The following is a 115343-nucleotide window of genomic DNA, read 5'->3' as shown; positions in this document are numbered from 1 at the left end:
GTAGTGTTTCCGAAAGGCGCTCACTGATTGGTTTTCCAAAGTCTTCTTTGGAAAACATGTCATCGCTATTAATGACCATGGTAAGATTTTTAATAGATCCCATCTCAATAGTTTTAGTGGATTACTAATTATTTTATTGGGGTCTCATCGTATTTTCTATATTTGGCTTGTAACCCAATTACAGAAAAGTGGCGGAATCGCTGCGGCTAGTGCATATTGCGTAACAATATTACACAATATAATGAATATATGTATATAATTAAGCAGTTAAGGCGTAAAAAAAATATAAGCCAATCTAAATTGGGTAAAGAAATCGGGGTCAGCCTCCGTACCATACAGCTTTACGAGCGGAAGAACGCCAATATTCCCATTAAGAATCTCACCAAGATTGCCAACTTTTTTGATATGACCATTGCAGAATTGTACCTGCAAGAGTTTAATGATATGGGAGAATCGTATACCAAAGAGCAACCCTTTACCAAGCACGGAAGCGTTTTTTACCCCTTGGTAAATGGAAAATATTTGGTCATGGCACCTTTAATATTAGCGGAATGGCATCAAAAATATATTGAAGGTTTAGAAAAACAGCAAGATAGTGTACCCTTTAAATCGGCTTTTATCATTGATGTTTTGGCGAAGGAACCCCACCGAATCTTTGAAGTTTCCGGGGATTCCATGAACGATACCACCATACATGCCATTCCCAACAAGACCTTTGTGCTGGGCTTGGGGCTAAAGAAGGAATCTTTTGTAAAGGACGATGAAACCCTTTGGAACCAATCCTACATCTTGGTCTGTAAGGATCGAATCATCTGTAAACAACTTACAGGATATTCCAAAGAGAAAGCTGTGCTATTATGCCATAATTTGAATACCTCTCCAGAATTTCAGGATTTTGATTTGCCCTTGGATGATGTACTTCAGATTTTCAAGATTGTGCAAAAACAACTGTAGATTTTCCAACAATCAAATTGAATTCAAAATTTCGGCCGCTTTCTCCAAAACATCGTTGGTCTTGGCGAAGCAAAACCGGAGGAATTTCTTATCATAATCTGTTGTGCAAAATACAGAGACCGGAATGCTCGCAAGTTGATGCTCTTTTATCAATCGTTCTGCGAAGACCGTATCTTTTTCGTCCGTGATAGCTGAATACTCCAACAATTGAAAATACGTACCCTCCGAAGGAACCATTTTGAACCTAGAATCTTTTATGGCATGCAAGAAAGTATCCCGTTTCTCCTGATAAAAACTACCCAGATTTACATAATGCTGGGGTTCCTTTAAATATTGGGCCAACGCAATCTGCATGGCATGGTTCACAGAAAACACATTGAACTGGTGCACTTTTTGAAACTCCATCATCAACGGTTTGGGGGCCACGCAATATCCTACTTTCCAGCCTGTGGCATGAAATGTTTTTCCAAACGAAGAGCAGATGACGCTTCGTTCTGCCAAATCCGGATATTTGGCTGCGCTCTCATGTGGTTTGCCATCAAAAACAATATGTTCATACACCTCATCACTCAACAAGATAATATTGGTATCCCTTAAAATTTCTTGAAGTTGTAGCATATCACTTTCGGACCAAATAGTGCCCGTAGGATTGTGAGGCGTATTGATGATGACCATTTTGGTCTTGGGACTTATGGCCGATTTGAAGGCGGTCCAATTCATTTGAAAATCGTTTCCCTCCAGAGCCACCGGAACAATTTTACCTCCAAATAGGGAAATGGCCGGTTCGTAGCAATCAAAGGCGGGTTCTATAACAATGACTTCATCTTTTGGGCGAATGAAGGCAGCAATCGTGGTAAAAATGGCTTGGGTTGCCCCGGCCGTTACGGTAATCTCAGATTCAGGATGATAATATGGGCCATACAAACGCTCAATTTTCTCAGAAATGGCCTCCCGAAGGGATAGCACTCCTTGCATGGGTGCATATTGGTTATGACCATTTTTAAAAGCCTCACTTATCAACTCCAAAAGCTGCGGGTCTGGGTCAAAATTGGGAAATCCTTGGGATAGGTTTATGGCATTATGGGTACGGGCCAATTGGCCAATGGTGGTGAAAATGGTGGTACCCACGTGGGGCAATTTAGATGTTATTTCAATCATTGGCGTGATGTTCGTTTAATACGTTTAGTACTTTTTGCAAGCAACGTTCCAAATCTTTTTTCACCTCGGTCTCCCAAAACCGAAATACCGTATAGCCCATTTGTTCCAATGCTTCGTTCACTTCCTCATCCCGTTGAATGTTTCGTTCGATCTTTGGAATCCAAAATTCCCGGTTGCTTTTGATTTTATGTTTGCGTTCGTCCCAATTGTGGCCGTGCCAGAACTCCCCATCAATAAAAATGACGGTTTTGTATTTTTTCAGAGCGATGTCAGGCTTTCCGATGAGTTTTTTATAATCAATGCGATAGCGATACCCAGCTTGCCATAATGCTTTCCGGAAAGCCAACTCGGGTTTGGTATTCTTGCCTCGAATCTTCCCCATAATCTTCGAACGCTCTGGGGTGGTGTAAAAACCACTTTCTTCATTAAATCGAGGTACTTTGATTCGTTCTTTCGGATACTTTTTGGGCATACGGGAATATACGAAGCTTTTCAATGAAAGTGAACAGTAGAACCATCATTCTGTGTTGAGCAAAGAATAATTGGTTTGACACGAATCATGCGAATATGCACTAATGCTTCTTTGTGTGCTGAGCGCCCGCCTGCCGGACGGGCAGGGAGTCTGGAATCCAATTTACTCCCATGGGAAGTTGAAACAGGTTCAGCATGACTTCTTAAGTCGGAAGCCTGAGCGAAGTCGAAGGCTCAATCGAGAAACCTCAGAAATATGTGTTAATTCGTGATATTCGTGTCGAGATTGAATGGTGCAAAAACAAAAACCCAAACTCCTATTGGAATTTGGGTTTTGCCTATTGAAATGTTATGGTGTCTATCCCTTCAACGAAGCAGATAGATACTCTCGGTTCATCCGGGCAATGTTAGTCAATGAAATGCCTTTAGGGCATTCCACCTCACAAGCACCGGTATTGGTGCAATTTCCAAAACCTTCCAAATCCATTTGGCGGACCATGTTCTGAACGCGCTCCACAGCCTCAATTCTACCTTGCGGTAACAACGCAAACTGTGAAACTTTGGCCGAGGTGAACAACATGGCACTCGCATTTTTGCAGGCGGCCACACAAGCCCCACAACCAATACAGGTGGCGGCATCCATGGCCTCATCAGCATCGTGCTTGTTGATGGGAATGGCGTTGGCATCAACCGTGTTCCCAGATGTGTTCACGGAAATATAACCCCCAGCTTGTTGAATGCGTTCAAAAGCACTTCGGTCCACAATCAAATCCTTGATGACAGGGAACGCTTTTGCTTTAAAAGGTTCAATGACGATGGTGTCACCATCATTGAATTTACGCATGTGCAATTGGCAAGTGGTGACCAAACGGTCCGGGCCGTGAGGTTCCCCGTTGATTTGAAGCGAACAGGTTCCGCAGATACCTTCTCGACAGTCATGATCAAACTCCACGGGCTCTTCTCCTTTTGAGACCAATTCTTCATTAAGAATGTCCAGCATTTCCAAGAAAGACATATCACCTTCAACACCATCAAGGGTATAATCAACTATCTTACCTGGTGAAGATGCGTCTTTCTGACGCCATATTTTGAGATATAATTTCATAGTTATGTAGTTGTTCGTTGTTTGTTGTTCGTTGTTGGGCTTCCCATCAACCAGCAACTCTCAACTATTTATAACTTCTTGTTTTTAGTTCAATGTTTTCGTAAACCAAATCCTCTTTGTGCAATTCGGCATCTTTTGGCTCGCCTTTGTATTCCCAAGCGGCCACATATTTAAAGTTCTTATCATCACGGAGCGCTTCCCCTTCTTCGGTTTGGTACTCTTCACGGAAATGTCCTCCGCACGATTCATTTCGGTGCAAAGCATCTTTCGCGAATAGCTCACCCAGCTCCAAAAAGTCGGCTACACGTCCGGCTTTTTCCAATTCTTGGTTTTTGGAATCGATGGTTCCTGGTATTTTTACATTTTCCCAGAAATCTTTTCGAAGCTCGGCAATTTCCTTGATGGCTTCCTCCAGTCCTTTGGAATTTCTAGCCATACCACATTTGTTCCACATGATCTTGCCCAACTTTTTGTGATAATAATCCACGGAGTGGATACCGGTACCGGACATTAACTTCTCCATGCGTTCGCGAACCTGTTTTTCGGCTTCATCAAATGCTTCAGAATCTGTTGGTATTTTCCCAGTTCTGATATCATCAGACAAATAATCTCCAATGGTATAAGGAAGAACAAAGTAACCATCGGCCAATCCCTGCATCAAAGCCGAAGCTCCCAAACGGTTGGCACCGTGGTCGCTAAAGTTAGCCTCCCCAGCGGAATAGCACCCAGGGATAGTGGTTTGTAGGTTGTAATCCACCCAAAGTCCACCCATGGTATAATGCACCGCAGGATAGATCATCATCGGGGTTTTATAGGGATTTTGATCTACAATTTTTTCATACATCTGAAAGAGGTTACCGTATTTGGCTTCGATAACTTCTTCACCTAATTTTATGATAGTCGCCTCATCTGGGTCTTTAATACCAGAGGTCAAGGCTTTTTCTTTTCCATATCTTTTGATGGCCGATGCGAAATCCAAATACACCGCTTCACCGGTCTTGTTTACGCCGAAGCCGGCATCGCATCGTTCTTTGGCGGCCCTTGACGCCACATCACGGGGCACCAAGTTACCGAAAGCAGGATATCTTCGTTCCAAATAGTAGTCACGATCTTCTTCAGCAAGTTGAGTTGGTTTCAATTTTCCTTCTCGAATGGCAACGGCATCTTCCATTTTCTTGGGCACCCAAATTCGTCCATCGTTTCTAAGCGATTCGGACATCAATGTCAATTTAGACTGATGATCTCCAGAAACAGGAATACAGGTTGGGTGGATTTGGGTAAAACACGGATTGGCAAAGAAGGCACCTTTTCGGTGTGCTCGCCATGCGGCCATAACATTACTTCCCATAGCGTTAGTCGAAAGGAAGAAAACGTTTCCATATCCACCAGTGGCCAAAACAACAGCATGACCGCTATGTCGTTCTATTTCACCAGTCACCAAGTTTCGTGCTATGATGCCTCTTGCTTTGCCATCCACCAAAACCAAATCCATCATTTCATGACGGGTGTAGGATTGAATCTTACCGCGGTTGATTTGTCGGTTCATGGCAGCGTAGGCACCCAGCAACAATTGCTGTCCAGTTTGTCCCTTCGCATAAAACGTTCTTGAAACCAATACCCCTCCAAAGGAGCGGTTGTCCAACATACCCCCATATTCGCGGGCAAAAGGAACGCCTTGTGCCACACATTGGTCAATGATGTTTCCAGATACTTCAGCCAAGCGATATACGTTGGCTTCACGAGAGCGGTAATCACCCCCTTTGATGGTATCATAGAAAAGACGGTAGTTACTGTCCCCATCCCCTTGATAGTTCTTGGCTGCGTTGATACCTCCTTGGGCAGCAATGGAGTGCGCCCTGCGAGGAGAATCTTGGTAGCAGAATGTTTTTACGTTGTATCCCAACTCGGCCAAGGTAGCCGCAGCTGCACCTCCAGCCAATCCTGTTCCCACCACAATAACATCAATGTTCCTTTTGTTGGCAGGGTTTACAAGATCAATATCGTTTTTATGTTTGGTCCATTTATCGGCCAACGGCCCAGATGGAATTTTAGAATCCAATATGCCCATACTTACTGTGTTATTGGGTTAAGGTGGTGGTATAGAGCGATGAATGCAAAGCCCAAAGGAATGACCACCGAAAATAGTTTTGTGAACGTCTTTACGGCCGGAGTGTATTTGTTGTTCCATCCCATACTCTGGAATGAGGAAGCAAAACCATGCCACAAGTGAAGGCTCAGCAATACAAAGGCCACTACGTAAAGAATGGTCCTCCAGAACGGTTCAAACTTTTCAACGGTTTCGTGGTAGTAGCGTGTGGGGTCTTCCGGGGAAACCTCAATGTATTTGTAGGCCATCTCATGCACCCAGAAATCGTAGAAGTGCAACACCAAGAAAGCTAGCACCACCAATCCTGAATAAATCATATTTCGGGAGACCCAAGGAGCATTGGCACCGCCCTTGTACTTCACATAACTGCCGCCTCGAGCTTTTTTGTTCTGAATCTCAAGCGCAAAACCCATTACAAAATGGATGACTACGCCTGCAATCAAAATGGGTTGAAGAACAAATTGTACCAAAGGGTTGTATCCCATAAAATGGGACCAAGCGTTAAACGTTTCGGGATCTATTACAGAAGTAACATTAATGGTAAAATGTTGTGTGAGAAAAACAACCAAAAAAAGACCCGAAAGTGCCATTACCACTTTTCGGGCAATTGAAGATTTAATCAATCCACTCATTAGTGCTGGTTTTAATACAAATTTACGGCACGGTTAAGTTTTTAACAAGCTTTCAACATTGTAAAGCAGGTTATTTAGACTGATTTTAAGCAGTTGTGAGCTTAGATCAAAGAAATGGTTTTGTTACATTGATTTGCGGAGCCTATTCATTTCTAAATTAATGGGGAAGGAATCTATTTTAGGATTTTTGACCGATATTACAGAAGATTTTAACCAACCCAATGCCATGGACATTGCCATTTTATCCGTTAGCCTTAATGTACATTCCACCAGAAGGATAGCCCAAGAAGCACAAGAGGCGGGTCATTATGTTGAAATGATAAACCACACCAAATGCTCCGTAAAATTGGGGTCGGATAAGCCCCAAATTTATTTGGACACGGAAGACATTACCGATGAGTTTGATGCCATCATCCCCCGGATTGGTACAACGGTCACCAGGCATGGTGCTGCTATTGTAAAGCAGTTTGAGATGAACAACATCTTCAGTACGGCAAGGTCATTGGGGATCACTAGGGCCCGGAACAAGGTTCGGACGTTACAAATCATGGCCAGAAAGGGAATCCCTATTCCCGAAACCGTGTTTTCCATCAACCCACATAATGTTGAGGAACAGATAAAATTGTTGGGAGGCGGTCCGGTCATCATAAAATTGCAAGAAGGTACTCAAGGCAAGGGGGTTATGTTGGCGGAGAGCAAAAAATCGGCAAAGTCCATTATCGATACCCTGTACAATATGAATACCAGTATTCTTTTACAGGAGTATATTGAAGAGGCCCATGGCGAAGATCTTCGGATTATTGTGGTGGGTAACAAAGTGGTGGCCAGCATGAAACGCACCAGCGATATTGATGATTTCAGATCCAATGTGCACCGTGGGGCAGAAACGGAAAATGTTCAATTAACGCCAAAAGAGAAATTCATCGCCATAAATGCCACCAAATATTTAGGACTTGGGGTGGCTGGGGTGGACCTTATCCGTTCCAAAAAAGGACCACTGTTGATTGAGGTAAACGCATCACCGGGTTTGAAAGGAATTGAAGCAGCAACTGATGTTAATGTGGCCAAGCACATCATTCAATTTGTGGAAAAAAATGGACGAAGAAAAAGAAAATAAAACTCTAATTATTAATGGCGAGACCATTGCCCCAGGGGAAAGTAAGTTGGTGCAGTTGAACATTGCCCGATTGCCCACCGGCACCTTGATCGATATTCCTGTACATGTGTTCAATGGCAAAAAAGCAGGGCCAACGGTTTTGGTGCAAGCAGGTTTGCACGGTGATGAGATCAATGGGGTGGAAACGCTTCGGCGGATGCTTCAAGAAAATCGTTTCTCCGTTAAAAATGGAGCGGTAATAGTGGTTCCCATTGTCAATATTTTTGGATTTATCCATTTTTCAAGGGATGTCCCAGATGGGAAAGATGTAAACCGGAGTTTTCCAGGCAGCAAGACAGGCTCATTGGCCAGTAGGATTGCAAATGCCTATATGGAACAAGTTTTGTCCCAAGTGGATTTTGGCATCGACCTGCACACGGGTGGGAGTCAACGGCACAATCATCCACAGGCAAGGTATACTTCTGGGGATTTGAAAAGTGAAGAATTGGCAAAAGCATTCAACGCCCCTTTTTATTTTGCTTCGAAATTGATAACAGGCTCATTCCGGAAGGCCACTTTTAAAAAGGGAATCCCAACCATAGTCTATGAGGCTGGAGAAAGCATGCGGTTTGATGAAAAGGCCATTAAAAAGGCCATGCAAGGGGTTCAAAATGTGTTCAAGACATTCGGGATGCTTCCGAAAGGAACTAGGCAGGACAAGGAAAAAACCTCCATCCATTTAGAGTTTACACGTTGGGTTAGGGCATCCAGAGCAGGGATGTTCATTCCTCAAATAAAGAACGGGCAGACTGTGGAAAAAGGCCAAATTTTGGGGCTGATCACGGACACTTATGCCAAGAAAAACAAGAAAGTAAAGGCCCCATTTAATGGACACATCATCTGCGTGAACCACCAGGCTGTGGTAAACCAAGGGGATGCACTATTCCACATAGGGCGTTAGCCCAAATTCCTTATCGCTAATTTTTCCGATACTCCACTTAATGGCGGTTTCAAGGTCTGAGAATTGCCGAATGTTTTCCCGAAAGAACATTTTTTCCAGAACAATGCTGGACAGTCCGCCCTTGTTGTAGGCCACCACAGAATAAAATTCGAGATCGTGCCTGTTTTTGTAAAATTTCAACCAATCCGTGGGCACCACAGAATAGTTGTTTATTCGGTTGGAAATATAGGCGATGGGTTTGTCCTCCCCAAGAATTTCATAGGCAATACCAATAATTTTTTTGGCCATGGACCAGTTAAAGACCACCCCTTCCTTGATTTCGGAAATGACCAGTCCATCAAAAAAATAGAACACTCCGAAATCACATTCCCTGATTTCTCGGATGTTTCTAAAAAAATCAATTTCCCTAACTGTCTTTTTCATAGTTAATGTACAGATAACATAGCACCGTAAAATTAAGGAATCTTGGCATCTGGAAAGGGTATGAAATCATAACAAAAAGATAATTTTTTGGCTTTGGCAATTTCAGTTTTCTAGTTACCAGTGGGTTCTGGATTCCATCTAGAGATAACTCAACCACCACTTTTGTCTATTTGCTGTTTTGTAGGCATTGTACCAACTGCAAACGGGGTATAAGGCAATTGTCAAAACAGCCCAAATGAGATATACGACCCACAGATCAAAACCGTATCCCTGTAGCTGTGGTTGCAAGGTTACCCACAAATCGATTACCATATCCGAAAAATCAAAACCAGTGGAAAGGGCAGCGACAACCGCCAAAGCATGGATAACATAAATGTGAATGATGTAAAAAAACATGGGAACCCGACCAATGACAACTAGTTTCTCTGTCCAGCGATTCTGCACATTCTCCATAAAAGCCAAAAAGAGGATGGAAGGCCCTAAAGTAATCAGTAGGTAAAGCAAGGACGGTGGATATTTGGTAATGTTAAAATAAGAGGCAATGGTCATGCCAAGGGAGTCTTGCTCGGCCCAAGTGTAAGGGTCGCCATACACATTTATAGTCCTAATGACAAAAAACAATAAGGTCAATCCCAGCCCTATTTGGAATAAGCGCTTTATTCTGAGTTTTGGATCATAAGAAGGTTTGTATAATTCCCCAAAATAATAGCCTAATGGCATTACAAAGATCCACGGAATGATGGGATAGCCCACAAATACTTGAATGCTGCCCATATTCACAATATTGAAAACGTGCAAAAAGGTCCAAAAGCCCGAAGCAACTGCGTCGGTAGGAGCTATGGAATCTAATAGGTTATGGCCAAAAATTACCACCAAGCTGAGTGCAATCATGAACTTTTTGGGGAGGTGTATAAATCCGGCCAAAAAAATCATACTGATACCCAAAACCCAAATTACCTGCAAAAGGATAGTGGAATAATCCAACTTGAACATCCAGGCCAGCTTAATAATGGTGAGCTCCGCCACGACCAACCAAAGGCCTCGCTTCAACAACCAAATGGACAAGGATTTTTTATCTTGTCGCTGGCCTACAAAAAAAGCGGAAGTACCAGCCAGAAAAACAAAAACCGGGGCACAAAAATGCGTTACAAAACGGGTCCAGAAAAGCGGCACATTGGTTTGGGCGATATCAGAAGGATCAAAGAAATAAGCATCGGCATGAAAATAATCGCGCACATGGTCCAAGGCCATGATCACCATGACAACTCCTCGAAGCATGTCAATGGATTTAATTCTTTTTTTTCGGTCGGTTTGCATGATATGGTGTGTTGATGGTTTGCTATTAGGATTTACTAGGCAACTACCTGAAAGCGTATCCTTTATACTAGGCAAATTACACAAATTCCCTCGAAGAAAAAGACCCGAAAATTGCTTTATTTCAAGAGAGTTGGAATGCTCCTTGGGGAGGAATCATTTTTCCATGTTTTTGAGTTGAATACTCAAGGCCTTGGTGGAAAGCTGTACCTCCAATAAGGAAAGGACTAAAGAGATGACCAGGAATACCAAACTGATTCCAAAAATGATATTGGCCCAAATGTCCATTTCCACATAAATAAGGAACATGGTAATGGCCGCCAACAAAAAACTGATGATGGCCGTGGCCTGCATATTTTTAATGATGCCCAACCTTTTTCGAAGCTGATGAATCTGTTGCTTTAGGGGTTGTGCCGAAGTCTCCTCGAACTGCTTATGCAACTGGCGAATAAGGGCGGCGATGGCCAAATACCGGGCATTATACGCCAACATGGTCAGTGAAATGGCGGGGAACAAAAGTGCGGGAATACTAAGGTTGAGCTGCATGGACTTTTCTTTGAAGAGGGAAGGTATGAATTTGTCTTGGGGAACACAATTACCTACATTTGGCAAATCAAATTATATATATGAAATATTCTCCCATAGACAGTAATCTATTTGTAAAAAATCGTAAAAAATTCACGGCCCAAATGAAGCCAAAAAGTATCGCCGTGTTCAATTCCAATGATATTTATCCCATAGGTGCCGATAGTACCCTTCCGTTTGAACAGAGCAGGGATTTGTTCTATCTCTGTGGTGCCGATCAAGAGGAAACCATCCTGTTATTGTTTCCAGATGCCATGGATAAAAAGCACCGTGAAATATTGTTCGTTAGGGAGACCAATGACCACATTGCTGTTTGGGAAGGCGCCAAACTTACCAAGGAGCAAGCCACAAAAGTGTCGGGCATAGAAACCGTGTATTGGCTTACCGATTTTGACAAGATCTTTTTTGATTTGATGACAGAAGCGGACACCATTTACTTCAACACCAATGAGCATTACCGCCAAGCAGTGGAAACCCAGACCCGTGAAGATCGATTTATTGAAAAATGCAAAAAGGAATATCCGGCACATCAGTGGGCCAAGAGCAATCCTATTTTGCAACAAATTCGTGGAATAAAGGAACCCGAAGAAATTGCCATTATGCAAACGGCATGCGATATTACCGAAAAAGGATTCCGTAGGATTCTGGAATTTGTAAAACCAGGGGTTTGGGAATATGAAATTGAAGCAGAGTTTGTCCACGAGTTTGTCCGAAACCGTTCCAAAGGATATGCCTACGCACCCATTATTGCGGCTGGAAACAACGCCAATGTGCTCCACTATTTGGAGAATAACCAACAAGTAAAAGATGGGGATATCATCTTGCTGGATTTGGCAGCCGAGTATGCCAACTATTCCAGCGATATGACCCGGACCATACCGGTCAATGGAAGATTTACCGACCGACAAAAACAAGTGTACAGTGCTGTGCTTCGGGTAAAAAATGAAGCCACAAAAATGTTGGTGCCCGGGGTTATTTGGGCCGAATTTCATAAGGAAGTGGGGAAAATCATGACCTCAGAGTTGATTGGATTGGGGCTTTTGGATAAAGCCGATGTACAAAATGAAAACCCGGATTGGCCTGCTTACAAAAAGTATTTTATGCACGGCACCAGTCACCATATTGGATTGAATACCCACGACTACGGAGAATTAAAAACCCCCATGAAACCCAATATGGTCTTTACGGTGGAACCTGGAATTTACATTCCTGATGAAGGCATGGGTGTTCGTTTGGAGGATGATGTCGTCATTCAAGAGAGTGGCGAACCTTTTAACTTGATGCGCAACATCCCAATAGAGATTGAAGAGATCGAGGAGTTGATGAACGTTTAATGCATCCGCTACGAAAACATATCGAAGAACTGATCGCCCTGACCGATGAGGAATTTGATATGGTTTTGAGCTATTTTGAGCCCATCCAAAAACGGAAACACCAATACATTGTCCAAGAGGGCGATTTGGTGGATAAGGAATATTGGATTTTGGATGGATGCCTTAAAAGCTATTTAGTGGATGACGATGGGAAGGAGCACATTCTACAATTTGGTATGGAAAACTGGTGGATCACGGATTACGAATCCTTCATTAAACACACGCCTTCAAAAATATCCATAGACTGTATTGAGGATAGCGAATTGCTGTTCATCACTTTTGAAAACAGGGAAAAACTAACGGCCCAAATGCACAAGATGGAACGCTTTTGGGCCAAAAAGAGCAAATTTGGACGAATCGCCCTCCAAAACAGGATTCTTTCCCTCCTAAAAAATTCGGCCAAGGAACGGTACGATGTTTTGCTGGAACAATATCCGCAACTCTTTCAACGGGTTCCCAAAAAACTCATAGCAGCCTATTTAGGGGTGTCGCGAGAGACCTTGAGCCGATTACAATCCTAGATTGACTTTATTTTTTGTGACAAACATCACACCAAATCTGTGATGAATGTCCTTCCTTTTGGCATTGACCCAATCGCACCTTTGTAGGGTAATTTTAAATAGACAAAAATGCCTTACGTAAACATTAAGGTTACCGATGAACAGGTAACCCCAACCCAGAAACGCAAATTGATTGAAGGCGTCACCCAAGTATTGGTGGACGTGCTCAACAAAAATCCCAAGACCACCCATATTGTAATTGATGAGGTGCCCATTGACAATTGGGGTTATGATGGAAAACAGTATTCAGAAACCAAAAAGCAAAGCGCATGAAAAACAAGACAGTCATTATAACAGGGGCCTCCACAGGTTTGGGAAGGGAAACGGCCCAGTACTTTTTGGAAAGAGGCAGTAATGTGGTCATGAATTCCTCCAATGCATCCAATTTGGAAATGACATTCCAATCGTTGGGATCACCGGACAATGCAACCTACGTTGTTGGCGATATCAGCAAACGGGAAACCGGAAAAAAATTGGTTGAAATGGCCTTGGAAAAATTTGGTTCCATTGATGTGTTAATCAACAATGCCGGGATTTTTGCGCCTAAGCCTTTTTTGGATGTCAATGAAGCTGATTTGGAAGGGTTTTGGAAAGTGAACCTATTGGGAACCTACATCACTTCACAAGAAGTCATTCCACACATGCTGGAACAGGGCGGCGGAGCCATTATCAATATCGGAACCGTTTTGGTGGAGCATGCCATTGATGGATTTCCAGCAACCGCTCCCCTGACGAGCAAAGGTGCCATCCATGCCTTAACCAGACAACTGGCCGCAGAATTTGGTAAACAGAACATTCGGGTGAATACCATTGCTCCGGGCATTATTAGAAGTCCATTGCAGGGGAAAATAGGAGTGGAGGATGCCGACAGCCTAGCCGGGTTGCACCTTTTAAACCGAATTGGGGAGGCCCGTGAGATAGCCGAAGCAGCCTACTATTTGGCATCCGCAGAATTTATAACAGGCGAGACCATTAATGTTGCCGGAGGTCATACTGTGGGGCACGCCATTTAAAATTGAAAATGATGTACACAGAAAATAGAAAGGCAATAGAAGAATTGATTTCTAACTATTTTGAAGGAATCTTTGAGGGAGATGGGGAAAAACTGGAAAAGTGTTTTCACGAAAACACCTATTTGTATGGCGACATCAAAGGAGAGGATTATTTAAAAAGCAAAGCAGCCTATATTGAAGGTGTCAAGAACCGGCAAAGCCCAAAGTCCATGGAAGAGGAATTCAAAATGAGCATTATTGGCATTGATATTTTGGGAAAAGTGACCATGGCCAAGTTACATGTGCCTTTTTCAGGATATAATTATTACGATTATCTGTCTTTGGCCAAGATGGCTGGGGAGTGGAAAATTGTCAATAAGATTTTTACCCATGTTGACTAGATTCTGATTTTGAATTTGGTGTTAGTTATTGGAGCGGTTTGGATGGATGTCTGGACCGCTTCAATCGTTTAAATTGTACCTTTGAGCATGCTTTTCGCAATCCTTCAACAAACGGACATCCAAAAGAAGATGGAAGAAGCCCCAGACAGCGCCTATGAAATTGGGGTGGTTATTGGCAGCTACCTCCCTTTTGTGGTTTTGGCAGGTATTGCCTATGCCGTTTATTATTACAATAAAAAGAAGCGCGGCTCGGAATAACGTTTGTTAGATTTCAATTTAAAGTTTTTAATAAATTAAATCGATATATCTCGATTTGTTGTATTACATTTGCACCATGGATGTTTTAGAAGTAAACAAAGTTTTATCAAACCAAGTACGAATAGATATTCTTAACTGGCTCAAAAAACCGGAGGAGAACTTTCCGCCGCAGGTAAATGTCCCAGATTTTAGCGATGGGGTATGTGTTTGTCATATCCAAGATAAAACAGGCTTGTCGCAATCCACTATTTCACATTATTTGACCATGATGCACCGGGTGGATTTATTGATTGCCACCAGACATGGCAAATGGACCTATTACAGACGAAACGAAAATGAAATACGCAACTATATTAACACATTGAAGAACGACCTATAACTTTTTTTATTCATTTGAAACTACAAATCGATATATTTAAATATGACAGATTTAATTATTGATCTATTGGGTTGGGCAGGATCCATTATGCTTGTTTCGGCCTATTGGTTAAATAGCAAAAACCGAATCAGTGCCCAAACCTTACTATACCAACTCCTAAACATTTTGGGAAGCCTATTGTTAATGACAAACACCATTTATTATGGAGCCTACCCGTCCAGTTCGGTCAATATCGTTTGGCTTTTAATTGGGCTTATCCATATTACCGCAATCCTTAAAAACAAACACAAAGCAATCTAGAGATGGAACAAGAATTATTACGCATGGGTGCGACTGCATTACGAAAAGCGGCATTGAACCACGAAGCAAAGGAATATATCTTATCCAATGAAACACTATATAAAACCCTTAAAAAGGCGGCTGACCGCTATATTGGAGGAGAAACACTTGATGAAACCATTCAAAAAGTGAAACTTGAAAACGGAAATGGGTTTAAATGTTCCATTGAGTATATGGGCGAAAACACGCTCACGGTGGAAGAAGCCAACGAGGCGACCCATGAATTCCTTCGGATAGTGGATGAAATCAAAAATCAAAAGCTCAATTCTACAGTTTCCCTGGACCTTTCCCATATCGGCTTGGCCGTATCACATGAGTTATGTTTGAACAATATAAAATCCATTGTGGGGCAGGCTCAAAAAAACAATATTGAAGTTACCATTAGTGCTGAAGGGGTTGAAGTAACTGATGCCATCATCGACATCTATAAAACAACGGCCCAAACTTATGAAAATGCTTCCATTACCCTGCAGGCTTATTTGCACAGAACACAGGATGATTTTAAAGAATTGACCCAGGAAAATGGAAGAATTCGAATGGTAAAAGGAGCTTTTGAAACCCCAAAACACCTTTCCATTCCAAGAGGCGATGCATTGGATGAAAGATACCTGTATTATGTGGATCAGTTGTTGTCCCAAAATCACAAATGCTCTATTGCCACACATCATTCCAAAATTCAGCAAGAAGCCATCAAATTGATTCAGCAGCACAACCCGGACAACAGCCGCTACGAGTTTGAAAGTCTATACGGCATCCAAACAGAGCAATTAGTGAGCTTAAAAGAGCAAGGTTATCCAACCAAATTATACTTTGTATATGGTAAGGAATGGTACCTCTATTTATGCAATAGAATTGCGGAGTATCCGCTGTATCTGTTCCGGGCATTGAATGATATTTTAGCTTGATGGTGAACCCATAAAGAACAAGAATCAATGTCAGAAAGAAAGATTCGTATTGGTATACAGGGCGGGCGAGGTAGTTTTAACGATACTGCGGTCCGCACATACTTAAAGGATAAAAACACTTCTCAACATGAAATTTTATATCTGAACACCACCGCTAATGTGTTAAAGGCAATCCATGAAAATAAAATTGAGCTAGGGCAGTTTGCCCTGTACAATTCTACAGGCGGAATCTATGGGGAAAGTTTAAACGAGATTGGCAAATACACCTTTACTGTTTTAGATACCTATAAGATTAGGATTTCACATGCGTTAATGATCAGCAAGGCTGCAAAAATGGAAGAGGTTGATACCATAATTACACATCCTCAGGTCATGAAACAATGCCGACTAAATCTATCAAAAAAATATTCCCATTTAAAACTCAAGGTTGGGGAAGGGGAGCTAACGGACCCGGCAAGAGTCGCGGAAAAGTTGGGAGCTGGTGAATTATCCAAGAATGTAGCCGTTGTCAGTAATGAACTTTTGGCCGAAGTATATGATTTAAAGGTGGTGGAAACTGGATTGGAAGATCATACAGATAATGAGTCCACTTTTCTATTGGTAAGCAAAATATAAAAATCATATTAGCCTTATTCTAAGTACCTTTAGTACTATGAAAATTTTTATCATTGGGGCTGGAGCGGTAGGGAAAGCACTCGCTGTATCCCTATACCAAGAGGGCAAAGCAGTGGAGTTGATCCGTGGTCATTTGGATGACGGGACTTCGTACAAAGAAAAAATCACGGTGGAACTCAAGGATGGTCCCACCTTGCGCGCTGAAATCACGGTGAGCACATTGGGCACCCATTCCCAATTGGAAGGTATAGTGGTGTTGACCAACAAATCATTCGGGAATAAAGTGTTATCCGAGAAATTGGAATCAAAAATCGGAGATTCACCTCTAGTGCTTCTCCAGAATGGACTGGGTGTGGAACAGCCTTTTCTGGAAAAGGATTTCCCAGAGGTTTTCCGCTGTGTCCTTTTTATGACCAGTCAGAATAGTGGGCCGAGCACCATAAGCTACAAACCCGTGGCTCCTTCCCCAATTGGAGTCATTAAGCAAACAAAAACCACATTGGGAAAAATTGTTAATGCATTGGACAGTCCCAACTTTAGGTTTATGGCCGAAAAAAACATCCAACGTATCATCTGGAAAAAGGCCATTGCCAATTGCGTGTTCAATTCCATTTGCCCATTATTGGAAGTTGACAATGGGATTTTCCATAGGAACAAAGAAGTCTTGGCCATTGCGCAGCGAGTCGTTGCCGAATGCGCTTTGATTGCCAATAAAAAGGGAATCGATTTGGGCACCTCCGAATTGGAAGACCAGGTCTTAATGATCAGCAGAATGTCTGATGGGCAACTCATTTCCACCCTTCAGGACATCAACAACAAAAGGGAAACGGAGATTGACACCCTCAATTTTGAGATTTATCGTATGGCACACGCCATGAACCTATCCAACAAGGTAAAAGAGACCCGATTGCTGGGAGAATTGGTAAAATTGAAATCGGAATTGCATCGTAAGAATAGGTCTTAAAACCGATGAGCCCATGGATAGGTTGTTTTGGATAAAACTTCTACATACCCTTATTTGGGTATTCTTTGTGGGTATAATTTTTTACGTATTGTATTCTGGGATTACGGGCAAAATCAACACCTGCACATGGGCGGGCATTGGATTGGTGATTCTTGAAGGAGTGGTGCTTTTGATTTTTAAAATGTTCTGTCCGTTGACCATCTTGGCCCGAAAGTACTCCGATTCCAACAAGGATAATTTCGACATCTTTCTTCCTAATTGGTTGGCCAAGAACAACAAGCTTATTTTCACCACCCTTTTTTTGATTGGTCTGGTGCTTGTATTGACACGAACTTTTTTCGCACAATAGCTTCATATCTATTCAAAAGAAAGGGGAACGGCATGGGTTGGTGAAGGCTTATCTGTTGGAACATCAAAATTGATGTCATTTTAGGTCAGAGGATTTTAGTTGTATAGTATGGTCAAATAACAAGGCGTTTTTGTAACTCATACATTATAACACGTCAATTCCCTATGGATTTTTAAGCCATAAAATCCTAACTTCACTCCTGCCGGCAGGCAGGTATCGGTCGATATAATTCATTTAAAAACGAATCATATCTTGGAACGTTGTGTTTCATTCGAAAAAACGAAATGGAATCAGTAAAGACATTTAAAACAAAGAGGGGATTTTGCCACATCCTTCCTGACAAAATTGTCTTGACAAGAGACGGGGTTATTGGAAATGTGGCTAAAGTGACTGTTGGAAACAACATTGCAAGAATCCTTCTAATTTACGGAGCAATAACAGTTGGACTGTTCTATTTTGGTTATGAAGCATATAAAAACGGACAGACCTTACAGCCAATTTTATTTGGACTAGTTGGACTATATCTGATTTACGGAATTGTAAGTAGTCTAAATAATTCAGCGACACCAATTATCGACCGAGAAAAAATTAAAGATGTAAAACTTAAAAAAGCTGTTAAAGGTCTGACTCGTTCGAGATTTGAAGTGCAATTTGAAGATGAGAATGGAAAAATCAAAAAACGATTGATTATGCTTCCAGGCTCGTTGACTGACGGACAGAATGAAACAGAAAAGGCTGTTGAAATAATGAGAGAAGAAGAACTATTGAAATAAAAAAAACGAAATGCCAACAAAGCATATAGCTTATGGCGGGTGAACGACTGCCAACAAGGTTTTCGCTCCTTAGCCAGCTTAGGTTTCGGTGGACAGGAAAGTTCTTCGAAATCGCCACAAGCCATAGCCAAACCGATACGTGAAATCCCCCAATCACTCCACTCTTTTCTTCACCGTATTCCCAACCACAAAAGCCACTAGAGCCGGCAACACCCACCCCAAATGATGTTCGTTCAGGGGCATCCACCACAAAATGTTTCTAACCGAATTGAAACCAATATCCATCGGTCCAAAAGCATAAAAAAGAAATTCAGGAATGCTAAATACAACGGTGGTCACCACCACCCAACGGAAGACGGTTTGCGAAGCCCATTTTTCAGGGAGTACGTTCAACAAAATCAAAACAATGGTAATGGGGTAGATGAACATGAGTGCGGGGATGGCCACCACAATAATGTACCCTACATTAAACTGCCCAATAAGCACCCCCAATACACATCCAACTAAAGCGGTAATCCTGTAGGCCAAACTGGAATCGTTGAACCGCCCTCTTATAAAATCTGAAGTTCCCGTAACAATACCCACCGCGGTGGTAAAACACGCCAAACTTACCAGAAGACTCAAAAATAAGGTGGCCGTGCTGCCCAAGGTCTCGGTGCTGATACTACTCAAAAGAGCGGTTCGGGAAATATCGGCATCAAAAACATCACTGAATAAAGCCCCGGTTAAAATAAGTCCGGCATAAACAAGGAGCAATCCAAGTCCAGCCAAAAACCCAGCCTTTCGAATAAGACTTTTTTTGGCCTCATAGCTGGCCGCCTTGTCCTTTATATTGACGGAAATAATGATGACCGCTCCTACGACCACAGCACCAATGGCATCAAAGGTTTGGTACCCTTCCAAAATTCCGGCACTAAAAGGATTGGGCATCGTTGAAGCTGAAAAATCAAAATCCAAAGTGAACGTGGCTGTCAGCACAATGAGCAGCAAAATAATCAGGATACCTGGTGTGAGCAACTTGCCCACCACATCCAAAACCCTAGATCGGTTAATGGCAAATAAGAAGACCAACGCAAAGTAGATAAGACTGGTCAATAGGGAGGAGGAGTCCCAGATAGGTTGAATGGCCATTTCATGAGTTACCGACGCCGTCCGCGGAGAAGGCAGTGCAACGGCAATGGCATAGATGATATAGCAATAGATAATACTGAAGGTTGGCGACACTTTTTTTGCAAAATCGAACAAGGTGCCCTGCAAGCGTGCGTGTGCCAAAATACCCAATAAAGGAATCAATACGGCAGATAGACAAAACCCCAACGTGACCAACCACCATGCGTCACCCGATTTGAATCCCAAAAGAGGGGGAAGGATAAGGTTGCCAGCACCAAAAAAAAGGGAAAAAAGGGCAAACGTGGTAATCGTTAACGTTTTTTTGTTCATAAGGTGTTGATAATTATCAGGCAATGTAGTATATTTCGAAAGTGCAGTTCAACGAAAATAACTGACTTTTTGACGATTATAGTGTATTTCATCGAAAAAAAGTAATCGGAGAAATCTGAGCAAAATAAAAAGTTATCAACATTCGTTGAAAAAGAAAACCATTTACCTAAAACTAAACGTATAACTGAAAATTACTAATTACACAAAATGGCATTTTTAACGATCCCCAAATCGCATGGATGCTTACCCAAACACAACCGGCTTATGAAAACTTCTACCACCCACCATGGCAACAAAATCTCTTCTCTTTTCTGCAACGTATTTGGACACCATTATGCGGTTTCCAAAAAAGTAACACAGCACATTAAGGAATACAAGTGTATTCATTGTCAAAAAGAAGTTACCACAGATGTTAGTGGTAAACTTTCTGCATTGACCCCCCAGATGCAGGAAATCAACAACACATTGGAAGACATGTACAGAAAAAGAAGGACCAAATTGGTACAGCGCGTAGCGTAACCTTTTACTCCTTTACGAAGTTTCACGGTTTATCCCGAACTTAAGTAAGTACCTACTGCTATACAGGTCGCGTGCCCCAAGACCATGAAGTGGATACCCTTGAGTTTCGGGATTTTTTGTGTTTATCCGTTAAAGGAATTCCAACCTTGGGCCGTAAGGGGTATCTTGGTTTCGGCTCGGGTAATAAGATGCGCTCCCTCACTTTTCTGCGTCATGTGACCAATCACAGTCAAATTGGGATTGGCTTTGATTTTTGGGAAATCCGCTTGATCAATGGTGAACAACAATTCGTAGTCCTCACCCCCACCCAAAGCGATCATGGTGCTGTCCATTTGAAATTCTTCGGAAGTGGAAATGACCGTGGGGTCTAATGGAATTTTATCCTCAAACAAATTACAACCCACATTACTACGCTTGCACAAGTGTAGAATTTCTGAAGATAGCCCATCACTGATGTCTATCATGGAAGTGGGTTTTACCTCCAACTTTTTCAAGAGTTCCACAATATCCTTGCGGGCTTCGGGCTTTAGTTGACGTTCCACGATATAAGAGTAGGGTTCCAAATCAGGTTGATTTTCTGGATTTACCTTAAAGACTTCTTTTTCACGCTCCAAGACCTGCAGTCCCAAATAGGCACCGCCCAAATCTCCGGTTACCACTAAAAGATCGTTGGTTTTAGCGCCATCGCGGTAAACGATTTCATCCTCATCGGCGATTCCCAAAGCCGTTACGCTAATGAGCATACCTTTGTTGGAAGAAGTGGTGTCGCCCCCAACCAAATCTATATGGTAACGTTTGCAGGCTGCGGCCACTCCAGCATAAAATTCTTCCAAGGCTTCCAATGGAAAACGGTTGGAAACCGCTATGGAAACCGTCACCTGAGTCGCCATGGCGTTCATGGCATAGATATCGGATAGGTTCACCATGACCGATTTATAGCCCAAGTGTTTCAATGGGGTATAGCTGAGGTCAAAATGGACCCCTTCCACCAACATGTCAGTAGAGACAATGGTTTTTTTGCTGTCAAAATCCAAAACGGCGGCATCATCACCAATGCCCATTTTAGAGGAAGGTTGGTGCAGTTCAAAGTTTTGAGTGAGGTGTTCAATCAGGCCAAACTCTCCCAATTCTTCCAAAGAGGTACGTTGTGGATTCTTGTCTTCTAGCATTGGGCAAAAGTAAACAGGATAATTTTAAATTGTATCTTTAAAAGAAAACAAACGTAAAATTGCTATGCCATGGGAATAAAAGTGTTATTGCCCCTTTTTGCTATTTTGTTTTTAGCGGGATGTTCAAGTGATGACAGTCCTAATGATCCCGAAGGTGGTGGGTCGGGAATGGAAAATGAGGGCCCAGATATTGGGGATGGAGCAGTTTTTATAGGATTTACCCCATGCGAAGCTGGAGTGGCCACGGTTTATCCCTGCCAAGGATATGATTTACTTTTTCAGATGCGTCTCGATGCGTTCAACGCAAATGCCGCAAACGATATTTGGGGCTGGACAGACCCTTCCACAGGCAACGAATATGCCTTGGTAGGTTTGGATAATGGTACTGCCTTTGTGGACATTACCGATACCGAGAATCCTGTCTATTTGGGGAAACTCCCCACAGCTACCGAATCCAGTATTTGGCGGGACATCAAAATCTATAATGACCACGCTTTTATAGTGTCCGAGGCCACAAATCACGGCATGCAAGTTTTCGATTTAAAGAAACTTCGGGATGTTGCCAATCCACCAGAACTCTTTGTGGCCGATGCCCGATACACTGGAATTGGAAATGCACATAACATTGTAATCAATGAAGAAATGGGTTTTGCCTATCCCGTGGGAACGGCCCGAAACGACGATTTTAATGGTGGGGTGCATTTTATCAATATTCAAAATCCAACCAGCCCTATTAGGGTTGGAGGCTATGGCGCAAACGGGTATACCCATGATGCCCAGGTAATTACCTATAACGGTCCTGATACGGATTACACAGGACGGGAAATTTTTATCGGAGCCAATGAAACACAGATCGCCATTGCCGATATAACCGACAAAACCAACCCTACAGAAATAGGGACACTGGGCTACTCCAATCGGGGATATACCCATCAGGGGTGGTTTACCGATGATCACCGCTATTACATTTTGGGGGATGAAACCGATGAAATCAATTTTGGTTTTGATTCCAGAACCCTGATTTTCGACATGACCGATTTGGACAATCCTATGTTGCATACTACATATACAGGACCAACCTCGGCAACCGACCATAATGGCTATGTAAAAGGAGATGAATTTTTCTTGGCCAATTATTCCGCAGGGATACGGGTTTTGGACATATCCGGCATTGATTCAGAAACAATTACCGAAACCGGATTTTTTGACACCCATCCTTCCAACAACATTCCGGGATTTGATGGGGTTTGGAGTGTCTATCCCTATTTTGATAGTGGCAAGATTATTGTCAACGATACGGAAGCAGGATTGTATGTGATTCAAAAGTCCAACTAAGCTATGGGAAGATATATATCTGTCTTTTTATTGATTTGCCTTTTGTCTTGTTCAAATGACGACACTTCTCCAGCACCAGAAATCGAAGACCCATTTTTAGGTGAAGTGGAGTGGGTGAAAAGTTTTGGTGGTTCTGGCGAGGAAGCTGGCCAGTCTGTGATTCAAACTATGGATGGAGGTTATGCCATTTTGGGGTACACCAACAGCACAGATGGGGATATCTCAGATAAGATCATGCCTGTTAGTGACTATTGGCTGCTAAAATTGGATACCGATGGCAATATGGAATGGAATAAAACCTATGGTGGCAGCAAGGAGGATTTGGGACAGTCTGTGATTCAAACTACAGATGGGGGCTATGCCTTAGTGGGGTATGCCATGAGTGATGATGGAGATGGAAGCAACAATGAAGGTTTTCATGATAATTGGATTCTTCGTCTGGATACATCAGGCAATATTTTGTGGGAACAGAGCTTTGGATTTGCTGGACATGATCATTCCTATGATGTGGTTCAGGCCTCGGATGGTGGTTTCTTTTTTGCCGGGTTCTTGGATGTCACCCTTTCTAACGGCGAAGGGAATTTTGGAAAAGGAATAAGCTCGCTCACCAGACACGGAGTGGGGGAATTTTGGGGCACTAAACTCGATGCGAATGGCAATCTGGAATGGCGTCGTTATTTTGGCGGAACCAACAACGATCGTGCCCATGCGGTGGTACAGGCAGATGATGGCGGATTTGTAATGGGCGGCTTTTCGGAAAGTGATGATTTTGATATTTCAAACACTAAGGGCAGTTATGATTTTTGGGTGGTCAAGGTTGATGCCAATGGGGGAATGATATGGGAAAAATCTTTTGGCGGAACGGGGATTGAGGTTTCGTATGACATCAAAAAAACTCCGGATGGCGCTTATGCTGTTTTGGGACACACCTTCAGCACCGACACCGATATTTCCAGAAATCACGGTGAGTCTGATGTGTGGCTCATTAAAATTGATGACGATGGAAATTTGTTATGGGAAAAAACCTTTGGAGGAACCAAATTTGATGATGCCAAAGGACTGGATGTCTCCCCAGATGGAGGTTTTGTAATTGCTGGAAATTCCAAAAGCACGGATGGTGATGCCAATGAGAATCAAGGTGAGAATGACCTGTGGTTTATCAAAACGGATAGCGAAGGAAATTTAACCTATCAAAAAACCTTCGGGGGCTCTGGTTTGGACTTTGGTTTTGATGTTGTTTATAACACAGATGGCAGTATTGTATTGGTCGGAGAAGCGGCTAGCAGCGACTTTTCAAGCATTGACCCCAAAGGAATGACCGACCTCGTGGTCATTAAACTCAAATAGCCGTTTTGTTCCATAGAAAACCCCTATGAACATATTCGTTATTATAATGTTAGGATTCATGGTAAAACCCTACAGATACAGTATATTTGTGGGCTATTTAGAACAAATCCAGTTAAGATGATTAAAGTTTCAGAAACAGCTAAGCAGAAAGTGGTGTCGCTCATGACCGAGGAGGGTTTTGATGCCAGCACCGATTTTGTGCGTGTAGGTGTAAAAAGTGGAGGGTGCAGCGGTTTGTCCTATGAATTGAAATTTGATAAAACAGCTGCTGATTCAGATAAGGTTTTTGAAGATAATGCCGTGCGCATCATCGTAGATAAAAAGAGCTTTTTATACCTCGTGGGCACTACATTGGAATATTCAGGAGGATTGAACGGAAAAGGCTTTGTCTTTAACAATCCCAATGCGCAACGCACTTGCGGTTGTGGGGAGAGTTTTTCTTTATAAATGAATTGATAATTGGTCATTGCCAATTGACTTATTGACAGAACATGGCGTATACAGAAGAAGAATTAAAAAAAGAACTTGAAACCAAAGAATACGAATATGGTTTCTACACAGATATAGAATCGGACACCCTGCCCAAAGGACTGAACGAGGACATCGTTATTGCCATCTCCAAAAAGAAGGAAGAGCCGGAGTGGATGACGGAATGGCGTTTGGAGGCGTTTCGGGCTTGGCAGCAAATGGAAGAACCAGAATGGGCCAACGTGAAGTATAAGAAGCCCGATTTTCAGGATATTTCCTATTACTCCGCACCTAACAAAAAACCCAAATACAACAGTTTGGATGAAGTAGACCCAGAATTGCTGGACACCTTCAAAAAATTGGGCATCTCTGTGGATGAGCAAAAGAAATTGGCAGGGGTTGCCGTAGACATTGTGATGGATTCCGTTTCAGTGGCCACAACCTTCAAAAAGACCTTGGCTGAAAAAGGGATTATTTTCTGTTCCATTTCAGAAGCCATTCAAGAGCATCCAGAGTTGGTAAAAAAATACATTGGTTCAGTAGTTCCCCAAAAAGATAATTTTTATGCAGCGCTGAATTCAGCCGTATTTTCGGATGGGTCTTTCTGCTATATTCCAAAAGGGGTGAGATGTCCCATGGAATTATCCACCTATTTCCGAATCAATCAGGCGGGAACAGGACAGTTTGAACGAACCTTGGTCATTGCGGAGGAAGGTAGCTACGTAAGCTATTTGGAAGGCTGCACCGCACCTACGCGCGATGAAAACCAATTGCATGCCGCCGTGGTGGAACTCATCGCTTTGGATAATGCTGAAATAAAATATTCCACCGTACAGAACTGGTTCCCTGGCAATAAGGAGGGCAAAGGAGGGGTGTTCAACTTTGTGACCAAGCGTGGTCTTTGCGAAAAGAACGCAAAAATTTCTTGGACACAGGTGGAAACGGGCTCGGCCGTCACTTGGAAATACCCTTCTTGTATTTTGAAAGGGGACAACTCCATCGGAGAATTTTATTCCATCGCCGTAACCAATAATTTTCAACAAGCTGATACGGGTACCAAGATGATTCACTTGGGCAAAAACACCCGAAGTACCATCATTTCCAAAGGTATTTCTGCGGGTAAATCCCAAAACAGTTATCGTGGATTGGTGCAAGTGAATAGTAGAGCGGAAAATGCACGGAACTTTTCACAGTGCGATTCTTTGTTGATGGGAAATGAATGCGGGGCACACACTTTTCCATACATAGAGGTAAAAAATAAAACGGCTCAAATAGAACATGAGGCTACCACCAGTAAAATAGGTGAGGACCAAATTTTTTACTGTAACCAACGGGGTATCGATACCGAAAAAGCCATCGCCTTGATTGTGAATGGTTTTAGCAAGGAAGTGTTGAACAAGCTTCCCATGGAGTTTGCTGTGGAAGCCCAAAAATTATTGGAAATCAGCCTTGAAGGTTCTGTCGGATAAAACACGGTGATAATGGAGGATAAAGATTATCTGAAACTTAATTCTTTAGCAGATAAAGGAATAGTTACAAAGACAACTACCGAAACCACAGGAGAAATTAAGGTCAAGAAGGGGAACGACATTTTTAGAACAATTAAAAATGGTTATTGGAAAACTGAAAGCTTTTTCTATGAAGGTGAAATCATTGCCCAAAGAACAATCATTAAGTTTGAAAATGGAGATATTTATGAGGATAGACTATCGCTTTATGATGGTTACTCTAAAGTAAAATCAATTAAATAAGATTGTCAAAACACAATTTGAAGAAGAACAGATGTTAGAAATCAAAAATTTACACGCCAGTATAGACGATAAAAAAATCCTGAAGGGCATCAACCTTGAGGTAAATGCCGGAGAGGTACACGCCATCATGGGACCCAACGGTTCCGGAAAGAGTACGTTGGCTTCCGTGATTGCTGGAAAAGAGGAATTCGAGATCAAAAAAGGAAACATTTCCCTGGAAGGTGAGGATTTGGAAGAATTGTCACCAGAGGAAAGAGCGCATCAGGGCATCTTTTTATCGTTCCAGTATCCCGTGGAAATCCCAGGAGTAACGGTGACCAACTTTATCAAAACGGCGATTAACGAATCCAGAAAGGCGCGTGGCATGGAAGATATGCCCGCCAATGAAATGTTGAAATTGATTCGTGAGAAATCCCAATTGTTGGAAATCGACCGCAAGTTTTTGTCCCGTTCCTTGAATGAAGGATTCTCTGGTGGGGAGAAAAAGCGAAACGAAATCTTCCAAATGGCCATGATGGAACCCAAATTGGCCATTTTGGATGAAACCGATTCTGGATTGGATATTGACGCCTTGCGTATTGTGGCCAATGGGGTGAACAAGTTGCGTAGCAAGGACAATGCGATAATTGTGATTACCCACTACCAGCGTTTGTTGGAATACATCGTTCCAGATTACGTGCACGTATTGCATGATGGTAAAATCGTGAAATCCGGCACCAAGGAACTTGCTTTGGAATTGGAGGAAAAAGGATACGACTGGTTGAAGCAGGAAGCGACGGTTTAAAAGAGATATGATTTCAGACATCAGATTTCGGAGTACTGAGAACTGAGAACTGAGAACTGAGAACTGAATAAGAAATGGATTTAAAAGATAAATTGCTCTCATCTTTTTTGGCTTTTGAAAACACCTTGGACTTGGAACACCCTGTCCATGAAGTTCGCTCGGAGGCCATCAAGAACTTTGAGGAAAAGGGATTTCCTTCCAAAAAGGAAGAAGCTTGGAAATATACCTCACTGAACAGCTTGCAAAAGGTGGACTTTAGTATTTTTCCGAAGCAGGAAAACACTTTGGATTACAAGGATATTAAGAAATACTTTTTGCACGAGATAGACACCTACAAGATTGTTTTTGTAGATGGGGTCTACAGTTCGTACCTCTCGGAAACCACCCATGATGGGGTGGATGTTTGCCTGATGAGCTCCGCTTTCAGCAAGCCGATGTTCCGTCCGGTAATCGATGTGTATTTCAACAAAGCGGCTTCTAAAGATGAGTCATTGACTACCTTGAACACCGCTTTTTGTAGGGAAGGTGCCTATATCTACATCCCAAAGAATAAAATGCCTAAAAAGCCCATCCAAATCCTGCATTTGGCCACGGGCAATGAGGCAGCTTTGATGCTTCAGCCACGTAACTTGATTGTTGCAGAGCAAAATGCCGAAGTGCAGATTATAGAGCGTCATCAAAGTCTAACGGACAATGAAGTGTTCACTAATTCGGTGACTGAAATTTTTGCAGGCAAGGATGCCATTGTGGATTACTACAAAGTACAGAATGACAATGACAGCGCTTCGTTGGTGGACAACACTTACATTTCCCAGAAAGATAGCAGTGTGGTTCGAGTGCATACCTTTTCCTTTGGTGGAAAATTGACCCGTAACAACCTGAACTTCTATCAAGATGGGGAACGCATTGATTCTACCCTAAAAGGTGTTACCATTTTGGGTGAAAAGCAGCATGTGGACCACCATACGTTGGTGCACCATGCGCAACCCAACTGCGAGAGCCATCAGGACTATAAAGGAATTTTTGGGGAACGCTCTACTGGCGTCTTCAATGGGAAAATCGTTGTAGACAAGATTGCACAAAAAACGGATGCCTTTCAGCAGAATAACAACATTTTGATTAGTGACAAGGCCACCATCAACTCAAAACCCCAATTGGAGATTTTTGCGGACGACGTAAAATGCTCCCACGGATGTACCATTGGCCAGTTGGACGAAGAAGCTTTGTTCTACCTAAGATCAAGGGGAATTCCCAAAAAAGAGGCCACAGCTTTGTTGATGTATGCTTTTGCCAACAACGTGTTGGAAAGCGTTCGAATTCCTGAGTTGAAGGTTCGGATCAACAAGATTATTGCCAACAAGCTTGGCGTTCGTGTTGGATTTGAGCTTTAATCAGTACCACCCATAACGGGAAACTCATGATACAAACTACGCTCGATATCGCCACAATCCGAAAGGATTTTCCCATCCTCAACCGAAAGGTCAATGGACAACCTTTGGTGTATCTGGACAATGCCGCAACATCACAAACACCGCAACAGGTCATAGATGTGATTGTGGACTATTATCAAGGTTACAATGCCAATATCCATCGCGGGGTGCATAGCCTTTCGCAAGAAGCTACCGATGCCTATGAAATCGCCCGAAAGAAAATTCAGGAGCATTTCAACATTGCAAAATCACAAGAGGTGATTTTTACTTCGGGTACAACCCATGGCATCAATTTGGTGGCCACGGGATTCACCTCTTTTTTAAAGAAAGGGGATGAGGTCGTAGTATCTGCTATGGAACACCATTCCAATATTGTGCCGTGGCAAATGCTATGCGAGCGCACCGGAGCGACCCTGAAAGTCATTCCGATGAATTTGGAGGGTGAACTGATTATGGAGGAATATCACAAGTTGTTGTCCGAAAGAACCAAGTTGGTGTTCTGCAACCATGTTTCAAACGCTTTGGGAACCATCAATCCGATTGAAGAAATTATAGAGGCTGCCCACAAAGTGGGTGCGGCGGTTTTGATTGACGGCGCGCAAGCAGCGGCCCATATCAAACCCAATTTACAAGCGTTGGATGTTGACTTTTATGTGGTTTCGGCCCATAAAATGTGTGGACCAACAGGAGTGGGTATGTTGTACGGAAAAGAAGAGTGGCTCAAAAAATTGCCGCCCTACCAAGGTGGAGGTGAAATGATTGCAGAGGTTACCTTTGAAAAGACCACCTATGCCGATTTGCCCCATAAGTTTGAAGCTGGTACGCCGAACATCTGCGGAGGAATTGCTTTTGGCGCCGCGTTGGATTACTTGAACAATATTGGGTTTGAAGCCCTTACCCATTATGAGGACGAGCTCGTAGAGTATGCGACCCAGAAACTCTTGAGTATTGATGGTCTAAGGATTTATGGTACAGCCAAACGCAAAACCTCCGTGATTTCTTTTAATATCGAAGGTATTCATCCGTATGATATTGGCACCATTTTGGACAAATTGGGGATTGCCGTTCGGACTGGACACCATTGTGCACAACCCATCATGGATTTTTATAAAATTCCAGGTACCGTTCGGGCTAGTTTCAGCTTTTATAACACCAAGGAAGAAGTGGATAAGCTGGTGGAAGGGGTAAAACGGGCCAAAAGCATGTTGGAATAGCCGATTCGTTATCTTTGTCTTAAAGACTTGATACGCATCTGCACGAGTTGTACTTTTGAAGAAACCTGACGCATGACCATACAAGAGATACAGGAAGAGATTATAGATGAGTTCTCCATGTTCGATGACTGGATGCAGCGCTACGAATACATGATTGAACTGGGCAAATCCCTTCCCTTGATCGAAGAACAATATAAGACTGATGACAATCTTATTAAAGGTTGCCAAAGCAAGGTTTGGGTACATGCCGAACTGGATGGTGACAAATTGGTCTTCACTTCGGATAGTGATGCCATCATCACCAAAGGGATTATTGCCATTTTGATACGGGCATTCAGCAATCAGAAACCGCAGGATATCATCGATGCCGATACAGCTTTTATTGACGAAATTGGATTGAAAGAGCATTTGTCCCCAACCCGTGCCAATGGATTGGTGAGCATGGTAAAGCAATTGAAATTGTATGCTGTGGCTTACCAGACACAATTAAACTAGAACAGAATGAGCGAAGAAATCACTATAGATACCCAAGACTTGGGAGAGAAGATTGTAAAGGTTCTCAAGACCATTTATGACCCGGAGATTCCTGTGGACATTTATGAATTGGGCTTGATTTACGATGTGTTCGTGAATGAGGATTATGATGTCAAGATTCTAATGACCTTAACATCGCCCAATTGTCCGGTTGCCGAAAGTTTACCAGTAGAGGTAGAGGAGAAAGTAAAATCATTGGACGAACTTAAGGACGTTGAAGTGGAAATCACCTTTGATCCCCCATGGACCCAAGAGCTGATGAGCGAGGAAGCGAAGTTGGAGCTGGGACTTCTATAAGTTGTCCCCTTGAGGGGACTTTAGGGGTGTTTTTATGTCATTCCAAACGTATGCTGACCAGAGTCGAAGCAAGGTGTGGAATCCATTAACCTGAAAAAGATTCCTGCCTTCGCAGGAATGACAGTATGGAAGAGAAAATCATTAACAGAGTAGCCCAAAGCAAACTGGTCACTTTTGATCTGGAGGAATTGTACCCAAAAGGGGAACGAAAGGTGCTGGATATTAAAGATTGGCTGTTGGAAGGGATTATTTTACGGGAAAAGGAGTTCAGAAACCATGTTGATACGCATGATTGGTCTGCTTATCAAGACAGCTATGTTGCGTTGCAGTGTTCCACCGATGCCATTGTGCCTGGATGGGCCTTTATGCTGGTAGCATCCAAATTGACCCCTTATGCCAAAAAAGTGGTGGTTGGCAATTTGGAGGATTTGGAAACAACACTTTATCAATCTCTTATTGAAAATTTGGACGTTTCTCCATATGTGGACAAGCCTGTGATCATCAAAGGCTGCTCCAAAAAGCCTGTTCCAAAGAATGCATACCTTATGGCCATTGAAAAAATACAACCCGTTGCCAAAAGTGTTATGTATGGCGAGGCGTGTTCTTCGGTGCCGCTTTTTAAGAAAAAATAAAAAACCCGTAATGCATGCATACGGGTTTTTTACTTAAAACGATATTTATTTACTTTATAAAAATAGAAAGGACAGTTGAATCCCCTGCACCTTCGGTAAGTTCAAGTTCCATGGGTGTGCCATTTTTCCAAACAACGGCGTATGAGTTTTCACCTAGCCGTTCTAAACCTCCCACATAAACATCCTCGCCATTAACGTATACTGAGGAAGCACCAGAACCCATGGAACCCATGTTAGTTGGTGTCCCATTTTTCCAAACTACCGCTTGTTGGAATGTTTCTTGACCTTCATAATAGCTACCAGCCACATAAACATCTTCGCCTTTAACGAATATTGATTGAGCATCTGCATTTTGCGAACCATCAGATAAATTTGTTGCCACTCCGTTTTTCCAATACTTGGCAATCCAAATTCCATTCTCATTTTCTTCATAACCGGCCACATAGACATCGGAAGCTACGGCATATACCGAATATGCTCTGCCGTGATACGTTTCATCGGTCAAATCAATTTGTGTATTGTCTTCCCACAATTTTGGGGTTCCATTTTCATGTTGTACACTCTCCTCATATCCTGCAGTATAAATGCCAGTGGCGTTGACAAATATTTCAGACGCTAGGGCCCCTTCTACACTATCGTCCGTTAAGGCACCAAATAAACTTCCATTTTTCCAGATGTTGGCTATAGCAGTATCATTTTCATTGGTTTCACTACCTGCCACATAAATATCCCCTTCAAAAACATAAATTGAATGCGCCACACCAAAGTTGCTTGGATCTGTAAGGGTGTATAAATGTTCTCCGTTTTTCCAAACTTGGGCAGTAGGGATATCATTTTCACCTGACACAATGCCGCATGCGTAAATGTCGCTTCCATCTACGAATACCGATGTTGCCGCACCAAATGCAGTACCATCGGTTAAATTTGTAGCAACGCCATTTTTCCAAATTTTAGCAACGGCTATACCATTTATTTCCTCATATCCCACGGCAAAAACACTGGCGCTGATATTTACTGTACAAGCAACGTTCACGTCGTTGCCTAAATCTGCTGTAATTATTGCAGTTCCTTCAGATATTCCAGTAACGTTACCATTTTCATCGACTGTAGCTATTGCTTCATCATCTGAACTCCACTCGATATCCGCTGCACTGCCATCACCTGTAATGGTTGGTACTAGGGTTTCACTATCAAAGGTGAATAATGCTAAGGTGCTTTTGTTAAGCGAGATACTTGTTGGATTTGAAACTCCCGTAATCGTAAACAAGTCGGTTGTTGTTACCGTCTTACCCCCTACTGTAACACTCACCTTTTCCGTGATGGCTCCTTGTGGTATGGTGGCTTTTATCTGTTTCGCCGTAGGAGTGCCGACTATGGTAGCTGTGACTGCACCTATTTTCACGGTGTTGGCAGAGGCGGTAGTACCGAAATTCTCGCCGTCAATGGTAATCTGTGTGCCCACCGGCCCACTGGTTGGGCTAAAACTTTTGATTTTTGGTTCTTGTTGTACAGGTTCATTAGAGCTATCATCTTTTGAACAGGAAAGGATGGTCAGTCCCATACAAAACATGATTGATGCTAAAAGCGCAATTTTTTTCATAACATAAATTAATGGTTAACATGATAAATAAAAGGCAAATAGGGATAGGGCTACAGAAGCAATTGACCAATGCCTTGTTTGGATTGATGTAGCTGATTGTATCGTTTTCCGATGTACGGTAAAACCTGCACAAATCAAAAATCCCGGCCAAGCCGGGATTTTTTAGTTTCGAGAATAAATGGGTTATACTATTTTACAAAAACAGAAGTTCCAAATCCAACTCCAAGGTCAATTTGTGCACCATTCACCCATAATTTTGCCATATACACTCCATTTTCAATCTGATATCCAGTTAAATAGACATCCGTGTCGTTAAGAAAAACAGACCTTGCGGCTGAATCTCCCATAACTCCATTGGCTAATACGGTTGGAGAGCCATTTGTCCATAAAGTGGCTAACAACTGGTTTTGGGCATTTGTCTGCGTTCCAGCTACAAAGATGTCTGTTCCATTTCCAGTTACAGAACTAGCGACACCATCGTTAATATTAGTAAGCGCAGTAGGATTGGGTTGACTGCTATCCCAAAGTAATGCCTTAAAGCCACCGATATCTTGTTGACCAGCTACATAAACATTACCATTTTGTACAAATACAGAATTGGCTTGGGCTTCCGAAGAACCATCAGTTAGGCCAATGACTTGGTCGTTAAACCACAGTATGGCCGCCTTGGTTCCATTAATGGATTGACTTCCAACAATATAAACGTCGGTGCCGTCTACATAAACCTCATGGGCATATGCATTGCTGGAACCATTTGAAACTACATTGGCCACTTGGTTTCTCCATAACATAGCATCCCTAGTACCATTGTGGAGCTCATAGCCCACTATAAATCTAATGCCATTTTCATTGATAAAAATCGATTGCGCTTCAGCTTCATTCGCAGGATTGGAAAGAGGGGTGGCTTTGATGTTTTCGCCTTCTGGTTCCCATAGCATGGCAACTTTAACCCCATTGATAAACTCATGACCAACCACATGAAATATTCCGTTGTCGTCAACAAAAACCGAGGATGCTCTTGCATTGTTGGTGCCATCAGTAAGGTTGTTCGCTTCGCCATTCTTCCATAAAACGGCAACGTCGTTATTTCCAGAAAGGTCAAAACCAGCTACATAAACGCTGGGCACAACCGTTACGGTGGCAATTGAAGAAGACTTCGCCAAAGTGGCGGTAATTATGGCTGTACCCACACTTACTGCGGTAACGTTCCCATCTTGGTCCACAGTGGCCACATCCTCATTGTCCGAGGTCCAACCAATGGTAAGTCCATCCGCATTGGTTGTTGATGCAGTCAGAATTTCCATATCACCTGCAAACAATTCCAGTGTTTCCTTTTGCAGTACAACGGTTGGAGAGTCAGGTTCAGGTTCCACATCTTCTACTTTTATGGTAATGTCGGCGTACCTGCCCACAATGCCATCGTAGGCCCTTACGGTTATTGTATGGGCTTCGGAGGTTTCGAAATCAAGACTTCCCCCTTGGATCAGACTTAGATTACCTGAAGGTGAAATTTCAAAGAGACCGGCCTCATCGTTATGGATACTGAAGGTGATTCTGTCATTGTCTACCTCGTCTTTGGCCGTTACGGTTCCGAAGATATAAGTGTCTGGGATGTCTTCCCTGGCACTAAAACTTTGGTCGTTTATTATAGGTGCCGTATTTCTATAAATGGAGTCAGGCTCATTCGGCTCGCATGACCATAGGGCGACCATGGCAATGGCTCCCCAGAAAAGATTTCTAATTTTCATTTTTCCTTATTTTTTGGGTTAATACAGAGCAAGATGGATTATTATTATATGTTTGGGGGAGGTGATCTTACCTATGATTGTTATGGGTTGATGGATGAGTAGTTAACATGAAGCAATGAACAATTATGAATACGTAATGTGGGTCAAGTACAAGTTCTAAATTTCAAGAACCTTATTACAGAATGCTGATTTTTGAATTGCACAACTAAAATGGTGACATTTCTTACTTTTGGGGTTCTAAACTCTAAACCTCATACTATGAAAAAACTACTTTTTGCCACAGGGGTGTTCTTCACCCTTGTTTCAGTACAAGCACAAACTGCTGAAGAAATTAAAGCAGAGATGGCTCCAAAAAAAGATTCCATAGCGGCCATCCAAGGAAGGGTTGATGCACTTCAAGCTCAATTGGATGCGCTCCCAGGTTGGAAAATAGGAGCCTTTGGCACCATTGGTGGAAGCCTATCCAATTTTAATAATTGGTTTGCGCAGGGCATTCCAAATAACTCATCGGGCAATATCGGTTTTACGGTAAATGCCTTTGCCAATTTACAGGAAGATAAATTCTTTTGGAGAAATGCAGCCAATCTTAACCTTGCTTGGGTAAAATTGGATGATAAGGATGACCCAAACGATGATGATAGGTTCAGGCAGACTACGGATGTTTTTAATATCTCATCATTATATGGTAGGAAATTGAGTGAAAAATTTGCGATTTCTACCTTAGCGGAATATCGAACCACTATTTTGAGCAACTTTAATGACCCCGGTTATTTGGATTTGGGTATTGGTGCCACTTGGACGCCTATTCCTGATTTGGTGGTAGTGATGCACCCCCTGAACTACAATTTTGTGTTCAGCAAAGAAGATACCATTTTTGAGTCTTCCTTTGGAGCGAAGATTGTTGCTGACTATACGAAACAGATTGGTGTGGTGAGCTTTAAAAGCAACCTTTCTATGTTTCAAAGTTATAAAAGTGGGGATTTAAGTAACTGGACATGGACCAACTCGTTTTCCTACACCTTATGGAAAATGATCGGGGTTGGTTTTGATTTTGGTCTGCGAAGCAACAAGCAGGAGACCCTAAACTACATCGTCAATAATGCACCTACTCCCGACCCTAGTGCTACCTTTGATACCATTGACAATGAATTACAAACCTATTGGACCTTAGGGCTGAGTTATAAGTTTTAAAACAATCTGACACACCAGCCAGCCGTAGGCAGGAATTGCTCAAATGGACGATATAAAATTCTTCAGAAACGAAAAAAGCCCTCTTTAAGAGGGCTTTTTTGTGGGGTGAAATATGATTTTTCAATGTTTTTAAGTCCATGGCCAAAAGTAGGTTAAGATCATAAGATCGCATTCGGACACTAAAGGCTTAAAAACAGTTTGAAAGTAGTTTTTAAGTGGTTATCCTTTAAATTTTTGTTGTGAAGTCTACAAAATTTGTGGTAACCGAAAGGGTTATAAGCAATTCATCGAAGATGCGAAGCACTTTGCCTATTGGTGTTTTAATATTGATCTAAATGCTCCGGGTACAAAAAGTTATTGTACGGAAAGCGTGTCACATGGATGTCCCTAACTTCATCGTAGACACGTTTTCTAAATTCATCCAGGTTTTCCTTATTCAAGGCTGAAATAAAAATGGCCCGATCCCCAATTTTGTTGAACCACGTATTTTTCCAATCCTCAATGGTAAAATGGGCCGAGGTACGTTCGGTAACAAGATCATCTTCATCAATGGTCTCGGGTTGGTATTGATCAATCTTGTTGAAAACCATAATGGTTTTTTTGTCCGAACTTTTGATTTCATCCAAAATTTGGTTCACCGAAGCAATATGCTCTTCAAAGTTGGGATGTGAAATATCTACCACATGCAACAACAAATCTGCTTCCCTTACTTCGTCCAAGGTACTTTTAAAACTTTCCACCAATTGCGTGGGCAACTTTCGGATGAAACCCACCGTATCACTCAACAAAAAGGGCAGATTGCCAATGACCACTTTCCGAACTGTGGTATCCAAAGTGGCGAAAAGTTTGTTTTCGGCAAAGACGTCGCTCTTGCTGATGACGTTCATCAATGTGGATTTCCCCACGTTGGTGTATCCTATCAGGGCCACACGCACCAAAGCACCACGATTACCACGCTGAGTCTCCATTTGCCGGTCTATTTTCACCAACTTTTTCTTGAGCAGCGCAATTCGGTCACGAACAATACGTCTATCCGTTTCAATCTCCGTTTCACCCGGACCTCGCATTCCAATACCACCACGTTGGCGCTCCAAGTGCGTCCAAAGTCCGGTCAACCTCGGTAAAAGATATTCGTATTGAGCCAATTCCACTTGTGTGCGGGCGTAGCTTGTCTGGGCACGTTGCGCAAAAATATCAAGGATAAGACCTGTCCGGTCCAGTATCTTGCAACGCAATATTTTTTCAATGTTGTTTTGTTGGGCAGGAGTAAGCTCATCATCAAAAATCACGGAGCCAATTTCATGTTCTTTTACATAGCGTTCTACCTCCTCCATTTTACCAGAACCGATGTAGGTTTTGGGATTGGGCACCTCTACCCGTTGTACAAACCGTTTTTCCACTTCCCCACCAGCAGTATAGGTCAAAAATTCCAGTTCATCCAAATATTCGGTCACCTTGGTCTCATCTTGACTTTGATTTATGACTCCGATGAGCACCGCCTTTTCATATTCTATGGCCTTCTTTTCTAGCATACAATCAATTAAAGTGCAAATCTAAGCAATGTTTTGAAAGCACATTTTTTCACCCTTCTTTTTATGAAATCCTCATCCAGAAAAACAGTATTGTTTCCTATCTTGAAACGCTTAAACCAACCTTGCTCTACAACATGTTTCAGATTGATTTCACCTTAGTTGGAAAATGTACTCATCTTAGAAAGATATTCTTTTTGATGGCCTTGTTACCCTTATGTCTTTTTGCACAAGACCCTTCCATTCCCAAACCGGAGGATGTAATTGGGTTTGAAGTGGGCTCTGATTTTCACCTGGCAACGTATGAGCAATCTATTGACTACTTCAAGAAATTGGATGCTGCAAGTGATTTGGTTCAAATGCGGGAAACTGGTAAAACTTCTGAAGGGCGTACATGGTACTACGTGCTGATTTCATCCAAAGAAAATTTGGCGAAACTGGACCATTACAAAGACATTTCCCAAAAGTTGGCCCATCCCAAAGGGATGACTAAGCAAGAAGCACAACAATTGGCCGAAGAAGGTAAGGCGATTGTGGACATCAGTGGGGGATTGCATGCTTCCGAAGTGGCGGGGGCACAACATATCATCACCTTGGCCTATCAAATTATAAGTGAAGCGGACACTAAAAAATTCAAACCTATTTTGGATAATGTAATCTTGGTGCTTTGGCCATCGCTCAACCCTGATGGACAGAACATCATTGCCAATTGGTACATGTCCAATGTAGGAACGCCTTATGAAACAGCCCGGACGCCTTGGCTTTATCAAAAATATGTGGGGCACGACAATAACCGGGATGCGTACATGCTCAATATGTTGGAATCAAGGGTAGTGGGTAGAACATGGCGCGAGTGGGAGCCCAACGTCATCCATGTGCACCATCAATCCTCACCCTTTCCCACTCGAATTTGGTTACCCCCGTTTGCCGAACCAATTGCTCCCCAATCCCCACCTATTGTGGCTAGGGAAGTGAATATGATTGGCATGGCAATGGCACAAGAACTGGAAACCGAAGGTTTACCGGGAGCTGTTCATATGGGTAAAGGCTTTGATGCTTGGTACCCTGGGTATATTGATTATCTGCCCGTGATGCAGAATATCCCCGCATTTTGGACTGAAACAGCTTTGTATAGATATGCCACACCTTATTTTTATACCATTCAGGATTTTCCTGAAGAGCGTAAGGATTTCAGGGTGGAATCCCTCTACAACAGCCCCTGGAAAGGAGGTTGGTGGCGATTGAGGGATGCCATGCAATACATGCAAACAGCATCCATTGCTGTTTTGGATTATTCGGCCAAATATAAAGAGACATTGCTTTTTAATAAGTATCAATCCGCGATTACCGCTATTGAAAAGTACCGCAAAGAGCCTCCATTTGCCTACATTATCCCTCAAAAGCAACGAGACCCTGTCCGTCCTGTGGAGTTGCTGAAACGATTGGCCTTCAACGGAGCTCAAATTTCCCAATTGGAAAAATCCATGGAATATTCTGGGGTAACCTATCCAAAGGGGACATGGGTGATACCGATGGATCAAGAATTTGCGGAAATGATTCGACAGGTATTGGATGTGCAGGTGTATCCAGACCTTCGGGAATCTCCTGATGGGCCGCTAGAGCAACCGTATGATGCAGCCGGTTGGACCTTGCCTTTTCAGATGGAGGTTGATGTGGTGACCGGGATGGTTCCGCTATCCGAAGAATTTAAAGCCGCTTTAAATCCCGTGGAAGGCACCGCTTTGACCACCACTGATGATGAAACCGAAGATTTGAACAAATTTGACTTTGCACCCGGAGCCGGATTTGATACGGATAAGGTCGCAGCCGGAATCAAGCCGTTGCCCGGAACACTTCGGGGTAGTGGTAATACCTTGTGGTTGGACCCGGCAGAAAACAATAGTTTTCGAGTGCTCGGAGAAGCCATGACCAAAGGGTTACCCATTTACTATGATGCAAAAACAAGAAAATATGGAGTGAGGGGAGCTAGTCGTACTGAAATGCAAAGCTGGGTTAATGATTTTGCCATCAATGGGGTTTTAGGCTCTGGGTCTGGATCAGCTCAGGTGAAATCCAGAATTGCAGTGTACCGACCTTGGACGGCAAGCATGGATATGGGTTGGACGCGATGGCTATTGGATAACTTTGGGATTCCATATACCAGTATCCGTGATTCTGATTTTATGACCGGGAATTTAAAGGACCGCTTTGATGTTATCGTCATGGCTTCGGATAGGCCAGGGACTATTGAAAATGGGATTCAACCAGGAAGCGCTCCACCACAATACACAGGGGGATTGGGGACTCAAGGAATACGGAACCTGAATGCCTTTGTGGAACAAGGCGGAACCCTGATCGCTTTGAACAGAAGTTCAAACTTTGCCATTGAGGCACTTCACTTGCCAGTTAAGAATGTTGTAGATAAAGTAGACCGAGCCAAATTCTTTACAGGTGGCTCCATTGTTCAGGTAGCGACCAATCCAACCCATCCGGTTATGGCAGGTATGCAAAAGGATGCCAGTATATTTGTTTATGACAGCCCTATTTTTAGTACACTTGAGGAGTTTGAAGGAGAGGTTTTGGCTAAATATCAGGAGAAGGGATCACCTCTTATGTCTGGATATCTTGTAGGTGAGGAGTACATGAATGGTAAGTCCACTGCATTGGATGTTAAACATGGGAATGGTCGCGTTTTGCTGTTTGGGTACCAACCCCAATGGCGTGGTCAACCCATGGGAACGTATAGAACCTTGTTCAACGCGCTGTTGTATACCAATGGAGTAGCGAAGGCCAATCCGGAGTCTGATGAAAAGTGGAAAATTATTGAATCAACTCCCAAGTCTGAGGATAAGAAATCATCAAACTAGTGCGATTGCTTTTTTGAAAGAAATCAACAAAACACAAGAAAGAAAAATACCACACCACAGAAAAGTTAATTTTCACAACAGGTTTAGGAAAAGGAGCGTGCATTTCATCGAAAAAACCATGGTTTTATCGATACTATAAGGCTCTAGAAATATATTCGTAGTCCAAATCTTACCTAAACTTACTATGGACTACAGATTTCCTACAGGGGCTAAGGCAGTAATCTTCTCCATTTTTTTTGCAGTTTTGGGCATGTGTTCAGCAATTGGTCAATCCAAAAGTGCTAAGGAACATATTAAGTCTGTTTACAATCAAGGTAAAATGGCTTCCATTATTTCTGAAATGGAAGAGGAGCATCAAACTAAAAATGAAAGAATACAACAACTTCTCAAGTCCAATGGCTGGAACAAATCTGAAAAATCCAGTAATGGCTCACAAATTGAATTGAAAGACATCGGAACCGATGGCACTCCTCTTTTTTATACTACCCTTAATGACCCTTCCACACAGACCGCCCGAGCGCATACGCTTTATGCAGATGGACTCTTAAACTTAGGGTTGAACGGAGCAGGTATGGAAGTAGGTGTTTGGGATGCCGGAGCCGCACTACCAACCCATCAGGAATTTGATTCCCGCGCCACAAATGCAGACCATACGGATGAAATTAGTCTGCACGCAACGTTGGTAACGGGCAACCTGATTTCTTCAGGAATTCAGGCTAGTGCCAAGGGCGTAGCATATGGAGCAAGAGCTTTAACCCATGATTGGACCCGGGACAAAATTGAGGTGGCAGAAGCAGCGGCGAATGGGCTATTATTAAGCAATCATTCCTACGGAATTTTGTCGGACCGTGTGCCCGATTGGTATTTTGGGGCTTACATTAAAGTAGCACAAGATTGGGACCGAATTATGTACAACGCACCTTATTATTTGATGGTGACCGCTGCTGGGAACAATCAAAAATCCTATGACAATGCAACCCCAAATTTTGGCAAAACAGCGGATGGTTTCGATTTGTTGTTGGGTTTCACCACGACCAAAAATGGATTGACCATTGCTGGAGCGAATACGGAGATTGGAAATAAAGGCGAATTGAAGGAGGCTAAAGTGGCCGGATATAGTAGCTTCGGACCAATGGATGATGGTCGTATTAAACCCGATTTGGCCGGCGATGGCTCCAATATTCTTTCCACAAGCTCAGAAAATAACACAAGCTATCAAACTTCATCAGGAACTTCCATGGCTGCACCCGGTGTTACAGGATCACTTTTGTTGTTGCAACAATACCATGAAGAACTTTTTGGGTCCTATATGAAAGCAGCTACACTTAAAGGATTGGCACTGCACACTGCTGATGATGTTGATGCCCAAGGCCCAGATTATAAAATGGGATGGGGTGTAATGAATGCCAAAGCTGCCGCTGAGGTACTTCAAAATAAGGAATACACTACAATTGTTAACGAAGAAAGTTTGGCAGATGGTGAAACGGTTTCATTTACGGTGGTAGCCAATGGTTCTGAACCACTAGTGGCCTCTTTGTCTTGGACTGACCCAGAGGGAGAATACATCAACAGAGGAGAGATGAACGGCACAACCCCCGCCTTGATGAACGATTTGGATATTAGGATTACCAAGTCTGGAGAGACCTTTTTTCCTTGGAAATTAAATCCAGCAAGGGCTACCGATGCTGCAACTCGTGGAGACAACGCTGTAGACCCTTATGAACGGGTTGAAATTGATAATGCACGTGGACAATATACCATCACCATTTCACACAAGGGAAGCTTGACGAATGGTTTTCAGGATTTTTCCCTGATTGTTTCAGGTGCTCAGATTTCCGAATGTTCCATTGCAATTCCTTCGGATGTGGAATTGGTGGCTTCAACCAATGAAAATTCTACTATAAGCTGGTCAGAAGCCCAAGAAACACTTTTCGAGATTCAATATAAAGCAGTGGATGCCAATGCTTGGAACAGTGAATTGATATGGGAAAACAGTTTTGAGCTTTCCAATTTGGAAGTAGGCAACGTGTACGAAGTACAAGTCCGTTCCATCTGCACCGAGAATGCCGTATCTGAATTTTCAGATGTGTTTCAGTTTGAGTTCAATGGGAAGGACACCGAAGCTTTGGAATACGAACCGTTAAGCTATTCCCAAGACTTTCAAGTGGCGGTTTATCCCAATCCAGCGGTGAACTATTTGTCGGTTCAGGCCCAATTATCCCCAGATGCGCAGTACTCCATTGTTACTACTTCAGGTAATGTGATTAAAAAAGGAAAGGTAGAGGAGGCCATTAATGTTTCTTCCCTTGCTTCCGGGCTGTATGTGTTGTTGGTACAGGACCACGGGGGAGCCAGAAGCACGAAGTTTTATAAGAATTGATAGAAGTTCAAGTTTCAAGTGCAAGCTCAAGAATCAAGAGACAGGATTTCAGATAAAAATATTCGAGTTCATTTGTGAAATTCCTGCCTGCCGCAGGCAGGCGTGTCAAACATCTCACCCTTTGCCTTTCACCAAAAATCAAATCTTCTTAATCTCTTCATCCGATAGTAACTCCTCATTACGCATGCGAAGAAAAACTTGAGCCGTGGTCACCACATCCAATTCGCAATACGAAATGATTCGGTCTAAGTCTTTTTCCTCATAGTATACATCCTTTACCATACTGCCGTCCATATCTTCCTTGGGGGATGGAATGCCCAACACATGTGCCAAGAGTTTCAGGGACGTATAGTGTTTGTAGTCCCCAAATTTCCAGAGTTCCATGGTGTCCAGATGGGGGACTTCCCACGGCTTTTTCCCAAAAAGGTCCAATTTGTAGGGCAGATTGATGCCATTGATGACCATTCTTCGGGCGATGTAGGGAAAGTCGAACTCCTTACCATTATGCGCACAAAGTAGATGCTTGGCCTGACTAAAATGGTCTTTCAGTAGCTGCTTAAATTGAGTCAGGATTTGAGTTTCGCCTCCATGAAAGGAGGTGACCCTAAAACTGCGGACATCGCCTTTGTGTGTAAAATAGCCCACAGAAATACAAATAATTTTTCCGAATTCCGCCCAAATTCCGGCACGTTCGTAAAACTCTTCGGCGGTAAACTCTTCTTTGCGCTGATACTGGGATTTTTGCTCCCAAAGGGTTTGGGCAACTTCATCCAAATCAGTGAAACTTGGTTTTTGGGGTACGGTTTCTATATCCAAAAATAGGATATGTTCCAGGTTAAGTTTGTAAAGCATGGTAAAATATTAAAAGAGCGTCGTCTGCTTGGCAGGACTCTCATGTTCCAACAACCATTTTTTTCTATGCAGTCCACCTGCATATCCAGTGAGGTCTCCGTTGCTCCCTATAACACGATGACAGGGAACCACGATCCAGAGCGGATTTTTACCATTGGCCGAGGCTACTGCACGTATGGCCTTTACATCGCCCAGTTGTTTGGAAAGTTCTAAATAAGAAATGGTTTTTCCAAAAGGAATTTCTAGAAGGGCTTCCCAAACCCTTTTTTGAAAATCGGTTCCAGTGGGGTTGAGTTTAAGGTCGAATAGTTGGCGGGTACCTTCAAAATATTCTCGAAATTGATAGACGGCATCCTCCAAAACTTCAGGAACTATACCAATAGGTTTTATTTCATCCAATACGGATACTGAGGCAAGTCCATCTTCATCGCCATGAAACTCTGCTAAACCTATAGGTGTTTGTAAATAAGCAATTTCCACTACTTTAGTTTACGTTTACCTTCAATAATTCCCAATCGCTTGGCCCGAGTCTCCCAGTTCTGTCTGGCCAGCATTTGAAGGTCTTCCACGTTGTCGCTTTCATCCATAATCTCTAAACCGAGCAAGGTTTCAATAACGTCTTCCATGGTTACCAGGCCACTTACCGAACCGTACTCATCCACCACCAATGAAACCTGCTCTCTCTTCTCTACAAACTTTTCAAAAAGTTCTGGGATGGGAATACTTCGGTTGGAAACGAGTATTTCCCGCTTTAAAGTGGATAGTTTCTCTGATCCTCTTTTGTTGATAATGGCCTCCATAAGCTCATCCTTTAAAAAGAAACCGGTTATGTTGTCCATGCGGTCTTTGTACAGCGGGATTCTGGAAAACCTGAGCGGTTGATTGGTCTCAAAAAAATCATGAATACTTTTATCTTCGGATGCAATTTTCATTACGGTTCTGGGTGTCATCACATCTTTGGCCAGGATTTCATCAAACTTTAAAAGGTTCTTGATGACCTTGGATTCGGATTCCTGAAAAACACCTTCTTCGTGGGCAATATCGGTCATCGCCGTAAAATCTTCCCTGCTTAACACACTACCATGGTGGCCTTTTTTTCCAATCAATTTGGTGAAAAGCTGCAACAACCATAATAATCCCGTCCATTTGAGAACAAAAACCATTATGGTAAGCGCTTTAGCAGTAAAATTGGCCAATTGTTTCCAATAGGTGGCGCCAATAGTTTTGGGAATGATTTCAGAAGCGACCAAAATCAAAATGGTCATGAGGGTAGAGACAATTCCTACCATTACATCTTCCGTCAGCTGAAACCCTAAAACAGTGCGTTGTGTGGACCCATAAAGCTCAGCGTAGGCAGCTTTAGCTTGTACCCCTACCAGAATAGCTCCCACGGTATGGGCAACTGTATTGAGGGTAAGGATGGCAATCAAGGGTTTGTCCACATCCTTCTTTAAAGATTCCAAAGTGGCACCATAGTCCTTTCCCTCTTGTTTTTTTACGTTAATAAAGGTTGGGGTAATACTCAACAGCACGGCTTCCAAAATGGAGCACAGAAATGAAAAGAAAATGGAAATAAGGGCATAAAACAGCAGAAGTCCCATAGGCTAGATCTTGAGTACCAAGATAGCGAATAGGAATCAATTTTAATCAGGGATTGTCTGTGCTCTATAAAAAATATCCATCAACGCCGTTCTAATGTTGAAATCATACAGTTTTCTGTGGTTCCTTGAAGGATAAACTCGGTTGGAAAGAAAGATAAAGACAAGTTTGTTCTCGGGATCGGCCCAAACAAAGGTTCCGGTAAAACCAGAATGACCAAAACTAGATGAACTGGCCAGTGGGGAGGGATAGGCTTCCTTCAAAGGAAGCTCTGCGTTGTTCAGCAAGGGCTTATCAAATCCCAATCCACGCCGGTTTTCATTTTCGGGGAATTGCACTTCGGTAAACTCTTTTACGATTTTAGCAGAAATGAGCTGTTTGCCATCCACTTGCCCATAATTTTGATAGAAAAGCATCACCTTGGCCAAGTCATCTGCCGTTCCGAACAAACCTGCATTGCCGGAAACACCACCCTTAAGTGATGCATTTTCATCGTGCACCCAACCCTTTACCAGCGTTTTTCGGAAAAGCGAATCCACTTCGGTGGGGACAATGGCATTTATGTAATTGTTTTCTTCGGGGAGATACCCCAAGGTGTGACACCCTAAAGGGTGATAGAAATTTTCATCCAGATACGCTTGATAATCGGTTTCCGTAAGTTGTTCAATCAAACTGGGAAAGATGAGGAAAGTAAGTCCCGAATACACATATTTCTTTTCATCCGAGACTTTGGACCGATTCATGATTCGGTTCATTTTTCGTTCAAAACGATCGCTGATGAAAAGATTATCGTACACCTGTCCTTGAAATTTATCATCCTGTTTTGTATGAACAAAACGCTTTTTGAGTTTTCCATTTTTCCGAAGCACTTTTTGCATGAACACGATATAAGGTGCCAACCCCGCCTGGTGCGCCAAAATTTCCCTTAGTATCAGGTCCTTTTTGTCTTTTCGGTGTCTCCATGGTTTCCAATAGGAACTGAACGGCTTGTCCAGATCAAGTTTGCCCTCGTCCACCAACTTCATCAGGGCAGGTAAAGGCCCCAAGACTTTGGTGACGGAGGCTAGGTCATACAAATCGTTCAAAGCGACAGGCTGGATGCTATCGTAGGTATGGAAACCATAAGCTTTGTGGAAAATAACGGTATCGTTCTTGGCGACCAACAGTTGCGCTCCTGGAAAAGCCAAACTATCAATGCCTATTTTCATAATAGAATCCACTTTTTGGTGGATGAACGCTTCATCAAAACCTAATTTGGACGGGTAGGCGTGGATGAGTTCGCTTTGGGCAACTCCAAAGAACGTGGTTAAGGCGGTAAAGAGTAATGAAAGTATGATTCTAGACATTTGCCAGTGACTTATATTCAAAGGTCCAACAAAAATCTTGGTAATAAAACTTAAGCTGATTTTGATTTGGACTTTTAGTTGGGAGCTGTAACTGTAGTTTTGGAAACGGAAGCGCTTTCATATGGGTCTTTAGAAATGACTTCAACATCGTAGATGGCCCCGGGTTCAAAGTCCAAAGGATTTAAAGAGGTATCTCCAAAACCTACTTCTTCTGCAAGGACTAAATCATTGTTTTTTACAGTAACGTCATAAGTCAAAATGTCTCCATCTTCATCGTTACCCATCCAAGAAACCTGCATCTGGGTGTTGAACGTCACGGTTATTTCAGCCGAATAGGGCGCAAAGTTTCCAACAGGAGTGCCAGGACTGGTGAAAGAATAGGTGTCGCCTTTGGTCTCGCCATCTTCATTAATGGAAGTTAAAAACCAGGAATAGGTTTTGCCGCGATCCAGCTGTACTTCAGTTTCAAGAACATTGAAGGTACTTGAAAACACCTCGTTTGAACCTTCCAAAATCACAAGATTGTAATTTTCAGCATTCTGCGCTGCGCTCCATTTAAAGTATATCAGGACTTTTGAATCGTCATTGATTACCTCGGTATAATCGGCACAGGGTTCTCCATTTTCTGGAACTGTCCCAATGGTTTTTTCCGGAGGGGTTAAATTTTCTGAAGGAGGTGGAGGTGGAGTTTCACCCCCAGACGAACTACAAGAGAGAAACAAGAAGACCATTAGGATTGTAGTGATTATTTCGAATTTTGTTCGCATCATTTTTTAATGATTTTTAGGGTTCGTTGCTCTCCATCCATGTAAAGTTTTAAAATATATGTTCCGGATTTTATTGTGGATAAATCTACAGTATTTTCTTGCCCATCTAACTGTTTTTCATTGACCAATCTCCCAGTAAAATCAAAAATTTGAGCTTTATAGGTAGCGGAGTTTGAAAATATGTTAATGGTTGAAGAAGTGATTGTTGGGAAAACCTCAATGGAATCTCCGAAATAAAAACTATCTGAAATCATGCCTTGGCAATCACTTTCACCAAAAATGGATATCGCTACTAGGCCGGTCGGTATATGGTCCAGCGTAATTGTTTGCTGGCCTGAATCAGCAAAGGAGAAGTTCTTCTTCTTATCATTGACCAAAACCTGGTAATTAGTGCTGCCTGATACGCTATAGGTAACCATAGCTGCTTTGGAATCGAGCAAGGCTCTTTTGCCAGTGACCGATTCCAGTGAATTAATGGTGGCCACATAATGTTGTTCGAATACAATTTCTGGAATGGAAACAGAAACGGAATAGGAGCCCTCAGGCAAATCATCAACCTTAAATGGGGTTCCTGAGGGAACATCCACAAATTGATTGGAATAGCTTTCACCCTCTAGGGTAATGTCAAGCAAATGCCCTTCAGTTTCCATAGTTATTTCAATAGAACCATCTTCTCTGCCCACACAGCTGGGCGTTGAAGCATACACTTTAATGGCCGTATTGGGAATCACTTCGCAGCCACTGGCATTGACCACGGCCCCGGGTTGGGTGTCAAGACAGGCGTCTAAATGGTCAAGAACGCCATCACCATCATTGTCTTCGTTGCAATAGGGGATTTTTCCAGTATCGTTAATAATCCAGCCATAAGTGTCAATTATAAATTGACGAGCCTCCTCCGATTCACAATATTGGCTATTGCCGACATCGAAGATGACATTGGTTTGTAAGGAAGGCAAATTGGCCCAGGCATCTAATAGTTTATCATAATTTTCTAAGGATATTCCTGAGTTTTCAAACATTAAACTCATATTCTCAACAGTACTAACGTCCCAACTTGAAATATCTCCTTCAAAGGCCGCCGCTCCTTCAAACATTCCCGCCATGGAAGTTACACTTGAGGTATCCCAACTGCTCAAATCTTGATTGAAGGTAGTATTGTACTTAAATAACCCTTCCATAGTAGTTACGTTGCTTACATCCCAATTGGTAATGTCAGAAGTGAATGAATTTGCTTCTGCGAACATCAGACTTAATTCCACTGCATTGGACATATCCCAAATTCCAATGGGTTGGTCAAAACTAGCCGCATTATTAAACATTGCCCCGAAATTTTCAATATTTGAGACATCCCAACTAGAAATATCCTGACTAAAAGACGTAGCAGATTGAAACATTCCCGCAAGGTTGGTTACTTTTGGAAAACGCCATTCGCTTATATCTTGGTTAAAAGACTCAGCAAAACTAAACATGTAAAATATTCTCTCTGCATTGCTAACATCCCAGTTACCTATGGGTTGGTTAAATGACTCCGCTTGCCAGAAAAAATAGTCCATATAAACCATGTTGGAAACATCCCACCCACCGATATTTTGATTGAACAAAGAGCAACCCAAAAACATAGATGATCCATCTATAATAGTTGAGACATCCCATAGCCCAAAACTCTCGTTTCCTAACAAGCTTGTACAATTAAAAAACATCCCTTGCGTACTAATCACATTTTCCAAATTTGGTGTGTCAGTGGCAACGACATCTAACTCCCGACAACCTGAGAAGGCAGAACTAAAATTCCGCCATCTAATATCTCCCCATTGATTTACCTGTGTAATTTTAAGGTTGGAGTCTTGATTTCCTTGAAAGAGAATTGCTGGAAATTCTCCGGAGATTGCCACTTGGTAGGTGCCCGCTGTAGCATACGTATGGGTAATATCTCCAGTAACATTCGTATCCGATGTGCCATCACCCCAATCCACCGTATAATTGTAGGTTTCAACCGAGTAGGTAGGGATTGTAATTTGATTGTCTCCCGATGTTCCAGGATTGTCTGTTTTCCAAGTGGTGATAAAATGGCATTCATTGTTTTCACCAGCATCGTTTATGGTCCATCCATACGAGTCAATAATGGATTGGCGTTCTTCTTTAGCCCTGCAGTAATAATTGTTTGGAGCATCTAATCGGACCCCGTTCTGTAAAGAAGGTAATTGGCTCCATCCGATCAATATGGTATTATAATTTTTGTTGGAAAGTCCAGAGCCGTTAAATAGGTTATTCATTATTTCTACGTTCCCAACATTCCACTGGCTTAAATCTTGGTTAAAAGATGATGCGTTTTCAAACATGCTATACATATATCTGACATTTGAAACATCCCAATTGCCAATTGGAATATTAAAATGAACAGCCTCTTGAAACATATGGTCTGTGGAAGAACTTTCAATAACCCAATCTGAAATGGATTCATTTCCCACTAGTGAAGTGCAGCCATAAAACATTGCGTTCAAGCTAACTCCCCTTGAAAAATCGGGAATGTCTGTTGCTTTCACGTCTAGGTTTTCACAACCAGTGAATGCAGAGGACATTGATTTCCATCGGTTGGTTCCCCACTGGTCAATAGAAATAATCTTTAAGTCATCCGGATTTTTTATGGGAAACTCCGTATAAATTTGAGAACCATTAAAATAAACCCTAGGAAACTTCCCCGTTATTGATACTACATATTCGCCAGGAGTGGCATAAGTGTGTGTGATGTCACCCGTTACTCCTTCATCAAATGAACCATCACCCCAATCTACACGGTAATCATAGATATACCTTGGATAAGTTGGTATAGTTATTTGATTGTCATTGGATGGGCCAGGGTTGTCCGTTTTCCAAGTGGTAATAAATGCGCGTTCATCTTCACAATTGCTTCCATAATCATTGATTGTCCAACCAAAATTGGTGATCAAAGAATTTCTATCTGCCTCTGCTAAACAGTAAACAGCATCATTTGCACCCAATACTACACCAAATTGTAAATTAGGAAGTTGAGCCCAAGCAGTTAAAATAGCATCATAGTTCTCTTTGGAAAGGTCAGATTCATCAAAAGCATTTGATAAATCTATAACATTTGAAATGTTCCAAGAACTGAGGTCTTGATCAAAATTTCCTTGACTGAACGCATACTGCATACTAACGGCGTTTTCAACATTCCAATTTGTAATATCATGATTAAAAGGGGTGCTGTTGAATATATAATCAAAGTACTTCACATTGCCAACATCCCAACTAGAAATATCTTGATTGAAAGCGCTACTTCCAAAGAGGCCAGACATGTTTATAACATTACTGACATTCCAAGAGCTGATGTCTCCATTAAAAGTGCTACTGTAAAACATATTAGACATATCTTCCACTAAGCTTACATTCCAAGAAGAAATATCCTGATTAAAGGAAGATTTATCAAACATTGCAGACATATCTGCAATAGTGCTTACATCCCAAGAGTTGAAATTTTCAACACCATTGAAACTGCCGAACTCTCTACTGAAGGTATTGTCAAAAGCGTAATAACAGTAGTAGAACATTCTTCTAAGACTGGTAACATTTGAAAGATCAGGAGCATCGGCCGCTGCAACCGATAAGTTAGAGCATCCCGCAAACGCCGATTCCATAGAACTCCATTGAATATTCCCCCATTGTTTTATATTCAAAAGTTTATCCTTATCCCCGGTTTCATTGAAAAATATTCTGGGGAAAGTTTCCGTCACAGAAATTTGATAAGTTCCAGATGAGGCGTAGGTATGGGTAATATCCCCTGTTACATTGGTGTCCGATGTGCCATCGCCCCAATCCACTGTATAATCGTAGGTTTCACTTGAGTAGGTGGGAATTGTTATTTGATTGTCTCCCGATGTTCCAGGATTGTCCGTTTTCCAAGTAGTAATGAATTCAGATTGGGCTTGTGTGTAAACACCAATAAGGCACAATAGATAGGCAAGGTAATTTTTTAGCATGTTTAGTAGGTTGTTCAGTAAGTGAAAATAATCAACTGAAAGTAAAGATAGCTAACCTACCCAGAACAGAGAATTAAATCGATAAATAGATAAAAACTTACTTTGAAAGTAAGGGATTTCCAATAAAATAGGAATTTTTAAATAGCTTCAAAGGAAAGTGAGAATAGTTTAGCCCAAGGTCCTAATGAAATCCTTGGCAAAATAGCTGGCAATGATATCCGCACCTGCTCTTTTGATAGCTGTCAATTGTTCCAACATCACAGTATCATGGTCCAACCAACCCTTTTCGGCAGCGGCTTTAACCATGGCATATTCACCGGAAACTTGATAGACCGCAACAGGTACTTCTACTTCATTTTTGATTTCCCGAACAATGTCCAAATAGCACAAACCAGGCTTGACCATCACGATATCCGCACCTTCGTCAATGTCCATTTGGGTTTCTTTGATGGCCTCATACCGATTGGCATAATCCATTTGATAGGTTTTCTTGTCCTTAGGTACATTGGCAATATCAACCGGTGCAGAATCCAAGGCATCACGGAAAGGGCCATAAAAAGCACTGGCGTATTTGGCGGAATAGGACATAATCCCCGTGTTGGTAAACCCTTCGTCTTCCAAAGCTTCGCGAATAGTCAAGATTCTACCGTCCATCATATCACTAGGAGCGACAAAATCGGCACCCGCTTTGGCGTGGGATACACTCATTTCAGCCAATACCTCAGCGGTTTCATCGTTAAGAATTTGACCTTCTGCGACAATACCATCATGTCCGTAGGATGAAAATGGGTCCAAAGCAACATCGGTCATCACTAACATCTGTGGGCAAGCATTTTTCACTGCTTTAATGGCACGTTGCATTAAACCATTTGGGTTGAGGGCCTCGGTTCCTTTGTTGTCTTTTAGTTTGTCATCAACCTTAACAAATAACAAAACGGCGCAGAGTCCCATTTTCCAAAGTTCCTTTACCTCTTTTTCAAGATTGTCTAAACTGAGGCGAAAATAGTTGGGCATTGAAGGAATTTCTTCTTTGATTCCTTTTCCTTCAGTAACAAACAAAGGCACCAAAAAGTCGTCTGGAGATAAAGTGGTTTCCCGAACCAATCTTCTGATGGATTCGGATGCGCGGAGTCTTCGGTTTCGTATTAAAGGATACATATCGTATTAGATTTCAATTTCACCAAATAAATAGGGAACCGCCTTCCCAGAGATTTTTACACGCTCGCCCGATATTTCGCAAACAAGGTCGCCTCCCCTTTTGGAAAGTTGTTTGGCTGTCATTTTGGTTTTGTTCAGAACTTCTGTCCAATAGGGCGATAATGAGGTGTGGGCCGAACCGGTCACAGGATCTTCTGGTATGCCACAGGAGGGTGCGAAAAAGCGCGAAACAAAATCCACTTCATCACCGGGCGCGCTAACAATTACCCCGCGAACATCCAATTGCGCCAACAAATGGTGGTTGGGCTGAATGGTTTCAATATCTTTCTGGGAACCATATATCATCATATAATCAGATTTGCCCTTCAGAGTTTTGATTGGGGCCTGCCCGATTGCATTGTACAACTCCTCAATATTCTGAATGGCAACCAAGTTGTCGGCGGGAAAATCCATGGTCAACCAACCATTATCTGCTTTGCTGACATACAAATCGCCGCTTCTGTGTGAATAAAACTGAATGGTATCTTTTTCAAGTTCATAAAAGTGGAGCAATACAAATGCTGAGGCTAAGGTAGCGTGTCCGCAAAGGTCCACTTCCACTTCTGGGGTAAACCAGCGTATTTCATATAGTTCATCTTTTTTGACGGCAAAGGCAGTTTCAGCCAAGTTGTTTTCCTGCGCGATTTTTTGCATCAACTCCGGACTCAACCACGAATCCAAAATACAGACTGCTGCTGGATTTCCACCAAATTTCTGGTTGGTGAAGGCATCTATTTGATATATTTTCTGTCTCATAGCATTATTTTCAAGGCAAAACTACGGATTAAACCCAATCTTTTGGGTTTTGCAGTACTGCTATCAACTTTTCTTCTTCGCTTCCCTTTTTAGGATGATGATCATATCGCCATTGGACATGAGGGGGCAGACTCATCAAAATACTTTCGATACGCCCGTTGGTTTTTAGACCAAAAAGGGTCCCTTTATCGTGCACCAAATTGAACTCCACATAGCGACCACGTCTTATTTCTTGCCAATCGCGCTGTTCCTCAGAATAGGGTAGGTCTTTTCTTTTTTCAACGATGGGGGCGTAGGCATCCAAAAAGCTATCCCCGACCTCCATCACAAAATTATACCAATCTTCCATGCTGGTTTCCTCGGTTGCCTTACAATAATCAAAGAACAATCCGCCTACCCCACGAGCTTCGTTACGATGGGTATTCCAGAAATATTCATCACATTTCTTTTTATAAGTAGGATAAAATTCTGGATTATGGGCATCACAGGCCTTTTTGCAAACTGCGTGAAAATGGAGGGCATCCTCATCGAACAAATAATAGGGGGTAAGGTCCTGTCCGCCTCCAAGCCATTGATCCACAATATTACCATCCTTATCGTACATTTCAAAATAGCGCCAATTGGCATGAACGGTTGGGACCATTGGACTTTTTGGGTGAATTACTAAACTCAATCCGCAAGCAAAGAAGTCCACATCTTCCACACCAAAATAGTTTTGCATGCTTTTGGGCAATGGGCCATGAACTTTTGAAATATTTACGCCACCTTTTTCAAAAACAGCACCATTTTCAATAACCCGGGTTCTGCCGCCGCCGCCCTCCTCACGTTCCCAAAAATCTTGTTGGAATTTGGCCGTACCGTCCAATTCTTCCAATTTGGAGGTAATGGTGTCTTGTAATTGTTGAATGTATGCGTAGAATTTATCTTTCATTGCTCTAAAATATGTACCATTCGGTTTTTATGTTCAGAAAGCATGCTTTTCTCATCAATCTTAATGGATTCCAAGGCCATTTTCTTCAATAACTCAATGATTTCTTGTTCTGATTTCTTGGTATTTTGCTCAAAAATGAAGCGTCCAACTTCATTGTTGTGTAAATCCATAGCCTTTGGCAATTGCTTGTTTGGAAACGAATCCTCGTGCCAATCCGTTACTTTTTTGGCCCAAGCCAACACTACTTCTTCATTCTTTTGCCATTGAAAGCATCTTTTTGCAATCAAATAATTCCAAAAGGCATGTCTAAAAGCGTTCGCAGGTCCATTTTTATGATGCAGCTTACCGTAGTTCTTGGTCGAAATGGAGATACAATCCTTAGTGGCCTTGATGGTGGGCAGTATAAAGTGCGGATGACCCAATCCAACAAATACACCTTTCAGTATATTTTTAAAATCAACCCGCTTTAAGACTGCAAAAAGGTTCACTCCTTATATTCTTTTACCGCATCAATAAATGCTTTTGCGTTTTCCAAAGGAATGTGGGGTAAAATACCGTGTCCAAGATTTGCAACATACTTATCCTTGCCGAACTCACGAATCATCTGGGTGACCATTTCCTTAATTTTCTCGGGTGGTGAAAGCAAACGGGCAGGGTCAAAATTACCTTGAAGGGTAACTTTGCCTCCAGTTAAGTATCGTGCATTTTGAGCGGAACAGGTCCAATCAACCCCAACTGCAGATGCTCCTGAATTTGCCATTTCTTTTAATGCGAACCAACATCCTTTTCCAAAAACAATTACGGGTGCTTCATCTTTTAACGCATCCACAATCTGCTGAATGTATTTCCAGGAAAATTCTTGATAATCTTGTGGTGATAGCATTCCTCCCCAAGAATCAAAAACTTGAACGGCATTTACGCCTGCTCTAACCTTTGCTTTTAGGTAGGCAACTGTGGTATCCGTAATTTTTTGAAGCAATGCATGGGCCGCTTCGGGTTGGGTAAAACAGAACCCTCGTGCTTTGTCAAAACTTTTGCTTCCCTGTCCTTCCACACAATAGCAAAGTATGGTCCATGGAGAACCTGCAAATCCAATCAAAGGTACTTCGTCGTTCAATTTTTCCTTGGTCATTGTAATGGCATCCATCACATAACCCAAGGTATCTTGGATGTCTGGAACAATCACTTTATCAAGATCTTTCTTGGAGCGAATCGGGTTCGGTAAGTAGGGGCCAAAGTTGGGTTTCATTTCAACCTCAATGTCCATGGCCTGGGGAATCACCAAAATATCGCTGAACAAAATAGCAGCATCCATGCCATATCGGCGAATGGGCTGTATGGTAATTTCCGAAGCCAATTCTGGGGTCTGGCAGCGGGTAAAGAAATCGTACTTTTCACGGAGTTCCATAAACTCGGGCAAATAGCGCCCTGCCTGTCGCATCATCCATACGGGTGGGCGTTCAACGGTTTCGCCTTTTAATGCTTTTAGGAACAAGTCGTTTTTTATCATAAATTTTTGAAATAATTAATTGCCTGCACCAACACATTTTCTACCGTGGGTTTATTGGCGATGATTATATTTTTTGAATGCTTTCTAGCTTCGGCAGCGGTGGTTTCTCCAATACAGAACAGTGTGCCATTTCCTAGAGTGTTTTCCAAAAGATAGCTTCGGATGCCACTCGGACTAAAGAAAAGAATCCCATCAAAGCCCCTTTGAAACGCTTTTGGATTCAGCTCTGTTCGGTATACTTCCAGCTCTTTAAACTTAATGTCGTTTTGGGTCAACAATGCGGGAAGTTCATCTCTTCTTTTATTTCCGCATAAAAACAAAAAACGCTTGTTTTTATGGTTTTTTACAATGTTTTTACCCAATTCTAAAGCATTTTCGGCCATTTTTACCACATTTAAACCATTTTCCTTCAAAAGTGTTTTGGTCTTCTCTCCCACGCAAAACACATTGAATTTGGACAAATTCGATGATTTAACCTGGTTTAAAAATGCTTTTACGGCATTTTTGCTGGTGAAAATGTAGTTGCTATAATTCAATGGGATTTCCACATTCAAGAAATCAATTTTTAGGGCATCGTATTCCACCAAACCCAGACCAGAATTTAGAAAAAGTTCCTTTTGTGAAGGGGTTAATATTTTAGTGGAGAGCACTGTTTTCATTTCTGATTTCTTGCATCAATTTATCGCCGCCTTTTTGCAAGACTTCTTCGGCACATGCTTTACCAAATCCGGGAGCATCTGAAAGTTTTACTTCTTTTTTGATGTCGATTTTTTGTTTTCCATCCAAGGAGAAAACCACTCCTTCAAAATAAACGGATTCGTCTTTCACTTGAGCAAGGGCTCCAATTGGCGCGGTACACCCACCTTCCAAAGTGCGTAAAAACTCACGTTCAATGGTAGTAGCGATTTCAGTTTCGGTATGATTGAGCTTTGCCAATGCCTCTCTGGTAAATTCGTCCTCTTCTTTGGCAACCACCAACATAGCACCTTGGGCAGGAGCAGGAATCATCCAATCCAACTGAATGGCATCTTTGGGCAACAATTTGATTCTTTCCAATCCAGCTTGGGCAAAAATGGCGCCTTGCCAATCGTTTTCAATCAACTTAATAAGCCTGGTGTTCACATTTCCTCTTAAATCCACCACTTTATGGTTGGGATATTTGTTTAGCCATTGTGCTTTTCTTCGCAAACTTCCTGTTGCAATAGTAGCAGGTTGGTTGGATTCCAAAAATCCGGAACCCTTGTGAACCAAAATATCATGTGTTACCGCGCGCTCCAATACGGCCGCTTGCACAATTCCTTTTGGCAGTTGGGTAGGTACATCTTTCATGGAGTGTACGGCAATATCAATATCTCCTTTGAGTAAAGCAACATCTAGAGCTTTGGTGAAAATTCCCGTTACCCCGAGCTCATAAAGCGGTTTGTCCAACACTTGATCTCCAAGGGATTTAGTGGGCACTAAAACGGTATCGTTCCCGATTTCTTCCAGCTTTTGTTGTACGGTGGTCGCTTGCCACATCGCCAGTTCGCTGTCGCGGGTTCCAATGCGGATGATTTTGCTCATTTGGAATGTACTTCTAGCTGAAAGACTTTTTGGATAAGTTCTAGACTGTCATCGGTGTCTACCTCATTGCTCTTAAGATGGTTGGCAAACTGCTTGGTAATTTTTTGAATGATTCGGTCTGAGATGATTTCCGCCTGATTCTGGTCAAAACCTTCAATTTTTTTGGTCTGAAAATCGATTTCCTCGGTCTTCATGGTGTTCAGTTTGTCCTTGAGGGCATTGATCACTGGGGCAAACTTTCGGGTTTCCAACCATTTTAGGAAGTCCTTTTTTACTTTTTCGATGATGGTTTCTGCTTTGGGAACGTATTCTTTTCTTTTGGCCAAAGTCTCATCTGTAATCTGTGAAAGCTGATCCAAATGAACCAAGGTCACGTTGTCCAGTTCCTTTACATCATCCGACACATTTTTGGGAACTGACAAATCTAAAACCAATAAAGGCTTTTTAGGATAGATCAATGCTTTGGAAATCGTAGGTAATTGAGCTCCCGTGGCCACCACAAGAATGTCGGCCTTACGGATTTCCGTCTGTAAATCGCCATAATCCTTAACAGTCAAATGAAATTTTCCAGCGATATCCTCTGCCTTTTCCCGGGTTCTGTTGATTAAAGTGATATGGGAATTGTCGGAATGTTTCACCAAGTTTTCGCAAGTGTTTCTCCCAATTTTTCCCGTACCAAACAATAAAATATTCTTGTTGGAAATATCATCGACGTTGTCTAAAATATATTTTACCGAAGCAAAAGCAACAGAAGTTGCCCCTGAAGAAAGCTCGGTTTCGTTTTTGATGCGTTTGCTGGCTTGGATGACTGAATTGCACAAACGTTCCAAAAAGGGATTGGCCATGTCCTGTTTTTTTGCCCGATAAAACCCTTGTTTTATTTGGCTGATGATTTCAAAATCACCCAAAATTTGACTGTCTAGACCGGTGCCTACTTTAAACATATGGGAAATCGCATCGTGGTTTTTGTACACGTAAGCCACCTCTTGAAATTCTTCTACTGTTCCAGCTGTTTGGTCACAAAGTAATTTGATAAGTTGATAAGGATGTTGCGCAAAACCGTAGAGTTCGGTACGGTTGCAGGTAGAAATGGCCAAAAGACCATCAATTCCAATTTCCTTGGCCTTGACCAGAATGTGATCAATGGCCGGAACATCCAGACTGAACTTTCCTCTCACCTCTGCATCTGCCTTCTTGTAACTCAACCCAATGGCATAGAAGGAATTGTGTTTTGAAATATGGTAGTTCCTCATAAAGGATATAAATCGCAGCACAAAAATAACAGGCTTATGGGTCAAAAAATAACGCTAGCGGAACTATAAATATTCAATGAAATGATTTTCTACCCAAATTTTATATAAAACCGCCGAAAACATTACTTTTATTGGTAAATTTGATGTTTACAAGCCTAATTTAGAGCGATTCTAAATTGAAAAATTTACAAAATGAAGTTACATACAGCCGTTGAAAATATCGCCAAAGGTTCCTATGATGAAATTTTGGTGGAAGATGGATTTTATATCCTTAAGATTCAGAACGATACAAAGGATCATCAGGTGATTGAACGAGATATTGATAGCTCTTTTATCCAGTTTCACTTTTGTTTGAAGGGAAAATCCTTGTTCAACTTCAATGAGGGAAATTACCAACTGGCGGTGACGGAGGAAAATTCATTGCTGCTTTACAATACCCAAAAAGATTTGCCGCTCAACCTTATCGTTTCTCCTAATTCATGGCTACTTTCTGTGGTTATGACCATTCGGAAGTTCCATTCTTTGTTTTCCAATGAAGCAGATTACATCCCATTTTTAAGTGAGGACAACAAGGAGAAAAAATACTATTCACAAGAAATGGTTTCACCTGCCATTGCTGTGGTGTTGAGCCAGTTGATGAACTACAATCTACACCCTTCCATTAAAAAATTGTACATCAAAGGGAAAGTATATGAACTTATTTCCCTGTATTTTAATAAAACAGAAGAGGCCGATTTGGAGCAGTGTCCCTTTTTGGCCGATGAGGATAATGTTCGCCGGATCAAAATGGCCAAGGAAATCATGATTTCACGAATGGCCGAGCCACCAACCTTGGCTGAACTGTCCACTGAAATTGGATTGAGCTTGAAAAAATTGAAAGAAGGTTTTAAACAGATTTATGGCGATTCGGTTTATGGCTTTTTGTTCGATTACAAAATGGAATATGCCCGGAAAATGCTGGAAACGGGAAAACACAATGTCAATGAGGTTGGGTTAAAAGTGGGCTATAGCACGGCTAGCCATTTTATCACTTCTTTTAAAAAGAAGTACGGCACCACACCCAAAAAATATTTAACTTCAAACACATAAAAATCAAGACCATGAAATTTCTTTTTTCGTCAATATTGGCCATCTGTTTTGTGTTTGCAACTTTTGGACAAGACACTTCCAAAACCAAAGAAACTGATAGTGTAAAAATGCCAGAACTGGTGATGGTTTTTACCAAAACCGAAGGGTATCGACACCAGTCCATTGAAAAAGGGGTACAAACACTACGCGAATTAGGCCGGAAAAATGGATTCATTGCATTGCAAACAGAATCTTCTGAGGATTTTACGACCCAAAACTTGGCCAATTACAAATTGGTGATTTTTCTCAGTACTACGTTAGATGTTTTGGATGGCAATCAGCAAAAAGCATTTGAAGGATACATTAAAAATGGAGGTAGTTTTTTGGGAATCCACGGAGCTTCGGATACAGAATTTGATTGGCCCTGGTATGGCAAGTTGGTAGGCGGGTATTTTGTGGACCATCCTAACAATCCCAATGTACGAAGTGCAAAAATAAACGTGGTGGATAAATCGCATCCCTCAACATCACATTTGCCCGATGTGTGGTCCAGAAATGATGAATGGTACAACTTCAAGAATCTGAATCCGAATGTAACTGTACTGATGAACTTGGATGAAACCAGCTATGAAGGCGGCACCAATGGAGCCAACCACCCCATTGCCTGGTACCACGAGTTTGACGGGGGTCGGTCTTTCTACACTGGAGGTGGACATACCAATGAGTCTTTTGATGAGCCAGATTTTAGGCAACATCTGTTGGGCGCCATTGAATGGTGTCTAAAACGAAAGTAAAGTTGGTCGTGCTACGATGATTCCGATATTGCTTTTGATGCCTTTAAGATAATCTGCAAGGGGCAATTCGGAGATTTCCACTTCCCCATTCTTGCTGGAAGCATGCAATAAATGCAATCTTCCATCCGGTTGATGAATGGCGATACCGGTGTGGGTCACGTCCAATCCTTTTATGGAAGTGGCCAACGCAATGATATCTCCTGATTGAATTAAATGTTCTTTGCTTTCAATCTGATCTTGGGGCAAATAGCACAGTTCTTCTTTGGCTAGTTCTTTTTCTACTTGAAGCATGGCCTCAAAATTTTCATCATCCACCAAAAAAGGATAAAGTGACCGATGTGTCCCCATAAAATTAATGGGCTTATTAAGTGCAACACCGCCCAAATCCGAGGTAATATCTTTTACCAAACCCTTCTTCTGATTGTTTCGAATCCACTCCGTAAAATAATGTAAACGTGACGGATAGCCATTCATAAAACTATTTCGATACCGAATGGTTTTTAAATTTTCAGTAAATGCATCAAAAGAGTGTTGATTTTTTTTGAGCATCGACCCGAAAGCCAACACATTTTCCACAAAAGTAGTGCAATCCAATCCCGAAAAATTCACAACGAGAGTTTCCAGTTCTCCGACTTCAAGGGTTTTTTCAACATAGGGAGTGCCCATGAATGACTTTCCAACAAAAACAAGAGTGTCTCCCAATTTGGATGCTTTTACATCTTGTAATGCTTCGATTTTGGATTCAAAAAGGGACTTGTCTTCGGGCGAACAGGTTATTTGCTGACTCCGAACCATCAGTCCAAACAACAAAAAAAGAAAAGCTATTTTATGATTCATCTTCACTACGATCTGGTTGCTGTAAAAGTACCCGGGTTCTAGCAATACTTTCGGGATAATTTTCTTGCAGGTAAACAATCAGTTTTTCACGGACATGAACTCGTAAATCCCACGCGGTAGGTGAATCTTTGGCACTCATTAAAGTGCGCACCTCCACATAATTGGGTTTGGATTCGGTTACCTGCAATACATTGACCTTACCATCCCATAAATCAGTATTGTTCAAGATCCGGGTCAATTCCTCCCGTAACTTATCAAATGGAACTTTATAATCTACGTATAGAAACACGGTTCCCAATATATCGGAGGAAGTCTTTGTCCAATTTTGGAATGGTTTTTCAATGAAGTAAGGGGTGGGTACAATCAATCGTCGTTTGTCCCATATAGCTACAACCACATAGGTCAAGGTAATTTCCTCAATACGACCCCATTCCCCTTCCACGATGACCACATCATCCAGTTTTATGGGCTGGGCAATGGCAATTTGAATCCCTGCCAAAATGGTCCCAATAAATTTTTGTGCCGAAAAGCCAATAATGATACCCGCCACTCCCGCAGAAGCAAAAATACTGATGCCTACTTCCTTGATTTCCTCAAAGCTCATAAGAGCAATACCTGCGGCCAATACAACAACAATGAAAATGATGATACGCTCCAAGATGGTAAATTGGGTATAGATTTTCCGAGCTTTTAAATTATCGGCTTCCCCAATGTCATAGTTTCGTATAATTGCCTTTTTTATAATTTTTAGGAGGGCGATTATGAGCCAGGTCATGGCAAGAATGAAGAGTAAGGTACTGGACTTTCTAAACCAAAAACCTGCATCTTCCAAGTTCAATAGATCCCGCAAGGATTTCATCCGAAGGATGACGGAAAGAAAAATCAGCACCAAGGGCACCGCCAATTTTCTGAAAGACCCAGAAGGAAGGAGGTATTTTGGATTCTTGCCCAAACGCTTGAGTAGAATTGAGGTGAACCAATACAAAAAAATCAGGCATAAAAGGGTAACCCCAAGATATAGCAATGATTCTTTTGAAACGTTCTCGTAAAATGCATCCATATCAACAAAAATAAGGGAGAAAAGTGAGCAGGGGAGAGTTAAGACCTTCATTTCTGGATTGAATTTCATTATTTCTCCATAAGAAAGTATTTTGGTTGTTAAAATGCAAAGTCGGTACCAAGTTGTATTTTTGAACCCTAAAACAAAAAAGCTGTGCCAAAAGGAGTTTTATTGGTCAATTTGGGCTCGCCAGACAGCCCCACCCCCAAAGATGTAAAGCCGTATTTAGATGAATTTTTAATGGATGAGCGTGTTATAGACGTGAACCCCGTCCTTAGGAACATCATTGTTCGGGGTATTATTCTTAACACACGCCCAAAGCGTTCGGCGGAAGCCTATGCCAAAATTTGGTGGGATGAGGGTTCTCCTTTGATTGTTATTTCAGAGCGATTTACCAATAAAGTGCGCGAGCAAATTAACCTTCCCGTTGCTTTGGGTATGCGATATGGTTCCATGACCATAAAAAATGCCCTTCAAGAATTAAAGCAACAAGGCGTAGATGAGGTTTTGTTAGTGCCTTTGTATCCCCACTATGCCATGTCGTCCTACGAAACTGTTGTAGTAAAGGCCATGGAGGTGCAACAAGAGTATTTTCCTGAGATGCACTTCACCACCTTACCTGCATTTTACAGCAATCCGGATTATGTGAAGGTGTTGTCAAAAAGTATTTCCGAAGGTTTGAAAGGCTTTGAATACGATCATGTTTTGTTTTCGTACCACGGGATACCGGAGCGACATATTAAAAAATCAGACCCCACAAAATTTCATTGCAAAATAGATGGACAATGTTGCAAAACCAATTCTGTGGCGCACCACACCTGCTATAAACACCAGTGCTTGGACACTACTGAATTGGTGAAAGAGACCTTGGATTTGGATGAAACTAAGATCAGTACCTCCTTTCAATCTAGATTGGGGAGCGATCCGTGGTTACAGCCGTTCACCGATAAAGAATTTGAACGATTGGCGCAAGAGGGAAAAAAACGATTGGCAGTGATTACTCCGGCCTTTGTAAGTGACTGCTTGGAGACTTTGGAAGAAATCGCGATGGAAGGTAAGCATCAATTTCAAGAAGCGGGTGGAGAAGATTATATCCATATTCCCTGTTTAAATGATAGTGACGAGTGGGCAGGCCTAATGGTAACTTGGATTAAGGAATGGGAGGAAAAAGGTGTGCTTCCAGAAACCAGAGTAAAATAATCCCATAAAAAACTTTGCATGGCCAAAGTAACCTCTGAAGAACTTGGGGTAGAACCCATCGGAAAATTGCTCATCAAACAGGCTGTTCCGGCATCCATTGGGATTTTGGTGATGTCACTCAATGTACTGGTGGATTCAATTTTTGTGGGAAATTGGATTGGTTCCATCGCCATTGCTGCCATAAATGTGGTGCTTCCTGTTTCGTTCTTTATAGCCGCATTGGGAATGGCCATTGGTATTGGGGGCTCCAGCATTATTTCCCGTGCATTGGGTGCCAACAATAAGGAGAAAGCCTTAAAAACTTTTGGCAATCAGATAACGCTTACCCTTATTGTCACGATTTCTATGGTGGCTTTGGGGCTCTACTACGTAGATAGCCTAATCCCTGCTTTTGGTGGGAAGGGGGCCATTTTTGATCCAGCGAAAATCTACTATACCATCATTCTGTATGGAGTTCCTTTTTTGGCCCTTTGCATGATGGGAAACACGGTAATTCGGGCTGAAGGGAAGCCCAAGTTTGCCATGATAGCCATGATCATACCATCCGTGGGCAACTTACTCATGGACTACATTTTTATTTATGTGTTCGATTGGGGAATGCACGGAGCTGCTTGGGCTACAACAGTAGGATATTTGTTGTGTTTTGTATACATTCTGTACTTCTTTCTCTCCAATAACTCTGAATTAAAGATAAGCCTACCTCATTTTGGACTCGATATGCCTATTTTGAGAGAGATAGGATCACTCGGTTTTGTGACTTTGGCCCGACAGGCCGTTACCAGCATTACTTATTTGCTGATGAACAATATCCTTTTCAATTTAGGGGGTGAGGCCATGGTAGCCGTTTATGCCATTATTGGAAGAATGTTGATGTTTGCCCTGTTCCCAGTCTTTGGGGTTACACAAGGCTTTTTGCCCATTGCAGGGTTCAATTATGGAGCCGAAAAGTATGATCGGGTAAAGGAATCCATCTACACGGCCATAAAATATGCTGTCTTGGTGGCAACAATCGTTTTTGTGGTTCTTATGGTATTTCCAGGAGAGATTGCTTCCTTGTTTTTAAGTAATCGACCTGAACTCTCTGAAAAAGAACTGGCAACAAATGCTTTTGTCCTGCAACATGCTCCCTTTGCCATGCGATTGGTATTTGCCGCGACACCCATCATTGCTTTGCAACTGATAGGGGCCGCATATTTTCAGGCAGTGGGCAAGGCTATTCCAGCCTTATTGTTGACCTTGACCCGGCAAGGCTTCTTTTTTATCCCTTTGATTTTAATCTTGCCTCATTTCATGGAAGAGACCGGAGTATGGTTATCGTTTCCCATTGCAGATACGCTTTCCACTGTGGTAACAGGGCTGTATTTGGCACGGGAAGTTAAACTTAGGCTCTCCAATTGACGGGATACGTATAATCAAAATACTGGGAACCCTCTTTGTCTACAGCTTGCCTAGCAAAGTCTCAACTTCTTCCAGTTTAACGGAACCCTCTTGATATTTGGTCACAAACTCACTGGCTACATCAGCTTTTATTTTTTGATGAACCAAATGACCAATAGCTTCAGAGAATTTGCTAGCCTCCAATAACACAAGAATTTTATTGGTCCATAAATTTGGATGTCCATTATAGCATAAGGCATGGTCATAGGAAAGCAAAGCTTCTTCATATCTTTTTTGCTCGTGAAGGGCAATGCCATGTTGGAACCATGCATAGTAAGAATTGGGATTAAAAGCCAAGGACTTTTCTGCAGCTATCTGAGCCTTTTGCCAACTCTTTATGGTGTTATAGGCATAGGCTAATTGGTCCCAAGCTCGATGATCATCAGGATTCTTCAGCAGCATTTTTTTGGTGGAACTGATGGTATAATCATCCTGTTTGTCTGGCTTCAAGAAAGCGGCTCCAATTTCTTTTTCAAAAATGGGAGGTATGCTTCCCTTCAACAACCTATCCCGTTGTAATCGCAGAAAATTCAGTTCAGAAAATTCATTGGGCTTGTTATGAAGCTTATCAATAACAAAAGCAGCATCTTTAACGATCTTGGATGGGTGATTTTCACATCGTTTGCACAAATTGTTCAAAGAGGAATCCTCACCAGTAAAGTAAAAGCGCCAAAGCCAATAGAGCAGGTCGGTGCCATTTTCAAGGTGTTCTATACCTGACTTAGGGCTGGGATTCATATCAGTAGGAGGCGTTTCAAAATTATGGGTCAACATGCGCATGATCCAGAAAGCATTATCGTAGGCATCCATCACATTTGTGGAAGGTGTTGCCATCAGTTCGGAGCTGTTCAAGCCATTGCATATTTCTTGGTAGTTACTGTATACATCACTGTCATCGGCTAGGTTGATTTTTCCCGACAACAGTCTCAGTTCCTTTTGAAAAAGTGAAATCTCAGGGATATCCGGTAGTTTCCCATCAATTATGGGTTCAACATCGATTTGGCGATCATCGGCAAAAAGCATAAAGTCTTCATAAACGCGATTCAGATAAGCAAACGATTCTGGAGAATCGGCCAAGAATTTCATATCCAACACACCAGAATTATGAAGAAACACTTCAGGATGGTTTGCATCGAGGTTTACATAATATTGTTGACCACCTGAATCAGTTCCAATCAAAACAGAGTTGGTAAATACTTGGGCAAATAGTTCAATTTGACCAAATGATAACAGCCACATAAAACTATTTTCGGCATCAATTTCCGGGAGTGTCAGATCAGTTGTAAAGTATTGTCCAAACCCGGCACCGGATTTATAATCTTGCAGAAATTGTAGAAGTGCTCGTACCGATTCAGACATGGAATGCCCGAATAGTCCTTCTATACCCTTTACAATATTTTGAGGCGCATTTGTTTTCTCTGTGGTTGTGGTCAATTCCTCCAAAAAGGAACTCTTAAAATATTTTTCGGATTTTGTCATGGGAGTATTATCACTTTTACCAAAAATCCTAAATCAGTCCCTATTTTTGGCAGCCCATTTGACCAATACCCTGTTTGAACCAATAATCTGCCCATAGAGAATTAGGAAACAGTTGGGTTGATTTAATTCTGTAACAAGAGATTTCGTTATTTTAGGACCTTGATTAAACCAAACCATGAAAAAAACAGTTGTATTAAGTCTAATAATTTTGACAATGGCCTGCGGCGAGAAACCTGAACAAAAAGAAATGTATACCCTATTTGTAGGGACCTATACCAATGGTGCCAGTGAAGGCATTTATTCACTCCAATTCAACCCCGAAACCGGTAATTTGGACTCCTTGAAATTGGCGGCCGAGTTGCCTAATCCATCTTTTGTGACCATTTCCAAAGACAAACAACATCTGTACGCAGTGCAGGAAAACTCAGATTTTGACAGTCGGGGAGGAGGTGTATCTGCTTTTAAACTAAAGGATGGGGGCTTGGAACTACAAAACAGTATGGGTACTGGAGGTCCGGGTCCTTGCCATGTGTCGCTTTCCGAGGATGGGCGCTTAGCTGTGTCTAATTATGTGGGAGGCAATGTTGCTTTATTCAAATTAAAGGATGATGGGTCTTTTGGGGATGCTCCGCAAATCATAGACCATAAAGTTTTGGATACCACCAAAACACCCCATGCCCACATGGCCCAATTTACCAAAGAGGGTCTTTTTGTGGCCGACTTAGGCTTGGATGCTGTTAAACGTTATCAATTGGAAGATGGGGAATTTGTGCCTGGAGACCAGCCTTCTTTGTCATTCGCTAATGGTGCAGGGCCACGCCATTTTACATTTGGACAAAATGGAAAATTGTATGTAATCAATGAATTGAACGCCACCATTTCGGTTTTTGAGAAGGATGCTGATGGTGCTTACCAAGAAATCCAAGTAGTGGAAACCTTAGATCCAACCTATGAAGGCAGAAATGCTTGTGCCGATATTCATTTGTCCGCAGATGGAAAGTTTTTGTACGGTTCCAACAGAGGGGAGAACACTATTGTAATTTTTGCGGTGGATGGTTCTTCCGGGAAATTGGATTTGGTAGGAAGGCAATCCGTTCATGGCAACTGGCCCCGAAATTTTGCTTTGGACCCCACAGAAAACTTCCTATTGGTGGCCAACAAAATTAGTAGCAATATTGTAGTTTTTAAGAGAGATGTAGAAGCTGGGACATTGACCTATTTGAGCGAAATTGAGGTACCCAATCCTATTTGCTTGGAGTTTTTGGACTAAAGGTGTTTTTGTTTCAACTTTTGAATAAAGTCAGCCGACATTACATAGACATTGGATTTTCCACTGTTGTACGGCTTGGAATTCCCATCTAAGATTCTGTCACTGGCAAAAACAAACAATTTTCCGTCTGGGCTTACCCAAGGGCAGATTTCATGGGCTTCTGAATTAATGGGAGCACCCATATTTTCGGGTTCGGTCCAATGTCCATCAATATTAAACGAGATGTAAAGATCCCCTCTTCCCAAACTGTTATCATACCCACGGAAAATTAAATAATCTTCGTTGGGCGAAATAAACGGGTCTCCCTTGTCCCCACCTTTGTTGATAGTTTCCGGAAGAGGTTCCACCTCATAAACCGAATCTTTTTTTTCCGCCTTATAAATATCCCCACGGGACCAAATATTAAAGTAAAGAACTCCATTATTTGTAAGAGAGCTGTAGTATTCTTCATTCATATCCCCGGTCAAACGGACATAGGTAGGTTCATTCCAGAAGGAGTCCTTGCGTTCCACATACCAAATTCCGCTGTTTTGGTTTCCATTCTTTGGTCTTCGGGAACTGTAATACAAACGAGTTCCATCAGGAGAAAATAGCGGATCGTATTCGGCATAGTCTTTAGAAAAGGGGGCTATTTTGGGTTTGCTCCAAGTACTGTCAGCCTGCATTTGAGTATAGGTGATATAGGCATTTTCGGGAACATCGGTAGTGTAGAAGAATTGTGTGCCATCAGTAGAGAAAGTCCCGTTGTATTCTGATTCCGGCGTAGCCAAAAATTCAGGGGCCAAAAGCTTTGGTTGTTCGGTTGGAATAACTCCAAAAAAAGGACCTTTGACTTGTGATTGTCCTGTTGAATCTGAAACTTTGCCTTGCCGTTTACATCCAAAGAGAGCTAAAAGCAACAGAAAGGAAATAAAGCTTGGCTTATTCACAACGATAGGTTTTGTCCTTTACATCAAAAGAAGCTGAAGTATCGGGTCTGAGCGAACCATGCCAGGAGTCTTTGTACCATTTTTCCGGTTCGTCATCACTGCGATAATCGGCAGTGAAAAAAGAAAAATCTTGGTTAAAAGTGATGACGATATCCCCTTTTCCGTCAGCATCGTGCCAGCGGCCTGTCATTACTTGGTCTTTTAATCGGCCCCAAACCCCACCGAGGGCCTTTTTGTGGATCAAATAATAGGCACCAGCCACTTCATCCTTGTCGATAAGGAGATCAAAGCGACCAATTTCAGTACAATAGTTTTTGGACATAACGGTATTTTGTTCTTCACTCTGGGCATAAAATAATTGGCACATCAAACCAAAAAACAGACAGTAAACGGAAGTTTTATAAATCATAACGGATGTTTTTATAAAGGGATTTTTAAGCGAACCAACCTATAGTTCTCCAATTGGTCTGGATGGATAATGGTGTTGTTTTCCTGATTAAAATTATCCAACTGCGAATCTGCTACAAAGTACATATGGCCGTCATAAATGGCGAAGGTCGTTGGGATGTCTGAAGCGTGTTCAAATGCTGCTATTTTGGTATCAGAGATAATTTCCGAGCTATTTTCATTCAACTTAAATTGAAAGACCCCATTCTGAGTTAGGTCTCTTCTTCCATTGACAATGGCAAAAAGGTTGTTCCGATAATATTTCATTCCATCAATGCCCTTAAACGAATTGGGTTGGTTAATGAGTTTTTGGCTGGCAATATCCAAAATCCGGATACCACTGGTATAGGAGGCCAGATACAAATACCTATTATCATCAGAAATAGCAATGCCGTTGGAATGCTTCACTTCATCATGGGAGAAAAAGACTTCCAGTTCATTTTTGTTTGGGTTGATGGTATATATGGAGCTGCTTTCGGAATCCGTAATGTAAGCTGTACCCTTGGAATCGACCGCTATGTCATTCAAGTACACAAAACTCCCATTGTCCAAGGTGTACGATTGGATGAGTTCTCCCGAAGTTATATCCAGCAAGAGCAAGATGGATGTGTTATTTTCTTTGGATAATCCATTTCCCAAAGCGTAGAGTGTGTTGTCTTTAATGGTCATCCCAAAACCGGAAAGGTACCCATGCTCATGGCTTTTCAAAAATTCCTCGACATCACTTCCATCTAAATTAGAACGGACAATCTTGGTGCTTTTTAAACTGTTTAGGTATACCTTATGTGAAATGGGATCAATGGCAATTCCTTCTGGGATGAGGTCTTTTTCAAAATGTAATGGAATAGCAATGTCCAAGTTTTGTCCATGGCAAACAAAACAAGCAAGGATAGAAAAGACCAACAGTATTCTCATTGAAGTTCTATTTGAATGAAAAATACTAAAACATGGTGGGGCTTACCTCAACATTATCAGAATTTTAAGGTTTAATCTACCTGCTGAATCCCCGAAACATGGGAAGCAATCGCTTTCCATTGCCCATCGCGTTTTACAACTACATTACTGGATTGGTAAATGGTCTTGGTAGAGTCTTTAAAGATGTGTCCCGTTCCACAGATCATCGCAGTGCCATTGGGTAGAATATCCAAGCGTTTTATTTCAAAGAAGAAGGAGTCGTGGGGACTTGCGTGCGCCTTAATCCAATCCAATTCTTGCGCTTTGTTGGACCAGTTTCCATCAGCATCGATCATTTGAAAATCATCGCCCAAGATGGAATCAAGCAATATTGTGTCTTGCTCCCGATAGGCCTTGGGCCAATCCACTTCTTTCAAATGCCGAAGGGCAGCACGGTCTTGTTCCGAAATGATTGAGGTGGATTTTGAGGTTTGAGTTTCTGTTTTGCAGGAAAGCAAAGCCAAAATGGCAATGCTAATGAAATAACGATTCATTTTTCTTTTTTTGATATTTCAAAAATAAGAGCAGAGGGGATTTGGCTGACACAAAACTGTGCGAGCTGCGTAAACTTAGGCGTGAGTCGCGGAGCTGGACTCAGCAAATTTCTTAAAATACGTCCGGCTGAATTTAAGCGCACTCCCATTTTTCAAAAAAAGAACACCATCCCCATTTTTGTTCTTTCGGTAATGGTCTATAAAAACCCGATTCACTAAATAGGAGCGATGTATTCGTTTAAATTCGGTAGGGCAAACCTGTTTTTGAAAAACGCGTAGACTTTGGTATTTCACAAACTTCCCTTTTTCAGTATGCAGTACAATACAATTATTGCTGGTTTCCACGTAAACGATTTCTTTGGGTTGAAGCATAAATTGCATTCCCTTCTTGCTTACTTTTATCTGCGTAGCTTTTTCTGATTTGGTTTCGGTTGATTTTGATTCAGTTCCCACAAAATGGAACAAGAGAAAAAAATAGCAGAGCAGGTTTACGGCAACGTTGTTCGTAAGTCCGGCATTCAGCAAATTGAAACTGGGCGAAGTGCACTGGTACACCGTGGTCATTAAAAAAACGACCAATACCTGTCCCACGATAATATTCAATGCTGAGGCCGATAATCCCAACCCTCCCTGAATCAATAGGGATTTGGAATGGGGGTTAAAAGACCATTTTTGGGCCCATACTTTGATTTGCTTTGCAGAAGCGGCCCAAAAAACAAAACTGGTAACGGCTAGAATACTCAATTCGGAAAAACAAGGAATCCCCAAACTTGCCTGAAACATGCGACCAATGCCCATATTGAGCAAAACAAACACCGAAATCAAGGAAATGGTTTTGGACATGCTTAAAGATACGGATTGTGAATGGCTATTAGCTTATCACTTAGCAAAATAAACTATGATTCCAACTACCAGCAATCCCGCTAGAACGGCAAAGAAAATCTTCCAGAAACTGTAAGGTCGTGTACCCGAAATCTGCCCGTTTTCCCCATTGATGAAGAAATTGTACTCCTTGCCTTGATAGCGATAGGCACTCACATACACAGGCAACAAAATATGTTTGAAGGTCTCTTCGGAGAGTTGCATATCCATACTGGTGACCCGTTGCGTGTCTCCACCAATGTCTTGCCTACACCATCGTTCTGCAATATCTCGTGCCACTTCTTTGGAATGCAGGTGTCCCTCTTGCAATGGAATGGTATATTTCTCCGTAACAAAACCGGAAAGAAAACTACTGTCAAAGGGTTGCAACATGTTTAAGTTCCACTGGGCAATTTTGTTTGGAATCCGTCCTGCTTTTTGCTGCGAAGCTTTTATCAAGGTATCGTCCACAAACCCGGATACTTTTCCAGAGGCGGGGTACCATCGTGTTTTCCGAACCCGTTGCGTTACCATTTTCCCATTCGCATCTCGAACTCTTCGGGTTTCATAATAGTATTCACCACGCTGACCAATATATGAAGCTGAAAGCTGTGCGTCAAAAGTCCAATACGGTAAATAGAGTCCTTTGGTGAATTGAGGATCCAAAGCGGCTTTTTGCAATTTGTTCGGAGCGAACCACAACCGTTTTACCCATTTCTTAAAAATGGTAAACGAAGCTTTTTGGTCAATTTGAAAAGGAAGTACCGCCCCAGGCAGAATCCAATCTTCTTTGTAGGCATCCTCCAAGATCAAGGGCATACCGCAATAGACACAGTGGAGTGATTTGTAATTTTCCTCCACATGTTGGTTGGCACCGCAATTTTTGCAATGCAACATACTGATTTCCTCACTGTGCCGCTGTGAGCCCATCTCCTTGAGGTAGGGGTATAGCTCCAACTCCTCAAACCCCTTTTCATCCAATTTAATGGTTTCCTCATGCCCACAATATTCGCAACTGATATTGGTAGTGCCAGGCTTGTATTTAAGTTCAGCACCACAATTGACACAGGCTTTTTTGAGTTCGGTCTTTTGGATTTCTTGTTCTTCCAAGGGCTTTTGTCATTCTGAGTGAAACGAAGAATCTCACTCATTTACTAATAAAAAATGAGAGATGCTTCACCTTTTTCTTGACTGCCCCTTCGACTACGCTCAGGGTGTCAGCTCGAAATGACGGTTCAGCATGACAAGGTTAAAATTACTCCGTTGGTAACGGCGGAGGGGTATTACCACCCAAGAATGATTTTAGTTCTTCCACTTCCCTCAAGGGGGTCCATGCTGCCATGCCCTGTTTCCAGACCAAACTATCTCGGTTGACGGTTCTTCCCGCAAACAACGCTTGTAATTGTTCAAACGAAACTGGACCATGTTGTGTGCCGTTCACCGCATAAAAATATTGGGTTGGCATTGGCATAGGTGGCGGGGTTTGGGCTGCTGCTGGCTGTCCTTGCACAGTTACTCCTCCCATCTGAGGATTCATCATGCCCCCCATTTGCTGGGCCAAAACAAAGCCCATTCCCATTCCCATTCCGGCGCCGGCGGTACCACCTTCGTTTTGGGCGGCTGCTTCAATGGCTTTGGCGGTTTTGAACTTGGTCAATTTGTCCAAATCCAATTTATCGATACGACTGTACTCAAAGATTTCCTTCTTGAGGTCTTCCGGCATGGAAACGTTTTCAATGTAGAATTTCTCCAAAGAAATGCCCACGCTCTGAAACTCGGGTGCCATCACTTCACGACAGGTATCCGAAAGTTCGGTGGTATTGGCGGCATAAAGTTCAATGGGCAGATTGGCCTGTCCCACGGTGTTGGTGAATCGCGTGGCGATTAAACTTTTCAAATGCTCATTGATTTCAAAATTGGTGAAGTTGCTATCGGTTCCCACAATGTCAATAATGAACTTCCCAGCATCCGAAATTTTAAACGCATAAGTGCCAAAAGCTCGTATTTCCACTAATCCAAAACGGTCATCACTTAAGGTGATGGGGCTTTTGGTGCCCCATTTTTCATCGGTGAACAAATGCGTGTTCACAAAATAGACCTCGGCTTTAAAAGGTGAATTGAATCCGTATTTCCAACCTTTTAAGGTGGCCAAAATAGGAAGGTTTTGCGTGGTAAGGTCGTAGGTGCCCGGCTCAAAAACATCGGCGAGTTGCCCCTCGTTGATGAACACAGCAGTTTGTCCTTCGCGGACAATCAATTTTGCTCCGTTCTTGATTTCGTTCTGGTAGCGCTCAAACCGATGTGCGATAGTGTCATCGGTATAGTCCAGCCACTCAATAATGTCGATAAACTCATGACTGAGCTTTTCCTTGATTTTGCCAAAAATATCCATGGTTATAGTGTTTTAAAGTTATTCTTGTATTCAATTATTTCACCTCACAAGAGGTATCCGCAATGATTTTCCATTCCCCATCAATTCGTTTTAGGACCAGCATAAAAATGCCATGCATGTCGCCTACGGTTCGGGTTAAGTTGTATTCTCCCATCACCATATAGGCATCTTCATAGACTTTGGAAACTTCATTGGAGGTCAATTCAAGATGACCAAAATGGTCTTTGGACGGATAACTTTTTTTGTATCGGTCCTTGGTGCTTTGCCAACCTTTTACCACTCCGGCACTTCCATAAAAAGTAAGTTCCTCTGATTTCCAATAGGTCTCCATAAAGGTGTCAATATCATAGTCGTTCCATGCATCCTGCTGAACGGACAATACCTTTAAAATATCGGCTTTGTCTTTGGCTTCATCCGGTGCTTGGGAAAAGCAGGTTAGGGAGAACAACAAAATCAGATAACAGCACTTTTTCATATCAGTTTAGGTTTGGAGCTTTAAATCTATGAAAAACGAACTTAGCTTCCGATGGATTAGTATAAAATCGAGGGGTTTTGTTACATTGCCGTCCATCAAAAGGACTAAACGATATAACCCGATGAAATTTCTTGCCAGAATCGCCTTAATTGTCATGTTGCTTCTTATTGCTTCGTGTGGAGAAGTGAGTGAAAAATCAAAACCCGCTGAAGAAGTATCGGAGATACCTCCGATGATTACAGAAAAAATTACCCTCACTCTGGAGCAGGCCAATAGCTTGGCCACCCTTCCGTTGGAATGTGTGCAAAAGGAATACCCAAATAAATTGGGGCATACCTTGGGCAGCAAGGGAGATTTAGGGGAACCCCAAGCATTGCACCCTGCATTTTATGGTTGTTTTGACTGGCATTCCTCGGTGCATGGCAATTGGTCCATGGTGCGACTGCTGAAGGAGTTTCCCAATGTGGAAGAAGCGGAACGGATGCGCAGGATTCTATCCGAAAATATTACCCAAGAGAGCATTGCTGGAGAGGTGAAGTATTTTGAAGGTGAACACAACAAAAATTACGAGCGAACCTATGGTTGGGGGTGGTTGCTGAAATTGGCCGAAGAACTCCATACGTGGGATGACCCGCTTGCCCGGGAATTGGAAACCAACTTGCAACCGTTGACGGAGTTAATTGCCCAAAAGTTCATTGACTACCTACCCAAATTGCAATATCCGGTTCGGGTAGGGACGCACACCAACACCGCTTTTGCATTGGCGTTTGCATGGGATTATGCCCAGACCCTTGGTAATACTGCTTTGCAGGAAGCGATTCAACAACGGGCGTTGGATTTTTATCAAAATGATACAGATTGTCCCCTGACATGGGAGCCCAGTGGAGCCGATTTTCTATCCCCATGTTTTGAGGAAATGGATTTGATGCGACGCATTTTGGGTAAGGAAGATTTTTTAAAATGGATGGCGCAGTTCCTGCCCAATTTACAGCAACCTGATTTTGATGTGGCCGTTGCCTTGGTCGGTGACCGTGAGGATGGCCAGTTGGTCCACTTGGATGGCTTGAACTTCAGCCGAGCTTGGGTATTGTTTGGATTGGCCAATCAATATCCAGAGGAATATGGGCATCTGGAACCATTAGCTCACGAACATTTGGCTTATTCCTTTCCAAATTTGATTGGGGATAATTACGAAGGCGGCCATTGGTTGGGCACTTTTGCGATTTATGCGTTGGGGGAGCAGTAGGGAATTAGTTTTTCAAAGCGCTCACCGTAACCAACAATTGACCCACATGGCGTTGGCTGTGTTCAGCAGCATGAAACAACAACCCGATCACTGTTGATGGTAACTTTTTACGGCCAACGAACCGTTCATCCGTAAGAGCATTTTCAGGGATGGTTTTAAAATAATCCAAAGCCTCATTGACTTTGTTTTCAAAATCTTCAATCAAATGCTGGGCATTTGGCGCATTCTCCTCACTGCCTTCATTCTTTAAAAAATGGAATTGGGCCTCGGTCAAGGATTCTTCCTTGGCATAGGTGAGCATTCGGTCCAGCACTCCGGTCAAATGCCGCAGGTGAAATCCAACCGAAGCTCTCCCAAACGGTTTTTCCCAAAGTTTTTCTTCAGGGAAATCCACTAAATAGATTTTTATTTCCCGGACAGATTGCAGCAAAGCATGGGCCGCGGGTTGCAACAGCGCAGGAACATCGGGAATCGGACCACTCAACCAATATTCTTGGGGAGCTGACATAAAAATGGTTTTACACTTCTTAAAAATCCCTGTAATCGCCAGACAAATATTTGTTCGCTTTCTCTTCTTTGAACTTCGCGGCTTCTGAATCCCAATGCAAGGTTTCACCGGGGAATCGTCCTGCAATGGTGCCCAACAAGATGGTCTCGGTCAATCGAGCGGCATAATCGAAGGGTGCAGTAGTTTCCCCCTTGCCCAAACAGGCATCCACAAATTGATGGTAATGTTTTGGGCCTTCGGTTTCATAATTACGGATAGGTTCACCCAAGTTGTGTTCCTCAGAAATCTTGGCAATTTCCTTGGAGATGTCCACATATTTTCCCTTTTTGATTTTCTTGGGCAATTGCATAAAGTGGGGCAATAACAGTCGTCCTTTTTCCCCAACGAACATGGCCCCTTGTTCTGGTAATTCATTTTCTCCGGCAACACCAGCATCCAATGAAATCTTGTCTGCTACACTTTTCTCACCGGATGTAGCAGTCTTTTTCATTTCCATGCCCGGTAACATAAGGTCTTCACTCAAGGTTGGAGCCCCTGGCCCATCATACCAAACCCACTTTAAGGTTTTTGTGGTATAAGGTGTTTGCGGAAATTCATACGTGACCGTATTTTTTTCGGGATAGCCATAGCCACTGGGAGGTCGGCATGCAGTAGTGATGGTAGTGGGAACATCCAACGCCAATGCGTTATACGGCGTGTCAAAAATATGAACCCCCATATCACCCAAAGTACCACAGCCGTAATCGACTAACTTTCTCCAATTGCCAGGATGGTAGTACCCATCTTTATAAGGTCGTTCCGCTGAAGTGCCCAACCACAGGTTCCAATCCAACTGTGCTGGAACTGGGTCTTCACCTTCGGGCGCCTTTCCATCAAAACCCCAATTTTTTGGGGACCAAGCATGAACGGTATGCACTTTTCCAATGATTCCAGATTGAATCAAAAGTGTAGCCAACTTGTAATCGTAAAACGAGTGTACTTGAATCCCCATTTGGGTTACGAGACCTTTATCCGCAGCCATCTTTTTCATGGCTCGGGACTCAGAGACATAATGCGTCAATGGTTTTTGGCAATACACGGGTTTGTTCATTTCCATGGCCATCAATGAAGCAGGGGCATGGGTATGGTCTGGAGTCGATACAATGACTGCATCAATTTCATCTTCCAGTTCTTCAAGCATGGCTCTGTAATCAAAAAACACTCGTGCACCAGGATGTAGTTTATGGGCTGCAGCCAAATTAACGGCATCCACATCACAAAGAGCGGTTACTTCCACTTGTGGGTGCGAAGAAATAGCCTTAAGATCTTCATTTCCCATATTCCCTACACCGATATGGGCTGTACGAAGTTTTTGCTGTGGGTCTAAATTTTTCAATAGTGATGGTGCCAGTGCCAGACCCAAAACGCCAACACTGCTTTTTTTGATAAACTCTCGTTTGTTCATACTATGTTGTTAGTCAGTTATAGTTTTTTGATTTTAATATTGCGGAACCAAATGGAGCTGGAATGGTCTTGAAGGGCAATGTACCCTGTTTTAAACTTTCCATAATCGGGAGCATTGTCCCATTTTCCGGAATTCTTTTTGACATACCAGTCTTCGGACCAAGGCACAAATTCCAATAACTTTTTACCATTGAGCCAGTGTTCTACTTTTTCCGGGGTAAATACTATAGTGGTTGAATTCCATTCCATAACTGGATTCAATTGTTTTTGGGATTCATCCGCTACGTGCATGGCATAATCCGCTCCAGTTTTCTGCCAATCCTGAAGCAGTTCTGGGTGCTCCGCACCAAATTGCGAGTTGTATCCTACCAAATCGTGGATATTGGCATAGTTTTCATCATCAATAAGCTGATATTCAGGGGCGACCTCTGGAGGGCCGTCATACCCCTCTTTCACATGGTAAAGAATACCGCTGTTTCCACCTGCAGGGATTTTCCATTCAATATAGAGTTCAAAATTGTCGAACTCCTCAGCACCGTAGAGAATGTCCTTTCCGCCCGTATAGTCCTGTTCCAGTCCCAATTCGGTATCAAAAGTGAGCGTACTGTCCTTTATGGTCCAGCCCGGAGGCAATGAATCCATATTGTACCCGCGCCAGCCTTCTAAGCTGGTTCCATCAAAAAGATATTTCCAGTCTGAAACGACTTTTTCAGTGGTCTCAGTCGCTTTTGGACTATCTTCATTTTTAGGTTTGTTTTTACAGGCAGTAGCCAGAGCAATAAAGAGGATTAGGAACTTGAAATAATGTTGCATTGTGTGGATAAAGATTTTTTTGGTGGGTTAAAGTACAAAATATTGATAACCTTTTTTCTCCCATTTTCATTACATTTAAGGCCGACTAACTCAACACGTTTAAAATGAAGACTAGCTTTCTCAAAATCGGTATGCTTGTGCTTACCGCAGCATTATGCATTGCCCCAGTTCAATCCCAAAGAAAAAAGAAAACACAAACCACTTCCGAATATCCAAAAGAGCTCTATTCCAGCTTGGAGTATCGGTTGATAGGTCCGTTCCGCGGAGGACGTTCCGCAGCAGTGACCGGGGTACCCGGTGAACCCAACTTGTTCTATTTTGGAGCTACAGGAGGTGGTGTTTGGAAAACCACCAATGGTGGGCGGACGTGGAGCAATATTTCTGATGGTTATTTCGGCGGAAGTATAGGGGCTGTTGAAGTGGCCCAGAGTGACCCCAATGTTATTTATGTAGGCGGCGGAGAGGTAACCGTTCGAGGGAATGTTTCAAGTGGTTACGGTGTTTGGAAAACAGAAGATGGCGGTGCCACTTGGCAGGAAGCTGGACTTGAAAAAAGCAGGCATGTGCCCAGAATTAGGGTGCATCCAACCGATTACAATACCGTTTATGCCGCTGTTCTTGGTGACATCTACAAACCAACCAAAGAAAGAGGAGTATATAAGAGTACTGACGGCGGAAAGTCTTGGAAGCAAGTACTTTTTGTGAACAATCAATCGGGTGCCGTAGACCTTACGTTTGACCCCAATAATCCTAGAATCTTGTATGCGGCTACTTGGAGAGTACAACGAACGCCTTATAGTTTGAGCAGTGGTGGCGATGGTTCTGCGCTTTGGAAAAGTACCGATAGTGGAGAAACCTGGACCGAAATTTCAAAGAATGAAGGTTTCCCGAAAGATACGTTGGGCATCATCGGAGTATCCGTATCGCCCAAAAACAGCAACCGGGTTTGGGCTATCGTGGAAAATAAGGAAAAGGGCGGATTGTATCGCTCTGAGGATGGCGGAAAAAAATGGACCTTGGTCAATGAAGAACGAAAAATACGTCAACGTGCATGGTACTATACTCGTGTCTATGCCGATACCGAAGATGAAGATGTGGTGTATGTCCTGAACGTACAATACCACAAAAGTACCGATGGCGGGAAAAGTTTTAGCACCTTCAATGCACCCCATGGAGACCACCACGATTTATGGATAGCCCCTGAAAATTCCCAACGTATGGTCATGGGAGATGATGGCGGTGCGCAAATCAGTTACGATGGCGGTGAAACCTGGAGTACCTATTACAATCAACCTACCGCACAATTCTATCGTGTCACTACCGACAATGCTTTTCCGTATCGCATTTATGTGGCTCAGCAAGATAATTCAACCTTGCGCATCAACCATAGAAGTGATGACGGCTCTATCGGTGAAGATGACTGGGAGGAAACCGCCGGAGGTGAATCAGCACATATTGTGGTAGACCCTGCCAATGATGATATTGTTTATGGTGGCAGTTACGGCGGATTTTTGACCAGGGTTAATCATGAAACCAATACGGTAAGAGGTATTAATGTATGGCCAGACAACCCAATGGGTTATGGAGCCGAGGGGATGAAATACCGTTTTCAATGGAATTTCCCCATCATTTTCAGCAAGCATGACCCAAAAAAGTTGTATACCTTCTCCAACCATGTGCATATGAGCACCAATGAAGGTCAGAGTTGGGAATTGTTGAGTGACGACCTTACAAGAAACGACCCAACAAAATTGGTGTCCAGTGGAGGTCCCATCACTCAGGATAATACCAGTGTGGAATACTACTGCACCATTTTCGCTGCCAATGAAAGTCCTTTGAAAGAAGGCTTGCTTTGGGTTGGTAGTGATGATGGTCTGATTCATGTGACCAAGGATGGTGGAGAAACTTGGGAAAACGTTACCCCACCCAATATGCCCGAATGGAATATGATCAACAGTGTGGAACCTTCCGCTTTTGATGAAGGGACTTGCTATGTTGCGGCAACCCGATACAAGTTGGGTGATTTTGCTCCGTATCTGTACAAGACCACCGATTACGGGAAGACTTGGACCAAAATTACCAACGGTATCGAGGACGAGCATTTTACCCGTGTGGTTCGTGAAGACCCCAAAAGAAAAGGATTATTATACGCCGGAACGGAAACGGGGATGTACATTTCCTTCAATGATGGTCAGAACTGGGAAAAATTCCAGATGAACCTGCCTATTGTGCCTATCACGGATTTGACGATCAAAGATGATAATTTGATTGTTGCCACCCAAGGAAGGAGCTTGTACATTATTGATGATTTAACTGTTTTGCATCAGTTGGATGCTTCAAAAAAATCGGCAGATGCTATTTTATACCATCCAAAAGATAGCTATCGCACCAAAGGGTCGGCTGCTCAAAATCCCTCACTGACCGAAGGTCAAAACCATCCCAACGGTGTGGTGACCCATTTTTACTTGAAGGATGTCGCTGAAAAGGATAGCATTGTCCTGACGTACACATCGATGTCAGGCGATACCTTGGCATCGTACAGCAATAAAGCAACGGACAAGGATAAAAAACTGACGGTGAAAAAAGGAGGGAATACACATGTTTGGGATACACGCGGAAAAGGGGCAAAACTATTGGATGGCATGATTTTATGGTGGGCCAATCTGGATGGAGCCAAAGCGGTACCCGGTTCGTACAAAGTTCATTTGAATGTGAACGGAAGCGATCAATCCCAAGACTTTAAGATTCTTCCTGATCCAAGAGCTGAGGTTTCTGTGGCCGACATGCAAAAACAGTTCGATTTCATTTCGGATATCAATGAAACTGTGGATAAGGCGCACAAGTCCATTCAAAAAATTAGGAACATCAATGGTAAATTGGACGAATTCATCAAAAAGTACAAAGACAATGAAGCTACCAAAGCATTGGTTGAAAAAGCGAAAGAAATGAAGGAAGGTTTTGGTGAGATTGAAAAGGCACTGTACCAAACCCAGAACCGAAGTGGCCAAGATCCTTTGAACTTCCCCATCCGATTGACGAATAAATTGGCGCATTTGAACAGTTTGGTTTCCATTGATGATTTTCCTCCAACGGAGCAGGACATTGCCGTGAAAAACGAACTTTCAGGCAAAATCAAGACCCAATTGACGGCTTTTGATGCTTTGGTGGATGAGGAAATCGAAGCGTTCAATGACGAGTTCAACAGTTTGGGGTTGGAGTATTTGAGTATTGAGGACTAAGGTAAAACGGTTTCAATCATGAAAAAAGCATTCTTTCTACTGTGTGCACTCTGCGGAACCTTGGCCTTTGGCCAAACTGCAAACGAGTATTTTAAACCCATGAAGTTTAGGAACATTGGTCCATTTCGGGGTGGTCGTTCCGTAACCGCAAGCGGTGTGGTTGGTGACCCATTGACATACTATATGGGAACAACCGGAGGTGGACTCTGGAAGACCACCAATGCTGGAGGACGTTGGGACAACATTTCTGATGGTTTTTTTGAAATGGGTTCCGTGGGAGCGGTGGCTGTTTCAGCATCAAACCCAAATATTGTCTACTGTGGAATGGGAGAACATGCTCCTCGTGGGGTGATGACCTCCTACGGAGATGGCGTATACAAATCCAATGATGCAGGTAAGACCTGGATTAAACTCGGTCTGGAAAAAACACAGCATATTTCTAGAATCATCATTCATCCTACCAATCCTAATGTGGTGTATGTGGCTGCCCAAGGCGCCTTGTACGGTCCCAATAAAGAACGTGGAGTTTATCGTTCCACGGATGGAGGCAAGACTTGGAAGAACATTCTTTTTGTGGATGAGGGTACGGGAGCCGTTGAATTGTCCATGGATGCACAAAATCCTTTGGTGTTGTACGCCGCTATGTGGGAACATCAACGCAAACCCAATATCGTGATAAGTGGGGGTAAAGGTAGTGGACTCTACAAAAGTTCTGACGGAGGCGATACATGGACCGAGTCGACAGAAGGACTTCCCAAAGAAAAAGGGAAAATGGCCATTGCCGTAAGCCCTGCCAATTCCAACAAGGTATATGCCCTTATTGAAAGCGATTCCAATGCGGATAAAGGCGGACTTTTTGTGTCCAACGATGCTGGAAAAACGTGGGGCATGGTCAGTGGTGACAACCGTTTGGTACAACGAGCTTGGTATTATATTGAAGTGTTTGCGGATCCCAATGACGAGGATACCGTTTACGTGTTGAGTGCTGAAATGTTTCGGTCTGAAGATGGCGGAAAAACCTGGGAGACCATTGAGGTGCCCCATGGAGACACCCATGATCTTTGGATCAACCCGAAAGATTCCAAAAACATGGTTATGGCCGATGATGGTGGAGCCACCATCACTTTCAACTATGGTGAGAACTGGACACTTCAGGAAAATATGCCTACGGCACAGTTTTATCGTATCAATACCGACAACCTTTTCCCATACAATATTTATGGTGGACAACAGGACAATACTTCGGTTAAAATAGCCAGTCTTTCGGTAGGTCGATGGAGCATCACCCTAGAAGATTGGCATTACTCCGCAGGTGGCGAAAGCGCCTTTTTAGGTTTCGACCCAGATAATCCGCGCTATGTAATGGGTGGCAGTTATTTGGGAACCATTGAGCTGTTGGATATGGAATCGAAAATGTCCACTAATGTTATGGCGGCACCCATCCAATATTTGGGCCGCGATGCACGCGACATGAAATACTTATACAACTGGAATGCACCCATCATTTGGTCACAACACGAACCCGGTACGTTCTATCATGGAGCCCAGTTGGGACTTCGTACCCGAGATAATGGAATGACCTGGGAGGAAATTTCCCCTGACCTCACCCGTGATCAAGATGAACTTCAGGGAAAAGGCGGAGGACCCTATACGAATGAGGCAGTAGGGGCTGAAAACTACGGTACTTTGGCCTACATTATTGAATCGCCTCATGAAAAAGGGGTGCTCTACACCGGCAGTGATGATGGATTGGTCCACGTGACCAGAAATGGGGGAGATACATGGGAAAACATCACCCCAAAAGGATTACAGGAATGTTTGGTCAATGCTATTGAGGTATCGCCGCATGACCCGGCTACAGTCTACATTGCCACGACCCGCTATAAATTCAATGACCACACTCCGGCGCTGTACAAGAGCGCCGACTATGGAAAAACATGGTCGAATATCAGTTCCGGAATTCCGTATGGTTCGTTCACACGAGTGGTTCGTGAAGACCAAGAACGCAAGGGATTGCTCTACGCTGGAACAGAAAAGGGATTGTACATTTCTTGGAATGATGGCAAAAACTGGGAAGCATTACAATTGAATTTGCCCAAAACGCCCATCACCGACTTGAAAGTGCATAAAGGCGATTTGATTGTGGCTACATCCGGACGTTCATTCTGGATTTTGGACAACATCACCATACTGTCGCAATACGCATCGAACCCAAATGTGTTGAAACTTTTTTCACCCGAAGATGCCATTCACGGTTTTTGGGGAAGTCCATTGAACAGTAGCTCGAAAGAAGTTAAGGGAACCAATCCGTATGAAGGGGTGAACCCAGCTAATGGCATGGTTATCTATTACAATCTGCCCAAGGCGATGGACAGCACGGAGATTACCATGGACATCTTGAACGAACAAAGCAAAATTGTACGAAGCTTCACCTCCAAAAAGGACGAGGATTATATTCCACACCATGGTGGTGGTGCGCCGCCGGCCCCGGTTTTGGGAACCAGCAAAGGATTGAACCGTTTTGTTTGGGATTTGAAGACAGCCATAGTCCCTGGAATTCCAAACGTTTATATTGAAGCGGATTTTACGGGGCATAAAGTCCCTCCGGGAGCGTACACGCTTCGTTTAAAAGTCAATGGAGAAACGGTGACTGCAGAAGGAGAGGTTGTACCTACTCCCAATGTGGATGTGACACTGGAAAATTATAAGGAGCACGATGCTTTTATGACCGAGGTAGAAGCCAACTTGACCGATATGCATCAAAAGTTAAATACATTGTTCAAGGTTCAAGGGCAATTGAAAGAACTTTTGGAAGATTTGGAAAATGAATCCCTCAAAGAGGAAGGAAAAGCACTTTTGGCCAAGCTAAAAGCATGGGATGAAGATATGGTGCAGCGCAAATCGCAAGCGTATGATGATGTGGAGAATTTCCCCAATAAGTTTACCGCTGAATATTTGTTCATGGCGAACCATAGTAACAGCGCATTGCCCAAAATCAATCAACCCTCAAAGGATAGAAAAAAGGAATTGGATGCCCAATGGGCGGGATTGCGTCAACGTGCCCTAACTTTGATGAACTCCGATATTCCCAATTACAATAAAAAGCTTTGGGAGAATGGCGTGGGTGCGATTCGAATGTAACATTTAAAAATAGAGTAGATTGTTGTACGCATATATCAAATCGTTACACTTGATTTTTGTGGTGACCTGGTTTGCGGGCCTGTTTTACATTCCCAGACTGTTCATTTACCATATTGAGGCCATGCAAAAACCATCGCCCGACAAAGAAATCTTGAGCGATCAGTTGAAATTGATGACCAAACGGTTGTGGTACATTATCACTTGGCCCTCGGCGATTTTGTGCACGGTCTTTGCGATATGGCTGTTGGTTTTGATGTCAGGGTGGCTGCAACAACCTTGGATGCACGTTAAACTCGCTTTTGTGGTGCTTTTGTTTGGGTATCATTTTAAGTGTCACCAAATATTCAAACAATTGCAACGCGATGAGGTCAACTACACTTCGCGATTTATGCGGATTTGGAACGAAGTGGCCACATTGATTCTATTTGCCGTGGTGTTTTTGGTGGTCCTTAAAAATGCGTTCAATTGGATCTATGGCGTCATCGGCATTGTGGTTTTGGCCATTTTATTGATGCTCGGTATTCGGCTGTACAAGCGCATACAGGATAAGAATCCGGATGCTTAAAAAAGTTCAAGTATCAAGAGCAAGTATCAAGTTCAACACAGCAAGATTCAAATTTAGATGAACTTGAGTCTTGTACTTGAATTTGTGCTTGGGCTTTAATTGACTTGATAATTGTGTAATTTTATCTCAAATCAGCTAAGATTGCTCAGTAAACTCTCCTTACGATCCCGTATTTTTTTCACCATGATCCTATTGGTGGTCATTGCTTCGGTATTGATTGCCGGAGTAACTATTTACCAATACAATGAACAGGCAAGGGATTACCATGAAAACCGGTTGGAGCGAAAAGAGGAACAGGTTATCCAGAGTATTTCATATACGCTTAGGGAGACTACCTATCCGGTAAACACCGATAATTTGGGTCTTATCTTTAAGGATGAAATTTATAAAATAGCTGATGTCCAAAATGTAAATTTCAATATCTATGACCTCGAAGGAAACCTGATCAAAAGTTCTAGGCCCAGCTTTGAGGCCGATTCCATATCCAATTGTTTGGATGCGAATGTGCTTAATTTTTTAAGGGATAGTGGGCAAAAAAGGTATGTGGAGGAACAACATGCGGCTGGAGATGACTATCAAGCTTCCTATACCTATATCAACGACCCTAAGTTTAAGCCCATTGGCATTATGAACCTCCCTTATTTTGAGGACAATTCCTTCAACAACCATGAGCTAAAGGAGTTTTTATTGCGATTGGGAGGGGTGTACTTGGTGATGTTGCTCTCGGCCATTCTTTTGGCTTACGTTATTTCAAAATATATAACGCGGTCCTTGCAAACTATTTCCGATAAGATGAAGCAGACCAATCTGAACCTGCAAAACGAGAAAATCTATATAGAGAATCCCAGTGAAGAGATTGGCAACTTGGTTGATTCCTACAATAGAATGATTGATGAACTTGAGGAAAGCGCTGTAAAACTGGCCAAAAGCGAACGCGAACAAGCGTGGCGCGAAATGGCAAAACAAGTGGCCCATGAAATCAAAAACCCATTGACCCCTTTGCGGTTGACCGTTCAAAGCTTTGAGCGTAAGTTCGACCCCAATGACCCAGCCATCCAATCCAAAGTAAATGAGTTTTCAAAAACCTTGATCCAACAGATAGATACCATGAGCAACATTGCCACGGCCTTTTCCAGTTTTGCCAATATGCCGGCACAGCAGAACGAGACCCTGAATGTGGTGAAAATCGTAAAATTGGCCTTGGAGATTTTCAATGAGGATTACATTCATTTTATTGCTGATGAAGAGGAAATCATTGCCAAATTGGATCGCACCCAACTTATTCGGGTCATAACAAACTTGGTGAAAAATGCCATCCAGGCCATTCCAGAAGTTGAATTTCCCAGGATTTTGGTTACCGTGGCCACTGAAGGGCAGCAGGTAAAAATTTCGGTGGCAGACAATGGAATTGGTATTTCAGATGAGTTTAAACACAGGGTTTTTGAACCCAAATTCACTACAAAATCAAGCGGCACCGGTCTTGGGCTCGGCATGGTAAAAAACATTGTGGAAAACTATGGAGGAACCATTACTTTTACTTCAAAGGAAGGTAAGGGAACCGTATTCACCATACGATTTCCAAAAGAATAAAGGCACATAAAAAGCGCTCATGAACTACGAAAACATTTACATAGAGGAGGAAAACAACATTGCCACCATCACCATTAATCGACCTGAGAAAATGAACGCCCTCAATAAGCGAACCATTGAGGAGCTTCATGTGGCTTTCAAGGAATTGGATGAGGACGATGAGACCAAAGTAATTATCATTACCGGAAGTGGAGAAAAAGCCTTTGTGGCTGGAGCAGATATTTCAGAGTTTGCGCATTTTTCGGTCAAGGAAGGCCGACAGTTATCAGCAATGGGTCACAAAAACCTCTTTAACCTTGTTGAAAATCTGAACACACCTGTCATTGCTGCTATAAATGGTTTTGCTCTTGGCGGAGGACTGGAATTGGCCATGGCCTGTCATTTTCGAGTTGCGAGCAGTAATGCCAGAATGGGTCTCCCCGAAGTATCCTTGGGCGTAATCCCCGGATATGGGGGTACCCAGCGCTTGCCCCAGCTTGTGGGAAAGGGAAGGGCCATGGAAATGATTATGACTGCAGGCATGATTGATGCGGATAAAGCCTTTGCTTACGGATTGGTGAACCATGTGGCATCCCCAGAGGAATTATTGCCTCTTTGCGTTAAAATAGCGAGCAGGATATCGAATAATTCCGCTGTAGCCATAAAACATGCAATAAAAGCGGTAAATGCTGGTTTTAAGTATGATGCTGATGGCTATGCCGTGGAGATTGATGCTTTCGGCCATTGTTTTGGTACCGACGATTTCAAGGAAGGAACGTCGGCCTTTTTGGAGAAACGCAAGGCAAACTTCCCCGGTTCATAACCATTGGCTTAACTAAGCCAGACCAATGAAAAAACAGATACTTTTACTTTGCTTCCTTCTTATTGGGATGATTTTGGGTGCCCAAAAAATGCCAGTTTCCTATGATTTTGGCGAAAAATTCCATGATCGCTATCGTTATTCAAATCTCTTGACCATAGATGAAGATGGCACCGGGGGATATATTTTGGTTAGGGCCTATTACCAAGGACTCATTTTAAAACCCAAAGGCTACCTTATTGAACATTACAACCAAGATTTAGAACTGATTTCCGAGTATAACTACAAGTTGAAGGGCTTGGATTTTGTGGATGGTTTTCTCAAAAATGGCCAATTAAACCTGTTGTTCCTTAATTACAATTACGACTACGGGCAATATGAATATTGGGTGCATACGAGCCCTATTATTGCCTTTAATTTTAGGACTGAAAAGCTGTTGTCCATTACTTCCGAAGAAGTAAACGACCCCGTTGGCAAAAACTATTACAACCGTAATTTTTCCAATGGATTCTCCACAGCGATTTTATTCAATGAGGACAAAACCGGATTTATTATCAGTACCCATCATAAAAAAGGAAAAAGTAACAAGCACATCATCCATTTGTATGATACTGCATTGAAAAAGCGGTTTGAATACGACTTTTCGGATGAGATTGAAGAGAAAAATTACGCTTTTGAGAATTTGGCCATCACACGGGACCTTCAAACCGCCTACATTGTAGGGAAAGCCTATTTTAAAAAGAAACGTTTTCAAGTAGATGAGCGTAAATTTCAATATGAGTTGATCAAACTTTCCCAAAATGGCAGCAAGACCCAATCTTTTGTGGATCCCGGAAAATATCCGGAAGCCTTATATCCCATCATTTTGGATAACAGACTGGTCTGTGCAGGGTTTTATGCCGATAGAAAGGATAATCGGTACAATGGCATCGCCTATTTTGATGTAAATCCAACTACGTTGGAAATCAATGCCCGAAAATATAATCCCTTTTCCCAGCAATTTATGGAAGACAAATTTGGTAGGGAAGAAGATAAGGTGATCAAGAATTTGGTCTTTAAAGGAGTTGAGATTACTCCAGAGAAAAATATCTTTTTTAACGCAGAAGAGTATTTTGTCACTTCTGGACTAGAGGTTACCGGAGCGGGCCAACGGGTAAAAATTGAGCGGTATCATCATAACGATATTGTAAGTGTAAAGTTGAACTCCAATGGAAACATGGAGTGGGCCAGAAACATCAACAAGACCGAAGTAACCCAAGGTGATGGTGCTTATGCTTCCTATAGCTCGTATTGCAAAAACGGAAAGACCTATTTCTTCATCTGTACGGCTGCGGAAAATCCACAATTGATCAATAATGAGCGACTCATCTTTAAACAAGGGTTGAGTCGAAACCGGAACGTTTTCCTCATTTCTTTGGATGAAAACGGGGTAATGGATTATGAAAAAATCATTGACCAACAAGAAGCCCGATTGCCCTTAATGGTATCCAAACCTTTAAAGAACGAGCAAGAGGACAACATGCTCTTCTATGCTAAAAGAGGGAGCAAAAAACAGTTGGTTAAGGTAGACTTCAAGTAAAGTTTTTCATAAACGTTAAATACAATTTGACACATCTGAATATTGGAAATATTCCCTAAATTTGGAATAAATCCAATTTTATGGAACCCGAAAAATTTCTCAAAGGCAGGGGAGCACAGCAAAACACGCCCAACAAGTTTTTAAAGCATGTGTATGAAATGCGGGAGGATTTTTTGGAATTTTGTCGCTTGGAAGGCGAAGAGGCGGAGAACAACAAGACCCAATACATACCCATATTCCCAAAAACCATTGTCAACAAAGTGGATAGCCCAGATGTTGGGATGGCCTATTCCATGAACCCCTACCAAGGCTGTGAACACGGATGTATTTATTGCTATGCGCGCAATGCACATGAATATTGGGGCTACAGCGCAGGATTGGATTTTGAACGCAAGATTTTGGTAAAGAAGGCGGCACCAGAGTTATTGGAGGCCAAGATCAAACACAAAAACTGGAAGGCACAGACTATTGTACTTTCTGGCAACACCGATTGCTATCAACCTGCAGAAAAGAAGTTTGAAATCACCCGAAAATGTTTGGAAGTCTTCTTAAAGTATCGTCATCCTGTGGGCATCATCACAAAAAATGCTCTTATTCTTCGCGATTTGGATATTTTAAAAGAGTTAAATGCCCATCAATTGGTAGGAGTGAATATTTCCATCACTTCTTTATCAGAAAAAACAAGACGGAAGTTGGAACCCCGTACGGCTTCCCTTCAAAAAAGACTGAAAGCGATTAAGGTACTTTCAGAGAACAAGATTCCAGTCAATGCTATGTTGGCTCCCATGATTCCAGGTATAAACAGTCATGAATTGTTGCAGTTGGCAAAAACGGTCTCGGAGCATGGAGCACTTTCGTTTGGATTTACTGTTGTCCGACTCAACGGCGCTATTGGCCAGATTTTTACCGATTGGATTAAGAAGGCGATGCCCGACCGGGCCGAAAAGGTCTTGCACCTCATTCAAGATTGCCATGGAGGGAGCATTAATGATAGTCGTTTTGGACTTCGCAATCGTGGTGAAGGAAAAATTGCCACCCAAATCCACGATATGGCCAAGTTGGCAAGACAGCTATACTTTAAGGATAAAAAATTCCCTAGTTTGAACAAGGATCTCCATGAGCAATATAAAAATGGACAGATGCGATTGTTCTGATGTGAGGCACCTTACAGCACTTGAAAACTCCGCTTGTAGACAAAAGAGATATAAGACGAGAGAAATAAGACCTATGATACAAGAGGCAAGAATGTTGGTGCATATTCGTGCAATTCGTGTCGGCTAAGTAATAACCTAACTTGCTCTAAACGACAAATCAATTATTTTAATAATTTAGAAATCTTGTCCAATCTGCGTTACATCTTTCGTCTTAATGATGAAAACAATGTATAACCGTTCACTTTGGGTGGACCTAAAAATGTAAATCAATGAGTAATTTTTTGTATTTGTTCAGGGGTGGCGATGAAGCTTATGCCAAATTATCAAAAGAAGAACAACAAGCCCACATGCAGGTGTGGGGCGAATGGATGGGAGGACTTAAGGAAAATGGAAAGCTTTTGGATGGCCTTCCTTTAGAAAAAGATGGAAAAGTGGTCCACAAACGTGGGGAAGTGATTACCAATGGTCCCTTTATTGAAGGGGCTGAAATGGTGGGAGGCTACCTTATTGTTTCGGCGAAGGACATTGATGAGGCTGTTGAAATCTCAAAAGGGTGTCCCATATTTGATTATGAGGGGGCTTTTGTTGAGGTACGCGAAATCCTTTCCTTGGAACACTAAAAATTGAAATGATTGTAAATGGCCTGACGTATAGTTGGGCTTTTTGTTTTTCGCTATGTCAAAGAACCATCATAAAGCTATTGAGCATCTTTTCCGAACGGAATATGGAAAGGTGGTGGCACTGTTGACCCATAAATTTGGCACATCATATCTGGAGCAAATTGAGGATGCAACCCAAGATACCTTCGTTAAGGCTATGCAAGTGTGGGCATATCAATCCATTCCAGATAATCCTACAGCGTGGTTGTATCGTGTGTCGAGCAACAGAATGATTGATGTATTGCGACGGGAGAAAAAAGTTGAATATCGGGAAGCTGGGGAGCTACAACCAAAAAGTACCATTGAACATTCCACGGACCCTTTTTTGGACCAGACTATTTCTGATAGTCAATTAAAAATGATATTTGCTTGTTGTCATCCAACGTTATCTGAGGAATATCAAATTATTTTGAGTTTAAAACTGATTGGCGGTTTCAGCAATAAAGAATTGGCGGAAGCTTTATTGAAAAAAGAGGATGCTGTTGCCAAATCGTTTACCAGGGCCAAGAAAAAGTTTCGGGAAGAAGTACAGCTATTAAAAATTCCGGTGCAGATGGGCCTACAATCAAGATTGTTTCAAGTTTTACGGGTCATTTACCTTTTATTTTCCGAAGGATATGCCGCCACCTCCGGTGCGCAGATCATTAAAAGGGACATCTGTTATGAAGCCTTGCGTTTGGCACTTCTACTTCAGGAAAATAAATACTGTAAACACCCCAATCTCAATGCCCTCATTGCATTAATGTGTTTTCATGCGTCCAGATTTGATGCCCGATTGGATGAAGCTGGAGAATTGGTCACCTTGGAACACCATGACCGTTCCAAATACAATCAGGAATTGATTTCCATTGGGATTCGGCATTTGGAAAATGCAGGGACATTGGATCGCACGCCATCGGATTATCATTTGGAAGCGGCACGATCCTATTATCATAGTACCGCTAAAAATTTTGCAGAAACTGATTGGAAAAGTATTCTCTACTTGTACGATGTGCAACTGAAACTCTACTATTCACCTATGGTGGCCCTGAATAGAATCATCCCTTTTGCCAAGGTACATGGCGCCAAAAAAGGTCTTGTAGAATTAGAAACCCTTGAACCAAAGAATAACTTTGAGGGACAAGGGCTCCTATATGCCATAAAAGCTGAACTTTTTGACGAATTAAATCATACTGAGGCACAACAATCTGCCTTGAAAAAGGCCATTGCGTTAACGGAAAACGAACTCATCAAAAGGCACTATAAAAAGAAGCTGAATCTCAGCTAAGACTTACATCTGTTCTTCTTCTCCTATATGCTTTTTATAGAACTTCCAGGCTTCACGAGCCACATCGCGTCCCAATTCCAAACCGGCAATATTATCAGATTGAATGTGATACCCACCTAATACCCTTGAGATACCGGCCATTTCGGCTGTTTTGGTAAACGTTGGAAACTTCAGGGTAACCGTATCGCCCAGATTGTCAGGTTCCGTCATTGCACCTGCAACAAGCTCTACTTCCGATCCAAACTCATCACTACCCGTCCAAAGTTTTAAGGCCTCGGCACACCCACCGCTAATGGTACTGTGTCCTGAGGTATAACTTGGGAAAGGAGGGCATAAAAAAGTATCTGGGGAATAAGGGCGCCATTGATTGCCATCCATTTCCATCATTCCTTTACCTACACCACCCCATGCCTTAATCTTTTGCTGGTCGTAATACTCATGAACCAAGGCAAAAGGCCTTGCAAAGTCGTAATACATTTTGCTGTCCCATGATGCAATGAACGCATCCATGGCCACCACTTGATTGTAAAAGAACATTTTAACATCTTGGTCCAAGGTATGGTTGTCCCTAATGGAAACTTCTTGGGCAAATTTTAACCAGTGTCCAGCCTGTTGCACGGATTGGGGTCCATCCCGCATGAACTCCACCAATGCTTTTTGCTCATCGGTAAGATTAGCCTGCATTTCAATTACTTCTTTTACCTCTTCTTCCAATTGCTTAGATCCTATCTTTGGAGGAGGCCCTGGACGGAATTGGTCGCCTGATTTCATGGAAACGGGTTTTACCTTGTCCCAAAATGGGGTTAAACATCCTGGAGCAAATTTTCCGCCTTTTCCATCAGAAAAATACTTGGGCTGCCAGCGGTTGGGGTCATTGTTTTGATCTACGGGATTGACAGGCTCGTAGCCGGTATAATCAAAGTAAGGTTCGCCATTGGAACCTTCTTCCTCGCCATATTGGTTGGCACCGTCACCTTTTCTAGCCTCAATGACAGCTTTTGCGGCCAAGTTCCCAATCCCCTCTGGCGTGGTTGGGTCCAAAGATTCATTGTCAGGGTCTAAGCCCAACTCTACCATAAAGTTGGTAAAGAGTTCCTTGTCTGAATAATAATATTCGTTCATAGCCCTGTAGGCGGCATAGCTAATGGCAATTTCCTTGTTTTTAAGGGTCTGCTCGTCAGAAGGGCGTCTTTCCACCCCATCAAGATAGACCGGAATGGCTTTTTCATCATATCGCGACCAAGCATCGAAAACGGACACAAAAATCAAACCCAAGAAGCGAGAGGTAATCGTAGGTCTTGGCTTGAACATTTCCGTATCGTTTGCTGTAGCGGTTATGGCTATTTGGCTCCATTGGTAGGCAATGTTGTCCGCTCCTTTGGGTTCCATGGCTGCATCAGCGGATTGCTCTGTTTTTTGTTTGCAGTTGAGTAAGGTTGCTATAACAAATAGCAACAAAATTGTTCTTTTCATATGTACCGTTAATCTAAGGCTGACGAATATAAGGGTTTAATACCCTAAACGCCAGCCATTAATTCAAAAAAAATTATGTCAGTTCCCAACCCTTGCGATATTCACGGGTAACCCATTCGTTCGCTTTTTCATAGTTGGTGATTTTCATATTGTCTCCATCCCAGAACAGTTTACGTCTGCCGGGATAGTCAAAAGGCTCCCAATCACCAACTTTTTTGCCTTCTTTCAATACTTTGTATTGATACGCTTTAACAGCTAAATTCCCCATAAGAACGGTCTCGGTAAGTCGTCCGGCTTTTTCAAAATTGGAGGAAGTTGGGGTTCCATTCAAACAGCCATCCACAAAATTGGCAATGTGTCCACCCACGCTACCAGGAACCCTAGGGTATTTGGGTGCGGGTGTTTTGTAAAGATCCATCATATCTGACGGAAGCAAACGTGCATTTTCTGAGTAGGTATCACAAATAAGGGTACCTTTTTCACCATACATGATGGTTCCGCCTCCACTATCGCCAATTGTTTCCCCATCTTTGAGTTCATCTGGAAGATTGGGTTTAATCCCACCATCGTACCAGTTAAGGGCTATATCTCCATGCTCTTCATGCTCAAACTTGAGATGAATTTTGGAGGATGGGGGACAGGAAGGACTATAATCCGCTTCAACAAAATCACCTACCCAAACGGTTGTACAACTGGCTTCAGCCTCTGTGGGATAACCCAAGTCAAGAACACTGAACGGGGTTTCCATGATATGACATCCCATATCGCCCAGAGCACCGGTGCCAAAATCCCACCAACCGCGCCACTTAAAGGGCAAGTATGCGGCATTGTAATCGCGTACAGCGGCAGGGCCGAGCCAAGTGTCCCAATCCAATTCTCTGGGCACTCTTTGTTTTTCCGAAGGAACAGGGACCCCTTGCGGCCAAACAGGTCGGTTGGTCCAGCAATCGATTGTGTGAACTTTTCCAATAATTCCAGATTCTACCCATTCCCGGGCAATGCGACTACCATCGCTGGAAGCACCTTGGTTCCCCATTTGGGTAACAATTCCGTTTTCTTCTGCCACTTTGTTCATTAACCGGGCCTCATAGATGTTATGGGTCAATGGCTTTTCAACATAGGCATGTTTTTTCTCCCGCATAAAGGGCAATGCTATGGTAGCGTGTGTGTGATCGGGCGTGGCTACCATGACAGCATCTATATCGTTCAGGTGTGCATCGAAGACCTTCCTAAAATCCTTGTATCGTTTTACATTGGGGAAAAGTTCATAGGTGGGTTGGGCTCTACGATCGTCCACATCGCAGAAGGATACGAATTTAACCATGCCGGTTTCGTGGAGACCGCGAATTACACTTGCGCCTCTGCCCCCAACGCCAAATGCACCTACATATAAAGTGTCACTTGGAGGAACATGGGTCTTTCCCAAAACATGGCTTGGAACAATAGAAAAAGCAGCTGAAGCCGCTGCTGCATTTTTGATGAATTTTCTTCTTTGCATTATGTTTAGTTTGAATAGTTTTCCAAGATACAAAAAACCACTAGAGGTCAAAGTTTATTCACCATTCCATTCTTTATAAAATTGTTCCAGGTAATCCAACATAAATTGATGTCTTTGTTGAGCCAGTTTTTTACCAGTTTCGGTGTTCATTTTTTCATGGAGGAGCAACAATTTTTCATAAAAATGATTGATTGTCGGGGCTTTGGAGTTCTTATATTCCTCCTTGGTCATGTTAAGATTGGGCGGAATATTAGGGTCATACAAAGGTCTATTTTTGAATCCACCATAATTAAATGTTCTGGCAATGCCTATTGCACCAATCGCATCCAAACGATCAGCATCTTGAACCACTTCCAGTTCTATTGATGAAAAAGTTGCTGAACTTTTATCCAAACTGTTTTTAAACGACATGTGTTGAATGATGTTCACCACATGATCAACGATTTTTATGTCCAAATTTTGGCCTTCAAGGAAATCCCTGGCCATTTTGGCCCCCACACTTTCATCGCCATCATAAAATTTGGGGTCGGCAATGTCATGTAGAAGGGCTGCCAATTGAACCACAAGCGAATCCACTTCTTCGTTTTGGGAAATCAACTTTGCGGTATTAAAAACCCGCTCAATATGAAACCAGTCGTGGCCACCTTCCGCATTTTGAAGCTCCTCTTTTACAAAAGTGATGGTATTTTGTATCAACTGATCTTGACTCATGGGGTGGTGGATATGCCAGATACAATTTGTTGCTCAACTTGGGCGATTAAGGCTTCTGCATCACCTTCAATCTCTATAGGAGGATGGACGGTAAATTTAAGATGGTTGCCTAATCCCATGGGAAACTTTCCAAAGCGCAACAACTTCCACGAATTATTGATGCTGATAGGAACAATCAATGCTGAAGGTGCATTTTTCATCAGCACCTTTAACCCGGTTGTGCGGAAAGGCTTAGGAACTCCGTTTCGGCTGCGGGTACCTTCTGGAAAAATAACGGCACTGCGTTTATGGTCCTCTATGTATTTTCCCAATTTTTGGAGTTCTGCGATGCTTTGTTTGGGGTCTTTTCGATCTATCAAGGCAGAACCACTGTTCCGCAAATTAAAAGATACACTGGGGATGCCTTTGCCCAATTCAATCTTACTTACAAATTTGGGATGGTGTTTTCGCATATACCAAATCAAAGGAGGAATGTCATACATGCTCTGATGGTTGGTAACAATGATCAAAGGTCTATCCATAGGAATAGTTTGCTGATTGGTAAAAGTATAACGAGTGCCCAGCACATTGGTACATCGCAAAATAAACCAATTGAGGATGGACACACTGCGTTTATGAGCATCATACCCAAAAACCTTCAAACAAAACCATTGAATAGGATGAAAAATAACCAGCACCAATCCAAAGCAGATAAAAAAAAGTATGGTCAAAGGATAGGATAGTAACTTTTGTATGCTCACAGTTTTGTTGGTTTATGTGGTTGAAATTGGGGACTAAAATAAAGCATCGTTCACTTTTTTAATGCTTAAAAACAAAAAACCACCCTATTGGGTGGCTTAATTTTTTTAAATCTGGGAAGGATTAACAGAATTCGTTATAGGCCTCCATTAAGTTTTCTGCGATAAGTTCTGCAGGTCTACCTTCAATGTGGTGTCTTTCGATCATGTGCACCAATTCCCCATCTTTAAAAAGTGCCATACTTGGCGATGATGGAGGGAAAGGCACCATGTGGTTTCGGGCCGTGTTAACGGCTTCAGTGTCCACTCCGGCAAATACGGTCACCAAGTGGTCTGGTTTTTTGCTGTTTTGCAGGCTCAACTTGGCGGCCGGTCTGGCGTTGGCGGCTGCACATCCACAAACGGAATTTACCACAACCAGCGTGGTTCCATCTTGTTTCAGGGCATTTTCAACGGCTTCACTTGTATATAGTTCTTCAAACCCGGCGGTAGCCAAATCTGCTCGCATAGGTTTTACCAATTCTTCAGGATACATAGGCTTCTTTTTAATTAGACAACAAAGATACATTATTGTTGGGTTTATACCATGACCCTTAACATTGCGTATGGTTTAGTTTCCTCTGCAAAGCCCTATATTTGGGCTTTAAATTTTTTGAAGGATGATTAAATGGGTGGCCGCCTTTCTCGGCTATTTTTTATTTCGGTTTCCGGGTGCTATTTTGGGGTTTATCGTAGGTAGTTTTTTGGACAATCTTGGTGGCTCCAGTGGTGGTGCAAAAACCGTATTTCAAGACTACACGCGTCAACGGGTTTCCCCTGCGGATTTTGAACTGAACCTGCTTTCGCTCTGCTCCATCATTATTAAGGCAGATGGGCAGGTCAATCAGCGTGAGCTGGATTCTGTGCGACAGTACTTTTTGAGCACCTATGGTAAGGAAAAGGCCAATGCCATTTTCCGGACCTTTAATGATGTAATCAAGAAGCGGGAGATTTCTACCCAACGTATTTGTGAATATATGGTGCAGCGTACTCGTTATGAGGTCCGATTGCAATTGCTTCACTTTTTATTCGGGATAGCACAGGCCGATGGGCAAGTGAGCAAGTCCGAACTTGGCAAGTTAAGGGAAATAGCGGGGTATCTTCGGGTAGGGCGACATGATTTTGAGAGTATCATGGCCATGTTCGTCAAGTCCACGGATAATTCGTATAAGATTTTGGAGATAGATAAGAATGCCACGGATGATGAAGTGAAAAAAGCCTATAGAAATATGGCCAAAAAATATCACCCCGACCGTGTGGTGACCGAAAATGAGGCCATCAAGAAAGGGGCTGAGGAAAAATTCAAGGAAGTACAGAAGGCGTATGAGACCATTCAAAAAGAAAGGGGAATTTCATAGTTTTAGTCAGAAGTCAGAAGATTGTGTTTCAATTAAAACCATGAACTTTAAACCATAAACCATAGATAGGATGCAAGAATTTTTGTTTTACATCAAACTGGGATTGAACCATGTGCTGGATTTTGGGGCCTATGATCATATTTTATTTTTGTCGGCTTTGGCGGTTCCGTTTACCTTTAAAAACTGGAAACGCGTAGTGATTTTGGCCACAGTATTCACCATAGCCCACTGCGTTTCGTTGGCACTTTCGGTATATGAGATTTTTACTGTGGATGTAGCCCTTATTGAATTCTTGATTCCCGTTACCATTTTATTGACTGCTGTTTTCAATTTTGCTTATGTGTTTCGGGAGGCCATGCAAGTGGGATTATACCTGCACATTTTAGCCACGGCATTTTTTGGATTGATTCATGGTTTTGGCTTTTCAAACTACTTTAAAATGTTGATGGCCGAAGAAGAGGATAAGATTACACCGCTGTTAGGTTTTGCTACTGGAATCGAACTCTCACAAGTGACTATTATTTTGGTGATTTTGGCCCTTGCTTTTGTGGTTTTGGATTTATTAAAGGTGAAAAGGCCAATTTTCATTGCAGGTGCATCTATTTTAATCATTGCCATTACAATACCCTTGCTCATTGCAACGTTTCCCAACTAGGGGCATCGTTAAAATTAATCGAATAAGGTTGTAAGGGTCTTTCAAAGCGGGTATATTTATTTCATTATCCGTTGAATCAATGCTATATGAAGGAGAGTAAACAAGAAAAATACGATAAAGCATATCTGCGAATGGCCCAAGAATGGGGCAAACTCTCTTATTGCAAAAGAAGACAAGTGGGCGCCATTATTGTAAAGGATCGGATGATCATATCTGATGGGTACAATGGCACTCCTACCGGATTTGAAAATTTTTGTGAAGATGACGAAGGGTACACCAAATGGTACGTACTCCATGCCGAGGCCAATGCCATCTTAAAGGTGGCTTCCTCAACCCAGTCTTGTGAAGGATCCACTTTATACATTACACTATCCCCATGTAGGGAATGTAGTAAGCTGGTACACCAAGCTGGCATAAAACGTGTGGTATACCAAACAGCCTACAAGGACGATTCTGGACTGAAGTTTTTGGAGCGAGCAGGAGTAGAGACCGTTCATTTGCCCGTTTTGGAAGAAATGGTCTAAAAAAACCATTGCTATTATGAAGAAAATTAAAGGATATATTTGGCCCACATTTCTAGCTCTTGCTGTTGCTATAGGGATTTTTATAGGAGGGAAGCTCCACTTTAATGACAGCCCGGAAAAGCTGTTTTCCACCAATTCCAAAAAGGATAAACTCAATCGACTTATTGATTATATCGACTATGAATATGTAGATGATATTGATACTGATAGCATTGTGGATGTTACCGTGAACAATATTCTTGGAAAATTAGATCCCCATTCGGTCTATATTCCAAAGAGTGAAATGGAAGAGGTTTCCGAAAACATGAAAGGTGATTTTGTGGGGATTGGAGTGAGTTTCTACAAATACAAGGATACCATTACGGTTATCAGAACCATAAAAAATGGACCTAGCTACATCAGTGGTATAAAACCTGGAGATCGCATATTGGCCGCAAACAATGATACGCTGTATGGCCGCAGAATTCCCAATTCTGATTTGGTGTCAAAGTTAAAGGGTAAAGTCGGTACCAAAGTGGATTTAAAGGTCTTCCGAAAATCTGAAAACAAGATTTTGGACATTACCGTCATTCGCGATCATGTGCCCATTAAAAGTGTGGATGCCTATTATATGCTTACCAAAGACATGGGCTACATCAAAATAAATCGGTTTGCGGAATCCACCTTTGATGAATTTAAGGATGCCTTGAAAAAGCTCAAAATAAGGGGAGCCGAAAAGCTGGTGTTGGACCTTCGTGACAATCCCGGGGGGTATTTGGGCATTGCCGAGAAATTGGCCGATGAGTTTTTGGAGGATGACAAACTTATTCTGTTCACTAAAAATAAAAAAGGTCGAATTAAAAAGGCTTATGCCACCAGCAAGGGTGATTTTGAGAACAGACCGGTGTATGTTTTGATCAATGAACGCTCTGCTTCGGCTAGTGAGATTATTGCTGGGGCATTACAGGATAACGATATTGGTACCATTGTAGGAAGACGTTCCTTTGGAAAAGGACTCGTACAACGCGAAATGGATTTGGGGGATGGTTCTGCTGTACGTCTAACAGTTTCCAGATATTACACGCCAACGGGTCGTTCCATTCAAAAATCATACAAAAATGGGAACCGGGATTACTACCAAAAGTTTATGGACCGCTATATCAGTGGAGAACTTACTTCTGAGGACAGCATAAAGGTGGCAGATTCCTTAAAATTTAAGACACCCAAAGGGAAAATAGTGTACGGAGGTGGTGGTATCATCCCTGATGTTTTTGTGCCTATTGGCAGCAATGAGGAAGAGGCCATTGAAAGTATGGATGACACCTATCAGTTCTTCTCTCGATTTGTTTTTGAACACTTGGAAGAGGATCGAAATCGATATGCAGACTATACCCGAAATCAATTTTTGGATGAATACCGGGTAGATGATATTCTTTTTGATGATTTTATCGAATTCGTGTTGAACCGTAAGATCAAGCTCGATTTTTATGCCCAAGAGGACAAGATAAAAGCCTTTATAAAGGCAAACATTGCCGAACAATTGTTCTCTCCCAACCTTTCTGCCCAGATCAAAGGGGAATATGATTCCATGCTCAAAAAGGTAAAAGACATTGATGCTGCGGTTATTGAGCGATCAACCGAGGGCATTATTGGAATGCAGGACTAGTCCTTGTTCAGCTTTTTCTGAATTTTTTTTGAGGTCATAAAAATCAGCAACAGCACAATGGCACTCAAAGAAGCCACGATACCAATCAAGGCTACGGTGCTATCTCCCTGAAAAGGATTGTCAAAGTCCACCAAGGTTACATTGTAGGCAATAAGAGCCAAAGCCAAAATAATAAGAATGATGCTAAATGTTTTATTCATGGTATGGCTTTAAAATTACAAGTGTTCAAAGAGTTGGTTGATGTTGGCAGCAAACAGCTTAACGGCAATGGCCAAGAGAATCACACCAAAAACCTTTCTAATGATACTAAGTCCGTTTTTACCTAGGACCCGCTCAATTTTGGCACTCGATTTAAGAACAATATATACAAAGATAATGTTTAGGATAATGGCAACGATGATGTTCTCCACATGATATTCTGCACGAAGAGCCAAAAGTGAGGTCATGGTTCCTGCTCCAGCAATAAGTGGGAAAGCAATGGGAACAATGGAAGCGCTTTCAGGTTCATCATCTTTGTACAGGGTAATGCCCAAGATCATTTCAATGGCCAGAAAAAAGATGATAAAAGAACCCGCTACAGCAAAGGAGTTCACATCAATACCGATAAGGGAAAGAATTCGTTCCCCAACAAATAGAAAGGCCACCATAATACAGGCTGCCACTATGGACGCTTTTTCAGATTGAATATGGCCCACTTTGCTCCGTAAGGATATAATTATGGGAATACTGCCCACAATATCGATTACGGCAAAAAGAATCATACTGGCAGTTGCAATTTCCTTTACATTCAAATTCATGATGCTACTTTTTTCGGTCTGCAAATGTACGTCTTAAAACGACTTTTGGATTATATAATATGTTTGGAAAACATCAATTTTTTTGTTTTGGATTACCTTTGCCCGTAAAGAGAGGAAACAGATGTTTCAGATAGGTAAAACCATAGTGTCCGAGGAGATTTTGGAGAACGATTTTGTATGCAATCTCAATGCATGCAAGGGAGCCTGTTGTGTGGGAGGTGAGTATGGTGCCCCAGTTGAGGATGCAGAAACCGATATTCTAATGAATATCTATGAAAAGGTAAAGCCCTATTTAAGACCCGAGGGCATCAAGGCCATTGAAGAGCAGGGCACTTTTGTAAAGGGGGAAGATGGCGAATGGGAGACCCCTTTGGTGAACAACAGCGAATGTGCCTATGTGATTTTTTCTAAAGATGGCATAGCCAAATGCGGCATTGAGGCAGCTTGGGAAGATGATGCGGTAAAATGGAGAAAACCTGTGTCGTGTCACCTGTATCCTGTTCGTACTCGCGAGTATTCTGAGTTTACTGCGGTAAACTACCATAAATGGGAAATATGTGATCCGGCCTGCAGTTTGGGAAAGGAGCTAAAGGTGCCTATTTATAAATTTGTAAAAGACGCCCTCATCAGAAAGTTTGGGAAGAAATGGTACCAAGAATTGGAAGAAGTGGCCCAAGGCCATACTAAATCGTAGGGATATCCAAAATGACCTTTGTTCCCTTTGGGCTGCCATCTGTATTGAACAAATCCACAATGTCCACATCAAATTTGTTCTGGTAGTCTTTTGAAAAGTTGGCCAAACGCTCCTTGGTAATTCTGATACCGACCGATTTTCGTTTCAGCACCCTATTTTCTTTGTTGGCTTCCGCTGCACCACGACCCACGCCATTGTCCTCAATTTCTATGGAAACATGGTTCTGGCTCTTCCGTTTTACGTTCAGGTGAATCATTTTTCTACCCTCTTTGGGTGAAAGACCATGCCACAGCGAATTTTCCAAAAAGGGTTGAAGGGCCAATGAAGGAATTTTAATGTTGGAGGGGCAAAGATCTTCATCCACATTTATTTTAAAATCAATTTCATTGGAAAATCGAATGTTCTCGATGTTCATATAGAGCTCAATGGTCTCCAGTTCTTCGGCCAAGGTAATTTCCCGTTGCGATGAAGCTTCGAGAATTTTGCGGATCAGTTTGGAAAACTTGTTGAGATAGTGCACCGCATTTTTTTGCTCATTGTTGATGATATAGAGCTTAATGGAGTTCAATGAGTTGAACAAAAAATGGGGGTTCATTTGGCTGCGAAGCATATTCTGTTCCAAGGAAAGTACCCTTTTTTCATTCTTGTTTTGGTACTGTCGGTACAAAATGTAGAGAATAGAGGCCACCAGTCCCACAATTAAAGCACTCACCAACAAAGTGGTCTGATTTTTCTTCAACCGTAGGCGTACAATTTCATTTTCTTTGGCCAGAACGGAAATCTGGTTGTTCTTTTTCTCAGCCTCGTAACGCACAATTACATCGTTCATGTATCTTAGGTTGGTGGCACTGGAAATTTCTTTTTCAGACTCAGCCGCTTTTTTAAAAAAGGTATAGGCGTCCTCATAATTGCCTCTTTCCCGTTCTAAATCGGAAAGTTTTTGGTACCCCAAGACAACATTGCTGGGCATATTGTGGTTTTGGGCCATTTCCAACCCTTCTTGGATAAACTTTTGAGCCTTGTCAAATTCCTCCACTTTTGTATAGGCCCAGCCTGTATTTATATAAATTGAAGAGGTGATGAAAAAATCACCAATCTTATTTGATTCACCGTGAAGTGGTTCCAATAACACAAGAGCGGCATAGGGCATGTCCTGTTTTAAATAGACCTGTGCCAAGCTGTTCTTGCAAATGATGCGTCCATAATCCGAATTGATTTCCTCATTATAGGCCAAAGATTTTCGATAGTTTTCCAGTGCGCCATCCAGATCTCCTTTCTGCTCTAAACAGTCGCCAATGTTTTGGTGGTTTATGGCGAGTCCCAGTTTATTGCCCAGTTCTTCTTCCAATTTAAGGGCCCTTTTAAACTGCATGATGGCCAAATCATGTTGTTCCAAGGTTTGGTACAAATTCCCAATACTGTTCAAGGATACATTGATACTCCTTTTGATATGGTGCGAAGGATTTTCGACCTGTTCTGCAATTTCAAGGGCCTGTTGGTTGTAGTCCAAGGCAGTTTTTATGGCATCGGTACGTCGGTAGACCACCCCAAGCATATTCAGGCTCAAAACCTTGAGCTCTGTATTGTTTGCCTGCTCAGAAAGTTCAAGGGCTTTTTCGTGGAGGTCAGCAGCTTTTTTAAATTGAGAAATGTTCCTGTATTTTGTCCCTATTTGGTCAAGTGCATAAGCTTCTCCCTCCAAGTAATTGTTCTCGCTGGCCAGATTGGCAAAATAACGCAGAAGGGTGGTGTCCTGTTTTTCAGATTTAAGCTCAGTGTCCAAGGAGAGATAGGTCTTGGGCATCAACTCCACCAATCGAGCGGCCTTTTCCTTAAAATCGTCCGGAATCTCTTGTGCCGAAATCTGGACAACCCACAAAAAAGGCAGTAGATATATGATTGCCTTTCGCAGCGGACCTAGGTTTTTAGTATATATTGACTCAGTTGTAAGCACAGGTATGTTGGGGGATTACAGCATATCCAAAAAATCGGATTTTTTTTGCCTTGAGACTGGGATTTTATGGTTGGATTCCAATACAACGTATCCGTCGGTCTTTAGGAATTCCTTTATCTTGTTCAGGTTGATGATGTAGGAGTTGTGGATTCTGAAAAAGCTATTGTCTGGCAAGAGGGTATTTACTTCCTTCAATTTTTTGGTAAGCAAGATTTTTTGGCCATCAGTGAGGAAGATGGTGCTATAATTTCCGTCGGATTCTGCATAGAGAATGTCGTCACTGTTCAAGAACACCAATTTACCATCGGTATTTATGGTAATTTTTTTGCTGTGCGATTCTGCATTGAAATTCAACAACATTTTCTCCAACCGATTAATGGTCAAATTCTTGGAATTGTATTTTTTTATCTTGGCAATGGTGAGCTCAAGATCATCCGTGTCAATAGGTTTGAGCAAATAATCAATGGCCTCATTTTTTAAGGCCTGGAGTGCGTATTGGTTATAGGCTGTAGTAATAACCACCGGGAAATCCTTGTTCTTCAAATTTTTAATGAACTGAAAACCATCCATGGCAGGCATTTCAATATCCAAGAAAAGACAGTCTGGGGTATTTTTCTCCAGATAGTCCAAAGCCTCATGGGCATCGGTGAATGATGCAATGATGTCAACCTCGTCGCTCAAGTTGGTCAGCTCCCAACTCAAACTTTGTAGGGCTTTGATCTCGTCATCTACAATAACCGCTTCTAGCATATAAACAATATAGGTATTTCAAATTTAGGATTATTCTGTTTATGCTTCTTAAAATTATGTGTTGATGGACAAGTAACGCGTATAACTGGTAAAAAATGTCAAATCAAGTGAATAGGGCATTGTCTTTTGGCCTATACCCCAATTCTTTGGGGCAAAAAGGGGTCTTAAGGTTCAAAATCAGCAAACCAATTATACATAAAAGGCAACCGTTTATACAAACCAACAAGGAGTCGGGGCCATTGTTATCTATCTTGGCGCTGTTAAAATTAGGGAACCATCTAAGTTAAAGTTACTATGAAAAAGTGTTTTGTACTGTTCATAATTTTGTTGGCGGCCTTGATTTTTGCTGCTGTTTCGGAAAGTAAGGACATTGAGGTACAGCAAAATTGGGATAGCGTGGCGGTAGAAGGTCATCGTACTCCCAGATAAACGTTCATACAAATATTACCAAATAAATAGTACGGCCAAAGCAACCAATTCTCTTGATTATAGAAACCGCTTGCAAAAGAAAATCTTCAGAGGAACCTTGGGATACTGTTTTAGGTTTCGGGGGAACTACCTAGAATTAAATGATTTCAATGGCATAGTCTGAAGAGGCCGTACATTTTGGTAATACACTTCTTATAGCACTAACCGCAATTCATAAGCAGTAAGACCAAAGAGTATGTTGCAATATACTTTTTGGTCTTTTTTTGTTAACGGAAAATTACAACTCAAAAGTTATCAAAAGACAGATTTGGCCGAGGCCAACAAGGGTAACCGTCACACTAGATGTCAACAACCTGTGTTAAAAACTTTGCTCCCGTTTTGCAAAAACGCCCTTTACAATCTACCAACATTTTTGAATCTTTGTTAGTCCTTATTCACATGGAAATCCCTTTCCAAATTGTAAATTTTAACGAACGATTATGTCAGAAGCAGTTGAGCCCATATTACAAGACAACAAGGATAGATTTGTAATTTTTCCCATTAAGCACCACGATCTTTGGGAATGGTACAAAAAACAGGAAGCTTGTTTTTGGACGGCAGAAGAGATTGATTTGCATCAGGATTTATCGGATTGGAACACTAAGTTGAACGATGACGAGCGCTATTTCATTAAACACATTTTGGCATTTTTCGCCGCTTCAGATGGAATTGTAAATGAAAACCTTGCAGAGAACTTTGTGAACGAGGTGCAATATTCCGAAGCCAAGTTTTTCTATGGTTTCCAGATTATGATGGAGAACATCCATTCAGAAACCTACTCGTTGCTCATCGATACCTATGTGAAGGAAGAAAAAGAAAAAAGCGTACTCTTCAAAGCTATTGAAAACTTTCCTGCCATTAAAAAGAAAGCTGATTGGGCCTTAAAATGGATTGAGTCGCCCAGTTTTGCAGAACGATTGATTGCTTTTGCTGCCGTGGAAGGTATCTTCTTTTCGGGTGCGTTCTGCTCTATTTTTTGGTTGAAGAAAAGAGGGCTCATGCCCGGACTTACCTTTTCCAATGAACTGATTTCGAGGGATGAGGGAATGCACTGTGACTATGCTGTGCATTTGCACAATAATCACTTGGTGAACAAGGTTCCCAAGGAGCGCATCAAGGAAATCATTGTTGATGCATTGAACATAGAAAGAGAGTTCATTACCGAATCACTTCCGGTAAGCCTTATTGGAATGAATGCCAAATTAATGACCCAATACCTGGAGTTTGTAACAGACCGCTTGTTGGTGGAGTTGCAATGCGAGAAGGTGTACAACGCCACCAATCCATTTGATTTTATGGACATGATCTCCCTCCAAGGCAAGACCAATTTCTTTGAAAAACGTGTGTCTGAATACCAAAAGGCAGGCGTATTGAACAAAGAGCAAGATTCTGATTCGCAAAAAATCAGTTTCGACGCAGATTTTTAAGTAACCAATTGTTTGTTGACTTCCGATTGCCACGGAAGTTTCCATGCACTTAACACAAAATGTTAAATTTTTAACATTCAAAAAAACCAACAGTAACACTAAATATTCGTAGCGCCATGTATGTAGTAAAAAGAGATGGAAGAAAAGAGCCGATAATGTTCGACAAGATTACGGCCCGAGTTAGAAAACTTTGTTATGGACTCAATTCTTTGGTAGACCCTGTAAAGGTAGCCATGCGCGTTATTGAGGGATTGTATGATGGGGTTACCACATCCGAGTTGGACAATTTGGCTGCAGAAATTGCTGCGACCATGACCACCACTCATCCTGATTATGCAAAGCTGGCGGCGCGTATCTCGGTTTCCAACCTGCACAAGAATACCAAGAAATCCTTCTCCGAAACCATGAAGGATCTTTACGAATATGTGAATCCAAGAACTGGCAAAAAAGCCCCTTTACTTTCTGATGAAGTGTACAAGGTGGTTTCAGAAAATGCCGATACTTTGGATTCCACCATTATTTACAACCGGGATTTTGGCTACGATTATTTCGGTTTTAAAACCTTGGAACGTTCCTATTTGCTTAAAATCAATGGCAAAATTGCCGAGCGTCCCCAGCACATGCTCATGCGGGTAGCTGTTGGTATCCATCTGAATGATATGGAATCAGCCATAGAAACCTATGAGTTGATGTCCAAAAAGTTCTTCACCCATGCTACACCCACACTCTTCAACTCAGGAACACCAAAACCACAGATGTCTTCCTGTTTCCTTTTGGCGATGAAGGATGATAGCATTGATGGTATCTATGATACCTTGAAGCAAACCGCAAAAATCTCGCAGTCTGCTGGGGGGATTGGACTTTCAATTCACAATATACGGGCGACCGGGTCCTACATTGCAGGAACCAACGGAACCTCAAACGGAATTGTTCCGATGCTTCGCGTTTTCAACGATACCGCTCGCTATGTGGATCAAGGCGGAGGTAAGCGAAAAGGCAGCTTCGCCATTTATGTGGAACCTTGGCATGCTGATATTTTTGACTTTTTGGATTTGAAGAAAAACCACGGAAAAGAGGAAATGCGCGCCCGCGATTTGTTCTACGCCATGTGGATTCCGGACTTGTTTATGAAAAGGGTGGAGGCTGATGGCGAATGGACCTTGATGTGCCCCAATGAATGCCCTGGGTTGTTCAACAGCCATAGTGATGAGTTTGAAAAGTTGTACACTCAATATGAAGCTGAAGGAAAGGGACGTAAGACCATTAAGGCACGCGATCTTTGGGAAAAAATATTGGAGTCCCAAATAGAAACCGGAACTCCCTACATGCTCTACAAGGATGCTGCCAACCGCAAAAGCAACCAAAAGAACTTGGGAACCATCCGTTCTTCCAATTTGTGTACCGAAATTTTAGAATATACGTCTCCAGATGAGGTGGCGGTATGTAACTTGGCCTCCATTGCATTGCCCATGTTTGTAAAGAACAGCGAGTTTGACCACAAGGAACTTTTCCGGGTAACAAAGCGAGTGACCAAAAACCTAAACAAGGTAATTGACCGTAACTTCTACCCCGTGGAAGAAGCTAGAAACTCCAACATGAGGCACCGACCCATTGGTCTGGGGGTACAAGGCTTGGCCGATACGTTCATTATGTTGCGTATGCCTTTCACAAGTGATGAGGCCAAAAAATTGAACCAAGAAATCTTTGAAACCTTATATTTCGCGGCAGTAACCGCTTCCATGGAAATGGCCAAAAAAGAGGGAGCCTATTCCAGCTATGAAGGTTCGCCTATTTCAAAAGGAGAGTTCCAACACAATCTTTGGGGTGTTAAGGACCAGGAGCTTTCTGGACGATGGGATTGGGACAAACTCAGAAAAGATGTTAAAAAGAACGGGGTCAGAAACTCTTTATTGGTGGCGCCTATGCCAACCGCCTCAACATCTCAGATTTTGGGCAATAACGAATGCTTTGAACCCTACACCTCCAACATCTATACCCGTAGGGTATTGTCAGGGGAATTCATTGTAGTGAACAAGCACCTTTTAGAAGATTTGGTACGATTGGGGCTATGGAATGAAAACCTAAAACAAGAGTTGATGCGCGCCAATGGTTCCATTCAACATATCGATGTGATTCCCCAAGAGATTAAAGAGCTGTACAAGACCGTTTGGGAGCTCAGCATGAAAGATATCATCGACATGAGTCGTCAACGCGGTTATTTCATAGATCAAAGCCAATCGTTGAACCTCTTTATGGAGAATGCCAATTATTCCAAATTGACATCAATGCATTTCTATGCTTGGAAGAGTGGTCTCAAAACAGGAATGTACTACCTCAGGACCAAGGCAGCAGTGGACGCTATTAAATTTACTTTGGACAATTCCAAGAAAAAAGAAGAGCCTGTTAGTGTTGCGGTGGAGTCTGAAATGACATCGGCAACCAAAGCTGAAGCTTTAAAAGTAGATGCTACAGATGCCAGTCAACAAGAAGTGGACATACAGCCCATGACGCCAGAAGAAATGAAAGAAATGATTGCACGCGCCAAGGAAGGTCAAGCAGATGATGATTGCTTGATGTGCGGATCATAGTTTATACTGAACTTTATCAGTATGTGTGATAGTGTTTATTTATTGATTAGTACCTCGGAGACGGTTCACCCCACTTAGAACTATCCGAGGTATTTTCATTAGGATTGTGTTCAGTCCAAATACCAAAAAAACCTCCTTTTCTGGAGGTTTTTTTATTTCAAAATGGAGAACAAAATTACAGTGACCAAGCTTTGCCGTCGGTCAATGTAGTTAAATCGTCACATGGAATGTATTCACCTGGAATAGGTGCATAGGCCAATACCTCTTCCCCTACATATTCAGAATTTTTATAAGCAAAAATGGCCATATCCCTTAAATCGTTGGCAAATGAAAAACGGGCAATGTCATCATCAATATCACCTTGACCGCCATTCATTACAGCTTCCATATAGCTGTCAATGGCCTCAGTATGGATTTCTTCTTGCTCCGGTGTGCGTTTGGCCAAATACGTCTTTAAAACAGGCTCTATATCGGCAGCTTCCACATCTGTCAAAGACTGTTTGCCAGAATCGGATAGGACCTTGTCAAAAAATTTGTCCATTCTCAACTTCACAAAATCCAATTGCTCTTCAGGTAATACCTCATCCATAAAAGAATCAAAGAACACATGAACGTTCATTTCCGTTGCAGAGGGCGTATCCGTTTTTGGTAAGATGATATCCAAGGTCTGTGCAAGGGCGTATCCTTGATCTTGGCTCAAAAAGGAAGGCACCCATTCTGCATAGGCAGGTTTATCCTTACAGCTTTGGAGTAATCCCAATAGTGTTGGAGTGGCCACGGCATATCCAAAGGCCATCCCCATATTTTTAAGTGCAGATCTTCTTTCCATTATATATTTCCTTTTTTAAGTTCTTGAGCGGCATGGTTTGCAGCTCTTGCAGTAAATGCCATATAGGTCAATGAAGGATTCACACAGCTTGCGGATGTCATGAAAGCCCCATCGGTTACGTAAACATTTTTACAGGCATGAACTTGATTATACCCATTCAACACTGAAGTTTTTGGATCACGACCCATACGGGCGGTTCCCATTTCATGGATACCAAGTCCCAAGGCGCCTGGACGGTCATACGGTTCAACGTCCCTAAGTCCAGCTTTGGTCAACATTTCAACAGCTTGCTGCTTCATATCTTCACGCATGTTCCACTCGTTTTCCTTGAACTCAGCATCAAAAGTAACCGTAGGCAAGCCCCATTGATCCAATTTATCATAATCCATCGTCATTCTGTTATCTTCATAAGGTAGCACCTCGCCAAATCCACCCATACCAAAAGACCAGCCTCCTGGTTTAAGAATAGCTTCTTTTAGGTCTTTTCCATACGAAAGTTCAGCTACGGTTTCTTCCCAGTTGTCCCTTCCGGCACCACCTTGATAGCCATACCCTCTAATAAACTTATCCATATTGGAATTACCCCCCAAGTTTCTAAATCGTGGAACATAAACACCGTTGGGTTTTCTTCCCTTATAATATTTGTCGTCAAAGCCATCAAACTTACCTGAAGCACCAACACCTAAATGGTGGTCCATGATGTTTCTTCCCAATTGGTCAGAATCGTTACCCAATCCATTTTCAAAGCGATCGGATTTGGATTGCATCAGTATGGAAGTCGATGCTAGGGCAGAGGCACATAGGAAAATAACCTTGGCCTTGAACTCAAACTCTTCTTTGGTTTCACGGTCAATGACTTTAACCCCAGTTGCTTTTTTGGTGTCCGGATCATAAATTACTTCATGAACAATGGAATCTGGACGCAATGTCATATTCCCTGTTCTTTCCGCAGCAGGTAAGGTAGAGGAGACACTACTGAAATATGCTCCAAAAGGACATCCTCTGATACAACGGTTCCTAAATTGACAACGTACACGACCGTCACCATCAAACTGCTTGTCACTATTAATGTGGGCCACCCTTCCTGCAGTAATCACCCGACCATCAAAATGCTCGGCCACTTTTTCCTTTACATGGTTCTCCACACAGTTGAGCTCCATCATGGGTTCAAAAATACCATCCGGAAGTTGGGGCAATCCCAAAGTTTCACCGGTAACTCCTATATAACTTTCAACCTTGTCGTACCAAGGCGCAATATCTTTATAGCGAACGGGCCAATCCACGGCAATACCATCGTTTTTATTGGCACCAAAATCAATATCACTCCAACGGTAGCTATGACGGCCCCACATAATGGAACGTCCACCTACGTGGTAGCCGCGCATCCAATCAAATCGTTTTGTTTCATTATAAGGATGGTCAATATCATCCACAAACCAAAAATTATGTGGCGCTTTTACCGTGTATCCAGTCCTAGCCTGTTTTTCTTGTCTGGCCGCTTTTTCTCTTGGCAATTCACCATTATGTGGGAAATCCCAAGGGTCTGAATTGGCGGTAGGATAGTCTTCTCTGTGTTTCACCATGGGGCCACGTTCCAAAACAAGGGTTTTGAGGCCGTTCTCGCACAACTCCTTGGCAGCCCAACCACCACTAATGCCAGTTCCTACTACAATGGCATCGTATGATTCCTGCTCCTCGTTGTAATAAAATTTACTCATTTATTCGGATTGTTTATTTGCTAAATGTATTAATTATTAAATTAATTTTCTACATTTAATCCCTATGTTTATTGAGAATTCCCTACTATAACGTTGTAGTTTTTGGATTCTATAAGAAAATCGATAGTTTGAATTTATGAAGAAAAAGAATGTTTTTCAAAGCGGTGTTTTGGCCGTTATGGTGGTTTTAGTATCAGGATTTTATTCCTGCAAGCAGAATGCAAAAAAGGAAGCCTCTGATACTCAAGCATCCGAGGAAGTGATGGCTGAAAACACAGCTCCATCGTATAAACTTTCTTTGGCCCAGTGGTCCATCAACAGAATGATTCGTGAGGAGGGGGTTGATCCCTACAAATTTGCCGAAATGGCCAGCGACTGGGGTTTTGAAGGATTGGAATACGTAAGCCAGTTGTATTACCCAGAACTGGAAAAGGATAACTTTTCAGATGCTGCTATGGCAACTTTTGTTGAAAAATGTAAAGCTGAAAGTGAAAAATTTGGTCTTGAGAACTTGCTGATCATGATTGATGGGCAAGGAGATTTGGCCGCCGCCGATGAACAAGTAAGAAAGGAAGCTGCTGAAAATCATCACAAATGGGTTGATGCTGCTGCCGCTTTGGGCTGTCACTCCATTCGAGTCAATTTAAATGGAACCCAAGACCCTGAGGTTTGGGTGCCAGCTTCCATTGATGGACTTACGCAATTGGCCACCTATGCGATGGACAAGAATATCAATGTAATTGTTGAAAACCATGGTGGGCCTTCATCAAATGCCGAATTGTTGGCTGAAGTCATTGAAAAAGTGGGTATGGACAATTGTGGTACGCTGCCCGATTTTGGTAATTTCTGCATCAAAAGGGAAGCAGGGGATTACTACGAATCCAAATGTGTTGAGGAATACGACAGATATAAAGGAGTTGAGGAATTGATGCCCTACGCGAAAGGAGTTAGTGCTAAATCCTATGATTTTGATGAAGCGGGCAAAGAAACAACCATTGACTTTGCTAGGATGATCAAGATTATTGAAGATTCTGGTTATACCGGATTCATTGATGTGGAATATGAAGGAAACGAACTGGGCGAAGAAGAAGGTATCCTGGCCACCAAAAAACTATTGGAAGAACTGCTTTAACCCACCTCATTTAAGTTTAAGGCTGTATGAAGGGATTTTTACAACAACTCTTCGACTATAATTTCTACTGCAACAAGAAATTGATTGCACAGTGTGGTTCCCAAGATACAATCTCGGAGAATACCATTCGTCTGTTCAGTCATATTTTGAATGCACATCATATATGGAACCAACGCATATTGGGAGTACCAACAACGCATACAGTTTGGCAGGAGCATCCTTTTGAAAATTGGGAGGATATTCATTATGATAACCAGAGGACTTCGTTTGAGATCATCACCAATGCAAATGATCTTAATAAAAGAGTGGAATATGAAAACAGTCAGGGAAGAATCTTTACCAATGATTTACAGGACATCCTTTTTCACATTGTGAACCATTCCACCCACCACAGAGGTCAAATTTTAATGGATTTTAGGAATTCTGGTATCACTCCAGAACCTTTGGACTATATTTTTTATAAAAGGTAACCGCTTTATGAACACAAAAATAAAGTTCCAACTTTCGTTTATGATGTTTCTTGAATTCTTCATTTGGGGAGGTTGGTTTGTGACATTGGGCACTTTTTTGGGAAACAATTTGAATGCCACCGGAGGTGAAATGGCACAAGCGTTTTCAACTCAATCATGGGGTGCCATCATAGCGCCTTTTATTATTGGGTTGATCGCCGATCGATATTTTAATGCGGAACGGATACTGGGTGTGCTCCATCTCTTGGGAGCCTTTTTGATGTATCAAATGTATCAAACCACCGACTTTTCAGCGTTTTATCCCTATGTATTGGGATACATGATTTTGTACATGCCCACACTGGCATTGGTCAACTCCATATCCTTCAATCAAATGCAAGACCCTGCTAAAGAGTTTTCACCAATTCGCGTTTTTGGCACCATTGGTTGGATTGTGGCCGGACTTGTAATTAGCTACGTGTTTCTTTGGGATTCTCCAGAAGGCATACAATCCGGAATGCTGAAGAATACTTTTTTAATGGTGGCATTGGCATCTGCCGTATTGGGATTGTTCAGTTTTAGCTTGCCCAAGACTCCTCCTAGAGTGGACAGAAATGAGAAAGTAAGTATTTCGGAAATGCTGGGGCTTGATGCCCTGAAACTGTTGAAGGATAGAAACTTCTTGATTTTCTTTATTTCATCGGTATTGATTTGCATCCCTTTGGCTTTTTATTACCAAAACGCCAACCCATTTTTATCTGAGATTGGTATGGAAAATCCCACAGGAAAGATGACCATCGGACAAGCTTCCGAAGTGCTTTTTATGTTGTTGCTTCCCTACTTCTTTACAAAATTTGGGTTTAAAAAGACCATTATGGCCGGGATGTTGGCCTGGACCATACGCTATTTGTTGTTTGCCTACGGCGATGCCGGTGAAATGGCCTTTATGTTATTGGTTGGAATAGCACTTCATGGTATTTGCTATGACTTTTTCTTTGTATCGGGTCAAATTTATACCGATACAAAGGCAGGCCCTAAATACAAAAGTGCAGCGCAGGGGCTCATTACCTTGGCCACTTACGGCGTAGGTATGCTGATAGGATTTTGGGTGGCCGGACAGATTACCGATGCCAATCTTATCGGTGAAAGCGAACACAATTGGACAAGTATTTGGCGCTTCCCTGCTATTTTTGCCTTAGGCGTAGCCCTTATTTTCATGATTTTCTTTAAAAACGAAAACGTATCATACAAACAATAATTAACTGAATAAATCGGACCTAATGAAACAAGTAAACAAGAATCAAATTTTTATAGCGGCATGTATTTCCCTTGTGGTTACAGCTATGACCTTTGCCATACGGGCAGGTATATTGACCCAATTGGGAGAGGAGTTTGAGATTTCCAACCAAAAATTGGGTTGGATAAATAGTATGGCCTTTTTTGGTTTTCCAGTAGCCATGATTATTGGAGGACTTCTTT

General features: G+C 42.3%; 111 protein-coding genes (2 of these 111 running past the window's edge). 58 read left to right on the top strand and 53 right to left on the bottom strand.

Annotated features, from left to right (window positions below; translation table 11 throughout):
• Positions 1–103, bottom strand: partial view of a hypothetical protein gene (locus J0X14_RS01290; RefSeq protein WP_207095956.1) — the beginning only. The gene continues 218 nt to the left of window position 1, outside the view; 103 of the gene's 321 nt are visible here — the first part of the coding sequence; it begins with the start codon at positions 101–103; its stop codon lies beyond the left edge, outside the window.
• 146 nt (positions 104–249) lie between these two features.
• Between J0X14_RS01290 and J0X14_RS01285 the strand changes: the two genes are divergently transcribed.
• A complete protein-coding gene (locus tag J0X14_RS01285; protein ID WP_207095955.1) occupies positions 250–954 on the top strand; it encodes a helix-turn-helix domain-containing protein in 705 nt (234 codons plus the stop codon).
• 12 nt (positions 955–966) lie between these two features.
• Here J0X14_RS01285 and J0X14_RS01280 read toward each other — a convergent pair whose 3' ends face one another.
• The 5 genes from J0X14_RS01280 to J0X14_RS01260 form a co-directional block, all read right to left on the bottom strand.
• Entirely contained in the window at positions 967–2109 is a 1143-nt protein-coding gene (locus J0X14_RS01280; RefSeq protein ID WP_317194420.1) for a methionine aminotransferase, read from the bottom strand.
• Positions 2105–2584, bottom strand: a complete 480-nt coding sequence (locus tag J0X14_RS01275; protein WP_207095953.1) for a very short patch repair endonuclease — start codon at positions 2582–2584, stop codon at positions 2105–2107. The genes J0X14_RS01280 and J0X14_RS01275 overlap by 5 nt, the downstream gene beginning before the upstream one ends.
• A gap of 357 nt (positions 2585–2941) precedes the next feature.
• Positions 2942–3688, bottom strand: coding sequence for a succinate dehydrogenase/fumarate reductase iron-sulfur subunit (locus tag J0X14_RS01270; RefSeq protein WP_036386242.1), 747 nt, complete (start codon positions 3686–3688; stop codon positions 2942–2944).
• A 64-nt stretch (positions 3689–3752) separates the two neighbouring features.
• The gene (locus tag J0X14_RS01265; protein ID WP_207095952.1) at positions 3753–5756 is read right to left on the bottom strand and encodes a fumarate reductase/succinate dehydrogenase flavoprotein subunit; all 2004 of its coding nucleotides are present in this window, start codon (positions 5754–5756) and stop codon (positions 3753–3755) included.
• 2 nt (positions 5757–5758) lie between these two features.
• Positions 5759–6427, bottom strand: a complete 669-nt coding sequence (locus J0X14_RS01260) for a succinate dehydrogenase cytochrome b subunit (protein WP_207095951.1) — start codon at positions 6425–6427, stop codon at positions 5759–5761.
• A gap of 160 nt (positions 6428–6587) precedes the next feature.
• Between J0X14_RS01260 and J0X14_RS01255 the strand changes: the two genes are divergently transcribed.
• Both J0X14_RS01255 and J0X14_RS01250 read left to right on the top strand, forming a co-directional pair.
• A complete protein-coding gene (locus J0X14_RS01255) occupies positions 6588–7544 on the top strand; it encodes a RimK family alpha-L-glutamate ligase (protein ID WP_242527882.1) in 957 nt (318 codons plus the stop codon).
• A complete protein-coding gene (locus J0X14_RS01250; RefSeq protein ID WP_207095950.1) occupies positions 7522–8484 on the top strand; it encodes a succinylglutamate desuccinylase/aspartoacylase family protein in 963 nt (320 codons plus the stop codon). The genes J0X14_RS01255 and J0X14_RS01250 overlap by 23 nt, the downstream gene beginning before the upstream one ends.
• Here J0X14_RS01250 and J0X14_RS01245 read toward each other — a convergent pair.
• From J0X14_RS01245 to J0X14_RS01235, 3 genes are all read right to left on the bottom strand, one after another.
• Positions 8464–8907: a hypothetical protein gene (locus J0X14_RS01245; RefSeq protein ID WP_207095949.1), complete on the bottom strand. Its 444-nt coding sequence runs from the start codon at positions 8905–8907 to the stop codon at positions 8464–8466. The genes J0X14_RS01250 and J0X14_RS01245 overlap by 21 nt on opposite strands.
• 138 nt (positions 8908–9045) lie before the next feature.
• Positions 9046–10224 (bottom strand): DUF1624 domain-containing protein, encoded by a 1179-nt coding sequence (locus J0X14_RS01240; RefSeq protein ID WP_207095948.1) that lies wholly within the window; start codon positions 10222–10224, stop codon positions 9046–9048.
• 153 nt (positions 10225–10377) lie between these two features.
• Positions 10378–10767 carry a DUF2721 domain-containing protein gene (locus J0X14_RS01235; protein ID WP_207095947.1) on the bottom strand — a complete coding sequence of 130 codons (390 nt, stop codon included), beginning with the start codon at positions 10765–10767 and terminating at the stop codon, positions 10378–10380.
• 80 nt (positions 10768–10847) lie between these two features.
• Here J0X14_RS01235 and J0X14_RS01230 point away from each other — a divergent pair, with 80 nt between their 5' ends.
• From J0X14_RS01230 to J0X14_RS01170, 13 genes are all read left to right on the top strand, one after another.
• Entirely contained in the window at positions 10848–12140 is a 1293-nt protein-coding gene (locus tag J0X14_RS01230; protein WP_207095946.1) for an aminopeptidase P family protein, read from the top strand.
• Positions 12140–12700 carry a Crp/Fnr family transcriptional regulator gene (locus tag J0X14_RS01225; RefSeq protein ID WP_207095945.1) on the top strand — a complete coding sequence of 187 codons (561 nt, stop codon included), beginning with the start codon at positions 12140–12142 and terminating at the stop codon, positions 12698–12700. The genes J0X14_RS01230 and J0X14_RS01225 overlap by 1 nt, the downstream gene beginning before the upstream one ends.
• A gap of 108 nt (positions 12701–12808) precedes the next feature.
• Positions 12809–13012, top strand: a complete 204-nt coding sequence (locus tag J0X14_RS01220; RefSeq protein WP_207095944.1) for a tautomerase family protein — start codon at positions 12809–12811, stop codon at positions 13010–13012.
• Entirely contained in the window at positions 13009–13752 is a 744-nt protein-coding gene (locus tag J0X14_RS01215; protein WP_207095943.1) for an SDR family NAD(P)-dependent oxidoreductase, read from the top strand. The genes J0X14_RS01220 and J0X14_RS01215 overlap by 4 nt, the downstream gene beginning before the upstream one ends.
• 8 nt (positions 13753–13760) lie before the next feature.
• Positions 13761–14132: a nuclear transport factor 2 family protein gene (locus tag J0X14_RS01210; RefSeq protein ID WP_207095942.1), complete on the top strand. Its 372-nt coding sequence runs from the start codon at positions 13761–13763 to the stop codon at positions 14130–14132.
• An 87-nt stretch (positions 14133–14219) separates the two neighbouring features.
• Positions 14220–14390, top strand: coding sequence for a hypothetical protein (locus J0X14_RS01205; RefSeq protein WP_207095941.1), 171 nt, complete (start codon positions 14220–14222; stop codon positions 14388–14390).
• A gap of 76 nt (positions 14391–14466) precedes the next feature.
• The gene (locus J0X14_RS01200; RefSeq protein ID WP_207095940.1) at positions 14467–14769 is read left to right on the top strand and encodes an ArsR/SmtB family transcription factor; all 303 of its coding nucleotides are present in this window, start codon (positions 14467–14469) and stop codon (positions 14767–14769) included.
• Between the two features lie 42 nt (positions 14770–14811).
• Positions 14812–15069 (top strand): CBU_0592 family membrane protein, encoded by a 258-nt coding sequence (locus J0X14_RS01195; protein ID WP_207095939.1) that lies wholly within the window; start codon positions 14812–14814, stop codon positions 15067–15069.
• 2 nt (positions 15070–15071) lie between these two features.
• On the top strand, positions 15072–16013 hold the full coding sequence (locus J0X14_RS01190) for a proline dehydrogenase family protein (RefSeq protein ID WP_207095938.1): 942 nt from the start codon (positions 15072–15074) through the stop codon (positions 16011–16013).
• A gap of 27 nt (positions 16014–16040) precedes the next feature.
• A complete protein-coding gene (locus J0X14_RS01185) occupies positions 16041–16628 on the top strand; it encodes a prephenate dehydratase domain-containing protein (protein WP_207095937.1) in 588 nt (195 codons plus the stop codon).
• 37 nt (positions 16629–16665) lie between these two features.
• Positions 16666–17592: a ketopantoate reductase family protein gene (locus J0X14_RS01180; protein WP_207095936.1), complete on the top strand. Its 927-nt coding sequence runs from the start codon at positions 16666–16668 to the stop codon at positions 17590–17592.
• 13 nt (positions 17593–17605) lie between these two features.
• Entirely contained in the window at positions 17606–17941 is a 336-nt protein-coding gene (locus J0X14_RS01175) for a hypothetical protein (protein ID WP_207095935.1), read from the top strand.
• A 284-nt stretch (positions 17942–18225) separates the two neighbouring features.
• Complete coding sequence (locus J0X14_RS01170; protein WP_207095934.1) at positions 18226–18714, top strand: phosphoribosylaminoimidazolesuccinocarboxamide synthase; 489 nt, start codon at positions 18226–18228, stop codon at positions 18712–18714.
• Positions 18715–18867: 153 nt separating this feature from the next.
• On the opposite strand, the gene brnQ is transcribed toward J0X14_RS01170, so the two are convergent.
• Positions 18868–20154, bottom strand: a complete 1287-nt coding sequence (gene brnQ / locus J0X14_RS01165; RefSeq protein ID WP_207095933.1) for a branched-chain amino acid transport system II carrier protein — start codon at positions 20152–20154, stop codon at positions 18868–18870.
• 264 nt (positions 20155–20418) lie between these two features.
• Here brnQ and J0X14_RS01160 point away from each other — a divergent pair, with 264 nt between their 5' ends.
• Entirely contained in the window at positions 20419–20673 is a 255-nt protein-coding gene (locus J0X14_RS01160; RefSeq protein ID WP_207095932.1) for a hypothetical protein, read from the top strand.
• 122 nt (positions 20674–20795) lie between these two features.
• Here J0X14_RS01160 and thiL read toward each other — a convergent pair whose 3' ends face one another.
• Complete coding sequence (thiL, locus tag J0X14_RS01155) at positions 20796–21842, bottom strand: thiamine-phosphate kinase (RefSeq protein WP_207095931.1); 1047 nt, start codon at positions 21840–21842, stop codon at positions 20796–20798.
• Positions 21843–21911: 69 nt separating this feature from the next.
• Here thiL and J0X14_RS01150 point away from each other — a divergent pair, with 69 nt between their 5' ends.
• From J0X14_RS01150 to J0X14_RS01100, 11 genes are all read left to right on the top strand, one after another.
• On the top strand, positions 21912–23177 hold the full coding sequence (locus J0X14_RS01150) for a choice-of-anchor B family protein (protein WP_207095930.1): 1266 nt from the start codon (positions 21912–21914) through the stop codon (positions 23175–23177).
• A 3-nt stretch (positions 23178–23180) separates the two neighbouring features.
• Complete coding sequence (locus tag J0X14_RS01145) at positions 23181–24524, top strand: hypothetical protein (protein WP_207095929.1); 1344 nt, start codon at positions 23181–23183, stop codon at positions 24522–24524.
• 117 nt (positions 24525–24641) lie between these two features.
• Entirely contained in the window at positions 24642–24971 is a 330-nt protein-coding gene (locus J0X14_RS01140; protein WP_207095928.1) for a HesB/IscA family protein, read from the top strand.
• A gap of 44 nt (positions 24972–25015) precedes the next feature.
• Entirely contained in the window at positions 25016–26461 is a 1446-nt protein-coding gene (gene sufB, locus J0X14_RS01135) for a Fe-S cluster assembly protein SufB (RefSeq protein ID WP_207095927.1), read from the top strand.
• Between the two features lie 12 nt (positions 26462–26473).
• On the top strand, positions 26474–26743 hold the full coding sequence (locus tag J0X14_RS01130; RefSeq protein WP_207095926.1) for a hypothetical protein: 270 nt from the start codon (positions 26474–26476) through the stop codon (positions 26741–26743).
• A gap of 31 nt (positions 26744–26774) precedes the next feature.
• Positions 26775–27527: a Fe-S cluster assembly ATPase SufC gene (sufC, locus tag J0X14_RS01125; protein ID WP_207095925.1), complete on the top strand. Its 753-nt coding sequence runs from the start codon at positions 26775–26777 to the stop codon at positions 27525–27527.
• Positions 27528–27601: 74 nt separating this feature from the next.
• Entirely contained in the window at positions 27602–28918 is a 1317-nt protein-coding gene (sufD, locus tag J0X14_RS01120) for a Fe-S cluster assembly protein SufD (RefSeq protein WP_207095924.1), read from the top strand.
• A gap of 26 nt (positions 28919–28944) precedes the next feature.
• Positions 28945–30171, top strand: a complete 1227-nt coding sequence (locus J0X14_RS01115) for an aminotransferase class V-fold PLP-dependent enzyme (protein WP_207095923.1) — start codon at positions 28945–28947, stop codon at positions 30169–30171.
• Between the two features lie 72 nt (positions 30172–30243).
• Positions 30244–30666 carry a SufE family protein gene (locus tag J0X14_RS01110; protein WP_207095922.1) on the top strand — a complete coding sequence of 141 codons (423 nt, stop codon included), beginning with the start codon at positions 30244–30246 and terminating at the stop codon, positions 30664–30666.
• Positions 30667–30672: 6 nt separating this feature from the next.
• Positions 30673–31002: a DUF59 domain-containing protein gene (locus tag J0X14_RS01105; RefSeq protein WP_207095921.1), complete on the top strand. Its 330-nt coding sequence runs from the start codon at positions 30673–30675 to the stop codon at positions 31000–31002.
• 125 nt (positions 31003–31127) lie between these two features.
• Positions 31128–31634 carry a DUF2480 family protein gene (locus J0X14_RS01100; RefSeq protein ID WP_207095920.1) on the top strand — a complete coding sequence of 169 codons (507 nt, stop codon included), beginning with the start codon at positions 31128–31130 and terminating at the stop codon, positions 31632–31634.
• Positions 31635–31683: 49 nt separating this feature from the next.
• On the opposite strand, the gene J0X14_RS01095 is transcribed toward J0X14_RS01100, so the two are convergent.
• On the bottom strand, positions 31684–33195 hold the full coding sequence (locus J0X14_RS01095; RefSeq protein ID WP_207095919.1) for an IPT/TIG domain-containing protein: 1512 nt from the start codon (positions 33193–33195) through the stop codon (positions 31684–31686).
• A 227-nt stretch (positions 33196–33422) separates the two neighbouring features.
• Positions 33423–34982, bottom strand: coding sequence for an Ig-like domain-containing protein (locus J0X14_RS01090; RefSeq protein WP_207095918.1), 1560 nt, complete (start codon positions 34980–34982; stop codon positions 33423–33425).
• 258 nt (positions 34983–35240) lie between these two features.
• On the opposite strand from J0X14_RS01090, the gene J0X14_RS01085 reads away from it, so the two are divergent.
• The gene (locus tag J0X14_RS01085; RefSeq protein WP_207095917.1) at positions 35241–36173 is read left to right on the top strand and encodes a DUF3078 domain-containing protein; all 933 of its coding nucleotides are present in this window, start codon (positions 35241–35243) and stop codon (positions 36171–36173) included.
• 320 nt (positions 36174–36493) lie between these two features.
• Here J0X14_RS01085 and hflX read toward each other — a convergent pair whose 3' ends face one another.
• The gene (gene hflX, locus J0X14_RS01080) at positions 36494–37705 is read right to left on the bottom strand and encodes a GTPase HflX (protein WP_207095916.1); all 1212 of its coding nucleotides are present in this window, start codon (positions 37703–37705) and stop codon (positions 36494–36496) included.
• Positions 37706–37839: 134 nt separating this feature from the next.
• Between hflX and J0X14_RS01075 the strand changes: the two genes are divergently transcribed.
• Together J0X14_RS01075 and J0X14_RS01070 are read left to right on the top strand one after the other, a co-directional pair.
• The gene (locus J0X14_RS01075; RefSeq protein ID WP_207095915.1) at positions 37840–40569 is read left to right on the top strand and encodes a M14 metallopeptidase family protein; all 2730 of its coding nucleotides are present in this window, start codon (positions 37840–37842) and stop codon (positions 40567–40569) included.
• A gap of 184 nt (positions 40570–40753) precedes the next feature.
• Positions 40754–42949, top strand: a complete 2196-nt coding sequence (locus J0X14_RS01070; protein ID WP_207095914.1) for a S8 family serine peptidase — start codon at positions 40754–40756, stop codon at positions 42947–42949.
• A 138-nt stretch (positions 42950–43087) separates the two neighbouring features.
• On the opposite strand, the gene J0X14_RS01065 is transcribed toward J0X14_RS01070, so the two are convergent.
• The 14 genes from J0X14_RS01065 to hemA all read right to left on the bottom strand — a co-directional run bounded on the left by J0X14_RS01065 (position 43088) and on the right by hemA (position 58718).
• Complete coding sequence (locus J0X14_RS01065; RefSeq protein ID WP_207095913.1) at positions 43088–43801, bottom strand: 3'-5' exonuclease; 714 nt, start codon at positions 43799–43801, stop codon at positions 43088–43090.
• A gap of 9 nt (positions 43802–43810) precedes the next feature.
• The gene (locus J0X14_RS19160; protein WP_207095912.1) at positions 43811–44281 is read right to left on the bottom strand and encodes a methylated-DNA--[protein]-cysteine S-methyltransferase; all 471 of its coding nucleotides are present in this window, start codon (positions 44279–44281) and stop codon (positions 43811–43813) included.
• On the bottom strand, positions 44281–45402 hold the full coding sequence (locus J0X14_RS01055; protein ID WP_207095911.1) for a CNNM domain-containing protein: 1122 nt from the start codon (positions 45400–45402) through the stop codon (positions 44281–44283). Before J0X14_RS01055 ends, J0X14_RS19160 begins: the two co-directional genes overlap by 1 nt.
• Before the next feature lie 42 nt (positions 45403–45444).
• Positions 45445–46746 carry a serine hydrolase domain-containing protein gene (locus J0X14_RS01050; RefSeq protein WP_207095910.1) on the bottom strand — a complete coding sequence of 434 codons (1302 nt, stop codon included), beginning with the start codon at positions 46744–46746 and terminating at the stop codon, positions 45445–45447.
• Positions 46747–46820: 74 nt separating this feature from the next.
• The gene (locus tag J0X14_RS01045) at positions 46821–47516 is read right to left on the bottom strand and encodes a hypothetical protein (RefSeq protein WP_207095909.1); all 696 of its coding nucleotides are present in this window, start codon (positions 47514–47516) and stop codon (positions 46821–46823) included.
• A complete protein-coding gene (locus tag J0X14_RS01040) occupies positions 47513–51508 on the bottom strand; it encodes a BspA family leucine-rich repeat surface protein (RefSeq protein ID WP_207095908.1) in 3996 nt (1331 codons plus the stop codon). The genes J0X14_RS01045 and J0X14_RS01040 overlap by 4 nt, the downstream gene beginning before the upstream one ends.
• 168 nt (positions 51509–51676) lie before the next feature.
• Positions 51677–52666: a porphobilinogen synthase gene (hemB, locus tag J0X14_RS01035; RefSeq protein ID WP_207095907.1), complete on the bottom strand. Its 990-nt coding sequence runs from the start codon at positions 52664–52666 to the stop codon at positions 51677–51679.
• A gap of 6 nt (positions 52667–52672) precedes the next feature.
• Positions 52673–53461, bottom strand: a complete 789-nt coding sequence (locus J0X14_RS01030) for a PhzF family phenazine biosynthesis protein (RefSeq protein WP_207095906.1) — start codon at positions 53459–53461, stop codon at positions 52673–52675.
• A 28-nt stretch (positions 53462–53489) separates the two neighbouring features.
• Positions 53490–54392 (bottom strand): oxygen-dependent coproporphyrinogen oxidase, encoded by a 903-nt coding sequence (gene hemF, locus J0X14_RS01025; RefSeq protein WP_207095905.1) that lies wholly within the window; start codon positions 54390–54392, stop codon positions 53490–53492.
• Positions 54389–54880, bottom strand: a complete 492-nt coding sequence (locus J0X14_RS01020) for a DUF6973 domain-containing protein (RefSeq protein WP_207095904.1) — start codon at positions 54878–54880, stop codon at positions 54389–54391. The genes hemF and J0X14_RS01020 overlap by 4 nt, the downstream gene beginning before the upstream one ends.
• Positions 54877–55902 carry a uroporphyrinogen decarboxylase gene (gene hemE, locus J0X14_RS01015; protein WP_207095903.1) on the bottom strand — a complete coding sequence of 342 codons (1026 nt, stop codon included), beginning with the start codon at positions 55900–55902 and terminating at the stop codon, positions 54877–54879. The genes J0X14_RS01020 and hemE overlap by 4 nt, the downstream gene beginning before the upstream one ends.
• Positions 55899–56561: a uroporphyrinogen-III synthase gene (locus J0X14_RS01010; RefSeq protein WP_207095902.1), complete on the bottom strand. Its 663-nt coding sequence runs from the start codon at positions 56559–56561 to the stop codon at positions 55899–55901. The genes hemE and J0X14_RS01010 overlap by 4 nt, the downstream gene beginning before the upstream one ends.
• Positions 56539–57465: a hydroxymethylbilane synthase gene (gene hemC / locus J0X14_RS01005; protein WP_207095901.1), complete on the bottom strand. Its 927-nt coding sequence runs from the start codon at positions 57463–57465 to the stop codon at positions 56539–56541. Before hemC ends, J0X14_RS01010 begins: the two co-directional genes overlap by 23 nt.
• Positions 57462–58718: a glutamyl-tRNA reductase gene (gene hemA / locus J0X14_RS01000; RefSeq protein WP_207095900.1), complete on the bottom strand. Its 1257-nt coding sequence runs from the start codon at positions 58716–58718 to the stop codon at positions 57462–57464. The genes hemC and hemA overlap by 4 nt, the downstream gene beginning before the upstream one ends.
• Before the next feature lie 192 nt (positions 58719–58910).
• Between hemA and J0X14_RS00995 the strand changes: the two genes are divergently transcribed.
• The gene (locus tag J0X14_RS00995) at positions 58911–59807 is read left to right on the top strand and encodes an AraC family transcriptional regulator (protein ID WP_207095899.1); all 897 of its coding nucleotides are present in this window, start codon (positions 58911–58913) and stop codon (positions 59805–59807) included.
• Between the two features lie 11 nt (positions 59808–59818).
• Complete coding sequence (locus J0X14_RS00990; RefSeq protein WP_207095898.1) at positions 59819–60580, top strand: ThuA domain-containing protein; 762 nt, start codon at positions 59819–59821, stop codon at positions 60578–60580.
• Here the strand turns inward: J0X14_RS00990 and J0X14_RS00985 are convergent.
• Positions 60566–61417: an N-acetylmuramoyl-L-alanine amidase-like domain-containing protein gene (locus tag J0X14_RS00985; RefSeq protein WP_207095897.1), complete on the bottom strand. Its 852-nt coding sequence runs from the start codon at positions 61415–61417 to the stop codon at positions 60566–60568. The two genes, J0X14_RS00990 and J0X14_RS00985, sit on opposite strands and share 15 nt — an antisense overlap.
• Positions 61407–62477 (bottom strand): mechanosensitive ion channel family protein, encoded by a 1071-nt coding sequence (locus J0X14_RS00980; RefSeq protein ID WP_207096636.1) that lies wholly within the window; start codon positions 62475–62477, stop codon positions 61407–61409. Before J0X14_RS00980 ends, J0X14_RS00985 begins: the two co-directional genes overlap by 11 nt.
• 153 nt (positions 62478–62630) lie before the next feature.
• Here J0X14_RS00980 and hemH point away from each other — a divergent pair, with 153 nt between their 5' ends.
• Complete coding sequence (hemH, locus tag J0X14_RS00975; RefSeq protein WP_207095896.1) at positions 62631–63677, top strand: ferrochelatase; 1047 nt, start codon at positions 62631–62633, stop codon at positions 63675–63677.
• 18 nt (positions 63678–63695) lie between these two features.
• Positions 63696–65075, top strand: coding sequence for an MATE family efflux transporter (locus J0X14_RS00970; protein ID WP_207095895.1), 1380 nt, complete (start codon positions 63696–63698; stop codon positions 65073–65075).
• A gap of 39 nt (positions 65076–65114) precedes the next feature.
• Here J0X14_RS00970 and J0X14_RS00965 read toward each other — a convergent pair whose 3' ends face one another.
• Complete coding sequence (locus J0X14_RS00965) at positions 65115–66593, bottom strand: tetratricopeptide repeat protein (protein ID WP_207095894.1); 1479 nt, start codon at positions 66591–66593, stop codon at positions 65115–65117.
• A 175-nt stretch (positions 66594–66768) separates the two neighbouring features.
• On the opposite strand from J0X14_RS00965, the gene J0X14_RS00960 reads away from it, so the two are divergent.
• Entirely contained in the window at positions 66769–67863 is a 1095-nt protein-coding gene (locus tag J0X14_RS00960; RefSeq protein WP_207095893.1) for a lactonase family protein, read from the top strand.
• Here the strand turns inward: J0X14_RS00960 and J0X14_RS00955 are convergent.
• From J0X14_RS00955 to J0X14_RS00920, 8 genes are all read right to left on the bottom strand, one after another.
• Positions 67860–68792, bottom strand: a complete 933-nt coding sequence (locus J0X14_RS00955; RefSeq protein WP_207095892.1) for a PD40 domain-containing protein — start codon at positions 68790–68792, stop codon at positions 67860–67862. The genes J0X14_RS00960 and J0X14_RS00955 overlap by 4 nt on opposite strands.
• On the bottom strand, positions 68785–69201 hold the full coding sequence (locus tag J0X14_RS00950) for a hypothetical protein (RefSeq protein ID WP_207095891.1): 417 nt from the start codon (positions 69199–69201) through the stop codon (positions 68785–68787). Before J0X14_RS00950 ends, J0X14_RS00955 begins: the two co-directional genes overlap by 8 nt.
• A gap of 11 nt (positions 69202–69212) precedes the next feature.
• The gene (locus J0X14_RS00945) at positions 69213–70154 is read right to left on the bottom strand and encodes an SMP-30/gluconolactonase/LRE family protein (RefSeq protein WP_207095890.1); all 942 of its coding nucleotides are present in this window, start codon (positions 70152–70154) and stop codon (positions 69213–69215) included.
• 71 nt (positions 70155–70225) lie between these two features.
• Complete coding sequence (locus J0X14_RS00940) at positions 70226–70687, bottom strand: nuclear transport factor 2 family protein (protein WP_207095889.1); 462 nt, start codon at positions 70685–70687, stop codon at positions 70226–70228.
• Between the two features lie 75 nt (positions 70688–70762).
• Entirely contained in the window at positions 70763–71530 is a 768-nt protein-coding gene (locus J0X14_RS00935) for a LytTR family DNA-binding domain-containing protein (protein ID WP_207095888.1), read from the bottom strand.
• 36 nt (positions 71531–71566) lie between these two features.
• Entirely contained in the window at positions 71567–72658 is a 1092-nt protein-coding gene (locus J0X14_RS00930) for a DNA helicase PriA (RefSeq protein WP_207095887.1), read from the bottom strand.
• A gap of 145 nt (positions 72659–72803) precedes the next feature.
• Positions 72804–73940, bottom strand: coding sequence for an SPFH domain-containing protein (locus tag J0X14_RS00925; RefSeq protein WP_207095886.1), 1137 nt, complete (start codon positions 73938–73940; stop codon positions 72804–72806).
• Positions 73941–73974: 34 nt separating this feature from the next.
• Positions 73975–74415, bottom strand: a complete 441-nt coding sequence (locus J0X14_RS00920) for a YybH family protein (RefSeq protein WP_207095885.1) — start codon at positions 74413–74415, stop codon at positions 73975–73977.
• Positions 74416–74536: 121 nt separating this feature from the next.
• On the opposite strand from J0X14_RS00920, the gene J0X14_RS00915 reads away from it, so the two are divergent.
• Positions 74537–75661, top strand: coding sequence for a DUF2891 domain-containing protein (locus J0X14_RS00915; RefSeq protein ID WP_207095884.1), 1125 nt, complete (start codon positions 74537–74539; stop codon positions 75659–75661).
• Positions 75662–75665: 4 nt separating this feature from the next.
• Here J0X14_RS00915 and J0X14_RS00910 read toward each other — a convergent pair whose 3' ends face one another.
• Genes J0X14_RS00910 through J0X14_RS00900 form a run of 3 tightly spaced genes read right to left on the bottom strand, consistent with a single transcriptional unit; the run spans position 75666 to position 78425 of the window.
• Positions 75666–76169, bottom strand: a complete 504-nt coding sequence (locus J0X14_RS00910; protein WP_207095883.1) for a DinB family protein — start codon at positions 76167–76169, stop codon at positions 75666–75668.
• Positions 76170–76188: 19 nt separating this feature from the next.
• Positions 76189–77613, bottom strand: coding sequence for a Gfo/Idh/MocA family protein (locus J0X14_RS00905; RefSeq protein WP_207095882.1), 1425 nt, complete (start codon positions 77611–77613; stop codon positions 76189–76191).
• Positions 77614–77630: 17 nt separating this feature from the next.
• On the bottom strand, positions 77631–78425 hold the full coding sequence (locus tag J0X14_RS00900; RefSeq protein ID WP_207095881.1) for a DUF1080 domain-containing protein: 795 nt from the start codon (positions 78423–78425) through the stop codon (positions 77631–77633).
• A 104-nt stretch (positions 78426–78529) separates the two neighbouring features.
• On the opposite strand from J0X14_RS00900, the gene J0X14_RS00895 reads away from it, so the two are divergent.
• From J0X14_RS00895 to J0X14_RS00855, 9 genes are all read left to right on the top strand, one after another.
• On the top strand, positions 78530–81664 hold the full coding sequence (locus J0X14_RS00895; protein WP_207095880.1) for a VPS10 domain-containing protein: 3135 nt from the start codon (positions 78530–78532) through the stop codon (positions 81662–81664).
• 18 nt (positions 81665–81682) lie between these two features.
• Positions 81683–84805 carry a VPS10 domain-containing protein gene (locus tag J0X14_RS00890; RefSeq protein ID WP_207095879.1) on the top strand — a complete coding sequence of 1041 codons (3123 nt, stop codon included), beginning with the start codon at positions 81683–81685 and terminating at the stop codon, positions 84803–84805.
• A 19-nt stretch (positions 84806–84824) separates the two neighbouring features.
• The gene (locus J0X14_RS00885) at positions 84825–85370 is read left to right on the top strand and encodes a CopD family protein (RefSeq protein ID WP_207095878.1); all 546 of its coding nucleotides are present in this window, start codon (positions 84825–84827) and stop codon (positions 85368–85370) included.
• 183 nt (positions 85371–85553) lie between these two features.
• A complete protein-coding gene (locus tag J0X14_RS00880) occupies positions 85554–86960 on the top strand; it encodes a sensor histidine kinase (RefSeq protein ID WP_207096635.1) in 1407 nt (468 codons plus the stop codon).
• Between the two features lie 19 nt (positions 86961–86979).
• Positions 86980–87762: an enoyl-CoA hydratase/isomerase family protein gene (locus J0X14_RS00875; RefSeq protein ID WP_207095877.1), complete on the top strand. Its 783-nt coding sequence runs from the start codon at positions 86980–86982 to the stop codon at positions 87760–87762.
• Between the two features lie 25 nt (positions 87763–87787).
• On the top strand, positions 87788–89338 hold the full coding sequence (locus tag J0X14_RS00870; protein WP_207095876.1) for a hypothetical protein: 1551 nt from the start codon (positions 87788–87790) through the stop codon (positions 89336–89338).
• A gap of 80 nt (positions 89339–89418) precedes the next feature.
• Complete coding sequence (locus J0X14_RS00865; RefSeq protein WP_207095875.1) at positions 89419–90492, top strand: PA0069 family radical SAM protein; 1074 nt, start codon at positions 89419–89421, stop codon at positions 90490–90492.
• A gap of 269 nt (positions 90493–90761) precedes the next feature.
• A complete protein-coding gene (locus J0X14_RS00860; protein WP_207095874.1) occupies positions 90762–91112 on the top strand; it encodes a YciI family protein in 351 nt (116 codons plus the stop codon).
• Between the two features lie 55 nt (positions 91113–91167).
• Complete coding sequence (locus tag J0X14_RS00855; protein ID WP_207095873.1) at positions 91168–92418, top strand: RNA polymerase sigma factor; 1251 nt, start codon at positions 91168–91170, stop codon at positions 92416–92418.
• 3 nt (positions 92419–92421) lie between these two features.
• Here J0X14_RS00855 and J0X14_RS00850 read toward each other — a convergent pair whose 3' ends face one another.
• The 5 genes from J0X14_RS00850 to J0X14_RS00830 all read right to left on the bottom strand — a co-directional run bounded on the left by J0X14_RS00850 (position 92422) and on the right by J0X14_RS00830 (position 97372).
• A complete protein-coding gene (locus tag J0X14_RS00850; RefSeq protein WP_207095872.1) occupies positions 92422–93891 on the bottom strand; it encodes a vanadium-dependent haloperoxidase in 1470 nt (489 codons plus the stop codon).
• Positions 93892–93964: 73 nt separating this feature from the next.
• A complete protein-coding gene (locus J0X14_RS00845) occupies positions 93965–95389 on the bottom strand; it encodes a Gfo/Idh/MocA family protein (RefSeq protein ID WP_207095871.1) in 1425 nt (474 codons plus the stop codon).
• Between the two features lie 54 nt (positions 95390–95443).
• Positions 95444–96100: an HD domain-containing protein gene (locus tag J0X14_RS00840; RefSeq protein ID WP_207095870.1), complete on the bottom strand. Its 657-nt coding sequence runs from the start codon at positions 96098–96100 to the stop codon at positions 95444–95446.
• Positions 96097–96834 carry a lysophospholipid acyltransferase family protein gene (locus tag J0X14_RS00835; protein WP_207096634.1) on the bottom strand — a complete coding sequence of 246 codons (738 nt, stop codon included), beginning with the start codon at positions 96832–96834 and terminating at the stop codon, positions 96097–96099. Before J0X14_RS00835 ends, J0X14_RS00840 begins: the two co-directional genes overlap by 4 nt.
• 127 nt (positions 96835–96961) lie before the next feature.
• Positions 96962–97372: a BrxA/BrxB family bacilliredoxin gene (locus J0X14_RS00830; RefSeq protein WP_036381348.1), complete on the bottom strand. Its 411-nt coding sequence runs from the start codon at positions 97370–97372 to the stop codon at positions 96962–96964.
• Between the two features lie 124 nt (positions 97373–97496).
• On the opposite strand from J0X14_RS00830, the gene J0X14_RS00825 reads away from it, so the two are divergent.
• From J0X14_RS00825 to J0X14_RS00810, 4 genes are all read left to right on the top strand, one after another.
• Entirely contained in the window at positions 97497–98234 is a 738-nt protein-coding gene (locus tag J0X14_RS00825; protein ID WP_207095869.1) for a TerB family tellurite resistance protein, read from the top strand.
• Between the two features lie 70 nt (positions 98235–98304).
• Positions 98305–98889 carry a HupE/UreJ family protein gene (locus J0X14_RS00820; RefSeq protein ID WP_207095868.1) on the top strand — a complete coding sequence of 195 codons (585 nt, stop codon included), beginning with the start codon at positions 98305–98307 and terminating at the stop codon, positions 98887–98889.
• Positions 98890–98975: 86 nt separating this feature from the next.
• Entirely contained in the window at positions 98976–99413 is a 438-nt protein-coding gene (locus J0X14_RS00815; RefSeq protein WP_036381356.1) for a deoxycytidylate deaminase, read from the top strand.
• Positions 99414–99429: 16 nt separating this feature from the next.
• Positions 99430–101058 (top strand): S41 family peptidase, encoded by a 1629-nt coding sequence (locus J0X14_RS00810; protein ID WP_207095867.1) that lies wholly within the window; start codon positions 99430–99432, stop codon positions 101056–101058.
• Here J0X14_RS00810 and J0X14_RS00805 read toward each other — a convergent pair.
• Both J0X14_RS00805 and J0X14_RS00800 read right to left on the bottom strand, forming a co-directional pair.
• Positions 101055–101258: a hypothetical protein gene (locus J0X14_RS00805; protein ID WP_207095866.1), complete on the bottom strand. Its 204-nt coding sequence runs from the start codon at positions 101256–101258 to the stop codon at positions 101055–101057. The genes J0X14_RS00810 and J0X14_RS00805 overlap by 4 nt on opposite strands.
• A 15-nt stretch (positions 101259–101273) precedes the next feature.
• Positions 101274–101855, bottom strand: coding sequence for a MarC family protein (locus tag J0X14_RS00800; protein ID WP_207095865.1), 582 nt, complete (start codon positions 101853–101855; stop codon positions 101274–101276).
• Positions 101856–101976: 121 nt separating this feature from the next.
• Between J0X14_RS00800 and J0X14_RS00795 the strand changes: the two genes are divergently transcribed.
• A complete protein-coding gene (locus tag J0X14_RS00795; RefSeq protein ID WP_207095864.1) occupies positions 101977–102549 on the top strand; it encodes a DUF3109 family protein in 573 nt (190 codons plus the stop codon).
• On the opposite strand, the gene J0X14_RS00790 is transcribed toward J0X14_RS00795, so the two are convergent.
• The gene (locus tag J0X14_RS00790; protein WP_242527880.1) at positions 102539–104428 is read right to left on the bottom strand and encodes a tetratricopeptide repeat protein; all 1890 of its coding nucleotides are present in this window, start codon (positions 104426–104428) and stop codon (positions 102539–102541) included. The genes J0X14_RS00795 and J0X14_RS00790 overlap by 11 nt on opposite strands.
• Before the next feature lie 90 nt (positions 104429–104518).
• Positions 104519–105253, bottom strand: coding sequence for a LytR/AlgR family response regulator transcription factor (locus J0X14_RS00785; RefSeq protein ID WP_207095863.1), 735 nt, complete (start codon positions 105251–105253; stop codon positions 104519–104521).
• 294 nt (positions 105254–105547) lie between these two features.
• On the opposite strand from J0X14_RS00785, the gene J0X14_RS19110 reads away from it, so the two are divergent.
• The 3 genes from J0X14_RS19110 (at position 105548) to J0X14_RS00775 (ending at position 109736) form a co-directional block, all read left to right on the top strand.
• On the top strand, positions 105548–105682 hold the full coding sequence (locus J0X14_RS19110) for a hypothetical protein (protein ID WP_262897089.1): 135 nt from the start codon (positions 105548–105550) through the stop codon (positions 105680–105682).
• A gap of 479 nt (positions 105683–106161) precedes the next feature.
• Positions 106162–107148: a ribonucleotide-diphosphate reductase subunit beta gene (locus tag J0X14_RS00780; RefSeq protein ID WP_207095862.1), complete on the top strand. Its 987-nt coding sequence runs from the start codon at positions 106162–106164 to the stop codon at positions 107146–107148.
• A gap of 116 nt (positions 107149–107264) precedes the next feature.
• Positions 107265–109736, top strand: a complete 2472-nt coding sequence (locus tag J0X14_RS00775; RefSeq protein ID WP_207095861.1) for a ribonucleoside-diphosphate reductase subunit alpha — start codon at positions 107265–107267, stop codon at positions 109734–109736.
• A gap of 175 nt (positions 109737–109911) precedes the next feature.
• Here J0X14_RS00775 and J0X14_RS00770 read toward each other — a convergent pair whose 3' ends face one another.
• Both J0X14_RS00770 and J0X14_RS00765 read right to left on the bottom strand, forming a co-directional pair.
• A complete protein-coding gene (locus tag J0X14_RS00770; RefSeq protein WP_207095860.1) occupies positions 109912–110565 on the bottom strand; it encodes a gluconate 2-dehydrogenase subunit 3 family protein in 654 nt (217 codons plus the stop codon).
• Positions 110565–112283 (bottom strand): GMC oxidoreductase, encoded by a 1719-nt coding sequence (locus tag J0X14_RS00765; protein ID WP_207095859.1) that lies wholly within the window; start codon positions 112281–112283, stop codon positions 110565–110567. The genes J0X14_RS00770 and J0X14_RS00765 overlap by 1 nt, the downstream gene beginning before the upstream one ends.
• Before the next feature lie 136 nt (positions 112284–112419).
• Between J0X14_RS00765 and J0X14_RS00760 the strand changes: the two genes are divergently transcribed.
• The 4 genes in view from J0X14_RS00760 to J0X14_RS00745 are tightly spaced (at most 26 nt apart) and all read left to right on the top strand, a layout consistent with a single transcriptional unit that may run on beyond the window.
• Complete coding sequence (locus J0X14_RS00760; RefSeq protein WP_207095858.1) at positions 112420–113415, top strand: sugar phosphate isomerase/epimerase family protein; 996 nt, start codon at positions 112420–112422, stop codon at positions 113413–113415.
• A 26-nt stretch (positions 113416–113441) separates the two neighbouring features.
• Positions 113442–113885 (top strand): DinB family protein, encoded by a 444-nt coding sequence (locus J0X14_RS00755; protein WP_207095857.1) that lies wholly within the window; start codon positions 113442–113444, stop codon positions 113883–113885.
• A 7-nt stretch (positions 113886–113892) separates the two neighbouring features.
• Positions 113893–115122 carry a nucleoside permease gene (locus J0X14_RS00750; RefSeq protein ID WP_207095856.1) on the top strand — a complete coding sequence of 410 codons (1230 nt, stop codon included), beginning with the start codon at positions 113893–113895 and terminating at the stop codon, positions 115120–115122.
• Between the two features lie 22 nt (positions 115123–115144).
• On the top strand, positions 115145–115343 hold the beginning of the coding sequence (locus J0X14_RS00745; protein WP_207095855.1) for an MFS transporter. Its footprint extends 1040 nt past the window's final position; only the first 199 of its 1239 coding nucleotides appear in the window; the start codon lies at positions 115145–115147; the stop codon falls past the right edge of the window.

This window comes from Allomuricauda sp. CAU 1633 (assembly GCF_017313225.1).
Classification (GTDB): Bacteria; Bacteroidota; Bacteroidia; order Flavobacteriales; family Flavobacteriaceae; genus Flagellimonas.
This window is presented reverse-complemented; position numbering and strand designations above follow the sequence as displayed.

What these genes read in the sequence shown, in the direction of transcription:
- J0X14_RS01010 (WP_207095902.1), bottom strand. Translation starts at nt 56,561, where the DNA reads ATGAAAACAGTGCTCTCCACTAAAATATTAACCCCTTCACAAAAGGAA.
- J0X14_RS00810 (WP_207095867.1), top strand. Translation starts at nt 99,430, where the DNA reads ATGAAGAAAATTAAAGGATATATTTGGCCCACATTTCTAGCTCTTGCT.
- J0X14_RS01275 (WP_207095953.1), bottom strand. Translation starts at nt 2,584, where the DNA reads ATGCCCAAAAAGTATCCGAAAGAACGAATCAAAGTACCTCGATTTAAT.
- J0X14_RS00805 (WP_207095866.1), bottom strand. Translation starts at nt 101,258, where the DNA reads ATGAATAAAACATTTAGCATCATTCTTATTATTTTGGCTTTGGCTCTT.
- J0X14_RS00785 (WP_207095863.1), bottom strand. Translation starts at nt 105,253, where the DNA reads ATGCTAGAAGCGGTTATTGTAGATGACGAGATCAAAGCCCTACAAAGT.
- hflX (WP_207095916.1), bottom strand. Translation starts at nt 37,705, where the DNA reads ATGCTAGAAAAGAAGGCCATAGAATATGAAAAGGCGGTGCTCATCGGA.
- J0X14_RS00820 (WP_207095868.1), top strand. Translation starts at nt 98,305, where the DNA reads ATGCAAGAATTTTTGTTTTACATCAAACTGGGATTGAACCATGTGCTG.
- J0X14_RS01180 (WP_207095936.1), top strand. Translation starts at nt 16,666, where the DNA reads ATGAAAATTTTTATCATTGGGGCTGGAGCGGTAGGGAAAGCACTCGCT.
- J0X14_RS00870 (WP_207095876.1), top strand. Translation starts at nt 87,788, where the DNA reads ATGAAAAAACAGATACTTTTACTTTGCTTCCTTCTTATTGGGATGATT.
- J0X14_RS00750 (WP_207095856.1), top strand. Translation starts at nt 113,893, where the DNA reads ATGAACACAAAAATAAAGTTCCAACTTTCGTTTATGATGTTTCTTGAA.
- J0X14_RS01285 (WP_207095955.1), top strand. Translation starts at nt 250, where the DNA reads ATGTATATAATTAAGCAGTTAAGGCGTAAAAAAAATATAAGCCAATCT.
- J0X14_RS00765 (WP_207095859.1), bottom strand. Translation starts at nt 112,283, where the DNA reads ATGAGTAAATTTTATTACAACGAGGAGCAGGAATCATACGATGCCATT.
- J0X14_RS00880 (WP_207096635.1), top strand. Translation starts at nt 85,554, where the DNA reads ATGATCCTATTGGTGGTCATTGCTTCGGTATTGATTGCCGGAGTAACT.
- J0X14_RS01030 (WP_207095906.1), bottom strand. Translation starts at nt 53,461, where the DNA reads ATGAGACAGAAAATATATCAAATAGATGCCTTCACCAACCAGAAATTT.
- J0X14_RS00845 (WP_207095871.1), bottom strand. Translation starts at nt 95,389, where the DNA reads ATGCAAAGAAGAAAATTCATCAAAAATGCAGCAGCGGCTTCAGCTGCT.
- J0X14_RS01130 (WP_207095926.1), top strand. Translation starts at nt 26,474, where the DNA reads ATGGAGGATAAAGATTATCTGAAACTTAATTCTTTAGCAGATAAAGGA.
- J0X14_RS01065 (WP_207095913.1), bottom strand. Translation starts at nt 43,801, where the DNA reads ATGCTTTACAAACTTAACCTGGAACATATCCTATTTTTGGATATAGAA.
- J0X14_RS01210 (WP_207095942.1), top strand. Translation starts at nt 13,761, where the DNA reads ATGATGTACACAGAAAATAGAAAGGCAATAGAAGAATTGATTTCTAAC.
- J0X14_RS00995 (WP_207095899.1), top strand. Translation starts at nt 58,911, where the DNA reads ATGAAGTTACATACAGCCGTTGAAAATATCGCCAAAGGTTCCTATGAT.
- J0X14_RS01190 (WP_207095938.1), top strand. Translation starts at nt 15,072, where the DNA reads ATGGAACAAGAATTATTACGCATGGGTGCGACTGCATTACGAAAAGCG.
- hemB (WP_207095907.1), bottom strand. Translation starts at nt 52,666, where the DNA reads ATGTATCCTTTAATACGAAACCGAAGACTCCGCGCATCCGAATCCATC.
- J0X14_RS01055 (WP_207095911.1), bottom strand. Translation starts at nt 45,402, where the DNA reads ATGGGACTTCTGCTGTTTTATGCCCTTATTTCCATTTTCTTTTCATTT.
- hemA (WP_207095900.1), bottom strand. Translation starts at nt 58,718, where the DNA reads ATGAGGAACTACCATATTTCAAAACACAATTCCTTCTATGCCATTGGG.
- J0X14_RS01040 (WP_207095908.1), bottom strand. Translation starts at nt 51,508, where the DNA reads ATGCTAAAAAATTACCTTGCCTATCTATTGTGCCTTATTGGTGTTTAC.
- hemF (WP_207095905.1), bottom strand. Translation starts at nt 54,392, where the DNA reads ATGAAAGATAAATTCTACGCATACATTCAACAATTACAAGACACCATT.
- J0X14_RS00875 (WP_207095877.1), top strand. Translation starts at nt 86,980, where the DNA reads ATGAACTACGAAAACATTTACATAGAGGAGGAAAACAACATTGCCACC.
- J0X14_RS00950 (WP_207095891.1), bottom strand. Translation starts at nt 69,201, where the DNA reads ATGATTTATAAAACTTCCGTTTACTGTCTGTTTTTTGGTTTGATGTGC.
- J0X14_RS01185 (WP_207095937.1), top strand. Translation starts at nt 16,041, where the DNA reads ATGTCAGAAAGAAAGATTCGTATTGGTATACAGGGCGGGCGAGGTAGT.
- J0X14_RS00800 (WP_207095865.1), bottom strand. Translation starts at nt 101,855, where the DNA reads ATGAATTTGAATGTAAAGGAAATTGCAACTGCCAGTATGATTCTTTTT.
- J0X14_RS01090 (WP_207095918.1), bottom strand. Translation starts at nt 34,982, where the DNA reads ATGAAAATTAGAAATCTTTTCTGGGGAGCCATTGCCATGGTCGCCCTA.
- J0X14_RS01110 (WP_207095922.1), top strand. Translation starts at nt 30,244, where the DNA reads ATGACCATACAAGAGATACAGGAAGAGATTATAGATGAGTTCTCCATG.
- J0X14_RS01230 (WP_207095946.1), top strand. Translation starts at nt 10,848, where the DNA reads ATGAAATATTCTCCCATAGACAGTAATCTATTTGTAAAAAATCGTAAA.
- J0X14_RS01150 (WP_207095930.1), top strand. Translation starts at nt 21,912, where the DNA reads ATGGGAATAAAAGTGTTATTGCCCCTTTTTGCTATTTTGTTTTTAGCG.
- J0X14_RS00970 (WP_207095895.1), top strand. Translation starts at nt 63,696, where the DNA reads ATGGCCAAAGTAACCTCTGAAGAACTTGGGGTAGAACCCATCGGAAAA.
- J0X14_RS00770 (WP_207095860.1), bottom strand. Translation starts at nt 110,565, where the DNA reads ATGGAAAGAAGATCTGCACTTAAAAATATGGGGATGGCCTTTGGATAT.
- J0X14_RS00755 (WP_207095857.1), top strand. Translation starts at nt 113,442, where the DNA reads ATGAAGGGATTTTTACAACAACTCTTCGACTATAATTTCTACTGCAAC.
- J0X14_RS01075 (WP_207095915.1), top strand. Translation starts at nt 37,840, where the DNA reads ATGTTTCAGATTGATTTCACCTTAGTTGGAAAATGTACTCATCTTAGA.
- sufC (WP_207095925.1), top strand. Translation starts at nt 26,775, where the DNA reads ATGTTAGAAATCAAAAATTTACACGCCAGTATAGACGATAAAAAAATC.
- J0X14_RS01045 (WP_207095909.1), bottom strand. Translation starts at nt 47,516, where the DNA reads ATGATGCGAACAAAATTCGAAATAATCACTACAATCCTAATGGTCTTC.
- J0X14_RS00830 (WP_036381348.1), bottom strand. Translation starts at nt 97,372, where the DNA reads ATGTATCCTGAAGAATTGGTAAAACCTATGCGAGCAGATTTGGCTACC.
- J0X14_RS01270 (WP_036386242.1), bottom strand. Translation starts at nt 3,688, where the DNA reads ATGAAATTATATCTCAAAATATGGCGTCAGAAAGACGCATCTTCACCA.
- J0X14_RS00760 (WP_207095858.1), top strand. Translation starts at nt 112,420, where the DNA reads ATGAAGAAAAAGAATGTTTTTCAAAGCGGTGTTTTGGCCGTTATGGTG.
- J0X14_RS00945 (WP_207095890.1), bottom strand. Translation starts at nt 70,154, where the DNA reads ATGAGAATACTGTTGGTCTTTTCTATCCTTGCTTGTTTTGTTTGCCAT.
- J0X14_RS00855 (WP_207095873.1), top strand. Translation starts at nt 91,168, where the DNA reads ATGTCAAAGAACCATCATAAAGCTATTGAGCATCTTTTCCGAACGGAA.
- J0X14_RS01265 (WP_207095952.1), bottom strand. Translation starts at nt 5,756, where the DNA reads ATGGGCATATTGGATTCTAAAATTCCATCTGGGCCGTTGGCCGATAAA.
- J0X14_RS01245 (WP_207095949.1), bottom strand. Translation starts at nt 8,907, where the DNA reads ATGAAAAAGACAGTTAGGGAAATTGATTTTTTTAGAAACATCCGAGAA.
- J0X14_RS01095 (WP_207095919.1), bottom strand. Translation starts at nt 33,195, where the DNA reads ATGGGACTGACCATCCTTTCCTGTTCAAAAGATGATAGCTCTAATGAA.
- J0X14_RS01235 (WP_207095947.1), bottom strand. Translation starts at nt 10,767, where the DNA reads ATGCAGCTCAACCTTAGTATTCCCGCACTTTTGTTCCCCGCCATTTCA.
- J0X14_RS01225 (WP_207095945.1), top strand. Translation starts at nt 12,140, where the DNA reads ATGCATCCGCTACGAAAACATATCGAAGAACTGATCGCCCTGACCGAT.
- J0X14_RS01170 (WP_207095934.1), top strand. Translation starts at nt 18,226, where the DNA reads ATGGAATCAGTAAAGACATTTAAAACAAAGAGGGGATTTTGCCACATC.
- J0X14_RS00990 (WP_207095898.1), top strand. Translation starts at nt 59,819, where the DNA reads ATGAAATTTCTTTTTTCGTCAATATTGGCCATCTGTTTTGTGTTTGCA.
- J0X14_RS01255 (WP_242527882.1), top strand. Translation starts at nt 6,588, where the DNA reads ATGGGGAAGGAATCTATTTTAGGATTTTTGACCGATATTACAGAAGAT.
- J0X14_RS01050 (WP_207095910.1), bottom strand. Translation starts at nt 46,746, where the DNA reads ATGTCTAGAATCATACTTTCATTACTCTTTACCGCCTTAACCACGTTC.
- J0X14_RS01200 (WP_207095940.1), top strand. Translation starts at nt 14,467, where the DNA reads ATGGATGTTTTAGAAGTAAACAAAGTTTTATCAAACCAAGTACGAATA.
- J0X14_RS01220 (WP_207095944.1), top strand. Translation starts at nt 12,809, where the DNA reads ATGCCTTACGTAAACATTAAGGTTACCGATGAACAGGTAACCCCAACC.
- J0X14_RS00910 (WP_207095883.1), bottom strand. Translation starts at nt 76,169, where the DNA reads ATGTCAGCTCCCCAAGAATATTGGTTGAGTGGTCCGATTCCCGATGTT.
- J0X14_RS00915 (WP_207095884.1), top strand. Translation starts at nt 74,537, where the DNA reads ATGAAATTTCTTGCCAGAATCGCCTTAATTGTCATGTTGCTTCTTATT.
- J0X14_RS00780 (WP_207095862.1), top strand. Translation starts at nt 106,162, where the DNA reads ATGTCAGAAGCAGTTGAGCCCATATTACAAGACAACAAGGATAGATTT.
- sufD (WP_207095924.1), top strand. Translation starts at nt 27,602, where the DNA reads ATGGATTTAAAAGATAAATTGCTCTCATCTTTTTTGGCTTTTGAAAAC.
- J0X14_RS00815 (WP_036381356.1), top strand. Translation starts at nt 98,976, where the DNA reads ATGAAGGAGAGTAAACAAGAAAAATACGATAAAGCATATCTGCGAATG.
- J0X14_RS00980 (WP_207096636.1), bottom strand. Translation starts at nt 62,477, where the DNA reads ATGGATGCATTTTACGAGAACGTTTCAAAAGAATCATTGCTATATCTT.
- J0X14_RS01195 (WP_207095939.1), top strand. Translation starts at nt 14,812, where the DNA reads ATGACAGATTTAATTATTGATCTATTGGGTTGGGCAGGATCCATTATG.
- J0X14_RS01205 (WP_207095941.1), top strand. Translation starts at nt 14,220, where the DNA reads ATGCTTTTCGCAATCCTTCAACAAACGGACATCCAAAAGAAGATGGAA.
- J0X14_RS00960 (WP_207095893.1), top strand. Translation starts at nt 66,769, where the DNA reads ATGAAAAAAACAGTTGTATTAAGTCTAATAATTTTGACAATGGCCTGC.
- J0X14_RS00900 (WP_207095881.1), bottom strand. Translation starts at nt 78,425, where the DNA reads ATGCAACATTATTTCAAGTTCCTAATCCTCTTTATTGCTCTGGCTACT.
- J0X14_RS01240 (WP_207095948.1), bottom strand. Translation starts at nt 10,224, where the DNA reads ATGCAAACCGACCGAAAAAAAAGAATTAAATCCATTGACATGCTTCGA.
- J0X14_RS01140 (WP_207095928.1), top strand. Translation starts at nt 24,642, where the DNA reads ATGATTAAAGTTTCAGAAACAGCTAAGCAGAAAGTGGTGTCGCTCATG.
- J0X14_RS01175 (WP_207095935.1), top strand. Translation starts at nt 17,606, where the DNA reads ATGGATAGGTTGTTTTGGATAAAACTTCTACATACCCTTATTTGGGTA.
- J0X14_RS00985 (WP_207095897.1), bottom strand. Translation starts at nt 61,417, where the DNA reads ATGAATCATAAAATAGCTTTTCTTTTTTTGTTGTTTGGACTGATGGTT.
- J0X14_RS00905 (WP_207095882.1), bottom strand. Translation starts at nt 77,613, where the DNA reads ATGAACAAACGAGAGTTTATCAAAAAAAGCAGTGTTGGCGTTTTGGGT.
- J0X14_RS01160 (WP_207095932.1), top strand. Translation starts at nt 20,419, where the DNA reads ATGAAAACTTCTACCACCCACCATGGCAACAAAATCTCTTCTCTTTTC.
- thiL (WP_207095931.1), bottom strand. Translation starts at nt 21,842, where the DNA reads ATGCTAGAAGACAAGAATCCACAACGTACCTCTTTGGAAGAATTGGGA.
- J0X14_RS00890 (WP_207095879.1), top strand. Translation starts at nt 81,683, where the DNA reads ATGAAAAAAGCATTCTTTCTACTGTGTGCACTCTGCGGAACCTTGGCC.
- J0X14_RS01105 (WP_207095921.1), top strand. Translation starts at nt 30,673, where the DNA reads ATGAGCGAAGAAATCACTATAGATACCCAAGACTTGGGAGAGAAGATT.
- J0X14_RS01250 (WP_207095950.1), top strand. Translation starts at nt 7,522, where the DNA reads ATGGACGAAGAAAAAGAAAATAAAACTCTAATTATTAATGGCGAGACC.
- J0X14_RS00850 (WP_207095872.1), bottom strand. Translation starts at nt 93,891, where the DNA reads ATGAAAAGAACAATTTTGTTGCTATTTGTTATAGCAACCTTACTCAAC.
- brnQ (WP_207095933.1), bottom strand. Translation starts at nt 20,154, where the DNA reads ATGAACAAAAAAACGTTAACGATTACCACGTTTGCCCTTTTTTCCCTT.
- J0X14_RS00865 (WP_207095875.1), top strand. Translation starts at nt 89,419, where the DNA reads ATGGAACCCGAAAAATTTCTCAAAGGCAGGGGAGCACAGCAAAACACG.
- J0X14_RS00825 (WP_207095869.1), top strand. Translation starts at nt 97,497, where the DNA reads ATGATTAAATGGGTGGCCGCCTTTCTCGGCTATTTTTTATTTCGGTTT.
- J0X14_RS00840 (WP_207095870.1), bottom strand. Translation starts at nt 96,100, where the DNA reads ATGAGTCAAGATCAGTTGATACAAAATACCATCACTTTTGTAAAAGAG.
- J0X14_RS00860 (WP_207095874.1), top strand. Translation starts at nt 90,762, where the DNA reads ATGAGTAATTTTTTGTATTTGTTCAGGGGTGGCGATGAAGCTTATGCC.
- J0X14_RS00935 (WP_207095888.1), bottom strand. Translation starts at nt 71,530, where the DNA reads ATGTCCAAAACCATTTCCTTGATTTCGGTGTTTGTTTTGCTCAATATG.
- J0X14_RS00925 (WP_207095886.1), bottom strand. Translation starts at nt 73,940, where the DNA reads ATGGATATTTTTGGCAAAATCAAGGAAAAGCTCAGTCATGAGTTTATC.
- hemE (WP_207095903.1), bottom strand. Translation starts at nt 55,902, where the DNA reads ATGATAAAAAACGACTTGTTCCTAAAAGCATTAAAAGGCGAAACCGTT.
- J0X14_RS00920 (WP_207095885.1), bottom strand. Translation starts at nt 74,415, where the DNA reads ATGAAAAAGTGCTGTTATCTGATTTTGTTGTTCTCCCTAACCTGCTTT.
- sufB (WP_207095927.1), top strand. Translation starts at nt 25,016, where the DNA reads ATGGCGTATACAGAAGAAGAATTAAAAAAAGAACTTGAAACCAAAGAA.
- J0X14_RS01145 (WP_207095929.1), top strand. Translation starts at nt 23,181, where the DNA reads ATGGGAAGATATATATCTGTCTTTTTATTGATTTGCCTTTTGTCTTGT.
- J0X14_RS00965 (WP_207095894.1), bottom strand. Translation starts at nt 66,593, where the DNA reads ATGACAAAATCCGAAAAATATTTTAAGAGTTCCTTTTTGGAGGAATTG.
- J0X14_RS01115 (WP_207095923.1), top strand. Translation starts at nt 28,945, where the DNA reads ATGATACAAACTACGCTCGATATCGCCACAATCCGAAAGGATTTTCCC.
- J0X14_RS01085 (WP_207095917.1), top strand. Translation starts at nt 35,241, where the DNA reads ATGAAAAAACTACTTTTTGCCACAGGGGTGTTCTTCACCCTTGTTTCA.
- hemC (WP_207095901.1), bottom strand. Translation starts at nt 57,465, where the DNA reads ATGAGCAAAATCATCCGCATTGGAACCCGCGACAGCGAACTGGCGATG.
- J0X14_RS01070 (WP_207095914.1), top strand. Translation starts at nt 40,754, where the DNA reads ATGGACTACAGATTTCCTACAGGGGCTAAGGCAGTAATCTTCTCCATT.
- J0X14_RS01100 (WP_207095920.1), top strand. Translation starts at nt 31,128, where the DNA reads ATGGAAGAGAAAATCATTAACAGAGTAGCCCAAAGCAAACTGGTCACT.
- J0X14_RS00795 (WP_207095864.1), top strand. Translation starts at nt 101,977, where the DNA reads ATGTTTCAGATAGGTAAAACCATAGTGTCCGAGGAGATTTTGGAGAAC.
- J0X14_RS00775 (WP_207095861.1), top strand. Translation starts at nt 107,265, where the DNA reads ATGTATGTAGTAAAAAGAGATGGAAGAAAAGAGCCGATAATGTTCGAC.
- J0X14_RS19110 (WP_262897089.1), top strand. Translation starts at nt 105,548, where the DNA reads ATGAAAAAGTGTTTTGTACTGTTCATAATTTTGTTGGCGGCCTTGATT.
- J0X14_RS00940 (WP_207095889.1), bottom strand. Translation starts at nt 70,687, where the DNA reads ATGAATCGTTATTTCATTAGCATTGCCATTTTGGCTTTGCTTTCCTGC.
- J0X14_RS01260 (WP_207095951.1), bottom strand. Translation starts at nt 6,427, where the DNA reads ATGAGTGGATTGATTAAATCTTCAATTGCCCGAAAAGTGGTAATGGCA.
- J0X14_RS01215 (WP_207095943.1), top strand. Translation starts at nt 13,009, where the DNA reads ATGAAAAACAAGACAGTCATTATAACAGGGGCCTCCACAGGTTTGGGA.
- J0X14_RS00895 (WP_207095880.1), top strand. Translation starts at nt 78,530, where the DNA reads ATGAAGACTAGCTTTCTCAAAATCGGTATGCTTGTGCTTACCGCAGCA.